Source organism: Pseudomonas sp. BF-RE-22, assembly GCF_019956155.1.
GTDB lineage: Bacteria > Pseudomonadota > Gammaproteobacteria > Pseudomonadales > Pseudomonadaceae > Aquipseudomonas > Aquipseudomonas migulae.
The window spans coordinates 57,672-173,014 of the sequence record NZ_JAHBDD010000033.1 but is presented as its reverse complement, the minus strand read 5'-3'; the positions used below and the strand labels follow the sequence as shown (position 1 = coordinate 173,014).

Genomic DNA, 115,343 nt, shown 5'->3' with positions numbered 1-115,343 from the left:
AGTTGGGGTAGAACAGCACGCAATTGTTGAGGCTCTTACAGCCAAGACCAGGACGTCGTTCTGAGCGAAAGCCTGATCCAGCACCCTCTGGGTGTTTACACCGTAGGCAACACACAGACGCACCATGCTTTCCTTAGACCGCACACATACGTTGGGTCGGACTTACTCCGCCAGCAATCAACCCTGAAATGAGCGCAAAAGCCATGTTGCCGCCACCCAGAAAGGAAACCTTGAGGTTTCTCAGCGAGTCAGCAGGGGAAGGATCGAGCATGGTGCAGGTACTCCGCGATGAACAGTGCTGCTGGCCCAGACTGGCGGGGTACCGTGGCAGGCTGGCTGCCATGGAACGCCGCCAATCGTCAAAATTGGTAGGCAGGTATTGCGCCAGATTCTACCAGCAGTACCTAACGCAGACTCAGGATCAACGAGCGGATCGTTTATCTGACTTTCTGCTTCGTGTACTGGCGTATGTCTGATTGGCCGTCTTTGCGACGTCTTTGGCGATCGAATCAAGACTGGGATAGATGAAGCTTTCGTTGATGCCTAATTTTCCCAAGCTGGCCAGGATCGCTGTGGTAGACGTGTACGGGATGAAAATCTTTGAGATGAGGTCTTGTAAAGCGTTGTAGTAGTCAAGTGGTGCGATCTGCGCACCATGAAGTGTGAATGTACCGCTCTGGGCCCGGATTCGCGTTGTCATGTGGGGGGCGGTGATACATACCGGCAGCGTGGTTATATCTTTTGTGAAGGGATCGATGTATTTGTCCCAGCTTTCTGCGTGTGAAGCGATATCAATCGTCTTGGACTGCAGAATCGTTTGTTCATTGATCTTCGTTGGTTCAATGGCAAATACCGCGAAGCCTTCCGCACTGAAGTTATCGTCCTCAAATCGCTCGCACTCAGGCTTTCCATCGCCTTCGCGCACTTGAGCGCCCTGGGCTGCAAAATACAATGCCACTAGGGCATTGGTAGACCAGTCGAGCAGCCTCGTCGGCAAGCCGTGATGCTGAGCGATAAACATCCACTCGAATTCGTTCGTGGGTTGCTGCTCCAGAAATGGTCTGCCTAGCTGTTTGAAGTCCTGAAGCATTTTTTCGGAGTTCGGGCCAGAGAAGACTCCTCCACTGCTGAATCTTACTGCCGTGTCGTCAACCTCTTGGCCAAGGTGGTCGTGAGACTGATGGATATTTCGCAGTGCCCCAGGTATGAGCCGGTGACTGGCACTCGATTGGCCGCGGAACCACAGTGAATTGGGTTCTTCAGGTTTTAAGCTATCAATGATGCCTACGAATTCTACGAGCGTCCTGGCTGTATAGATTTTCACATTAGCCTCTTGGAATTTCGATTTTTGGATGTGTCATCCTATGCTACACGAGCAGCTCTGCAGCGCGCTTGACCTATGCCAATGTGGGGCTAAAGGGAGGGGAGCACAAAGCCTGTCATGAAAGCAGTGTGCTTTGCGTGATCGCAATCATGGGTGGTGGTGCTTTGCCGCGCCTGAACTTTTCACGAATCTAGGCTGACACAGAGATTATTTGAGCTGGGCGACCAGTGCTTTCGACACAGCTTCAGAGCTCGCCGGATTCTGCCCGCTGATCAGCTTGCCATCCTCGATTAGGCACTTTGCCGAAAGCGCTGAGCATCTCCGGTTGGGGGCATCCTTTTCAAACCATCCAAAGCATGCCCTCAGATGTGCCCCCAATGTAGCAATCCACCGGAAGTGAATGGAGCTCCATGGTTTGTGGAAAGGCAGAAATGATCAGCCGAACAGCCTGCCAGACGACGCCTAAAGACTCTCAGGGTCGCCGAAGAACATCTGAATCCGCGACCTTAACCAACGCTCACCCGGATCATTGTCCTGCGACCCACGCCAGGCCATGTGCAATTCAAAGCTGCGCACCGGCAACGGCGGGTCTTCTGCCCGCACGCCGCCCGCTGCCGTCAATGCGTCAGCCGTGTAATCCGGCACCGTCGCGACGATATCCGTCCCGCTGAGGAGCGTGCTGAGTCCGTTGAACTGCGGCACCGCGAGTACCACGTGACGTTTGCGTCCGAGCTTTTCCAGCTCTTCATCTATAAAGCCGCTCAAGTCACCGGCGAACGACACCAGCGCATGGGGGCGGGCGCAGAAATCATCCAGGCTCAACGGGCCCGGCACTGTATCGGCACGCAACAGTTTGGGCATGCTGCGGCGCAGCACTTTACGCTTGGCGTTGGCCGGCAGGTCGGCGGTGTAGCTGACGCCAATTGAAATCTCGCCCGAGGCCAGCAGGCTCGGCATCAGGATGTAGTTGGCCCGCCGCACCACCAGCACAATCCCGGGCGATTCGGCGCGCAGGCGCTTGAGCAGCATCGGCAACAAAGCGAACTCGACATCGTCCGACAGGCCGATGCGGAACACCGCCGTACTGGTCGCCGGGTCGAACTCCGCTGCGCGGCTGACAGCCGTGGAAATCGAGTCCAGGGCCGGGGAGAGCAGGGCGAAGATCTCCACCGCCCGCGCGGACGGTTCCATGCTGCGCCCGGTTCGCACGAACAATGGATCATCGAACAGCCCGCGCAGGCGCGAGAGCGCCGCACTGATCGCCGGCTGGCCGAGGAACAATTTCTCAGCAGCGCGGGTCACACTGCGTTCGTGCATCAGTGTTTCGAAAACGATCAACAGGTTCAGGTCGACACGACGCAGGTCATTACGATTCATCTGGAGTCCTGGCAGAGTCATCAAGCTTGACGGGAGCAGCCATATGAGAACAATGGCCGGCATGAATATTACGGGGAAAGGCTGCTACTCTGCACCGAGTAATTCAGTTTTCCTACAAAGGCTGCTTCGGTTTCTTACGACATTTGAAGATGTCGCCGGCGCTGCGGAATCAATGACAGGCATGTCGACTATTAATAGCCACTGATAGTCTTGGGTAGAAAGCCCAGATAGAGTTCAGGGCATTAGAGGTTTCTTTGACGAGGTTTGCGATGTCCCGCACGATCCGTTTTCACAAGTTTGGTCCAGCCGAGGTGCTCAAATGCGAAGAGCATGCGGCCGCTCTCCCTGCACCGGGCGAAGTGCAGGTGCGCGTCGAGGCGATTGGCATCAGCTGGTACGACATACTCTGGCGCCAGAACCTGGCGTCCTCCCATGCTCGCTTGCCTTCAGGCCTTGGCCATGAAATGTCCGGCGTCGTGACGGCGGTTGGCGATGGCGTCGATGACCTGGCGGTTGGCGACAAGGTCGCCAGTTTCCCGGCTGAAAGTCCGAACGACTATCCCGTCTATGGCGAGCAAATCGTTCTGCCGCGCTCGGCACTGACCCGTTATCCGGACGTGCTGAGCCCGATTGAAGCGGCGGTGCATTACACGCCGCTGTTGATTGCTTACTTTGGTTATGCCGATCTGGCACGGGTCAAGCCTGGGCAATTTGCCCTGGTGACTGACGCGAGCCACTGCGCCGGGCCTTCATTCGTCCAATTGGGTAAAGCCTTGGGTGTACGGGTGATTGCCGCCACGAAAACGGCCGAAGAGCGTGAATACCTGCTGTCGCTGGGTGCCGAGAAAGTCATCGTCACCGAGGAAGAAGATCTGCTCATGCGGATCAACAAGATCACCGATAACCGCGGTGTCGATGTGGTGTTCGATGGCCTGGGCGGCCCGCAGATGTCGCTGCTCGGCGATGTGCTCGCGCCTCGCGGCAGCCTGGTGCTGTATGGCCTGCAAGGGGGTAACCAGACGCCATTCCCGGCCTGCGCAGCGTTCCAGAAGAACATTCAGTTCTTTGTACACTGCATCGGTAATTTCACCGGCAAGCCGGAGTTGGGCATCATTCAGGACCAGGTCGCACTGCAACGGGCCTTGCGCGACATCAACCAGATGACCGCCGATCGCGTGCTGCTGCCGCTCAAGACTCGGGTCTTCCCGTTTTCCGAGTTTGTCGAAGCACACCGCTACATGGACGAATGCCCATGCCGCGAGCGGGTCGCCCTTCAGGTCGAACCTGCGTAACAGCCCCTGAAAAAGTCCGTGCCTGCACGGACTTTTTTATTGCCCCTCGCAAAAAATCGAGACGTCTCATCGATCTGTCGATGGGTCAGTTCAGCAACTGAACTGGTTTTTGCTCTCGATCTGTATCTTCTAATCAGCATCTAAGCCTTGATAATTGAATGATTACTTTCATCTCAAGGAATGAGTCATGTCTGGGTGTCAGGCTGATACTTTTCAACGCACATCGTTAATAGATATCCGACCAACAGTAGTTCTTTGCGCAGCTTTCAAAAAGACATGTGCGGCTTCTATCTTTATTTCTTGTACTACCTATATGTGGGACGTTGTCGGACATTTCCTAGGATGTTCTGTTAAGTCGCCAGATGCCGGTGGTACGGGGCTTTTGCGCCATCCGGCTTCGGCGTATGCAGCGTCGGCGATCAACTATTTCAAATAATTACCAAAAGTATAAGTGCTAGCCTTTGACAATAATGTCCAGCACTTCATCCGTGTCAGACAATCCGCTGTGCAGTGCATATTGCTGTTTATGCAGTACTGAACTTACGAGCATCAGGTAAATAAAGATGACCCATATCCATGACCAGGCGATGAACTATGTCTACCAGCAAATGCTGCAACGCTTGCTGAGTTTTTTCTCTCGGGCCGAACGCACGGCATTGCAACTGATGATCCAGCGTCTGGTGGTCGCCGCGGGGGGCATGGAGCGCATTGGCGATTACAAGGTGCTGGCGATCCAGTCCGGCTCGCGGGACAGTTGCTACACCCTGGCGCTGCTGCGCGCCGCACAACTGAGCATTGCCGGCCGGGCGCCCGCCACGTTCCAGTTGCGCGTGGCCTCCCTGCGAATGAACGGTGCCAGCTCGATGGCCCAGGAAAATATCCATCGCAGCTACAGTTCGTTGTTTCTCTACGACGATCCACGGGTCGAAGTGTTGATGGTGGATAACCGCGAAGTGTTGCCGTTCAGCCACCCGGCACCGATCTCCGATGCCGGTCGAGAAGCCAATCGGCTCAATGTGCTGATGGTGGGCCACCGTCGAACCTGGAACGGGCCAATCGATCTGTGGGACGACGGCTATCTGGCGACCGGCGAGTTCTATGGGCAGATCGCGCGCTGGGACGGCGGCGTCGATGCTTTGGTCAGCAGTGACACGTCACGTCAGCAAAAGCAGTTTCTCGAAGGCTTGAAGCGGGCGGCGGCCAAGGCCGGGCTCAAGACCTCAAGTCCTGTTGAAACAGGCTTTGATGAACTGTTTGCCTTGCTCGATGAGATCGGCAGTGACTGCTATCGCGCGTTTTATGCCGAACAGGGGCAGGCGGCGTGGCGGCCGGCCGAGCGCTTCGAGGCCTGTCGCCGTACCACGTTCATCGACATTCAAGACATGCTGGTCAGCAACCTCGAAGAGCGCTGGCCGCTGCTCACCGAGTTTCTCGGTTTTCAACCTGACGAACTGGCGGCTCAGATCAGCGACAACGAATTCGTCAGCCTTTCGATATCCGCACACGTGCGGGGGCTGCAAGCGTGCTTTGTGCACGGTCGCAGCTATGAGGCGGGTGTCGCCGAATACTTGCAACGGGCGTTGGTGATGATGCGCCGCAAGCGACTCCCGGAGCGTTTGTGCGAGCAGGCAGTGGCGGTGTTCGGTAACCCTGCGAGGCTGTCCGAGCAGCGTGGGCTGGCCGCGGCCGAGGCGCAAAAAAGCCTCGGTTTGACCGAGGCTCAGCTGGTGTGCCTGCTCTTCGCACCCTTTGTCGAAAACGGTGCTGCCCTTGAGCGCTTTCTGCGTCAGTGTCATCCCGGAATGCTGGTGGCGATGCCTGATCTGCACCGGGCAATGCAGGGCAATCCGGTGTCGGAGCAGATTCTGCAATGGATGGTCGACGTCAGCGGGCTGCCCGTCGGCCTGCTCGGCACACTTTACCGGATGGGGCCGGTGCCAGGGGTCGAGGGCAGGGTGGCTGACCCGGATGCTGATGGCGTGGACCTGCCATCGGAAGGCGCCAACTTTGGCGATGATGCCGCGGTGGCGGGTGAAGGGTTAGCGGGACATTGAAAGGACCACGCGAGACCGACTTTGCTTATCAGGCGGTGTACCGATACCTGACGCACTTGATCAATGAACCGGTCAGCGACACGCGCGTGCGCCTGCCGTCGTTGCGTCAGTTGGCGGATCGTTTGAGCGTGTCGATCTCGACGATTCAGTACGCGTATTCGTTGCTGGAGAAAGAAGGGCGCGTGTATTCGGTCGCCAAATCCGGCTATTACGCGTTGCCGGTGTCCGCCATCAATGCGCCCGGCAATGGCAATGACCTGCTCGAAAGCGTTTATTTCAGTGCCAGGTGCCCGGGCATGCTGGTGTTGAGTGCCGATGAACCGGCATTGTTGCAACCCCTCGACAGTCCGTTATTGCTGCTGGAACGGGAGCTGCTGCGTCAGTATCCGCGCCAGCCGCAACCACCTTCGCAGCCCTGCGGCGAACTGGAACTGCGTACCGCCCTGGCCGCGCGTTACACCACAACGCCGGTACGCTGCTGGCATGCCGATGACGTTTACATTGGCGCCGACTTGCGCGGCGTCCTGGAAATACTGATCGCCGTATTGAGCCTCAAAGACGCCGCGGTGGTCCTTGAGTCTCCATGTGACTGGGCGATTCTGCGCTTGCTTCAGGCCGCCGATGTCCAGGTGATTGAATTGCCGCTGCAAACCGATGGCGGGCTAGACGTCGAACAGCTCAAGAAGCTGCTGGAGACCCACCCGGTGCGGTTAGTCGTGCTGTCATCCGCTTTGAACATGCCGCAAGGCAGCCTCGCAGATGACGACAACCGACAAGCCATTGCGCAGCTCCTCGAACGGCATGGCAGCTGGGTGCTGGAAAACGATTGCTACGGCGAACTCGAATTCGAACCGGGCGGCTTGCGGTTTCGCGATCTGCTCGACCCTGAGCGGCTGATCGTGTTTTCCACGTTCGAGAAAATCATCGGCCCGGAAGCGCCCTACGGCTTTCTGTTGTCACGGCATTTCAGCGCCGAATTGCAGCGGCACTTTTTACTGCGTGCCTTTCGCCTGTCGCCGATTCGCCAGAAAGCCATTGCCCGTTTGTACGGTAACGGACGGATCGACCAGCACCTTCATGTGCTGCGCAGGTTGCTCAAGGACCGCAAGGTGCAGATGACGCAGTTGTTGCAGGAGCGCCTGGGCGATGCCTTGCATTTTGTCGAGCCTCAGGGTGGGGCAACGATTTGGGTGCGCTCCCTGCGACAGGTCGATGTGCGGCGGGTGTTTCAGCGCCTGCTCAAGCATCAGGTGGTGATTGCTCCGGGCGAGCTGTTCAGTTTGCAGGGCCTGCACACGCAACACTTTCGCCTCAGTCATAGCTTTGGCGGTGATCATGATCTAGCCGCTGCACTGAGCCTGCTCGGCGATGCCTTGCGCCTGGAATCGGTAGACTGAGCATGTTCGCAAAACATCCTTTGCGTCCGTGGATCGATCCCATCGCGTTGCGGTCAAACTGCCAGTAAACTGCGTCCCTATTCCTGAACCACTCTATTCAGAGGTTTTGCATGACACTCAGTCCTTTTGCGGGCAAACCGGCACCGGCAGAGTTGTTGGTCGACATCCCGCGACTGGTAACGGCTTATTACACCGGCCAGCCCGATGCCGCGATCTCCACCCAGCGTGTCGCTTTCGGCACGTCCGGGCACCGAGGTAGCTCGTTCGACTTGAGTTTCAACGAATGGCACGTTCTGGCGATCAGCCAGGCGATCTGCCTGTACCGCGAAGCCCAGGGCATCGATGGTCCGCTGTTCGTCGGCATCGACACCCACGCGCTGTCCACCCCGGCGGGCGCCAGCGCCCTCGAAGTGCTGGCCGCCAACGGCGTGACGGTGATGATTGCCGAGGGTGACGAGTACACCCCGACACCAGCGATTTCCCACGCGATTCTCTGCTACAACCGTGGCCGCACCTCGGGCCTGGCAGACGGCATCGTCATCACGCCGTCCCATAACCCGCCGCAAAGCGGTGGCTACAAATACAACCCCACCAACGGTGGCCCGGCCGATACCCACATCACCAAGTGGATCGAAGCCAAGGCCAACGAGCTGCTGGGCAACAAGCTCGCCGGCGTCAAGCGCATCAGCTACGAGCAGGCGCTGAAGGCCAGCACCACGCACCGTCACGATTACCTCAACACCTATGTCGCCGACCTGATCAACGTGATCGACTTTGACGCCATTCGCGACGCCAAACTGCGTCTGGGCGTCGATCCGCTGGGCGGAGCAGGGGTGCGTTACTGGTCGGCGATTGCCGAGCATTACAAGCTGGATCTGGACGTGGTGAACACGCAGGTCGATCCGACCTTCCGCTTCATGACGGTCGACTGGGATGGCCAGATCCGCATGGACCCTTCGTCCAGCCACGCCATGCAAGGCCTGATCGGCCTGAAAGAGCGTTTTGACGTCGCGTTCGCCTGCGACCCGGATCACGATCGCCATGGCATCGTGACGCCGTCCGGTGGTTTGCTCGCGCCGAACAGCTACCTGGCAGTGTCCATCGACTACCTGTTCCAGAACCGCCCGCAATGGCGCGCCGATGCAGCCGTGGGTAAAACCGTGGTCAGCAGTGGCTTGATCGATCGCGTGGCCAAGCGTTTGGGCCGTCGTTTGTACGAAGTGCCGGTCGGTTTCAAATGGTTTGCGGACGGCCTGTTCGACGGCTCGCTGGGTTTTGGCGGCGAAGAAAGCGCCGGCGCCTCGTTCCTGCGCAAGGACGGTGGTGTGTGGAGCACTGACAAGGACGGCTTGATCCCGGCGCTGCTGGCCGCGGAAATGACCGCCCGCACCGGTCGCGACCCGAGCCAGGCCTATCGCGCGTTGACCGATGAACTGGGCGAACCGTTCTCGGTGCGGGTCGATGCCAAGGCCAATCCGCAACAGAAAGCCTTGCTGAGCAAGCTGTCACCGGAGCAGGTCACCTCGACCCAGCTTGCGGGCGAAGCGATCCAGAGCATCCTCAGCCACGCGCCGGGTAATGACCAGGCGATCGGCGGTTTGAAAGTCATGACCGAAAACGGCTGGTTCGCGGCGCGTCCGTCGGGTACCGAAGACATCTACAAGATCTACGCCGAGAGTTTCATCAGTGACGAACACCTCAAGCAGTTGGTTGCCGAAGCTCAAACATTGGTGGATGGCGCGATTTCTGCGAAATAAGTTGAGGGCCCCATCGCTGGCAAGCCAGCTCCTACAGGGCTCGCGCAATCTCTGTAGGAGCCGGCTTGCCGGCGATGGCGGCATCAGACACGCCGCAAATCCCGAAGCAAAAAAAAGGGCGACTATGACAGTCGCCCCTTTTTTTGCCCGGCATTTACCCAATCAAGCCAGGTCCACCAAAACAATCTCACTGTCTTCAATGGCCGTCACGCGCAACACCTGCTCATCAGCCACCGCAACACCATCTCGAGCTTGTGCTCGCAAGCCATTGACTTCAATCACGCCCGTCGCCGGAACCAGGTAAGCACGGCGGCCATTGTCCAGAAGATACTCCGCAGACTCGCCAGCCTTCAGGTTCGCCGCAACTAGGCGCGCATCCGCACGGATCCGCAGGCTTTGATCGTCGCCGGCCTTGCCGCTGGCCAGGGTCACAAAGCCCTCGCGCTGGCCTTTAGGGAACGGTTTCGCACCCCAGGACGGTGCCAGGCCTGTTTCGTTCGGGATGATCCAGATCTGGAAGATCCTGGTTTCAGTCGCTTCCAGGTTGTACTCACTGTGAGCGATCCCGGTGCCGGCGCTCATGACCTGCACATCGCCCGCTTCGGTGCGGCCCTTGTTACCGAGGTTGTCCTCGTGGGTAATCGCACCTTCACGGACATACGTGATGATTTCCATGTCCCGGTGCGGGTGTTTCGGGAAACCGGTACCCGAGGCGATCACGTCGTCGTTCCACACCCGAAGGTTGCCCCAGTTCATGCGTTCAGGGTCGTAGTATTCGGCGAACGAAAAGTGGTGATGAGCATCCAGCCAGCCATGGTGGGCGCCGCCCAGGGAGTTGAAGGGTCTGAGTTCGAGCATGATCGTCTCCTGAAAGGGGTGGTGAATGGCGAGCATCATCTATCAGGCACTGATCGATAAAAAGCGTAAAAAATGCCTCAATACAATCGAATAAATTGATATCAAATCACCTCGAAACATTTTCATCCAGCCTTCACTTCATCGCATAAGCCAATGACCTGTAAGCATTTCACTAGAACTGAACGGCAAATGCAGACACCATAGCCCTCAACAGCCTCACACCCTGGAGTCAGCCCGCGTGCCGCAACACACCCCCGATCTTCCTCCTGAACTTCGTCCCCTGGCCGAGATGCCGCTGCTCAAGCGCCTGGCCGCCCGATTCTTTGGCCATGGGCTGACGCGTCTGCGTGCACAACATCGGGCGTCATGGCTGCATGGCCAGGCCGACGGTTTTCGCAGCGGTCACAGCGCCGGGGTGGATTACGGCTATAAGGAAGGCAGGCTCGAAGGGTTGGAGGAAGGCCGGCAGGTGTTGCTGATTCGTGACTCGCGCTCCACCGAACACCGCCCCCCCAACGTCGATGACAACCTGTTCGACGACTGGCGCCTGCCATTGAGCGCCGAGCTGAAGAAGCGCATGAAGGCCGATGTCGCTCGTTTGCTCGCGCCGCACGCTCAACCCAGCGCCGCGCAGTGGAAAATGATCTTCAGCGATACGCCATCGACGTCGGTCATCGCCGGCGCGGGGGCGGGCAAGTCGACCACCCTGGTACTGCGTATTTTGCTGCTGACCCACTATCTGGGCTTTGAGCTGAGCTCAATGACCGTCGTGACCTTTACACGGGAGTCGCGCAAGGACTTCATCAACAAACTGATCGAGATGTTTGCGCTCTGGGGTCGGCCGCTCGGTTTCAAGGAGGCGCGGGACCTGGTGCGCACCTTCCATTCGCGAATCCTGCCCATGGTGCGCAGCCTGCCGGGCTTCGAGCGGCTGCAAGCGTTCGAAAACCTCAGCAACCGTGTGCAAGGCGCTGATGATGAGGCCGATAGCAATCCTTTCGACTTGCGCATCAACGACGCCCAGCGTCAGCAGCTCAACGCCTGCTATCACAACCTGCACACGCGTGATGAGCGCTTTCGCGAACTGATCAAGCCGTTGTCGCGCCATGCCTTGCAGCTCAAGGAGCTGGAGCGCGATCACCCGGACGTGCAAAAACGCATGGCCGTGACCGAACTGGCCGCCAAGCGTGATGAAGAACTGTGCGACTTGATTGAAGATTTGTGGTTTCGCGCGGGTGCCTGGCCCATCAAAGGCATCGAGCCCAATCGCCAGTCGTTTGATATCAATGGCTCGACCTTTCATTGTCATGGCTATATCCCGAGCCTGGACGCGTGGGTCGTGCTGGGTTTCGATCCTCGGGAAAACCCGCAGGTCAGCCGCCCGAATGCCAAGCTCAGCGTCCGCGCGGAATGGGCGGTAAAGCGAACCCTGTTTCAAGCTTTCTGTCGTAAGCCTTTGATATGGCTAGATAGTTATGAAACTTCAAAGCGTGTTTTGGCCTCCCTTGCGGGCGATGCCAGCGCCGGGCCGGGGTTCGATTACAAGGTCAAGGGCGAGCTCGGTTCCGCGCCGTTGCTGGACTGTTTTGTCGCGGCGGCCGGGTTCATCGAAAACCTTGGCCTGGATGTTCCGAATGCCGTGGGCAAGATGAGCTTCGCCAAGGACGACCCGGACCGGTTTTTCTTCGAGGCCTTGAGCCTGTTCTGGCGAGCCCTGGAAGATCATCTGCTGGATCAGAAGCCTCCGGTGATGACCTACAACCGCATGTTCGCCTTGTTCAGCGAGCATTCCCCGGAAAACCAGAAGCTGTTGAGCGATGAACTGCTGCGACCGCTGTCGCACCTGATGATCGACGAGTTTCAAGACGTATCGCCACAGATTGTTTCCTGGATTCGCGCCAGCCTCGCCGAGATTCGCAGTCGTGGCCCGGCCATGCATGTGGGACGCGGCGCTCAGCGTTCGTCGCTGCTGTGCGTGGGCGATGACTGGCAGTCCATTTATGGATGGCGCGGCAGTTCGCCGACGTATTTCATGGACTTCAACAAGGAGTTTCCTTCGCCGAGCACGACCAAGGTCATGCTCAGCGACAACTATCGCAGCCATCAACACATCATCGATGCCGCCGAACACATCGTACGCGCCGCGCCGGCCATCGCCGGCAAGAAGGCCAAGGCCAGTGGCGAGTCGAAAGCGCTGCTGCCAGTCAACGTGCTCGATCGGGATGATCAAGGCTTGGCCAGGCGGTTGATGGAGCACTACAGGCAGGGCGATACAATCTTGATGCTTTATCGAAAAAGCAGCGATAAGTCATTGATACAAGAGCATATTCAGTCTGTAGTTAATGTGGATTCTAGCTTGCCGTACGAGTCACGACGACTGAAGCAGTTGACCTATCACAGCGCCAAAGGCCTTCAGGCCGACGCGGTGTTTCTGCTGGGAGACTGCCAGCACCTGACCAGTTCGCCCTACAAGAATCAGGTCTACCACATGGCGGGTCTGGGCAAGGCTGGCGACAACGAAGCTTACGATAACGCGCAAAAAGACGAGATTCTGCGGTTGGCCTATGTCGGCATCACCCGGGCGGTCAGCCATTGCTACTGGTATGTCGATGGCCAGGACACCCAGGCGGCGAACATGCCCAAGGCTTCCGACCGGATCGGCAAGGGCAAGGCTTTTTTTGCCGATCACCGGGGCAAGACATCGGCGTAAACCCGTACTCACAAAAAAGCCCACAAGATGTGGGCTTTTTTTATGGCAGCTGCGCTTCAACCTTCAGGCATAACTCTTGAGGGCCACCGGAGGAATGAAAGACTCAAGCTCATCCTCCACCGCTTCAATGATTCGTTCTACGTCCGCTGCGTTCATGACAGTGGCGCACGGAATGCCGGCAATGGCGATCATGGTCTCGCCCGTGGCACGGTCAAAAAGACGGGCAATCATGCTGCCCGGTGCGTCCATGCTCGCCTCAAAACCCATGGGATGAAAATGCCAGCGCATCAGCTGGCAGGCGTTTGGAAAGGTGACTTTACTGAACCCTTTATTCATATGTTGCCCGCCTGATTCATCGAGCGCTTCCGTTAGCTCATGTTAGGAGGGAAGAGCCTTCATTGGCTCAACCGTTGACTGTCTTTAAAAGTAGCACCCGCATGTGAAAATAATGTGGATTTTTCAGGCCGATTGGCAATTGGTTGCTTTTTTTTGATTCGGGTCAAAGCGCTGTGACCTTTCAGCAAAAGGCCAGCACTGCTTGCTCATTGAAGCCGGTACGGAATTTCGGCAAGCTCGCCTTTTTCTCGTCGAGTCCTTTATGCATGCCGATGATGATGGCCCGCTGCAAACCCAGGCCACGAGCGAGACGGTCATGCGCTATCACCTGCGCTGGAAGCACCGCGACCTGGACGGTGTCATGGCGCTGTATCACCCGGACATCCAGTACAGCGACTTCTTCCAGAACCGAGTGATGGGGCTGGACGAGTTGCGCGAGTACGTGCGCAGCAGCATGCCGCGCGATCCGGATGAAGCGCTGGAGCACTCGGACCGCATCCGTCTGGACGGCAACACCGCGTTCATTCAGTACCGCATTACTCTGCGCGGTGGTGAAGGGTTGGTGTCATTTCGGGCCAGCGAGGCGATTACCGTCCGCGACGGTCTGATCTGGCGAGTCAACGAATACGCCTCGTTGGTGCATGAGCAGCCCGTCAGCAAAACCGCAAACAGTGCGCGCCCGGCCGTCAGTCGGCTCGGGTTGTCGCCGCGTCAGCTGAGTTTCATGGCGCAAGACCTGCAACAGTATTTCCAGCGCCAGCAACCCTATCTGGACCCGGAGCTCGACCTGCAACGGGTGGCGAAGGCGTGCGGGTACAGCCGCAATCAGATGTCCTACCTGCTGAACCAGGTGCTGGGCCAGAGTTTCTACCGCTACGTTAACCAAGCGCGCTTGCAACATGTGCTCGCCGCGCTGGAAAACGCCGCGCCGCCACTGCGTATCGACGATCTGGCATTTGCCGCCGGCTTCAATTCGCTCTCGGCGTTCTACAGCTGTTTCCGCCAGCACACCGGTCTGTCGCCCAAGGCCTACGTCAAACAAATTTCTTTGCGTGCACGCGCGCAAGACAGCCTCTGAGCCCACGCACTAGGATCAACGCCATCGAAGTTTGAGTGGCGGAGTCTTGCATGCCGGCGTGGCGCACTATCAGTTTGTGGATGGATCAACTCGACGAGCCGTTGTTGGCGCGTCCGGCGCTGGAACACGATCTTGACGTCGACGTCGCCATCATCGGCGCGGGGTACACCGGGCTCTGGACTGCGTACTACCTCAAGCGCCTGGCGCCGGGCCTGAACATTGCCATCGTTGAAGCGCAGACCGCCGGTTTTGGCGCCTCCGGGCGTAATGGCGGCTGGTTGATGGGCAACCTCCTGGGTGAAGACCGCTTGCTCGCCGATTTACCGGCCGAGCGGCGGCGGGCGTCGTATGACCTGCTGCATAGCATTCCCGATGAAGTTGAAGTTGTCCTCGAACGTGAAGGCATCGCCTGCGATTACCGTAAAGGCGGGGCGCTGTATTGCGCGGCGCGGTATCCGGAACAGGAAGCCAGCCTTCGACAGTATCTGGACAAGCTGTATCGCCAGGGCCTGACGGAAAGCCATTACCGCTGGCTCAGCCCCGAGCAGTTGGCGCAACAGATCAGAATCGCCAAGCCTTATGGCGGTATCTATGCACCGCACGTGGCGACCCTGCACCCGGCAAAGTTGGTGCGAGGTCTGGCCCGGACGGTCGAACGCATGGGCGTCAGGATTTACGAAAACAGTCCGGTCACCCACTGGCAATCAGGCAGCCTGCGCACGGCGAAGGCCATGGTGCGCAGCCGCTGGATCGTTCCGGCGGTAGAAGGGTACGCGACCACGCTGCCTCCGCTGGGGCGCTATCAGTTGCCGGTGCAAAGCCTGATCGTCGCCACCGAACCGCTGTCCGCCGCCACTTGGGACGAAATCGGCCTGAGCCACGGGCAGGCGTTCGGCGAAAGCAGTCGCCAGGTGACTTACGGTCAGCGTACGGCGGACAACCGCCTGGTGTTCGGCGCGCGGGGTGGCTATCAGTTTGCCGGCAAGCTGCGCCATGACTTCGACCTGACCGCCAGTGAAGTCGATTTGCGGCGTTACCTGTTCGGCGAACTTTTCCCGCAACTCAAGAACGTACGTATTACCCATGGCTGGGGCGGCAACCTCGGCATGTCCCGGCGGTTCAAGCCGCACATGCTGTGCGATCAAGCGAGCGGCATTGCGATTTCCGGCGGATATGGCGGGGAGGGCGTTGGTGCCAGCAACCTGGGTGGACGGACCTTGGCTGACTTGATTCTGCAACGCGATACCGAGCTGGTTCGCCAGCCGTGGGTCATCCCTCAGGGCGGTCTCGATGCACTGAAACCCTGGGAACCGGAACCCTGCCGCTGGCTCGGCTACAACGCGATCATCCGCAGCTTCGTCCATGAAGACCAGACCCTGGCCAATCCGGCTACCGCGCCTTGGCGACGCAAACTGGCCAGCGGGGTCGCCGGGTTCATGGAAGGTTTCATGCAGTAATCGGCGCTTTCTCCATAGACAGGTACTCCCATGGGCATCACGCAGTTCAAGAACACCGCAACCCTGAAGCTGGACGAATCAAACCCGGTCGCCGTGCCGTTGGGAACTCCCGTGGCGGTGGCGTCCACCACCAGCGTCGAACGCGACGACGGTGTCGAAACCGGCGTCTGGGAATGCACCCCCGGCCGTTGGCGTCGGCAGATCGTGGCCCAGGAATTCTGTCATTTCATCCAGGGGCGCTGCACCTTCACTCCAGATGACGGTGAAACCCTCCACATAGAAGCCGGTGACGCACTGATGTTGCCAGCCAACAGCCTCGGTATCTGGGACATCCAGGAAACCGTACGCAAGACCTACGTTTTGATTTTTTGATCCTCTGATTGCCTGCCAACAAAAACTCACACAGGAATCCACTCATGATCCGAAAGACACTGGCACTCGCTCCCTTGGCGCTCTTCGTGAGCCTCAGTCACGCCGCCGACACCGTGAAGATCTACAACTGGTCGGACTACATCGCCCCGGACACCACCAAAGACTTTCAGAAAGAAACCGGCATCGGCTTCAGCTATGACGTGTACGACAGCAACGAAACCCTCGACGGCAAGTTGATGACAGGCAAATCCGGTTACGACGTGGTGTTCCCGTCCAACCACTTCATGGCGCGGCAGATCGAGGGCGGGGCGCTGAAGAAGCTCGACAAGAGCCAGTTGCCGAACTGGAAGAACCTCAACCCGGTACTGCTCAAAGCCCTGCAAACCAACGACCCGGGCAACGAGCATGGTTTCCCGTACCTGTGGGGCAGCACCGGCATCGGCTACAACATTGCCAAGGTCAAAGCGGTGCTGGGCGATAACGCGCCCGTGGATTCCTGGGACCTGATCTTCAAACCCGAAAACATGGCAAAGCTGCAGAAGTGCGGCGTGGCCATCCTCGACAACGGGCCCGAGCTGCTGCCGGCCGCGCTGAACTACCTGGGGCTGCCGCATCACAGCAAGAACCCGGAAGACTACAAGAAGGCTGAAGCGCTGCTGATGAAAGTCCGGCCTTACGTCAGCTATTTCCACTCGTCCAAGTACACCAGCGACCTCGCCAACGGCGACATCTGCGTGGCGGTCGGTTTCTCCGGCGACATCCTGCAGGCCGAAAACCGCGCCAGGGAAGCCAAGAACGGCGTGGACATCGGCTATGCGATTCCCAAGGAAGGCGCCGCCATCTGGTTCGACATGGTCGCCATGCCCGCCGACGCCCCGGACGAAAAAGCCGGTTACGCGTTCATGGACTACCTGTTGCGCCCGGCTGTCATGGCCAGCATCAGCAACTACGTGCACTACGCCAATGGCAACGAACAGGCTGACAGCCTGATCGACCCGGCAATCAAGAACGACACCAAGGTTTATCCGAGCCCGGAAATGATGGGGAAACTGTTCGCGCTGGAAGCGATGCCGCTGAACATCGACCGGATTCGGACGCGGGTGTGGAACAAGATTCGTACGGGCAGCTAACAGTTTGTGCCAAGGCATCGGGACAGGACGTCCCGTTGCGCAATCAGCCGACCGGCTCGACCGTGCAACTCATTTGCCCCGAGCCGGGTATCTGGAACAAGGCATCGCTGCCGTTCTGCAAGAAGCTGTAGCTCCCCCGGTAATCCTTGCCGTTGAATTGGGTAGCGGAATCATTTGGTACCTGGATAAGGGTGGCAGAGGTATTCGCCCATTTCAGGTACACGACACGCGGCTCGACATTGAAGTAAGTGACGGCGATCAGCGCGTTGAGCCCGGTGCAACGAAAGGCTACCGGGCCGTCGGTGAGCCTGCTCGGATCCTTGGTGCGTGCAATCACCGAGCCTTGGCGAAGCTGATGCGCACGCTCGGCATAACTGCGGATCGTACAGGCCTTGGGTTCCGCCTCGGCAGAGCAGCGATTGCGGGCGTCCACCCAGAACCGTTGTTCGATCTCGACTTTGTCAGGCCGCGGCACTGAATGATCGTCTGTGAGCGCGAGGCGATAGAGGCGCGTCAGTTCAATGTCCATCTGCTTCAGTTGTGGGGTGCGGCAGATCAGCTTCTCGATGGCAGCGCTGGCCCTGGCGCAGTCGAAGCTGGTTGCCAGGACCGTAGAAGTCCCGGCATTCGCGCACAGGCTCGTTGCCGCACACGCACTGGCGGTAATGAGCCTGACCCACCAGGGCGTGACCCTTTTCATCTCGACTTCACCCGGATCATTTCATGAGGTCCGCGAAGAAAGTTAACCCGGTATTCAGTGTGGTCTCATTCTTCGAAAAGTCTAATTTTTACCCATGGAAGTGCGCGAATCAAAACGCCAATAGTCGGACGATTTTGATCCCGTCAACTTACTTTTATTTAATATTTAAATTGTAGATTGTCCGACAATAACGCTGGCTCACTATTTTAAATACGCCGACTTCTAATCGCGCCTATTGTTTTCGGGCATATTCTGAAGTGCGCAAACTTGACGCCAAAAAAGTAGTGGACGATTGATTTCAAATTGTGTCAGTTTTCTTTCGCCTTCATTGGGCGAGTGATAGGACGATCTCGCCAGAGATTGTTGCTATCTAAAAAAACTGTTCCATAGCAAAACAAGGAAGTGTGTTTATGTCGAAAGTAAAAGACAGCGCTATTGATTCCGCTGAACAGGCATTCCAGCCATTTCAAGCCTTGGCGGCTCCCAGTTCTGCGTTCAACCAGATCAATAGTTTCAGCCATCAGTATGACCGTGGCGGCAATCTGACGGTCAATGGCAAACCCTCGTTTTCCGTCGATCAGGCAGCCACCCAATTGCTGCGCGACGGAGCTGCCTACCAGGACAAGGACGGCAGCGGCAAAATCGAACTGACCTACACGTTCCTGACCTCGGCCTCGTCGAGCACCATGAACAAGCACGGGATTACCGGGTTCAGTCAGTTCAGTGCCCAGCAGAAAGGCCAGACCGTGCTCGCCCTGCAATCCTGGGCCGACGTCGCCAATGTCACCTTCACGGAAAAGGCCACCGGCGGCGACGGTCACATGACCTTCGGCAACTACAGCGGCGGCCAGGACGGCGCAGCGGCATTCGCTTATTTGCCTGGCACGGGCGCAGGTTACGACGGGACTTCCTGGTACCTGATCAACAGCAGCTACACACCCAACAAGACCCCGGACCTGAACAACTACGGCCGGCAAACCCTGACCCACGAAATCGGGCACACCCTTGGTCTGGCTCACCCCGGCGACTACAACGCCGGTGAAGGCGCACCGACCTACAACGACGCGTCCTACGGGCAAGACACCCGCGGCTACAGCGTCATGAGTTACTGGAGTGAAAGCAACACCAGCCAGAACTTCAGCAAGGGCGGCGTCGAAGCTTATGCGTCGGGCCCGTTGATCGACGATATCGCGGCCATCCAGAAACTCTACGGCGCCAACACCACCACTCGCACCGGTGACACCACTTACGGCTTCAACTCCAACACCGGTCGCGATTTCCTGAGTGCGTCTTCGTCGGCGGACAAGGTCGTGTTTTCGGTGTGGGACGCGGGCGGCAAGGACACCCTGGATTTCTCCGGGTTTACCCAAAACCAGAAGATCAACCTCAATGAGACCTCGTTCTCCGACGTTGGCGGCCTGGTGGGTAACGTGTCCATCGCCAAGGGCGTCACCGTCGAAAACGCCATTGGCGGTTCGGGCAATGATTTGCTGATCGGTAACGGCGTCTCCAACGAGCTGAAGGGTGGTGCCGGCAACGACATCCTTTACGGCGCGGGCGGTGCGGACAAGTTGTGGGGCGGCACCGGTTCGGACACCTTCGTGTTCGCCGCCAGCAGCGACTCCAAACCGGGTGCAGTCGACCAGATCCTCGATTTTGTCAGCGGCCTCGACAAGATCGACCTGACCGGCATCACCAACGGTGCAGGCCTGCATTTCGTGAGCGCATTCACGGGTGCGGCGGGCGATGCCGTGCTGACGACCTCAGGTGGTAACAGCCTGCTGTCGGTGGACTTCTCCGGGCATGGCGTGGCGGACTTCCTGGTCAGCACCGTCGGCCAGGCGGCGTACTCGGACATCGTGGCCTGATTAAAGGCAAAAGGAGGGCGGCGCCGATGCGCCGCCCTTTGTCACTTGAGCCACGACCCTGAGTGAAACGCCTATGATTTGTAACGCTTTTACCTGCAAAACAAACGTGTGGCTGTTAGCCGCGCTCATGATGTTTTTTGGAGATGTAGCCATGGCAAGCAGCCTGAAGTTGGCAGACCCGTCGGAGCTGGCGGGAAAATGGCGGGTGACGCAGCAAGACAACCCGTCGAACGTTTGCCCCCTCGAATTCAAAGCCAACCAGACGTTGGGCGACGGCACCGAGTGCCTCGTCGAATGGCTGGAGGAACAACCGGTCGGCTGGTTCCCTGAGCCTGACGGCATCGCGCTCACCGGCAAGGAAGGGTCGAAGATTGTGTTTTTCAGTCGTCAGCGCGACGGGCTGTATCGAGGCACTTCAAAGTCCGGGCTGATCATAATACTTGAGCACCCGCTTGATTAATCGAGATGCGCCAAGTTGTTATTAAAGTGTAAGTAACGACCTCGTCAGGCAGGCGAGGGATAACACCTCAGGAAGAGCCCATGAAGATGGCGAATAACCCGGTTTCCACGCCGTTAATAAGGGCGCTGGGTGATTACAAGAGCATTCTGATCAGCGTCGGTTGTTTTACGGCGCTAATCAACACTCTGATGTTAGTGCCCTCTATTTATATGCTCCAGGTCTATGATCGGGTGCTGTCATCGCAAAATGAAACCACGCTGGCCATGTTGTCGCTGATGGTCGTGGGGTTCTTTGCGTTTATCGGCTTGCTGGAGATTATTCGCAGTTTTATCGTCATTCGTATCGGCAGCCAACTGGAGCGCCGCTTCAACCTGCGGGTTTATCAGGCCGCTTTCGAGCGCAATTTGTTCAGGGGCGAAGGCAACGCCGGGCAGTCGCTGGGGGATTTGACTCACATTCGCCAGTTCGTGACCGGCCCGGCGCTGTTCGCCTTCTTCGATGCCCCCTGGTTCCCGGTGTACTTGCTCGTGATCTATCTGTTCAACGTCTGGCTCGGCGTGTTTGCCACGGCGGGCGCGGTAGTGCTGATCGGGCTGGCGTGCCTCAATGAGGCCATGACCAAAAAGCCTTTGGGAGAAGCGGCGGTTTTCTCCCAGAAGTCCAGCCAGATGGCCACCAGTCACCTGCATAACGCTGAAACCATTCAAGCCATGGGCATGCTCGGCGCCTTGCGTCATCGCTGGTTCCAGGTGCATTCGCGTTTCCTCGGCCAGCAGAACAAGGCCAGCGACACTGGCGCGGTCATCAGTTCCCTGAGCAAAACCCTGCGTCTGTGCCTGCAATCCCTCGTATTGGGGCTGGGCGCGCTGCTGGTGATCAAGGGCGACATGACCGCCGGGATGATGATTGCCGGTTCGATCTTGATGGGCCGCGTCCTGAGCCCCATCGATCAACTGATCGCGGTCTGGAAACAGTGGAGCGGCGCCAAGCTCGCTTACCGCCGTCTCGATGCGCTGCTGCAAGCCTTCCCGCCGAGCGACGACGTCATGGCGCTGCCGGCACCGAAGGGCCACATCCGTTTCGAACAGGTCAGCGCCGGTCCTCCCGGGCAGCGTGCTGCGACGTTGCACCTGGTCAATTTCAGCCTGGATGCCGGCGAAGTGCTCGGCGTGCTGGGCGCTTCCGGCTCCGGCAAATCGACCCTGGCCCGAGTGCTGGTCGGCGTCTGGCCGACCCTTGGTGGCACGGTGCGCCTCGACGGTGCCGATATTCATCGCTGGAATCGCGACGAGCTCGGTCCCTACATCGGTTATCTGCCGCAAGACATCGAACTGTTCAGCGGCAGCATCGCGCAAAACATCGCCCGGTTCCGTGAGGCCGATCCGCAAACCGTCGTCGCCGCCGCGCAACAGGCGGGTGTGCATGAACTGATCCTGCGCATGCCTCAGGGTTACGACACGCTGCTCGGCGAGGACGGCAGTGGTTTGTCCGGCGGTCAGAAGCAGCGCGTGGCACTGGCGCGTGCCTTGTACGGCAAGCCGAGCCTGGTGGTGCTGGACGAACCGAACTCCAACCTCGACACCGTCGGCGAAGCAGCATTGGCCAGTGCCATTGCGCAGATGAAGGCCCAGGGCACCAGCGTGATCCTGGTGACTCACCGCTCTTCGGCGCTGGCCCAGGCCGACAAGTTGCTGGTGCTCAACGACGGTCGTTTGCAAGCGTTCGGCCCGAGCCAGGACGTGCTCAAGGCGCTTTCCGGCGCCCAGGAACAAAAGCCTGCGCAGGCACCGGGTGGGTTGAGCATGAGCCGGCAGTATCAGCCCTCGACAAGGAGTTCGGGTGTATGAGCAACCTTAGCGAAGCCAACATGGAACACGACTACGTCGCCGAACGCCCCGAGCGCGATGCGCGTTTTTTTGCGCGCATGGGCTGGATTCTGGCCATTGTCGGCGCCGGCAGTTTCTTCACTTGGGCCAGTCTGGCGCCGCTCGACCAAGGCATTCCGGTGCAAGGCACCGTGGTGGTCTCGGGCAAGCGCAAAGCGGTGCAATCGATGAGCAGCGGGGTGGTCAGCCGGATTCTGGTGCGCGAAGGGCAAGTGGTGAAGCAGGGTCAGCCGCTGTTTCAACTCGACCAGACCCAAGTCGCCGCTGACGTGCAATCCCTGCAAGCGCAATACCGCATGGCCTGGGCCAGCCTGGCGCGTTGGCAAAGCGAACGGGACAACCTCAAACAAGTGAGTTTTCCCGCCGAACTGAGTAACGATCCCGACCCGCGTCTGGCGCTGGTACTGGAAGGCCAGCGGCAGTTGTTCAGCAGCCGCCGTGAAGCGTTTTCCCGCGAGCAGGCTGCCTTGCGCGCCAGCATCGAAGGCGCTGGCGCGCAACTGGCCGGCATGCGCCGCGCACGCTCGGACTTGACCGCCCAAGCCAGTTCCCTGCAACAGCAACTGAGCAACCTTCAGCCGCTGGCGGACAACGGCTACATCCCGCGAAATCGGCTGATGGAATACCAGCGCCAACTGTCGCAGGTGCAACAACAATTGGCAGAAAACACCGGTGAAAGCGGCCGGGTGGAGCAGGGCATCCTCGAATCGCGGCTGAAACTGCAACAACACATCGAGGAGTACCAGAAAGAAGTCCGCACCCAGCTGGCCGACGCGCAGCTCAAAAGCGTGACGCTGGAGGAGCAACTGACCTCCGCCGGTTTCGACTTGCAGCACAGCGAAATCATCGCCACCGCCGACGGCATCGCGGTCAACCTTGGGGTGCATACCGAAGGCGCGGTGGTGCGCCAGGGCGAAACCCTGCTGGAAATCGTTCCGCAGGGCACTCGCCTGGAAGTCGAAGGGCATCTGCCGATCAACCTGATCGACAAGGTCGGTACGCACTTGCCGGTGGACATTTTGTTCACCGCGTTCAACCAGAGCCGCACGCCACGGGTTCCCGGCGAAGTCAGCCTGATTTCCGCCGACCAGATGGTCGATGAGAAAACCGGCGCTCCGTATTACGTACTGCGCAGCAGCGTCAGCGAACACGCCATGGAAAAACTCAACGGCCTGGTGATCAAGCCCGGCATGCCCGCGGAAATGTTCGTGCGCACTGGCGAGCGTTCGCTCCTCAACTATCTGTTCAAGCCGCTGCTCGACCGGGCAGGTTCCGCGTTGACCGAGGAATAAGGATGTTGCGCTGTATGAATAAGCTGTCTGTGTTTGCGGCGAGCCTTGTGCTGCTGACCTGTAACCCGACCATGGCCATGGGACCGTTCGACCTTTACGAGCAAGCGTTGCGCAATGATCCGGTGTTCCTCGGCGCGATCAAGGAGCGCGACGCCGGCCTTGAAAACCGCGCGATCGGCCGCGCCGGGCTGCTGCCGAAACTGGGTTACAACTACAACAAGGGCCGCAACACCTCCAAGGTCACTTACCTCAACGAGCGCGGGCAAAACCAGAGCGATGACCGCAACTACAGCAGTTACGGTTCGTCGTTGACCCTGCAACAACCGTTGCTGGACTACGAGGCCTACGCGACGTACCGCAAAGGCGTGGCGCAGTCGCTGTTCGCCGATGAGAACTTTCGCGGCAAGAGTCAGCAATTGCTGGTGCGGGTGCTGGAGAACTACACCCAGGCGCTGTTCGCCCAGGACCAGATCGACATCGCCCAGGCCAGGAAAAAAGCCTTCGAGCAACAGTTCCGGCAGAACGAGCAATTGTTCCGTCAGGGCGAGGGCACGCGCACCGACATCCTCGAAGCCGAGTCACGCTACGAGCTGGCAATCGCCGAAGAAATCGAAGCCCGCAACGAGCAGGACGCGTCCCTGCGGGAACTGGGCGCGCTGATCGGCGTGCCGGCCGTCGACATCAGCGATCTCGCGCCGCTGGATCAGCAGTTCCAGACCTTCACCCTGCAACCGGCCAATTACGACACCTGGCATGAGATGGCGGTCGCCAACAATCCGGCCCTGGCCTCGCAACGTCAGGCACTGGAAGTGGCGCGCTACGAGGTGGAGCGCAATCGCGCCGGGCACCTGCCCAAAGTCAGCGCCTACGCAACGGTGCGCCAGAACGAATCGGAAAGCGGCAACACCTACAACCAGCGCTACGACACCAACACTATCGGCATCGAGGTCAACGTCCCGCTGTACGCCGGTGGCGGTGTCTCGGCGTCGACCCGTCAGGCCAGCCGCGCCATGGAGCAGGCCGAATACGAACTGGACGGCAAGACGCGGGAAACCCTGATCGAGTTGCGTCGCCAGTTCAGCGCGTGCCTGTCGGGGGTGAACAAGCTGCGGGCCTATCAGAAAGCACTGACGTCCGCCGAAGCGCTGGTGGTGTCGACCCGGCAAAGCATTCTCGGCGGTGAGCGGGTCAACCTCGACGCGCTGAACGCCGAACAGCAGCTCTACACCACACGCCGCGATCTGGCGCAGAGCCGCTACGACTATTTGATGGCATGGACCAAGTTGCATTACTACGCCGGCACCTTGAACGAGCAAGACCTGGCCAAGGTTGACGAAGCATTTGGGCAAGGCCCGAAGGAACGCCGGAAAGATCTCTGACAATTCCAACAAAAGAGAGGCTTTACCATGGGTGTGTACGACTACAAAAACTTCGGCACAGCAGATTCAAAGGCGTTGTTCACCGACGCCATGGCAATCACGCTGTACTCCTATCACAACCTCGATAACGGCTTTGCCACCGGTTATCAGCACAATGGCTTCGGCCTGGGTTTGCCGGCAACGCTGGTGACCGCGTTGATTGGCGGTACTGACTCCCAGGGCGTGATTCCCGGCGTGCCGTGGAACCCGGATTCGGAAAAAGCCGCGCTGGCGGCGGTGCAGAAAGCCGGCTGGACGCCGATCACCGCTGCGCAGTTGGGTTACGACGGCAAGGTTGATGCACGCGGAACGTTCTTCGGCGAAAAGGCCGGGTACACCAGCGCCCAAGTGGAAATCCTCGGCAAGTACGATGCGCAGGGCCATCTCAGCGAAATCGGTGTGGCCTTTCGCGGCACCAGTGGACCTCGGGAAAGCCTGATCAGCGATTCGATCGCCGACGTGATCAACGACGTGCTGGCAGCGTTGGGGCCCAAGGATTACGCGAAAAACTACGTGGGCGAGGCCTTCGGCGACTTGCTTGCCGATGTTGCCGCGTTTGCCCGGGCCAATGGCTTGTCGGGCAAGGACGTGCTGGTCAGTGGCCACAGCCTTGGCGGCCTGGCGGTCAATAGCCTGGCGGACCTGAGCAACGACAAGTGGGCCGGGTTCTACAAGGATGCCAACTACATCGCCTACGCCTCACCGACGCAAAGCAGTACCGATAAAGTGCTGAACGTCGGTTATGAGAATGACCCGGTGTTCCGCGCACTCGACGGCTCGTCCTTCAACCTGTCGTCGCTGGGCGTACACGATGCGCATCAGGATTCGGCGACCAACAATATTGTCAGCTTCAACGATCATTACGCCTCGACGGCGTGGAATGTGCTGCCGTATTCCATCCTCAATATTCCGACCTGGATTTCCCACCTGCCCACGGGGTATGGCGATGGCATGACGCGGGTGCTGGAGTCGAAGTTCTACGACCTCACCAGCAAGGACTCGACCGTCATTGTTGCCAACCTCTCTGACCCGGCGCGCAGCAGCACCTGGGTTCAGGATCTCAATCGCAACGCCGAAACCCACAAGGGCAGCACCTTCATCATTGGCAGCGACGGCAACGACCTGATCCAGGGCGGCAAGGGCAACGATTACCTGGAAGGCCGCGACGGCAACGACACCTTCCGCGACGGCGGCGGCTACAACATCGTGCTGGGGGGCAAGGGCAGTAACGTGCTGGATCTGCAGCAGTCAGTGAAAAACTTCGATTTCGCCAATGACGGCGCGGGAAATCTGTACATCCGCGATGCGCAGGGCGGCATCAGCATCACCCGCGACATCGGCAGCATTGTCACGAAGGAGCCGGGGTTCCTCTGGGGGCTGTTCAAGGATGACGTGACCCACAAGGTCACCGCCAACGGCCTTGCGGTGGGCAATGACCTGACGCAGTACGCGTCCACGCTGAAGGGCGGAGCGGGAGCCGATACGTTGAAGGCGCATCCCGGCGGTGATTGGTTGTTTGGTCTGGACGGCAACGACCATCTGGTGGGCGGCCAAGGCAACGACGTGTTGGTGGGCGGGGCAGGAAATGACCTGATGGAGGCGGGTGGCGGGATCGATACGTTCCTGTTCAGTGGCGCGTTTGGCCAGGATCGGATCGTGGGTTATCAGGCGAACGACAAACTGGTGTTTCTCGGGGTTCAGGGTGTGGCGCCGAATGAGGACATACGCACCCATGCCACGGTTGTGGGGCAAGACACGGTGCTGACGTTTGGTGGTGATTCGGTGACGTTGGTCGGGGTTGGGCTGGATAGCCTGGCGAATGTCGTCATCGCCTGAAGGTGATGTGGCGCCGGTAAGGGCCTCATCGCTGGCAAGCCAGCTCCTACAAGATTCCTGTAGGAGCCGGCTTGCCGGCGATGAACGATAACGCGGTCTTCAGTCTTCCTTGCGAACCGTGGCCACGTCATTAACCTTGACCTTCACTTTCGCCCCGGAAATATCTTCGAACTCGTAAAAGCCTTCTTTGGTATTGGCTTTTGGCATGTCCTTGGTCAAATATTGAGTGCCGTTCTGCAGTGTCACCACCGTTGGCGTCGAGCAACCGGCCAGGGCCAGAAGGGCTGCCGCTACCAGTGGCAAACCCAGCGTCTTGATATTCATAACCACCTCTCATCCTCCAAAAATCAGCGCGACTGCTTCAAATCCTTCAATCGCCGCTGCACTTCTACCGCCGTTGGTGCGACGGATCCGCAGAAAGTTCGACGGCCACCCAAAAAAACCGGATCGCGCCGCCGCTTATCCTTTTCCGTTTGCACCGGACGGGTCGTAGCTGGTATCTGTACGCATAACCAGTACTCGTTCACCACGGCCCTGTTTCCCTGTGACCACAAATCCCCTCGACGATCCGTTCTATTACTTGAATAACTTCATGCAAGTGCTTGATTGGCTTGAACATCGTTATGCCGATGTATTGAGTGTCGAGGAGCAATGCTTCATCCGTGAGTTCAATCGACTGCCCCGGGAACCCCGTGCGCTCCTGGTCCGGATGGTCATGCGCAAGGGCGTTCACTTCCGGGCGAGCAAACTGCATTACGTCGAGATCGGCGACATTGCCATGGCCGCTGAGCCGTTGTTGGCCCAGGGTTGGATCGATGAGCAGGCGCCGCTGCCGCTCGACGTGGTGTTCGAGGCGTTGCTCAAGGCCGAAATCCTTCAATGTTTTGGTGCCGCCATCGATCAGCCAAAAGGGAAAAAGTCCGACTGGCTGCCTGCATTGAGCGAACGGTTTCCCGAGGTACAACCCTTCAATCAGTGGTGCGCGCCACTGAATGATCGGTTGTTCAGCCTGACTATCATGGGCTTGTGTGATCGCCTGCGCCTGATGTTTTTCGGCAACCTTTACCAGGACTGGTCGGAGTTCGTGCTTACCGACCTTGGCATTTTTACCTATGAAAAAGTCGAGTTCTGCGCCGAATCACGCGGCTTGCGCAGTCGCGAGGACGTGGACGCCTGCCTGTTTCTCCATGACTGTCAGCAGCAGTTCGAGGCCGGTGAAGCGGTGGCGACGGTTGTCGGGCAGATTAACGGGCTGGCGCTGAGCAATCCCTGGCTGCAAAAACGGCGCAGCAAATTGCTGTTCCAGATCGGTCAGCACTGCGAACGCGTGGCGGATTTTGCCAATGCCCTGGGCATATACCGCGAGTGCGCCTGGCCTGGCGCACGGTCGCGGTTGATTCGTGTGCTGGAGCGCTGCGGCGAGTATCAGTTGGCCATGGACCTGGCCGTTGCTGCCGGGCAATCGCCGGAAAGCGCCGCCGAACAACAGCAATTACTGCGAGTGGTGCCCAGGCTGCGGCGCAAACTCGGCGGGCCGGCAGTGAAACGACCCTCTCCACGGGAAATGCAGCGTCTCGATCTGCAACTGCCCAGAACCGACCCGATGCTGTCGGTGGAGTTTTACGTTCAGGCGCATCTGGCGGAGGAGTCGGCGCCGGTGCATTACGTCGAAAACAGCCTGATCAACTCGTTGTTCGGGTTGCTGTGCTGGCCGGCAATCTTTGCCCCGTTACCGGGGGCGTTTTTCCACCCGTTCCAGCGCGGGCCGGCAGATTTGCTCAATGAAGACTTCCAGGCGCGCCGGGCCGATCTGTTTCAGGCCTGCCTCGCCGAACTGGATGACGGGCGTTACCGCCAGACCATCCGTGAGCGGTACGCCGCCAAGTGGGGCGTGCAGTCGCCTTTCGTGTTCTGGGGCGCGTTGAGCGAGCCACTGCTTGAACAGGCCCTGGACTGCCTGCCCGCCGAGCACCTCAAACACTGGTTCAACCGCCTGCTGCTGGACATCAAGGCCAACCGCGCCGGCATGCCGGACCTGATCCAGTTCTGGCCGCAGCACAAGACCTACCGCATGATCGAAGTCAAAGGCCCCGGTGATCGCCTGCAGGACAACCAGTTGCGCTGGCTCGAGTTCTGCCATGAACACCAGATGCCGATTGCTGTTTGCTACGTGCAGTGGGCGGAGCAGGGCGCTTGAGCTACAGCATTGCGGTGCGGGCGTTGTGTGAATTCACCGCCAAGGTCGGGGACCTCGACCTGCGCTTCACGCCCTCGCCGACGGCACTGGAAGGGATCGTCGGCCACCGTACGGTGGCGTCCCGGCGTAGCGAGGGTTACCAGAGTGAGGTCGCGCTTGAAGGTCTGTACCAGACGTTGAAGGTCAAGGGCAGGGCGGATGGCTACGACCCGGCGCAAAACTGCCTGGAGGAAGTCAAAACCTATCGCGGGGACTTGAGCAAACAACCGGCCAACCATCGTCAACTGCATTGGGCGCAGGCCAAGGTCTATGGCTGGTTGATGTGCCAGAAACTGGGCCTGGCGCAGATCAACCTGGCGCTGGTGTATTTCGACATCGTCAGCGAAAAGGAAACCTGCCTGGTCGAGGCCTTCAGCGCTGAGGAACTGCAGGTGTTCTTCGAGCACCATTGCCGACTGTTCCTGCATTGGGCCGAACAGGAAATGGCCCATCGCGAGGCGCGCAACGGCGCGGCGCAGCAACTGGCGTTTCCCCATGCCGGTTTTCGTCCGGGCCAACGGCATCTGGCCGAGTCGGTGTTCAAGGCGGTCAGCACCGGCCGCTGCCTGATGGCGCAGGCGCCGACCGGCATCGGCAAGACGCTTGGCACGCTGTTTCCGATGCTCAAGGCGCTGGCGCCGCAGCAACTGGACAAGGTGTTCTTTCTTACGGCAAAAACGCCGGGGCGCAAACTGGCGCTCGATGCTGCGCAGGTGATCCTCGACAGCGCGGATGCGCCGCCGCTGCGGGTTCTGGAGATGATCGCCCGGGACAAGGCCTGTGAACATCCGGACAAAGCCTGCCACGGCGAATCCTGCCCATTGGCCCAAGGCTTCTATGATCGCTTGCCGGCCGCGCGCCAGGCCGCCAGCGAGCTGTCACTGTTGAACCAGAATGCCTTGCGCGAGGTGGCCGTGAAACATGCGGTGTGCCCGTATTACCTGAGCCAGGAAATGGCCCGCTGGTCAGACGTGGTGGTCGCCGACTACAACTATTATTTCGATTTCAGTGCGCTGCTGTTCGGGCTGGCCCAGGCCAATAACTGGAAAGTCGCGGTGCTGGTGGACGAAGCCCACAACCTGGTGGAGCGCGGCCGGCAGATGTACAGCGCCGGTCTCGACCAGTCGGCCCTCAACGGCGTGCGTAAAACCGCGCCCGAGCCGTTGAAAAAATCCCTGCAACGGGTCAATCGTGAGTGGAACGCCCTGCATAACCTGCAACTTGGTGCGTATCAGGCCTACGACAAGCCTCCGGAAAAACTGCTTCAGGCGCTGTCCTCGTGCAGTGCGAGCATTGGCGATTACCTCAATGATCACCCGCAGGGCCTGGACAGTGCATTGCAGACGTTTTATTTCGACATGCTGCAATTCTGCCGCGTTGCCGAACTCTTCGATGAACAGTTTCTATTCGACATCAGCAAGCGGGACCTCGAGCGCAAAAAGTCGCTCTCGCAACTGTGCCTGCGCAACGTGGTGCCTGCCGGTTTCATCCGCCCGCGCCTGACGGCCGCACGCAGTACCGTGCTGTTTTCCGCGACGTTGAGCCCGCGTCATTACTATGGGGATCTCCTCGGGACGCCGGCGAACACGGTGTGGATCGATGTCGAATCACCGTTTCACGCTGACCAGTTGAAGGTCCATATCGTCAGTCAGATCTCTACGCGGTTCGTCCATCGACAGTCGTCCCTGGCGCCGATCGTCGAGCTGATTGCCCGGCAGTTCAGTCAACGCCCCGGCAACTACCTGGCGTTTTTCAGCAGCTTCGATTACTTGCAGCAAGTGGCGCAGTTGCTGGCCGAAAAACACCCGCACATCACTGTGTGGGCGCAATCGCGGGGCATGGGAGAGGCCCGGCGACAGGATTTTCTCGATCAATTCACCGCAGACAGCCAGGGAGTCGGCTTCGCAGTGCTGGGCGGGGCATTTGGCGAAGGCATCGACTTGCCCGGCGCGCGGTTGATCGGTGCATTTATCGCCACCTTGGGCCTGGCGCAACTCAATCCGGTCAATGAACAGTTGAAACATCGCATGGCGGCGATTTTCGGTGCCGGTTACGACTACACCTACCTGTTTCCCGGCGTGCAGAAAGTGGTGCAGGCTGCAGGGCGAGTGATCCGCACCCAGCAGGATGAGGGGGTGGTGATGTTGATCGATGACCGGTTTGGCGACAGCAAGGTCAAGCAACTGCTGCCGCGCTGGTGGTCGGTTGCTCCGGCGATTTCGCTCTCGGCTGAGTAGGATTTTTTACCTTAAAAAACATCGACATACCTTGAAAAACACAGACATTTGAACAAGTGGCGAATGCCCGCTTTATTCATAGAGGCAATCATCACTTTCAAGCCAGTCTTTGATAAGGAAATCAAGGTATGTCAGCAGCACCGAACTATACGTACACCCAAGAGCAGGTCACGGCCGCATTCGATGAAATAAAAACTACGCTGTTCAGCGGCATTACGGCCGAGGCAACCCCGAAAATGCTGATCGTTGCCGGCCTGCAGGGATCTGGCAAAACGTATCTGCTTGAAAAAAGTCTTCTGCCTTCGGGCCGCTACAAAAACTACGTGCGGCTATACCTGCCGGAATACCGGAAAAAACACCCTCACTACGCTGAGATGATCAAGCTTGGCGTTCTGCATGCGTATGAGCATACAGAGGCGTTTGTACGTGAGGTCAGCGCGATGATCTTTACGCAGGCATTTGTCGGCAAATACAACATCGTCATGGAGTGCGCATTCGACAGCCTCGATTTCGCGGCTTTTCCGCCGACGGCAACAGCCGCCGGTTATCAGTTCGAGACTCATATCGTTGGCTGCACCCAAGAGTTCGCTCACGTGTCGAGCATCAAGAGAGCACTCAACAGCCTCGAAAACCAGGAAATGGAAAGATTTCTGACGGGATCAACACTGGCTGCCAGCATGGGGTATGCACAAGCGATCATCCTGGCCATCGAGACGGCCTCGAAAGCGATCAGCGGTTCGCAAATCACTGTGTACGAACGCGGATTCGGCGTGTTGAAAGAGCGAGCGATACGGGCTCAGAGCACTTACACCCTGGATGCCGACGGCTCGCTGACCAAAACGACAACCCTGAGGCATTTTGAGCACATCGTTTACTCGCGGATTATTGATAACCCTGTTTTTGCGGTGAATGGTCACCACGAAATCATCAAGGAGTGCCATCTGGCGCTGCTCAAGATCGCGGGTCATACCCAGCATGTTCCGAGTTTCGTATACAACGATTTGTATGCCTGCATTGTCAGATACGTAAACCGATAAGACTTTGCGTCGATCGGTGCATTTCGGCTTTCCAAACCCCAAGCTTGTCGCATACTCCTCAAAAAACAATCACGACGTGAGGGCTCAATGAACGAAGATCGAGGCAAAGCCAGCACCATCGAGGACGGGCGCTTTCGCCTGTTGATCGATGCGGTGATTGACTATGCGATCTACATGATTGATCCCGACGGCATCATTACCAGTTGGAATGCCGGCGCTCGACGTTTCAAAGGGTATGAGGAAGCGGAAATCCTCGGTCAGCATTTTTCGCGGTTCTACACCGAGGAGGACCGTCTCAAGGGGATGCCCCAACGAGCCCTGGACACCGCCATTCGCGAAGGGCGATTCGAGGGGGAAGGCTGGCGGGTGCGCAAGGACGGTACGCATTTCTGGTGCCATGTGGTGATCGATCCGATCCTCGATTCGACGGGCAAGTTGCTGGGGTTTGCCAAGATCCCCCGGGACCTGACCGACCGCAAAATGGCTGAAGAAGTGCTCAAGCAAAGCGAACAGCAGTTCCGGCTGCTGGTGCAAAGTGTCACGGACTACGCCATCTACATGCTCGACGCTGACGGACGGCTGACCAACTGGAACCCTGGTGCCCAGCGCATCAAGGGTTACTTGCCCGAAGAAGTGATCGGTCAGCATTTTTCGATGTTTTACACCCCGGAAGACCGCGCAGCCGGCGAACCGAAGCGCACGCTGGACATTGCCATCCGTGAGGGGCGATTCGAGAACAAAGGCTGGCGGGTGCGCAAGGACGGCACGCGGTTCCTGGCGCATGTCGTGGTCGATCCGATCTGGGGCGATACCGGGACGTTGCTCGGTTTCGCCAAGATCACCCGGGATATCACTGAAGCGACCCGCGCTCAGCAGGCGCTCGAACAAACCCGTGAGGCGCTTTTCCAGGCGCAGAAAATGCAAGCCATCGGGCAATTGAGCGGGGGGATTGCCCATGACTTCAACAATTTGTTGACGGTGATCCTTGGCAATCTGGAAATCGTGCGCAAGCGAATCGGGGACGATTCGAAGATCACCCGATTGCTGGACAACGCCACTCAAGGCGCCTTGCGCGGAGTGGCGCTGACCCAGCGCATGCTGGCCTTTGCCAGGCGACAGGAACTGAAGACCGAGTCCGTCGAGATACCGACGTTGGTGGAGGGCATCACCGGCCTGTTGCGCAGTTCCCTCGGGCCTTCCGTAGTCCTCGAAACCCGTTTTACGGAAACGATCGAGCCTGTTTGGGCCGACAAAAACCAGCTCGAACTGGCAGTCCTGAACCTGGCGACCAATGCCCGCGACGCCATGCCCCATGGCGGCAAGCTCCTGATCAGCGCCCGTTCTGAAGACGCCGGCGATCATTCCTCGCTCAGGCCAATGACAGGTCGTTATGTTTGCCTGAGCATCAATGACACCGGGGAGGGTATGGACGACGCCACACTCGCCGTGGCGATGGACCCATTCTTCACCACCAAAGGGGTCGGCAAAGGTACGGGGCTGGGATTGTCGATGGTGCATGGCTTCATCGAACAATTGGGCGGGCGATTCATTCTAAAAAGCCAGAAGGGCAAGGGCACCACGGCCGAACTGTGGATTCCCGTCGCCACGCAAGGTTCGATCGCCAAACCTGCCCAGGAGGAAGCCGCACCGCCGGTGCCTCGTCTGTGCGTGCTGGTGGTGGATGACGACAGCCTGGTGCTGACCAGTACCTGCCTGTTGCTCGAAGATTTGGGCCATCAGGTGATCAGTGCAGTATCCGGGGCTCAAGCGCTGACAGTGCTCGACAGCGAACAGGTCATCGACCTGGTCATTACCGACATGGCCATGCCGCAAATGAACGGTGCGCAACTGGCGCAGGCGATCCGAAGCATCAGGCCCGACCTGCCGATCATCCTCGCCACGGGTTACGCCGAGCGGCTGGAAGGCTTTGCGACCAGGCTCCCGCGCCTGTCCAAACCATTCACGCAACTCAACCTGGTGGAAATCATCGCCTCGACATTACGGTAATAAACCGTCCGGCTCTTCAAGCGTACGCGCTTATTCTCCCGCGCCCGTAGGAGCCGGCTTGCCGGCGATTGGCCCCTGAGCCATGCGGTGACGCTGCAAACGTCATCGCCGGCAAGCCAGCTCCTACAAGGTGCGAGGTGGCTGGCAGTAATGTGTGTCGCGACAAATTCCTGTAGGAGCCGGCTTGCTGGCGATTGGGCCTTGAGCCTTGCGCTGACCTTTCGGACGTCATCGCCGGCAAGCCAGCTCCTACAAGGTGCGAGGTGGCTGGCAGGGATGTGTGCCGCAACAAATTCCTGTAGGAGCCGGCTTGCCGGCGATTGGCCCTTGAACCGTGCGGTGATCATGCGGACGTCATCGCCGGCAAGCCAGCTCCTACAAGGTGCGAGGTGGCTGGCAGGGATGTGTGCCGCAACAAATTCCTGTAGGAGCCGGCTTGCCGGCGATTGGCCCTTGAACCGTGCGGTGATCATGCGGACGTCATCGCCGGCAAGGGGGGCTTGTTAGCGGTCGCGCAAACTGCGCTCCATCCGTGCAATGCCTTCCTCCAGCAACGCACGCGGGCAGCCGAAGTTCAGGCGTACGAACTGTTGGCTGTCATCGCCGAAATCCAGGCCAGGGCTAAGCCCGACTTTCGCCTTTTCAAGGAAGAATTGCTGCGGGTTCTCCAACCCCAGCGCCGAGCAGTCGAGCCAGGCCAGGTAGGTGCTCTGAGGCACATTCATGCTGATGCCGGGCAAGCGCGTGCGAACGGCTTCCACCAGATAATCGCGGTTACTTTGCAGGTAGTCCTTGAGCGCGGCCAGCCACGGCGCACCTTCGGTGTAGGCAACGCGTGTCGCTTCCATGCCCAGCGGATTGACGCTGTCGACCATGCCGCAGCGCGCATGGTTGACGCGCTCGCGCAGGGCGCGGTCCTGAATGATCATGAACGAAGTCTTCAGGCCAGCGATGTTGTAGGCCTTGCTCGCTGACATCAGTGTGATGGTGCGCCGGGCGATTTCCGGGCTCAACGAGGCGGTTGGAATGTGTTGGCGGCCGTCGAAGCACAGTTCGGCATGGATTTCGTCGGAAATGATCCAGGCGCTCTGCGCCACGCAGATATCGGCCACCGCTTGCAGTTCTTCCCTTGGGAACGCCTTGCCCAGCGGGTTGTGCGGGTTGCTCAGCAGCAGCGCACCGCCGCCTTCCAGCGACTGGCGCAAGGCCTGAAGCGGCGTGGCGTACGTGCCATCAGCCATCGCCTCGAAATTCAGTTCAACCTTGTTCAGCCCCCAATGCCCCGGTGCATGACGCAGCGGTGGGTAGTTGGGCGTTTGTACCACGACATTCTGTTGCGGCTGGACCAGCGCATTCAGGGCCATGTTGAAACCCGATTCCACGCCCGGCAGGAAAACCAGCTCCTGCGGCTCGACGCGCCAGGCGTACTTGTTCCAGAGGTCGGTCACGATGGCATTGCGCAAGTCATCCTGCGCCACGCTGTAGCCGAGCAACGGGTGTTCCAGACGTTTTTGCAGGGCCTGGATGATCACCGATGGCGCGGCAAAATCCATGTCGGCAACCCACATCGGCAATACGTCGGCCGGGTAGCGGCTCCACTTGGTACTGCCGGTGTTGTGGCGGTCGAACACCTGATCAAAATCGAAGGTCATGCTCAGTCTCATACAAGGCAGGGTTGTTTTCGGCGGTCATGATAAACGCCAACCCCTGTGGGAGCGAGCCTGCTTGAGAGTGCGAGCACGCCGGCTGACCATTATCAGAAACGGCCGAAACTCAGCGGGTACTCGATAACGACATAAACCCTGTCGATATCATCGCCCGCCTGGGCGCTGTTGGCCCGGTGCGAGACATGGGACAGTTGCAGCGACAAGCCCTTGGCCGATCCAGACTGCACGATGTAGCGCAAATCGATGTCTCGCTCCCAATGCCGTCCACCATCACCTTGCAGCGGCCTGTACGCACCGACCGACTCATCGAACGGGTTGTAGGCGCCGCCCTTGGGTGCGTGCGTACCGTCGATCTGGCTGCCTGTGACATAACGGGTCATGAATTTCAGCCCGGGAACGCCATAGAGGCCCAGATCAAGGTCGTAGCGAGCTTGCCAGGACTGCTCGTGGGCACCGTTGAAGTCGGCGTATTTGATCGAGTTGGCGAGGTAGATCGAGTCGCCACCGACGAAATCGAACGGGGTATCGCCGTTGACCTTTTGATAGGCCAACGTGAAGGCGTGGGCATCGACGGTGTATTTGCCTGACAGGCTGAACGCTGTGTTGTCGATAGCACCGGCCAACGCCTGGCCTGTGTCCTGCGTGCGATAGAGATTGGCGTCGAGGAACCAGCCGGACTGTTTCAGGTGCAGATTGGCGTAGTACTGATGCCAGGTGTCGGTCAGCTCTGAAGCATAGAGGGCCGCGCCGAGCGGACTTTGGGTAAACAGGTCGGCACCCAGAATAGAAATGCCGCCCGCTTCAGTGTTGGCGCCGTACCCGTAAAAGTTGTCCTTGCCCGAAGCACCGTCCTGATTCTTGAACGCCGTGAAGTGGCCGGCGACCAGATTCATTCCCTCAATCTCGTGGCTGTTCACCAGAAAACCGCTGGCGTACTCGGGTTGCAGGCGTTTATCCGCGGTGTCGAACACCGGGGTTTCGACCATCATTTCACCGAAGGCCAACGTGGTTTTCGATGCCTTGATTTTCAACGCGCCGCCAGCACTGGAATAGTTGTCTTCGCTGCGACCGTCACTGTCCAGCGGCAATAACCCTGTCCCGGAATGGCCCTTGCCACCGTCCAGTTTCAATCCTAGAAAGCCGTGGGCATCGAGTCCGAATCCGAGGGTGCCGGGGGTGAAACCGGATTCAAAAGAGCTGATAAATCCCTGAGCCCATTCGGCTTTGTAGCTTTTGCCTGCCGGCGTCGGGGATTGATAGTCGTTGTTGAGATAGAAATTTCGGCTCAGCACTTCAAGCTTCGCACCGGCCAGCAAGCCCTGCGATTCATCTGCCTGGACCATGCCTGATAACAGCGCCGGCAGACACAGGCACAACCCGCGACTGAGGTCTCGTGAGGAAAACGTCATCGATCAGTCCACCGCGAAGGGAAGCGGCTCCGGAACCCCGGAGCCGCGTTGTTACTTAATGACCTTCGGAGGCGCCGAACATGGTCTTGGCGTAGATCAGGCCCAGACCGTAAGAACCGCCGTTGGCAATCGAGGTTTTCACGGTTTCGTCGTAGGTCTCGGTACGTGCCCAGTCGCGCTGCAATTCAAGCAGGTATTGCAACGAAGTCATCGGCCGCGCGCCGATCTGGATCATGCGCTGCATCGCCATTTCATGGGCTTCGGTGGTGACGTCGCCACAGGCGTCGGCAATCACGTACACCTCAAAACCCTGGTCGATGGCCGACAGCGCCGGGCCGACGATGCACACGGAGGTCCACAGGCCGGCGAGGACGATTTTCTGTTTGCCGAACTTATTCACTTCAACGGCAATGCGCTCGTCTTCCCAGGTGTTCATGCTGGTGCGGTCGATGACGTTGTGTTCCGGGAACACCGATTTGATTTCGTCGAAGATCGGGCCGGAGAAGCTCTTTTCGGCAACGGTGGTGAGGATGGTCGAGACCTTGAAGCCGCGCGCCGCCTTGGCCACCAGCGCGGCATTGTTGCGCAGGGTCACGGCGTCGATCGACTTGGTCGCAAAGGACATTTGCGACTGGTGATCGATCATGATCAGCGTGTGGTCGGTTGGGGTCAGCAGGGTTTTGCCGGGTACTGCTTTTGCGATAGCCATGGCGATGTCCTTACGGGGTGAGTGAGGAGGCCATGGTGGCGTAGAGTCGGGCGGGGATATTGAATCGATGTGCTGTGTTTTGACTTTCTTGTGGGGGAGGCTAGCCAGTTCCTACAGGATCGGGGTGTACGCCCCCCCCTGTAGGAGCCGGCTTGCTGGCGAATCGATGGTGGCCGTTATGCCGCCTTACCAGATCGGCAACGTGTAACTGACGATCAACCGGTTTTCATCCAGATCACTGCCAAAATTTGTCGAGCGCACTGTCGCATTGCGCCATTTCACTCCGACGTTTTTCAGCGGCCCGCTCTGCACGACATACCCGATATCGGTATCGCGCTCCCATTCCTTGCCTTCAGGGCGGTTGTTACCCAGGTCTATATCGGTACCGTTGATGTAGCGGGTCATGAACGTCAGGCCGGGAATGCCGAGGGCGGCAAAGTTGTAGTCGTAACGGGCCTGCCAGGATTTTTCGTTCTTGCTGGCAAAGTCGCCGATCTGTACGAAGTTCACCAGGAACGCATCGGTGCCATTGATGTAGGCATACCCGGTATCGCCGCTCATGCCTTGATAGCCCAGGCCGAATGCATGCCCACCGAGGTTGTAGGTGAACATGGCGCCAATTGCCTTGTTGTCGACATTACTGCCGCCATCATCGATGGAGCGTGCGAACCGCAGATCAGTCTTCAACGATTGACCGACGGTGACCGGCAACACGTAGGTCAGGTTGACCAGGTGCTGGCTGTAGAAATTGTCGAGGTGGCCGTAGCTATAACCAGTGGCGAGGTTACTGGTCCATTTGTAGTTCAGGCTGGCGAAATCGAAGCTGTCGCTGTCCAAATGGCGGCTGGTGATGCCCTTGGCGCCGGTTCGGGTGATGCCCATGTCCTCATAGTCCGAGGAGTCGCGCTGGTTGACCTGCGTCAGCCGTCCGGCATCCACGGTCAGGCCTTCGACTTCCAGCGAAGTCAGCTGGCCGCCCTTGAAGGTTTGCGGCAACAGCCGTGAATCGTTGGCCAATACCGTCGGCAGCTTGGGCAGCAATGTGCCCAGTTTCAATGTGCTCTTGGATGCGCGCAGTTTGGCGGTCAGGCCCAGTTCACCGTATTCGTCCTGCGCGCCTTTGCGCGTGTCGCGATGGCGCTGGAGCACGCCGGAGCCGGCGCGATCCGGGCTGGAGTCGAGTTTGACGCCTACCAGGCCGATCGCATCGAAACCGACCCCGATCAGCCCCTCGGTAAAGCCGGATTCGTAGCGCAACAGGAAGCCCTGCGCCCATTCCTCCTGTTTCGATTGCGCCGCGTTGGTCTGACGATAGTCACGGTTGAAGTAGAAGTTGCGTAGCTCAAGGCTGGCCTTGCTGTCCTTGATAAAGTCAGCAGCGGCGGGGGCCGAGAGGCTGATGACGCCGCCGGCCAGCAACAGTCGGGTAGCGAGAGTGCGGGTGTTGCGATCCATGTGAAGCCCCTTTGTTTTTATTATGAAATGACGGCTTGCGCGACCCTCGCCAACCGGGCGAGGGCTTACCAAGAAAAAACGCGAGCGCCGAAAAGAGAGGAGCGTGGCGCCGCGTGCGGTTCAATCGTTAGAACTGCTCGGCGCTCAGGCCGAACAACGAGGCACTGCCGGCGCGAATCGATTGTTCGAGGCTCAAAATGCGCGGCAGCAGGCGATGGAAGTAGAAGTCGGCAGTGGCGATCTTCGCACCGTAAAAGCCTTCGTCGTCGCTTAGCTTTTGCCGGGCAACCTGCGCCATGCGCGCCCACAACCAGGCGTAGGCCACATACCCGAACAGGTGCAAATATTCCACGGAAGCGGCGCCGACTTCGTTGCGGTTGGTCGCTGCCCGGTCCTGCAACCAGTCGCTCAGATCTTCCAGGCGCTGCACGGCATCGAACAGTTGCGCGCTGTAGGGCGCGTCAGGCTGGTGGGCGAAATGCCGAATCTGGCCGGTGAACTGACGCAACGCGAAACCGTTATCGGCCAGCACTTTGCGCCCGAGCAGGTCCAGCGCCTGAATACCGTTGGTGCCTTCGTAGATCTGCGCGATGCGCACATCGCGGACCAATTGTTCCTGGCCCCATTCGCGGATGTAGCCATGGCCGCCGAACACTTGCTGGCCGTTGATGCAGCTCTCCAGACCGGTGTCGGTGAAGAAGGCCTTGGCAATCGGCGTCAGCAGCGCGACCAGGCTCTGGGCACTCTCGCGTTCTTGCGCATCGTCGGAAAACTTCGCCAGATCGAGCTGCTGCCCGACATAACTGGCGAACGCGCGGCCACCTTCAGTCATGGCTTTTATGCTGAGCAGCATGCGGCGCACATCGGGGTGGACGATGATCGGATCGGCGACTTTGTCCGGGGCCACGGTGCCGGTCGGGGCGCGGCTCTGAATGCGTTCACGGGCGTAGGCCACCGCACTCTGATAGGACGCTTCGGCGCAGCCAATGCCCTGAATACCGATGGACAGGCGTTCGTAGTTCATCATGGTGAACATCGCTGCGAGGCCTTTGTTGGCTTCGCCCACCAGCCAGCCGCTGGCACCGTCGAAATTCATCACGCAGGTGGCCGAGGCCTTGATGCCCATCTTGTGTTCGATCGAACCGCAACTTACGGCGTTGGCCTCGCCAAGGGAGCCGTCGGCATTGACCAGCACTTTGGGCACCACAAACAGCGAGATGCCTCTTGGTCCGGCCGGCGCGTCGGGCAGTTTTGCCAACACCAGATGGACGATGTTTTCGGTCAGGTCCTGATCGCCGCCGGTGATGAAGACCTTGCTGCCGGTGATGCTGAAACTGCCATCCGCCCGAGGTTCGGCGCGGGTGCGGATGATCCCCAGATCGGTGCCGGCATGGGCTTCGGTCAGGCACATGGAGCCGGCCCAGCGACCTTCATACATCGGCGGCAGGTACAGGTCTTTCAAGGTGTCGTTGGCGTGAGCATCCAGTGCCAGGCACGCACCGGAACTCAATGCCGAATACAGTGCGAAACTGGAATTGGCGCCGTAGAGCATTTCTTCAAACTGCACGGCGAGCATTTTCGGCATGCCCATGCCGCCGTACTCGGGATTACCGGACAGGCCGACCCAGCCACCCTCGATGTACGTGGCATAAGCCTGTTTGAAGCCGATGGGCGTGGTCACCTGACCTTCATGCCACTGTGCGCCTTCTTCGTCGCCGCTGCGGTTCAAGGGTGCGATCAGGTGCGCGGTGACTTTCCCCGCTTCCTCAAGGATCGCGTCGGCGATGCCGGCATCGATGTTGTCAGCCAGGGCAGGCAGGCGTGCCCACAGGGCCGGGGCGTCGAACACCTCATGCAGGACGAAGCGCAGATCGCGCAGGGGGGCTTTGAATTCGGGCATAACGTGAACCTCGACAGGACGGTTGTGCACGGCGCCGCAACCGGGCGCCGTGCCTTTCAATCAATGACTGGAAGCGCTGGCAGCACCGAGACCGGTCTGGGCGCGCACGAACTGGTCGGCGTAGGCGTCACGTTCCTTGTCGGCCCGCACACTGCGGTCGAGTCGGGACACGACGACAATCACCAGGAACGCCAGCGGCATGGAAAACAGCGCCGGGTGGTCGTACGGGAAGATGGCGTGAGCATGACCGAGCACGGTCACCCACACGGCCGGGGACAGGATCACTAGCACCAGCGCGCAGATCAGGCCGGCAAAACCGCCGATGATCGCGCCTTTGGTGGTCAGGCCTTTCCAGTACATGGCCATGATCAGTACCGGGAAGTTGGTCGAGGCGGCGATGCCGAAGGTCAGGCCGACCAGGAACGCGACGTTCATCTTCTCGAACAGGATGCCCAGCAGAATCGCGATGATGCCCAGGCCCACGGTGGCCATGCGGGTGACGCGCATTTCCTGTTTCTGGGTGGCGTTGCCTTTCTTGAAGACGGTGGCGTAGAGGTCGTGGGAAATCGCCGACGCACCGGCCAGGGCCAGCCCGGAGACCACCGCAAGGATGGTGGCGAACGCCACGGCCGAGAGGAACCCGAGGAACAGGTTGCCGCCTACCGCTTTGGCCAAGTGCATCGCGACCATGTTGCCGCCGCCAATCAAGGCGCCGCCCACTTCACCGTTGACGTAGTACTGCGGATCGGTGCCGATGATCACCATCGCGGCGAAGCCCAGGGTGCAGACCACGAGGAAGAAGAAACCGATGAAACCGGTGGCGTAGAACACCGATTTACGCGCTTCCCTGGCGTTGGGTACGGTGAAGAAGCGCATCAGAATGTGCGGCAGACCGGCAATGCCGAATACCAGGCCGAGAGACATTGACGCGGTGTTGATCGGGTCGGCGAGCATTGAGCCGGGGCCCATGATATTCCAGCCGCTGGCATGCGCTTCGACCGCTTTGGTGGCCAGGGTTTCGTAGCTGAAACCGAACTGCGACATGGCCATGCCCGCGAGAGTCGTGCCGCCGGCCAGCAGCAACACAGCCTTGATGATTTGCACCCAGGTCGTTGCGATCATGCCGCCGAAGATCACATACACCAGCATCAACGCGCCGACGATCACCACCGCTACCGGGTAGTCGAGGCCGAACAGCAATTTGATTAACTGGCCGGCACCGACCATCTGCACGATCAGGTAGCAACACACCACCGTCAACGAACCGAACGCAGCGAAGATCCGCACTTTGTTCTGGTCCAGTCGGTAGGAGACGATGTCGGCAAAGGTGTAGCGCCCCAGATTGCGCAGCCGCTCGGCCATCAGGAAGGTGATGATCGGCCAACCGACAAAGAAGCCGATGGTGTAGATGAAACCGTCGTAACCCTTGGCGAACACCAGGCTGGACAACCCCAGCAACGTAGCGGCGGACATGTAGTCGCCGGCAATCGCCAAGCCGTTCTGAAACCCGGTGATGCCACCGCCGGCGGTGTAGAAGTCCGAGGTGGATTTGGTCTGGCGCGCGGCCCACCAGGTGATGGCCAATGTGCCGAGAACGAACACGAAGAACATGCCGATCGCATGCAGGTTCAGCGGTTGTTTTTCGATGGTTCCCAACGCGGGTGCAGCGAATACAACGGGGGCCGGCAACAGGCAGGCTGCGGCGAGGATGAGTTTACGCATCACTTGCTCTCCTTAAGAATGGCCGCACCCAGCGCATCGAAGCGCGTGTTGGCGCTGTAGACGTACCAACCGGTCAGCAACCAGGAAAAAACAATGATCGCCGCGCCGACCGGCATCCCCAGGGTCAACATCCGGTTCTCGCCGAGCGGCGCGTGCAGCCATTGCGGGGCAAACGCCACCACGAACATGAACAGGTAATAAGTGCCCAGCACCGCAGCACTCAACGACCAGGCCAGGCGCGAGCGACTGCTGACCAGTTGCAGGAATTTCGGGTTGGTCCGAATACGTTCACAGCGTTGGGTATCGGTTGCATGGATGTCGATCATGATGCGCTCCACATTGTTGTTGTTATCGGTGTGTGGGGGCAGGGCAGGCCGAATTCGGCCTGCACGAGCCCGAGGCGGCAGGTAAGACACCTGCCGCCTGATAGGTGAAACGTCGGTGAGGGTTAGAGGGCCTTGGCCCTGTCGCGCAGCACGTACTTCTGGATCTTGCCGGTGGATGTCTTCGGCAGCAGGGTGAAAATCACCGTGCGCGGGACTTTGAAACCGGCCAGATGCTCGCGGCAGAAACTGATGATGTCGGCCTCGCGAACGTCCTGGTGATCAGCCTTCAAGGTGATGAAGGCGCAGGGCGTTTCGCCCCATTTTTCATCGGGGCGGGCGACCACGGCGGCTTCCATCACCCCCGGATGGCGATAGAGCACGCCTTCGAGTTCGATAGTGGAAATGTTCTCGCCACCGGAAATGATGATGTCTTTGAGGCGGTCTTTGATCTCGACATAACCGTCGGGGTGACACACCGCCAGGTCGCCAGTGTGAAACCAGCCACCCTCGAATGCTTCGGCGGTGGCCGTCGGGTTTTTCAGGTAGCCCTTCATCACGGTGTTGCCGCGCATGAACACTTCACCGATGGTCTGGCCATCGCGCGGGGTCGGTTCCAGCGTCTTCGAATCGCCGACCATCACACCTTCGAGCGTCGGGTAGCGCACGCCCTGACGGGATTTGATCTGCGCCCGTTCTTCCAGTGGCAGTTCGTCCCATTCGGCATGCCAGGCGCAGAGGGTCACCGGACCATAGGTTTCCGTCAGGCCGTAGACGTGGGTGACCTTGATGCCCATTTCCTCCACGGCGCCGATGACTTTGGCCGGCGGCGCAGCACCGGCGACCATGGCGTTGACCGGGTGATCGATGGCCGCCTTCGCCGATTCCGGCATGTTGACCAGCGCGTTGAGCACGATCGGCGCGCCGCACAGGTGCGTGACCTGATGTTCGCGAATCAGCGTGAGGATTTTCTGCGGATCGACCCGGCGCAGGAACACGTGAACGCCGGCGAGCGCGGTGATGGTCCACGGGTAGCACCAGCCGTTGCAATGGAACATCGGCAGGGTCCAGAGGTACACCGGATGGTTGCCCATGGCCCAGGTCATCTGGTTGCCCAAGGCATTCAAATAAGCGCCGCGATGGTGATAGACCACGCCTTTCGGATTGCCGGTGGTGCCGGAGGTGTAGTTCAGCGAGATGGCTTGCCACTCGTTGGCTGGCCATTGCCAGGCGAACGCCGGGTCGCCTTCGGCCAGCAACGCTTCATAGTCCAGATCGCTGACGGCCTGGCCTTCACCGTATTCCGGGTCGTTGACGTCGATGACCAGAGGCGGGTGATCAAGCATGCCGATGGCGGCGTGAATCACGTTATGGAACTCGCGGTCGGTGATCAGCACCTTGGCCTCGCCATGCTGGAGCATGAACGCAATGGCTTCAGCATCCAGGCGCACGTTGAGCGGGTTGAGCACGGCGCCGATCATCGGCACACCAAAATGCACTTCCAGCATTTCCGGGATATTGGGCAGCATCACCGCCACGGTGTCGTCTTTGCCGATGCCGCGACCAGCCAGCGCCGAGGCCAGGCGTCGGCAACGGGTGTAGGTCTGCGCCCAGGTACGGCGAATCGAGCCGTGGATGACGGCGGGGTAGTCGGGGTAAACATTGGCCGTGCGCTCAAGGAAGCTGAGCGGAGACAAGGCGATGTGATTGACAGCCGAAGGGACTAGCCCTTGTTCATAGATCGACATGTGCGGTACTCGGTGGCTGATTGTTAGCTCTATCGGTGGCCTTTCAGCGTCGCCGCTGAGGTCACCTTTATATGTCCGGTGTGCTTTATATAACAATCCTCCATCGATATGGAAGTACAACCTATGGCGTATGGTATATGTACTATATTTGATTCGTACTGAACTAAATGACTACCGTTAAATCGCCAAGGCCGGTATATCCTTGGCTTCCCCAACGAAGCGGACCCGTGATGACCCTGACCCCCGTTCGATTGCACAGCTGGTTGCGCCTGCAGCGTGAGGCCGTGCCTCTGGCCGCCCGGGCCGATGCGTTGTGTCGGGCCTTGCAGGATTGCCCCGAGGTGCGTCGCGCGGTTTACCTGAGCTGGCAACCCCAGGCGCGGATCTACAGCCATGAAGGTGCCGCCCAGCATTTTCCCCCGGGCCAGGGCGACCCTTCGCTGGCCAGCGATCAGTTGCTGTTCGAGCGTTTGCTGGAAGCCGGGCGCCTCGATCTGGCGCAAGTGCGGCAACTGGATTGCTGGTTGGCCGGTCGACTGCGCCGCGCCGCCATCAGCCATGGCCAAGTGTTCGATCTGGCGTTGACGCCTGGGCAGGCCGGGTTGTTGCTGGTGGAAGTCTGCGAAGGCGTCAGTTTCGACTGGCTGGGGTGGGTGCAGGATTTGCTCACGACTTTGCTCAGCAGCGTCAACGGCATGCTGCGTGGCTCGCCACTGTTGGGCCACGATCCGCAACCGAGCCTGTTGCTCGACGCGCAGGGACGGCCGCAGGAATTCAACGCGGCGTTGCTGGCGTTGCTGGCGGAAAAGCCGCTGAGCGACGTATTCGGTTTTCTGCCGGTCAACCATCGGGTACTGGTGCGCGCTTGCCTGGACCAGCAGCGTGCCATTGAAGGGGTCGAAGCCCAGCTCGAAACGCAGATTCTGATCTGGACATTCATTCCCGATCCCCAGGACAACCGTGTGCTCGCCCGTTGCCGCGACGCCACCGCGCAAGTACTGGCCGAGCGCGAAGCGGCTCAGGCGCGGCGGTTGTACCGGCTGATCATCGAGAACACCACCGACTTGATCTCCCGGCACACACCGGACGGCTGTTTTCTCGATGCCTCCCCCGCGTCATGGACCTTGCTCGGCTACTGGCCGGAAGAACTGCGCGGGCAAATGGCCCAGGGCCTGTTCCATGGCCAGGACCTGGCCAGCCTGGTGCAGCGTGCCCGCGATGCGCTGGAGCAGGACGGTTATCACACCATGACCTATCGCATTCGCCATCGGGACGGCCATTACCTGTGGTTCGAAACCGCCAGTCGGGCGATTCGTGAAACCTATACCGGCACGGTGGTCGAGGTGGTCAGCGTCTCCCGGGACATTACTGCCAGAGTGCAGGCCGAAGAGAACAAGCGGCGCCTGGCCGAAGTCGTCGAGGTCAACACCGATCCGGTGCTGTTCATCGACCCCGAGGGGCAAGTCACTTACCTCAACCCGGCGGCACGCCGCATCCTCGGCATAGGCGAGCAACAGCCGATGCCGGTCCTGGCACAACTGTTCGCCAGCGCAGACCTGACGCGTCTGCAACGTGACGGCTGGAGCGGCGCCGAACGCGACGGCGTCTGGAGCACTGATGCGCGCTTGCAACCACCGGGCGGTGGCGCATCGGTGCCGGTGTCGCTGGTGCTGTTGGCGCATCGTTCGGCCGGTGGCGAGCGCTACTATTCACTGGTGGCGCGGGACATGACTGAGCGTGAACTGCGCGAAGTTCAGCAGCGCCGCCATCAGGATGAACTGGCGCACACCGCGCGCCTGGTCACCCTCGGTGAACTGGCCTCGGGCATCGCCCACGAAATCAATCAGCCGCTGGCCGCGGTGGTCAATTACGCCAACGCCAGCCAGCGTTATTTGCAGACCGTGGATTCCAATCCCCAGGCGGCCGCCCGGGTTGCGCAAGGGCTGGAACGCATCACCCATCACGCCACGCACGCCTCGGAAGTGATCCGCCGTTTGCGTGCGTTTCTGCGTAAAGGCCAGCGCCGCATGCAGGCGCTGAACGTCACCGATGTCGCCCGCGAAGCCGTGCGTTTGTGTGCCTGGGAAGCGAGTAATTGCCAAGTGACAATCGAGGATCGTCTGCCGGATAATCTGCCGCCCGTTTATGCCGATCGAGTGTTGCTGGAACAAGTCCTGCTCAATCTGTTGCGCAATGCCATCGATGCCAACCGCGAACAACATCCCGGCCAGCCCTCGCTGATTATGATGACCGCCGGGCAGGGCAGTGCCGCCACCGTGGACATCACGGTGCAGGACCAGGGGCCCGGCGTGAGCGAGCCCGAACTGGAGCAGATTTTTACCCCGTTCTATACCAGCAAGGCCGATGGCCTGGGGCTCGGTTTGTCCATGAGCCGCAGCATCATCGAAGGTTTCGGCGGCGAATTGCAGGCCCGCCGCCAACCGGTCGGGCTGCTGATGTGCTGTCGCTTGCCGCTTGCCGGTCCAACAAAACAACAACAGGAATAATGCAATGGCGGGTGTGACGGAGCACGTGGTGTATGTGGTCGATGACGATCAAGGCATGCTCGATTCAACGGTCTGGTTACTGGAATCAGTCGGCCTCAAGGCGTTGCCGTTTACCAGCGGTGTTGAGTTCCTCAATGCCTGCGATGCCAGCCTGGCAGCCTGTGTGCTGCTGGATGTACGCATGCCCGGCATGGGCGGCTTGAACGTGCAGGAAGAAATGCGATTGCGCGAACTGAACCTGCCAATCATCTTCGTCAGCGGTCACGCCGATGTGCCGATCGTGGTGCGTGCGTTCAAGGCCGGCGCTCACGACTTCATTGAAAAGCCCTACAACGAACAACTGCTGCTGGACAGCGTGCAACAGGCCCTGAGCACTTGCGCGACCCACCGTTCGGGTAATCAGGGGCATGAAGCGTTGCAGGCGCGTTTGCTCACGCTGACCCCACGGGAACGCGACGTCTTGTTGCCGCTGGTGCAGGGTTACACCACCCGCGAAATCGCCGAGCAACTGGGGGTGAGCGCAAAAACCGTCGACCTCTACCGCTCACGCGTGATGAAACGCATGCAGGCCAATACCCTGCCGGACCTGGTCGGCATGGCCATTGCCGCCGGAATGGTTGATCCATTGAAGTTGCGTTGAGTCCACGCGTTTTCCGCCGAACGACTATGCTGGGCTAACCGATCCCGTACCGTTGCAGTGATCAGGAGGCCTCCATGGAGCCCACTTCGTTCTCCGAAAAAACGCTGACGCGCACGCTGCTCGATGTCCTTATCCGGGCTGGGTTGATCGCGGTTCTGGTGCTGTTCTGCTTTGAAATCTTCAGCCCGTTCCGTGACCTGATGCTGTGGTCGCTGATCCTGGCGATTACCCTTTACCCGTTGCAGGCGCGTCTGAAAGGGCCCTTGGGGCAGAATGACGGGCGCATTGCGACGCTGATTATCCTGATCGCCATCGTCATCCTGGTGTTGCCGATTTACTTTCTGGGCACCTCGATAGCCGACTCGGTCGACCGTGTGATGGAAGTGGTCAAGGGCGGCGACTTTCATCTGCCACCCCCCGCCGAATCCATTGCCAGTTGGCCATTGGTGGGGCAGCCGCTGTTTGACTTGTGGCTTGAAGCCTCAACCAATCTTCCCGACCTGACCGCCAAATACCTCCCGCAGATCAAGCACTTCAGCCTGTCCCTTTTGAGCAAATTGGCCGGCGTCGGCATGGGCTTCCTGACCTTCATTTTCGCCTTGATCATCGCCGGTATTTTCATGGCCTATGGCGAGAGCGGCAGTCGCAGCGCGGTGCAGATTGCCTCGCGGGTCAGCGACCCGGCCAAAGGACCGAAAATTGCCGCGCTGTGCACCGCAACGATCCGTGCGGTCGCGCTGGGCGTGGTCGGGATCGCGTTCATCCAGATGCTGCTGGTGGGGCTCGGGTTTGTCTTCAAGGGCATTCCCGGCGCCGGTTTGCTGGCCCTTGGGGTGCTGTTGCTCGGCATCATGCAATTGCCGGCGACGCTGATCACGGTTCCGGTGATTGCCTTTGTGTTCGCCACCGAAGGCGCCAACACTGTGACGATCGTGTTTGCCATCTTCGTCTTCGTTGCCGGCCTGGTGGACAACGTGCTCAAACCGCTGCTGCTGGGGCGCGGTGTTGATGTGCCGATGCCGGTGGTGCTGATCGGCGCGCTTGGCGGGATGGTCACCAGCGGCATCATCGGGTTGTTCATCGGTCCGGTGGTGCTGGCGGTCGGGTATCAATTATTCTGGCAATGGGTCCGGGATCAGCCATCGGAAGGAGGAGGGCCGCCACTATGAATGCGCCGGGCGATGAACTGCTCAATCGCGTACTGATCGCCCATGGTGGTCTGGAGCGCTGGAGCAGTTTCAACCAGGTACGCGCCACTATCGTGACCGGGGGCTCGCTCTGGGCCATGAAAGGGCTGACCCAGGACAGCGCGCCACGGCAGATGACCGTCTGGCTGCATGAGCAGCGGGCCTCAGTGACGCCCTTTGGCGGGGCCGATCAATTCACCGCCTACACCCCGAATCGAATCGCCATCGAAAATACCGCCGGCAAGGTAATCGCCGAGCGATCGAAACCCAGAGAATCCTTTCGCGACCATGGGGAAAACAGTCCCTGGGATCCCCTGCACCGAGCGTACTTCAACGGTTACGCGCTTTGGTCGTACCTGACCATGCCTTTCCAGTTCACCTGGCCGGGTGTCGTGACCGAGGAAGTCGAGCCCTGGCACGAGGGCTCGGAGCGCTGGCGTCGTTTGCGGGTGACCTTCCCCGAGACAATCGCCACGCACTGCGCGGTGCAGGATTTCTACTTCGGTGCAGACTTTCTGTTACGTCGTCACGACTACAACGTGGATGTCAGCGGTGGCCTGGCTGCCGCGCAGTACGTTCATGGCTATGTTGAAACCGACGGCTTGCGCATGCCCGGCAAGCGGCGCGCCTATCGACGCAAGGCCGACGGCCAGGCGGATGAGCACGCCTTGCTGGTGGCGATCGATCTCAGCGACATCGGCTATTCGTAATGCACTGCGGAGGAATGAATCATGACCCTGCATGCCTGGGAAAAACTCTACCTCGATGACCTGAGTCTGGGTCAGGAGTTTGAAAGCGACCCTGTTCGCGTCCATCAGGAAGCGATGTTGGCGTTTGCTCGCGAATACGACCCGCAACCTTTCCATTTGAGTGCCGAAGAGGCCGAGTTGAGTCTGTTCGGCGGTCTGGCGGCCAGCGGCTGGAACACTGCGGCCCTGACCATGAAGATGCTGGTGGCCAGCGTCCCCCTGGCGGACGGCATCATTGGCTTGGGCATCGAGCTGAGCTGGCCGACACCGACTTATCCGGATGACGTGTTACGCCTGTTCAGCAAGGTGCAGGCCATCGAACCGTCAGCCTCCAAACCGGATCGGGGCGTGGTGACGCTGTTCATGGAAACGCTGAATCAGAATGACAAGGTGGTGCAGCGTGCAACCGGGAAGCTGCTGGTATTCAGGAAACCCCCAGAGGATTGAAGCGCTGCCGGCGTTTGCCATTTCTCGACGTCGCTGACGACAGATCCCAAACAAGCTGCCCGGGGGCCGCGGTCCGGCGAAGAAACCGCGGCGACCGATCAATCAAGCGGCAGGCAGCAGGCCTTTCTGTTTGGCGACATGAGTCGCCATTGCGTCCATCAAATCCGGGGACAGGCAGTCATAGGGCTCCAGGCCGATAGAGCGCAGGCGCTCACGGATGGCTTTCATTTGCGCTGGCGGTGTGCCGGTTTCGATGATGGAGGACACGAACGCCGCGAAGCCTGGCGCAGCCCATCCTCGTTGGGGAGAGAGCTCGGTGTGGACGAAGTCCAGGCCATAAAACGGATGGTCCTTGTTCTCGATGCGCCCGAAGAGATGGGCGTGGCACTGCTTGCAGGCATGGCGCTGGATGGTGGCTTTTTCGTCGACAATGGCCAGTTTTTCGCCGTGGGCAGTGACGCTGACCTTGTCCCGAGGCACCACGGCAATGACGGCGAATATCGCGTTTTGCGGTTTCCAGCATTTGCTGCAGCCGCACGCGTGGTTATGGAGGGTTTGCGCGTCGATCCGGACCTCGACTTTGTCGTTCGCACACAGGCATTGCAGGGTGCCACCGGTGAAATTCGCGTCGGCGGGTTGGATACCATTGTCCAGGGCAGGATGAAGTTTCAAGGTACTCACGTTGGCGTCTCCCTTTGAGTGGGCCAGACAAACAGCGGCAGGGTGTGAGTGACGAAAGCTCGCCATTTAAATCCTAGACCATCTTCGGTAACCGGGTGCGCCCCCGTCTGCCGTTGACTGGTTTGACGGGGGCCAGGCCTTTTAGAAGCTGAACCGCTGCAGCATGACGCCCAGTCCGTCGGACATTGCCTTGAGTTCCTGGGTTGTGCGCACGATCCCGCTTTGGGCGGTGGCGTTCTCTTCCACACTTTGCGCTACTTTCTCGACGTTGCAGGCGACCTGTTCACTGGCGGCGCGTTGTTCCTGGAGCGACACCGAAATGAAACTGACGGCCGCAAGGGATTCGTCCAGCACACCCTTGATCCTGCCCATGGAATGGCCCGCGCTTTCGACCAGTTTCTGACCATGAGTCACGCGTTCACAGCCGGCGGCCATGCTGTCTTTGGCTTTGACCATGCCGCTTTGTATGGCATTGACCAAGGCAACGATTTCCGTGGTGGATTGGGCCGTGCGGGCGGCCAGGCTGCGCACTTCATCGGCGACCACGGCGAAGCCGCGACCTTGCTCGCCCGCGCGTGCCGCTTCAATGGCGGCATTGAGGGCCAGGAGATTGGTCTGTTCGGCGATGCCCCGAATCACACCGACAATCAGGCTGATGTCGTTGGACTGAATCGCCAGTTGATCGATGTCCGATGAGCTTTGTGTCACCAGATCGGCTATCTGGCTCATTTCCTGGATGGAGGCCTGCATGACCTCCATGCCTTCGCTGGTGATTTCGCCTGCTTTCTGTGCGGTGCTCTGGGCCTGTCGAGCATTGTCGGCGATGTGAGTGATGCTGACGGAAAGCTCTTCTACCGTGGCCGCCATGGAGGAGGCTGTCTCGCTTTGCAGTGCGGCGCTGCTCAATCCTTGTTCGGAGGACGCAGACAATTGCAGCGTGGCCCCTTCGATCTGCCCGGAGGCCTGACTGATCTTGCCGATCATCTCGCTCAGGCTGTGGCGCATCGCCTGGACGGAGTGCAGCACCCCCGTCGACTGTTGCTGATCAAGCTGTGTAGCGGCGAGTTTCCCTTGGGCGATGTTCGAACTGATGGCCGCCAGTTCTGCCGGTTCGGCACCGAGCTGGCGGCTCAACAGGCGGGAGAACAAGACCGTGTAGGCCACGCCCGCGATCAGGGCCAATGCCAGAATCAACAGGCTGAGCTGGAGACTGGAGGTATAGGCGCTCTGGTTCTGTTCGAACTGGTTCTTGGCCTCTACCAGTTGAACTTCGATCAACTCGGAAAACTTGGCTGACAAGGGATCGATCAGTGGATACAGCTGATCTGTCGCGAAACGCGCGAGACCGGCGGCGTCGCTTTGGCGCAGAAGGCCCTGCAAGTTGTGCAATGGACCGTGGGTGGCTTCCATCAGCGGGTCGATTTGCGCGATCAAACGGGTTTCTGCAGGAATCAGCTCTGTTGATTTGTATGCGCGCCACGTCTGATCGATTTCCTTCTGCGCTTGCTCTATCCGGGTCAATGATTCTGCGTTGGTGAAGTTGCCATTGCGTGCCTTGTGGGTGGCATCGACGATGTCCACGGCGTACAGGTCGGCGATTTTTTTCAAGTCCCGCAGCGGCACGACCCGATCGAGGTACACGGTCTCCAGACTGCGTACCGCAGATTGCATTCCCAAGAGTCCAAGCCCGCCGACACACAACAAACCCAGGAGCAAAGTGCTGGTAAGCACAAGCAGATGAGTCCTGATTTTCCAGCTTCCCATAGTCCGTAATTCCTGAGTCAGCTAATAGATGGCGATCAAGAGGTCAGCGTTAGGTGCAATAACGGCACATTGGCATCATTGGCTGAGACCCAGGAGAAAAAACATCGTGTGATCGGCGAGAATTTATGAATTTGCGACACTGGGAGACACGCTATTGGCGTCGGCGCGGTCGACGATGAGTGTGCCGGTTGCCTGGCCCATCGTTGAATTTTTCACTCATTACTGAGCAAGATCGCAGACTTGACCCAGAATGAATCTACCGCACGCCGTTTGTTTTCCTTGAGGGCTAAAGTCCCATGAGCGATTCAGATGCTCCGCCACCCGTTCCCGAACCGGGCCGGATTACGCACAGGCATACTGGCGATCAAACCGGCTTGAGCCGTTGGCTGCCGGGGCTGCGGACGTTGAGCCGCTACAAGATGGCATGGTTGCGGCGCGACATTGTGGCCGGACTCGTGCTCACCACCATGCTGGTGCCCGTCGGCATCGCCTACGCGGTGGCGTCGGGGGTGCCCGGCATTTATGGCCTTTACGCGACCATCGTTCCATTGCTCGCTTATGCGTTGTTCGGCCCCAGCCGAATCCTGGTGCTGGGGCCGGATTCCTCATTGGCAGCCATCATTCTCGCCGTCGTTTTGCCGCTGTCCGGCGGTGACCCGCATCGGGCGATCGCCCTTGCCGGCATGATGGCGATCGTCTCGGGGGTGGTGTGCATCCTGGCGGGTGTCGCGCGGCTGGGTTTTGTCACCGAGCTGCTATCCAAACCGATCCGCTATGGCTACATGAACGGCATCGCGCTGACGGTATTGATCAGTCAGCTACCCAAGTTTTTCGGCTTTTCGATTGAATCCGACGGACCGCTGCGCAACCTGTGGGCCATTGCCACCTCGGTGATGGATGGAAAAACCAACTGGACCACCTTCATGATCGGTGCAGCCACCGTGGCGGTCATCTTGTTGCTCAAGGACAAAAAGCGCGTGCCGGGGATTCTGATCGCCGTGGCAGGCGCCACCGTCGCCGTTGGCGTGCTGGACCTTACAACCCACAATGTCGCGGTCCTCGGTTTGCTGCCCCAAGGCTTGCCGGCGTTTGCCATCCCTTGGATCAGTCGCGCCGATATCGTTCCTGTAGTGATCGGAGGTTGCGCCGTTGCGCTTGTCTCGTTCGCCGACACCAGTGTGCTCTCGCGCGTTTATGCGGCGCGGACCAAGACCTATGTCGACCCAAACCAGGAGATGGTAGGGCTCGGCATCGCCAACCTTGCCGGCGGTTTGTTCCAGGGGTTTCCAATCAGCAGCAGTTCGTCACGCACGCCTGTGGCCGAGGCGGCGGGGGCCCAAACCCAACTTGCCGGCGTGGTTGGAGCGCTGTCTGTTGCCTTATTGCTGGTGTATGCCCCGGATTTGCTGAAAAACCTGCCCACCAGCGCACTGGCGGCGGTGGTCATCGCTTCGGCTATCGGCCTGATCGAGGTCGCCGATCTGCGACGGATTTATCGTATTCAGCGCTGGGAATTCTGGTTATCGATCGTTTGTACCCTCGGTGTGGCCGTATTCGGCGCCATCGAGGGCATTGGCCTGGCCATCGTTGTCGCGGTGATCGAGTTTCTATGGGATGGCTGGCGGCCGTATTCTGCGGTGTTGGGTCGCGCCAAAGGCGTCCAGGGCTATCACGACATCACGCGTTATCCGGATGCGCGCCTTATTCCCGGCCTGGTGCTGTTTCGCTGGGATGCGCCGTTGTTTTTTGCCAACGCAGAACTGTTCCATGACCGAGTGCTGGACGCCGTGGCGACATCACCCACGCCGGTTCGTTGGCTGGTGGTAGCAGCCGAACCGGTCACCAGCGTGGACGTGACTTCCGCCGACATGCTGGCTGAACTGGACCAAACCTTGAACGAGGCTGGCATCACGTTGTGCGTGGCCGAGATGAAGGACCCTGTCAAAGACAAGTTGAAGCGCTTCGGACTATTCGAGCGGTTTGGCGAAGCTGCGTTTTTTCCGACTTTAGGCGTCGCTGTCAGCAGCTATCTCAAGGTCCATCCCGAGGAATGGAGGGAAGGGCAGGATGAGGATCGCGATTAGACAATAGTGCCGGCACGCTATCGGGGGCGGCGCGGTAGCCGACCCCGATCCCGGTTACTTGCGCACGTTCTGGTACAACATCAACCTGGACGTTTCATGCATGCCGCGGGTCAGTTGCACCAGGCGCTTGAACTCTTCAGGGTTTTGCCCGGCTACGTTGTCCAGCGGCGTCGCTGAGGCCAGATCGTGCAGCGTCGGCGAGCTGCCGTCGTGCTCCATCTGCACCATGTAGTGTTGAGTGACGCCCGCAATCAACGGGAACGTACCTTCACGCAACACCAACGGCACTACGCGTTCACCCTCGGGCGCAGGCTGCTGGATGTCACGCCCCAGGCCGCTGTTACGAAACTCAAGGCCGGCCATGCCCGCCACGGTTGGCAGCAAGTCCACCAGACCGACAGCTTCCTTGACGGTTCGTGTGCCAAGCAGACCCGGTGCATGGATGATCATGGGCACCGCGTTACTTTCCAGACCCAGTTGCTCATAAGCCGGTGCCAGGAAAGGGATCTGGGCGATACGGGTGTTGTGGTCGCCAAACAGCACGAAAATGGTGTTGTCGTAGTAACCGCCTGCTTTGGCAATTTCCATCAAGCGTCCGATGTTGAAGTCCAGCAGGCGCACGGCGTTGTACTGCTCGACACTGCGCGATCCCGCAGCCTGAACTTCGGCCAGGGTAGGGTGCTTGACCTCGAATCCGTCATTGCTCTTGGGAATCGTGAAGGGACGATGGTTACCGGCCGTCTGCACATAGGCAAAGAACGGTTTGTCCTTGGGCAGCGCTTGCAGGATCTTGTCGGTTTCCTTGAACAGATCCAGATCTGAAATCCCCCAGACATCCACTACCGGGGATTTCCAGTCCCGCTCTTCGAACAAACGAACCCCGTCGATACTTTGCCGGATCAAGGCATTCATGTTGGCCCAACCGGAGTTGCCGCCAATGGTGTAGATCTTCTCGTAACCGGTGAAGGCATTGATCAATGTGTGCTGTTTGGTGATCAGCGGATTACGCGTCGCGGTTTCCTGTCGAGTGACGTCTGGAACCCCGCTAATGCTGGCCCAAACGGTTTTTGCGGTCCCGGTGACCGGAACGTAGAAGTGCTCGAAGAACCAGCTCTGCGTGGCCAGGCGATCGATGTTGGGTGTCGGATTGATCGGGTTGCCGTAGGCGCCGACGGCACTGGTACCCAGCGACTCGAGCATGACAAACATCACGTTCGGCGCCCGTGTGCTCGATACCTTGTAGGGTTGTGGCGCCTGGTGACGGACGAAATTCAGGGTCTGCGGATCGGGCTGGTCTACGCCCAGGTATTTGGCAATCACGGCATAGTGTTCACGCACTTGCGCTTCGTCGTAGCGCGACTGGCCGACCTTGACCGTATCGTAGAGGAAAATCACCGGGTTCAGGCCCAGCGCTGCAACCTGGTTATTGCCGGAGAAGAACGCATCGCTCCAGCGCAACGGGACAGGGTTTTCCAGGTTCATGTTCTCGACACGACCCAAAATACCCAACAGCACCAACACGACCATCAACGCGCTACCCCAAGTGGCGGAGAGCGGGTGAATGGCTTTACGGGGGCGGTCCAGCGTCACGCGTTCCAGGCGCACCAGGGCCAACGTCACCAGGGCGACTGTTGCCAGCCACCCCAGTGAAATCCAGATAACCGGGTAGGTTTGCCAAACCATGTCACGGGATATTTGCGCGTCGTCTATGAAGCGCAGCACGGTGGCGTTGATCCGTACGCCCAGATAGGCGTAATGGCCAAAATCGACGATATAGATCAGCAGCAGAGCGCCCAGGGCGACTGACAGATACACGCGTGCCAATCGGCGAAGCAGGCGGCTGCTGACAAGATTACAACGAGGAATCCAGGCCAGCAACGCCAGTGGCAACATCGCCAGGATGGCCAGGCGCAGATCGAAACGAAAACCGATGCCCAGGGTTTCCAGGACGGCATGGTCATCGCTCAATGCTCGGGCGTCGAAACCGGAGAAGCCGAAAAAGAACACCACCCGCAGCAATGCAAACAGCACAAACACAATCGCTGTCGCGCCTAGCCAATAATGCAAACGTCTCGATTGCAGCCAACCCATCCCTGTACCCCTGTTAAAAATGTCGTTGAATCTCAAATGGATCCGGAGTCTTTCACTGAGCCAAACCGCGTGTTCAGCCAACCGTACGTCCAGCGCGCCGCGAGCATCAGCAGTGCCGCGCAGCAATACAGCCCCAGCAGCGGATCAACCAGGTAATCCCAATAGTTGTGCGAAGGTTTTACCCCTGCGATGAAGGCCAGGGTCGCACTGGCCAGCATCACGACGGCCAGGTAGCTGCGCAGGTAAAACAGACCTGCCGTGAGCAGAGCGAAGAAAATCAGCATCGGGCGCGGGCTGAAGCCAAACCGGTAAGGGTCCAGATGACTCAACCCCAGCGTTGCCGGATACAACGCCAGCGCCAGCGCAGCGAAGATAATCAACACGCGGGTCTTATCCTGCTGCGCAGCCGGCAGGAAACCCAGTCGACGCAAACAGCCCCACACCATGAACACCAAGGTCGTCATCGCAAGGTCATCAATGTGGCTGCGCAGGTAAGCCGCCAAGGACAAGCCGTCCAGCGGTATAAAGCTAGCGGCCAGCAATGCAACCAGCAGCACGATCTGCGCGGCTCGCTTTAAGCCGAAAGAAGGCAGCAACAGAAAGATGATCATTGTGAAACTGAGATGCGCTTGCCAAAGGTTGATCATTTGGCGCGCTCCGACAGCCATGCATCGTTGAAGGTGACGTGCTTGATGAAGGTGTTGTTCCAGGAATAAACCAGGTGATACATCCCGTCGGGACTGCGGATGAAGTACGGGTATTCATATTCGAAACTGCAGGCTTGTTCCTTGCAGACCCGGCTGTCCAGGTTGTTCAGGAACTGCGCTTCCAGCGGTTGGCGAAGTGCGCCACTGGATCCGCGAAACTCTCTGCCGATGATTTCCTTGTAGGCCTCGGGTGAAAACGTATCGCCTTCTGGATCAGGCGATTTGTCGAGGTCCCGCAGTGAGCGCCAATCGTCCATTTTTGCGTCGGTGCCATAAAGACTCAGTTTGAAGCGGCCCTCTTGCAAGTCATTGAGTGCCACCAGCAACCCATGTTCGGGCGTCGCTATGGCCGCCAACGAGGAATTGGGATTCGAGGGATCGAGCGGATAAGGCTCGCTCCAGGTTTGCCCGGCGTCTTCAGTGCGGGTCGCCAGTACTCGATGGTGGGTGTTGCCGGCATAGCGCAGCAAGGCGATGCCGCGCTGTCCATCCAGCGGAACGACCGTGGGTTGCAATGAGTTATTGCCATGGCTGATGCGGAATTTATCGATCACCTCACCGTCTGCGCTCAAGTACAGGTACTCGGAAAACTTGCCCAGAAATTCGTGGTAGACCGGTAAGCCGATGGAACCGTCGGCATGAAACACCGGAGCCGACCGTACCAGGGTGCTGATATTCAAGAAGGGCGAAGTGATCAATTGGCGCGGCGCCGACCATTGGCGTCCATAGTCTTCAGAGACCATTACATTGACCGCACTACCGGCCCAGCCCCCCATGGACACGGACACGTAGAACAACCAGAGCCGGTTGTCCGGTGCGAGCGCAACGACCGGGTTACCCAGTTTTCGAATGTATTTTCCAGTGCCCAGTTGGGTCGACTGCCGAGTCGCCAATACCTGTTCCGCACCCCATTCGCCAGTTTTCGCGTCGAAGCGGGCTGAGCGCACCTGCACATCGGCTGCGCCTTCACGCGTACCCGCGAACCAGACGGTCATCAGGCTACCGTCAGGTAAGGCGGTTACCGCCGAGGAATGCACGAAGTCCACCAACCCGGACGAGGCAAAACGGCTGGTATAAATGGGTTTGGCCACTTGCTCAGCCACAGCCCTCACCGGGTTCATCAGGGCAAAGGAAGAGTGCACAGGGGCAGGGTGGGTGAACCATGCGGCCGCAAACAGGCAGGAAAGGGCAACATAAGCCAAGAAGGCAGGGAGGGAGGGTAGGTGGATGCGCATAATCGAGGCTGTGCATCTTATGGCCGATTCAGGCAGCTCAACCTATCACTTGTAGTAGCAGACTCGGGCTTTAGCGAGCCGTTGCTTTGTAAGCAAATGTTTGTAGCGCGATATTCGGACCTTTAAATTATAAAAACACATTATTTATCAATGGCTTAAAGGTGTTGGTAGGCGCCAGGCCGTTAATCGAAAAACTGCTCTCGAAGGCGGAATAATAGACTGAAATTCACAACAACCCATTCAGCGGGCCGAGCGTCGCGGCCTGTTCGGCCGCCAACGCTGCCTTCGCGCACTAAAAGCGGATCCGTTACTGATCTACCTGCGCCTTAATTGCCAAAACATTGCAGGGCACCTTATACAACACGTGCTCTGTAGTACTGCCAATCAGCTTGTGCAGCCCTTTACGGTGCGTATCGCCCATGATGATCACATCGGCTCGGGTGTGGGCCGCGAAGTCGGACATCACTTTGGTGGGCGGCCCTTCAATGAAATGTTGTCGTTCAGAGGGCACGCGGTAGTTTTCAGCCAGCGTAATGAAGGACTTGTTCAGTGACCGGCGTACATCGGTGCTGAAGCCCGGCATCGTCACGGCGCCGGCACCGGCGTCAGAGATATGTGTCAGCGATGGGTCGAAGGCGTGCAGCAGGTGCAGCTCTGCATCACACTGCATGGCCATCCGCTGCGCAGCCACGATGATCCGGTCATTGAGGTCGTTAATCTGGTGCTCTGGATGCGACAAATCCACTGCCGCCACAATCACCCGCGGAAGTGGACACCTGACTTCGCTGACCAGATGAACAGCAACCGGGCAATCGCGCAGCAGATGCCAATCCAGCGGCGTGACGAATACGCGTTTGAGTGCTGATTCGTGGTGTACGTCCTTGATAACCAGGTCCGGTTGCAAGTCTTTCACATGCTGAAGGATTTCTTGAAGTACGTCCCGAGCCAATACAACTTCGGTGGTCACCGCAATGCCATTGCCACGTATCAGTTGGGCTTCATCTTGCAGCCACTTCTGGTTCTCTTGCTGACAGATTTCGCGAAATTGCTCATTCCCGCTCATCAACCCCAAGATGTCGACGTCTTCAATGAACACCGCGATATGCAGCACTGCGTCAGTGGCTTTGGCTAGTGCAACTGCCCGCTCCATCGCCGGCGTGTGACGCATGGTTGGACCGACAATCAGAAAGAGGCGTTGATATTGGCTCATGTCGCACCTCCAGCATTCCGGGTTATCCGTTGGTTTTTGCCAGCACTCTCATCCTCTACACCATTGGCGACCTCTACGGCCTCAACTTCCTGGATCGCCAATACCAATATACGCCTGCATTCAGTGAGCGCGCGCGGGACGAGTTGCCCTAAGCACTTATTAAAGCAGGCAGGACGAGAGGGGTCATTGCTCCCACTGTTCCAGCAGTATCGAGACGAATTTTTCCGCTGCCGGAGAGAGTGAGGCGCCTCTTCGGTAAACCAGTCCCAGCGATCGGTTCACGACAGGCTCTATCAAGGGGACGCTCACCAAGGTTGGATGATCCACCGCCGGCATTGCGAGGCTCGGCATTGCCGAAACGCCTAGGCCAGCTTCTACCAGGCCCAGCGATGTAGACAGGTGTTGCACCTCATAGAACCACTGTGGACGCCAGCTCAAGCCCGACAAAGCGTGGTCCAGCAACATGCGGTTGCCGCTCAGGCGACCGACCCCGATAAGGCGGTAATTGCTCAGTTCAGACCAGGTGACCGAACTGCGCCCGGCCAGCTCATGATCGCGTCGACACGCCAAAACAAAAGGCTCGTTGACCAACGGCACAAACTCAATGTCGGGGTGCTGGCCGCTCATCATGTTGATGCCAAAGTCGGCTTCGCCACGCAGAACAGCCTCCAGTCCTTCGTTCGCACTGAGATCAAGCAAACGAATGCGGATTTGCGGATAGCGCTCGTTGTAGAGGCGGATGACCGAAGGGAGGAAGTAGAAGGCTGCGGTGGGGATGCAGGCGAGGGTGACACGGCCGCTCTGCCGCTCCGCCAGCTCGCGGATGTTAAGTATCGAGTCGTCGAAGTCATCCAGTAGGCGTCGTGCCTTGGGCAGGAAGTCTCGCCCAACGCTGGTGAGGCTGACCCTTCTTGTCGTGCGATCAAGAAGCGCTGTTCCCAATCCCTCTTCAAGCTTTTTCATTCTCCGACTCAACGCAGGTTGAGAGAGATGCAATGCATCGGCAGCCTCGTGGAAGCTTCCAAGTTCCGCGATCTTCACGAAAGATCGGATGTCATTGAGCTCATAATTCACTTTTTTTCTCTCGGCAGACGAGCGTTATTCAGCCAGTTCATCCTAGATTCATCATGCGTCAAACGCAATAATCAGGCTGATATTTGCATTGGAAACAATTTTTAAAGCCTGCGACTCTTGCTCACAAGACATCAATAACCCCTATTGATCAACAAGAGTCAGTATTCATGCAACGAATTCCCTGTGTGCTAATGCGCGGTGGTACTTCCAAGGGCCCGGTATTTCTCGCCTGGGATCTACCTGTTGCGATCGAAGACCGTGATGAGCTGCTGCTCAACCTTATGGGTTCTGGCCATGAGCTGGAAATTGACGGCATCGGTGGCGGTAGTCCACAAACCAGCAAGGTGGCGATCGTCAGCCCGTCGCTGCATCCTGACGCGGATGTCGACTACCTGTTCGTTCAAGTCATGGTCTCCCAGCGTCGAGTCGACACTGCGCCCAATTGCGGCAACATGCTTTGCGCCGTTGGCCCGTTCGCCATCGAACAGGGGCTGGTAAAAGGCACCAAAGACCTGACCCGTGTGCGTATTCGCAACCTCAACACGGGGACTTTTGTGAACGCCGAGGTACAGACCCCGGGTGGAAAGGTCAGCTATGAAGGCGACACCGCCATCGACGGTGTGCCGGGTACCGCCGCTCCTGTGCAACTGACCTTCCTGGATGCGGCGGGCAGCAAGACGGGCAAGCTTTTCCCGACTGGGCAAACGCAGGATCTGATCGACGGTATTGCAGTGACCTGCATCGACATGGCGATGCCGATGATGATCGTCGAAGCCGGCCAGTTGGGTAAGCGCGGTGATGAAAGTCCTGCTGAGCTGGATGCCGACAAAGAGTTTCTGCGCCGCCTGGAGGCCTTGCGACTGCAAGCTGGCCTGGCAATGGGCCTGGGTGATGTCAGCGACAAAGTGATCCCCAAGCCTGTACTGGTTTCACCGGCCAAGGCAGGCGGCACAATCCAGGTGCGCTACTTCATGCCACACAATTGTCACCGGGCCTTGGCGATCACCGGCTCCATCGGCCTGGCCACTGCTTGTGTCACTGAAGGCAGCGTGGTCGCGCAATTGCTCGGCGGGGTTAGTGAACCGCGCTTGCAGCAAGTACGCATTGAACACCCAAGTGGTGGAATAGATGTCGTATTGTCCTACACCGGCGCTCAGGGTGAGACCATTCGTGCTTCGGTAGTGCGTACATCGCGCAGGCTGTTCTCCGGTTTTGTCTACGCCGCGGCTTCCCAACGACTCGCCGGATAACGTCCCCTAGTCATTGCCGTTTTTGCATCAGCACAATTCTAAAAATGGGTGATGCCATGAAAGTTGTAAAATCGCTCTACTTTCAGATTCTCTGCGCCGTGCTGTTGGGCGTACTGGTCGGACATTTTTGGTCGCAGCAGGCCATCGCCTTGAAGCCGCTGGGTGATGCCTTCATCAAACTGATCAAGATGATGATCGCTCCGGTGGTGTTCTGCACCATCGTCACGGGTATCGCGGGTATGAGCGATAAACGCTCCCTCGGACGCCTGTTGAGCAAGACCATGCTGCTGTTCCTGGCGTTGACCGTGATCAGCCTGATTATTGGCCTGGTGTCGGTCTACCTGTTCAAACCCGGTGTGGGCATGAACATCGACCCCACCCAGTTGAGCACCAAGGGCTTGTCGCAGTACACCGATTCGGCCGCGAAGCTGGGAGTGGTCGAGTTTTTCATGCACATCATCCCCGACACGTTCATCGGTGCCTTCAATAAAGGCGAAGTACTGCCGGTGTTGTTCATCGCGGTGCTTTGCGGTTTTGCGCTGTCGGCCATAGGCGAGCGTGGCAAGCCGGTGCTGGATGTACTGGAATCCGCCTCGCACATGGTGTTCAAGATCTTCTCCTACCTGATGCGCTTCGCTCCGATCGGTGCCTTTGGCGCTTTGGCCTTCACCGTGGGCCAGTACGGTATTACATCGCTGGGCTCGTTGGCCAAGCTGATCATGACGCTGTACGTCGCCTGCGCCTTCTTCGTCTTTGTGGTGCTGGGGAGCATCTGCCGGGCGAATGGTTTCAGTCTGTGGAAGTTGCTGCGCTACTTCCGCGAAGAATTCCTGGTGGTGCTCGGGACTTCCTCCACCGAGCCGGTGATGCCGCGGATGCTGGAAAAGCTGCAAGCCCTGGGTTGCAAAAAAGGCGTGGTGGGGCTGGTGTTGCCAACGGGGTACTCGTTCAACCTCGACGGTACGGCCATCTACCTCTCGCTGGCAGCGGTGTTCATTGCTCAGGCCTGCAACATCGAACTGAGCCTGACACAGACCGTGACCATGCTGGCAATCATGCTGTTGTCCTCCAAGGGGGCAGCGGGCGTCACCGGCGCCGGCTTTGTCGCACTGGCATCGACGCTGACAGTGATCCATGACATTCCCTTGGCCGGCCTTGCCTTGCTGATCGGTATCGACCGTTTCATGTCGGAAGCCCGGGCTTTGACCAGTCTGGCAAGCAACGCCGTGGCTACCGTGGTGATGTCCATCTCGGAGAACGCCTGTGATCGCGAAACACTGATGCGGACTCTGGACGGTAAACCTTCGCCCGCTGCACCCCCAGCCCAAGTCCAGAACCCCGACTGGGATGGCCTGAAGGTCACCGAACACGCTTGACCGTTCGCGGCTGAATCCAGCCCCCTTAAATACCTCAATGAATAACTCCCGCCAGGCACAGTTGATCGTGCCGTCTGGCGGGGACGGGGTCGCGCGCCTGTGCGTCGGCCACGCTACTCATAAGAACAAGAGAACTGACCTATGCTCGCATTGCTTGGATTGGCCATGGTGGTGGTCTTCACCGTCCTGATAATGACCAAACGGTTATCGCCGATTGTCGCGCTGACGGTGGTGCCGATTGTGTTTGCCGTCATTGGCGGTTTCGGTGGCACTACCGGCAAGATGATGCTCGACGGCTTGAAAATGGTCGCTCCTTCGGCCGCGCTCCTGCTGTTCGCGATCTTGTTTTTCGGCTTGATGATCGACGCCGGTCTGTTTGACCCGCTGATTCGCAAGATCCTCAAACGTGTCAACGGCGACCCGATGAAAATCGCTGTCGGCACAGCGTTGCTGTCGCTGCTGGTGGCCCTGGACGGTGATGGCACCACCACCTACATGATCACCTGTGCGGCAATGCTTCCCCTGTACAAACGTATCGGGATGAACCCGATGATTCTGGCGACCATCGCCATGCTTTCTCTGAGCATCATGAGTGGCATGACGCCTTGGGGAGGGCCGGCGACCCGAGCGATCGCGGCGCTGGGCCTGGATGCCGGTGAATACTTCGTACCGTTGCTGCCGACCATGATTGGCGGCGCCATGTGGGTGGTGTTCACCGCGTTTCTGCTGGGCCGTGCCGAGCGCAAACGGATCGGCAATATCCAGTTGGAAAGCGGCGGGGGAGATTGCTACATCAAGGCGATTCTTGAAGACACTCCGCACAAGCGACCGAAACTGGCCTACGTCAATCTGCTGTTGGTGATCGCGGTGATGGTCGCACTGGTGATGGGGATCATGCATTCCGCGATCCTGTTCCTGATCGGGTTCGTACTGGCGCTGATGATCAACTATCCGCAACTGGATATTCAGAAGGAACGCATCCTCGCCCATTCGGGCAACGCCATGACCGTCGTACTCTTGGTGTTTGCCGCCGGCATCTTTGCCGGGATTTTCTCCGGCACCAAGATGGTCGACTCCCTGGCGCAAACCCTGGTTGACTGGATTCCGCCGTCCTGGGGGCATCTGTTCCCGCTGGTGGTGGCGATTACCAGCATGCCGCTGACATTCGTTCTGTCCAACGATGCTTATTACTTTGGCGTGGTGCCCATTCTGGCGAATGCCGCTGCGGCGTATGGCATTGATCCGGTGGAAATCGCCCGCGCGTCGATTCTCGGGCAGCCAGTACACCTGATGAGTCCGCTGGTCGCCTCAACCCTGTTGCTGGTGGGGATGGTCGATCGCGATATCGGCGACTTCCAGAAAGCCACCGTCAAATGGGCGGTACTCACTTCGCTGGTCATCACCGCGCTAGCCCTGCTGACAGGGGCGATCAGTCTCTTCACCTGATTCACCCAAGCCACCTGTTTTCTCCCAAGGCGCCTCGCCAGCGAGGCGCGCGCTGTTCTGCACCCCAAATAACAACAATGAGTAGTTTTCCATGACCACTTTGCATACCCAACGGGCGCTGTTTTCACTTCTTGGTTTGTTGCCGCTGGCCAGTGCCAGCGCAGAAGGATTTATCGATGACAGTAAGCTCAAACTGCAATTGCGCAACGTCTATTTCAATGAAAACTTCCGCGACGAACATGGCTTGAGTGCCAAGTCGGCAAGGACGGCGAAGAGCGAACGAACCGAATGGGCCCAGGGATTCCTGTTGGATTACCAGTCGGGATTTACCCCCGGCACCCTCGGGTTTGGTGTTGATGCCCTTGGCCTGGTCGGGGTCAAGCTCGACTCCGGCCGTGGCCGCAGCGGTACGGGTTTGCTGCCCGTCCATGATGACGGTCGTGCGGCAGACGAGTTTGCAAGCCTGGGTTTGACTGCCAAGGCCCAACTGGCCAAGACCACAGTCAAGTACGGCACCTTGTTACCCAAGACTCCGGTGCTGATCTATAACGACGCGCGTCTGTTGCCACAAACGTACCAAGGCACGCAGATCAGTAGCGTCGACATCGAAAACCTCACCCTCACCGGGGGCTACCTGGATCGATTCAAACTGCGCGATTCCACCGACAGCATGCCGATTGTGCCCGACGGTTACGGCGGAGATAAATCAGGGGATTTCAGCTATGCAGGGGCCGAATACAAGCTGGGGAAGAGCGTTCGTTTGAGTTACTTCTACGGTGAGCTGGAAAACTTTTACCGTCAGAATTTTGCAGGTATCCAGCACGATCTACCCTTGGGCGGCGGCGTGCTGACCAGTGACTTGCGCTACTTCAACAGTGTCGATACCGGCTCGGCCTACGGTGGCAAGATCGACAACAACATGCTGAGCGGGCAACTGTCCTACGCCATTTCCGGCCATACATTCGGCGGCGGCTATCAGACCCTCAGTGGTGACGCTGGATTGCCCTTTATCAGTGGCGCAACGGTGTACTCGTTCAGCAACGCCGGGATAGGCAAGTTCATCGAGGAAGATGAAAAAACCTGGATGCTTAATTACGGCTATAACTTTGCCGCCCTCGGCGTGCCGGGCCTGACGTTCTCTACTCGCTATCTGAGCGGCAACGACGGCAAGTCCAACACCACGGTAAAAGAGTGGGAACGTGACGCCGAACTGGCTTATGTCGTGCAACAAGGCACCTTCAAGGGCTTGGGTGTGCGGTTGCGCAACTATGTTTATCGCTCTGATTATTCCCGTGGCCGAGACAGCAACCGGATCTACTTTACCTACGACATCGCGCTCTGGTGATTCCCTGATCGCGGCCTCGCGATATTCGCAGGCCGCCTTTTCAGCCTCGGCCTCACAGGATTGGGTGAAGGATTTCAACGATGTCGTTTAAAACCAAAATACTGTTGCTGACGTTGTTTCCCGTGATGCTGTTTGCCCTGGTTTCAGGGTTGAGCACCCGCGGCACTTTGCAGTCCCAGGCCGAACAAGAAGTCGCTCAGACCCGCGAGCGACTGCTTGAAGAGAGCCGCACTCGGCTCAAGGATTACGCGAGCATCGCTCGCACTTCCATAGCCGAACTTTATGATCGGGCTGCTGCCGGGGATCCGTCCAGCCGAGCCTTGGCGATCAGCCGCTTGTCGAAAATGAAGTATGGCGATGACGGCTATTTCATCGGTTATGACAGCCAGGTTGTACGCCTGTTTCGCGGTGACAGCAGCGAAGGCGTCGGCACCAACATGAGTGATCGCAAAGACATCAACGGGAAATACTTGAACCGCGAAATGGTCGCTGCGGCAAAAAATGAGACTCACTTCGTCACCTATTCAGGAGGGCTGGTCAACACCGATAAGGTGGTGGCGAAGCTCGCGTACAGTTTTTATTTGCCCAAGTGGGACATGGTCGTGGTCACGGCGATCAATCTGGACAGTATCGACGTTCAGGTCGCCAAGGTGCGGGCTGATGTTGATGCGCGGGTGCACAGCTTGATGTTCAGCATCGCCATCATTGCTTGTGTGCTGGTTGGCATTATCGGTGTGTTGGCTTTACTGCTGGTCAAGCGCAGCTTACGTCCCTTGACCCTGATCCGGGCCCACCTTGATGAAATCGCTGCGGGCGAGGGCGATCTGACGCGGCGTCTGCCGGTGGTCAGTCGAGATGAGCTGGGGCAACTTGCCGGTTCGTTCAATGCGTTTATCGATCAGATTCACAGCCTCGTCAGCCAGATCGTCGCCATGAGCGAGCAGTTGAATGGATCTGTGAGCCATGTGGCCGAGCAGAGCAGGCATATTGACCGTGCCATGGATAAGCAGCGCCAGGAAACCGACCAGGTGGCCGCGGCGATAAATGAGATGTCATCGGCGGCACAAGAAGTATCGGCCAGCGCACAAAACGCTGCCGACGCAGCCGTCGAAACTGACAGGCAGTCCCGACATGCGAGGCAAATAGTCAATGGCAGCATGACTCGAATTCAGGCACTCACCGTGGAGCTTGATGAGAGTGGTATCTCCATGAAGAGCCTTCAAAGCGATGTGACTTCTATCGTCACCGTGCTGGATGTGATCCGCTCGATTGCCGAGCAGACCAATCTCCTGGCACTCAATGCGGCTATCGAAGCCGCTCGTGCCGGTGCTGCCGGGCGAGGGTTTGCGGTGGTTGCCGATGAAGTACGCGCGTTGGCCAGTCGTACTCAGCGCAGCACCCAGGAAATCCAGGCGATGGTTGAGCGACTCAAGGGCACGACTGATGGCGTGGTCAGTGCGATGCATCAATCCACCAAAGCGGCTCAAGGCGCTAACGCTCAGGCCGATCAGGCGGGTGAGTTCCTGGGCAACACTGTCGAACTGATCGCGACCATCAACGCGATGAACGCACAAATCGCGAGCGCTGCGGAGGAACAGACTTCGGTGGCTGAAGAAATCAACCGCGGGGTGCATCAGATCGCGCGGGCCATTGATTCCGTTGCCAACCAGACCAAGAGCGGGGTCAAGACCGTCGATGAGCTGTATATGATCGGTAATCGTCTGCAAAGCTTGCTCGGACAGTTCAAAATTTGATGCCGAGGGAGCAGGGTGGTTCTACAGGTCATTCACATCACTCAATGCTCATGGGCATGCGAATGGAGGGTCAGGGCACCCGGTACCTTGGTGCGCTCGAGCCCCCCACGTTCCAGCCACCGAAGGGTCTGCACATAGGCACGCTGCAGCAAAGACTCGGTCTGGTCAAAGTTGAACACCGAGACATCCACAGGGCACAAGGGCGGGACGATGTGCAAGCTGGTGACAGCGCGGAAGTGTTCGATGTCGCTCACCAGTTGACGCATGCTCATCAGGTTGACGGTGTGCAGGGCCAAGGCGACGAGGCCCCGGGGCGGTTGTGTCAGGGCGCAACTCACGCCGGTGGGGATGACCACGACGTTGGTGGCTCCCAAGGCTACGGCCGTCGAAATAGGTGTATTGCTTGCCACGCCGCCATCAACCAGGAACTGATCGGCGATTTGCACGCAGGGAAACACCAGCGGGATGGCCGCGCTGGCCAGCAACGCCTGCTCAAGGTTGCCACTGGACAGAACCGTCTCGGCACCACTGAGCAGGTCGGTGGTGACAATGTGCAGAGGCAGCGTCGCTTCTTCGATGTGATGAATGGGAAGTGCCTGTCCCAGCAATCGGTGTAACGCCGCCGGCTGCAATAAAAAGCCACGCCGTTTGATCAGTCCTTTGCAGGTGTCGATCCAGGAGAGGGGAAAGATGTCAGTTTTACTCAGCCCACGCCAAAATCCGGCGAGCGCCTCGACACCCTCGGAATCGGGCCTTGCGGCAAAGTAGGCACCGTTGATAGCGCCTACCGAAGCGCCGACGACCATGTCGAATCGAACATCGGCCTCGACCAAGGCCCGCAACATTCCCACCTGCACCGCACCCAAACTGCCGCCGCCAGCGAATACGATTGCGGTTTTGGTGACCATGGTCGAAGTCTCTGTGCGGAGATGTATCGAATGAGTGTAGCTGACGGGGTGGCGCTGAATTCCGTGAAGGCAGACTACGGAGTCATCCTCTCCAACCGATGCGCCTGCACCGGTTGGATGGAACGTGCCTATAAAAGAGGGATCAGCTGTTGGCTACCTTCGTCGAGGTAGTAAACCGGTAATGGATTGTCACGCTGGCGCATGTCGATATCAGACTCACAGGTGGCGCGCTCGGGTTACTTGCGTTGAAGACTGGACGCGTAAGGTGACGCGTCATTTAATGGCTGTGCAGTCACGATGACTGATGGGAAATGCTCAGAAGCGTTGAGGTTCGCCGCTTTCGATAAGGGGCAACAGGAAGAAATGATGATCGCCTGACCCTCAGTCAGCACGCTCTAACGTCGATCACCAGAGAACAAAAAAAAACAATGAATAGCCTGAACTCTAAAGATTCGAACGGTCAGTTGGCACAGGGTTTCAAGCCGCGCCACGTCACTATGCTTTCCATCGCGGGGATTATCGGAGCAGGTTTGTTTGTCGGGTCGGGACATGCCATCGCTGCCGCCGGTCCGGCGGTATTGCTGGCGTATCTGTTCTCCGGCCTTTTAGTCGTTCTGGTCATGCGCATGCTGGGCGAAATGGCGGTTGCCAACCCGGACACCGGATCCTTTTCCACCTATGCAGACCAGGCAATCGGGCGTTGGGCGGGCTTCACCATCGGCTGGCTGTATTGGTGGTTCTGGGTGCTGGTGATCCCCATCGAGGCGCTCGCGGCCGGGCATGTATTGAACCAATGGTTCCCACAGATCGATACCTGGTTGTTTGCCTTGCTGTCGATCATCCTGCTGGTCGTGACCAATCTCTTCAGCGTGTCCAAATACGGCGAGTTCGAATTCTGGTTTGCGATGGCCAAGGTCGTGGCGATCATCGGGTTTATCGGCCTTGGTTTTGCGGTGCTGATGGGGTGGATTCCCGAGCGGGAAGCCAGCGGGTTGAGTCGACTCATGGACGAATATGGCGGGTTTGCGCCCAACGGTTTGTCAGCGGTCGTCGGCGCATTCATCACCATCATGTTCAGCTTCATCGGTACGGAAGCGGTGACCATTGCGGCCGCCGAATCCAGCAACCCTGCGCAGAACATCGCCAAAGCCACACGCTCGGTGATCTGGCGGATCGGGGTGTTCTACTTGCTGTCCATTTTCGTGGTCATTTCCGTGGTGCCCTGGAATGATCCGTTGTTGGCGTCTGTCGGCTCTTACCAGCGGGCACTGGAGCTGATGAACATTCCCCATGCCAAGTTGCTGGTGGATGTGGTGGTGTTGATTGCCGTGGCCAGCTGCATGAACTCGTCGATCTATATTTCCTCGCGCATGTTGTTTTCGCTGGGCAAGCGCGGTGATGCACCGAAACCATTGAAGGTGACGTCGTCGGCGGGTGTGCCGAGGGCAGCGGTGATCGCCAGCACCGTGCTGGGTGCCGGAGTGACCTTGTTCAGCTACTTCATGCCCGCCGGTTTATTCCAGTTTCTGCTCGCCAGCTCTGGCGCCATTGCGTTGCTGGTGTACCTGGTTATCGCCGTGTCGCAATTGCGCATGCGCAGGATTCTGCGTCGGCAGAACGTCACGCTGACCTTCAAGATGTGGTTGTTTCCCTGGCTCACCTGGTTCGTCATCGCCTTCATCAGCGCAGCGTTGGCGGTGATGATGGTGACGCCCGAACACCGTATGGAGGTTTCTTCGACCATCGTCCTGGCGCTGGTGATTTCCTTTATCGGCCTTGTGACCACGCGTCACCACGGGCAGCCGCAGAGGGTGGCGGCGGCGGAAAGTGCATAGCCGCTTCAGCGTAAACCTGCTTGCGACCTTATAAGTACGCGAGCAGTGGTGGGGCGGTAAAACCGCCCGCGCCACGGGCCATTACCGCTCACTGGGAGAATAATCTTCGATGGCATATGACACCCCCAGGGCCGTTTCTCCCCAAACCATTGGTTTTTTGCTGCTGGACCAATTCACTTTGATTTCTCTGGCCGCTGCTGTAGAGCCGCTACGAATGGCCAACCAGCTGACCGGTCAGGAGCTGTATCGCTGGCACACTTTCAGTTTGGGAGGCGAGCAGGTGTGGGCAAGCGACGGCATGCCGATCACTCCGGATGCGTCGATCAATAATGCACCGATGCTTGATACCGTGATTGTCTGCGGAGGCATCGGCATTCAAAGCGCCGTGACCCGGGAGCACGTTTCCTGGTTGCGAGCCCAGGCGCGACGCTCGAAGCGGATCGGGGGCGTGTGCACAGGCAGTTGGGCCTTGGCCCAGGCAGGCTTGCTCGATGGGTTCGATTGCAGCGTGCACTGGGAATTTCTGGCCGCCATGCAGGAAGCTTTTCCGCGAGTGAACCTCAGCTCCAGTTTATTCACTCTCGACCGGGACCGCTTCACCAGCTCCGGTGGAACCGCGCCAATGGACATGATGCTGCACCTGATCAGTCGCGATCATGGTCATGAACTGTCAGCGGCCATTTCCGAGATGTTCGTCTACGAGCGAATCCGCACCGAGCAGGATCACCAACGAGTGCCCCTCAAGCACATGCTCGGCACCCATCAACCGAAGTTGCAGGAAATCGTCGCCTTGATGGAGGCCAATCTGGAAGAGCCGATCGAGCTCGACGAACTGGCGAGTTATGTTGGCTTGTCCCGTCGACAGCTCGAGCGGTTGTTTCAGAAATATCTACATTCCTCGCCGTCGCGGTATTACCTCAAATTGCGCCTGATACGCGCACGTCAGTTGCTCAAGCAAACGCCGATCTCCATCGTAGAGTTGTCGGTGGTGTGCGGCTTTGTGTCCACCCCCCATTTCTCAAAGTGCTATCGCGAGTGTTTCGGCATTCCACCCAGCGATGAGCGCCTGGTGGCGCAACCGCAAGTGGCAGCAAGTCCGACTCTGCAAGTACTTCCGCCGACAAGGCCGATGAATTTGCTGGATCAGGCGCGTGATGAGTCAACGTTCGCAAGTATCAAGATTATGAAACCCTGAACAAGCGGGCTGGCGTCATTCCAGACACCCGCAAATTAAATACCTCCCATTTCCTTAAGCACAGTGGGGCGGGCTGTGGAGCATCGTACTTTGTATGGTGCTGTACACGGGCGTCACCGAGTTGCTCGGAGCCAATTGCACGGCAAGCCTGATGAGCATGTTCCCGAGGCAGGCGGGGGCGAGTGTCGCCCTGGGTACTTCGGTGCAATTCGCCACCGGGGCGCTGGCCAGTCTGTGGGTCAGTCACCTGGCTGATGGCACTTCATGGCCCATGTGCCTGGTGGTGGGGAGCTGCGGGGTTGGCTGCCTGATTGCGTATGGCATCTCGATCCACGCGCCTGTCAATCAGGACGCCCATGCCGACACGCTAGAACAACATTAGAGAACAAATTCTGGCTGCCTTCTTCATGTATAGGCGTTTTTCCAACGCCTATACATGAACCCGAGAAACCGGTTACTGAAGGGTGTTGCTGATGGCGTCAAAGGCGACCATGTCGTCGATAACCTCACCACCGGTGGGTTTGGTCTGTGCTTGCCACACTACAATCACCACATTTTTGGTCGGGTTGATGTAGAGGTACTGACCAAAAGTGCCTGCAGCAGTAAAGGCTTTATCGGCCTTGGATGCATCGGTCCAGCCTGGCCACCACATGTTGGCAAAGTCACCGTAGGCCGCATCTGTGCCAGTGGTCGCGCTGGCGAAGCTCATCCAGTCTTCAGGTAGCACTTGCTGTGCACCGGCCTTGCCGCCGCTGAGGAAAAACTGACCAAAACGCCCGTAATCTTCAAGGGTTGCACTGATGCCGCTGCCGCCCACTTCATTGCCATTGGGGCCGTCGAGCCACCATTTGGCATCGGTTTGCATGCCATAGGGAACCCAGATCTTTTCGCTCAGGTATTGCGTCAGTGGCTTGCCCACGGCGGCGCTGACCAGTTGTCCCAAGACTTGCGTTTCACCAGTGCTGTAGTTGGTGCGAGTGCCAGGAGGTGCAGCGGTGGGCAGGCTTGCCATGAACTTGAGGAGCGATCCAGGCACTTGTTCGATTCGCAGCTTGATCAACTGTCGTTCGTCTGATGTTGGATCAGTGTATTTCTCGTTCCATTTGATTCCGGAGCGCATGGAGAGAATTTGACGTACGGTGACCTGGTCGTATCCGCTACCGGTCAGCGCGGGTAAATAGTGGGTGACTTTGTCATCAAGGCTTTTGATCGCACCGTCCTGCAATGCAGCGCCCACGAGGGTAGAGGTGATAGATTTCGCCACCGACATCGACATCCAGCGGGTGTCGGCGGTATTACCTTTTTCGTATCGCTCAGTCACGATTTTACCGTCCTTGAGCACCAACAGGCCTGTTACCCGATTCAGCGCAACGTAGTCATCGAGACTGTAGCGCTTGCCTTTATAGTCAAAGGCAACCGGGCCGAGTGGCGTGCCGCTGCGCGGTAACGGGAAAGGGTGGCTGCCCGCTTTGATGGCCCGCACAGGAAACAAACGATCAGTATTGCGAAAGGTAGTGACGGCCAGGTCCTCGCTGAGATTGCCGTCATAAATGGCCTGCACTTCGCCAATCGGCTCCAGCGCAGGTTGTTGGTAGGACTTCGTGGGACCAGGAGTGGCCGCCCAGGCGGTCAACGATAGCGCGAGTGTCGAAACACACACCACCACTTGGAGATGGCTGCGCTTAACGAGCGATGGATGGCGAGGGAGCATTGGCATAAACACCTTCCTATTGTTTCTTGTTGTTTTGTCAGGGGGCAGTTTGCAAGGTGGAAATTTTTTGGGCGCGTGGGATCGGGCCTGATCACGCGCGGAATCGGGCCATGGATAAGAGGCAAGCGTCGACATTGGCTCCCAGGCCGCAGTCGCGCTGAGGAATGTGCCACCTCAACGCGAGAGCTTTCATGGTTGATTGATTGGGCTGGTGAGAAAGCGCTCTAACGCACTGCCGCCACCAGTTCCAACTCCAGCAATCCGCTGCCTGGAAGCCCGGCGACGCCCAGCGCAGAGCGCGCGTGTTGCCCGCGCTCGCCAAACAACTCGATCAGCAAACGCGAAGCTTCGTCGAGAATTTTTGAGTATTCCTGGTAACCGTCCTCGGCATAGACAAATCCGCGTACGAACAGAATCCGCTCGACGCATTCCAGATCACCGATCGCTTGCTCAAGCGCACTCAAAGCCCGCAACACACAGGTGCGAGCAGCCAGGATCAAGGTTTCTGCAGGCATGTCTGCCCGGGCCGGACCTTTGATTACACTGTCGGCCAGGCGACACACCTGCCCGCTGACATAGGCCACACCGCTGTGGATCACCACCGGCACGTAGTCACCCTTGGGGGCAGGGGCATCGGGCAATTGCAGGCCCAACAGCTTCAGTCTCTCTCGAATGCTCATGGGTTCACCTGCGCAAAACTCACCGGCCCGCCGAGCCACAATCCCTGGATCTGCTCCTGAGCATCCCGGCGAAAGCGCAACGATATCTCCGAAGGGCGGCCCATAGCCCGGCCCTGACGAACACGCACCGGGCGCTCATCAGCACTCACCAGGCCGTTTTCCAGCAACCCGAAGGCCAAGGCAGCGGCCGCAATACCGGTGGCCGCATCTTCGGGATAGCCGGAGGATTTTGGAAACTGTCGTGCGTCGAATTGGCGAGTGGCGAGGTCCAGTGCTGCGTAGGGGTACAAACCGGTTGAGCCGATGCGCTCGCACAATTGCTCAACCCGTCGGAAGTCGGGTTTCAGTCCATCCAGCACCGCCACGCTCTTGAGCGGGATCAGGGTTTTCACCCGGCTGGTGGCCGCGTTCTGGATGGGTAGCGGAGCCAACTCATTGGAGCTGATGCCCAGCACCGAGAGGATTTCCGCTTCGATGTCCGGGGACGAGAGCGTTTCGACCTGACCTATGGGCTGGGTGATTTCGATCTGTACGCCACCATCCCCATCGCGCATGACCCGCGCGTCCACGCGTCCACTCAAGGTCCAGATCGACAGTTGATCCTTAGGCAACATCCCCAGTCGGTCCAGCAGCCAGACGGCGCCGACCGAGGCATGTCCACACATCTCCATTTCGTGGTTCGGCACCCAGAAACGGAAGCTGAAGTCATAGTCGGTTCCAGCCGGTGGCGAACAGACGAAGCCGCATTCATGCCCGTAAGCCTGGGCCACAGCCTGCATGTCTGCAGCGCTCATGCCGTCGGCGCGAGCGACGGTTGGTGCCGGGTTGCCGCCGTTTTCCGCAGCAGGGAATACATTGATCAGATGAACTTGCGGGGTCATTTCTGCGCTCCTTGAGCGTCCGATAAAACGGGTGCAACTGCATCGACGATGGCATTGGTAAATACTGTGTGCGGATCAAGGCTGACCGGTTCCGCTTCAACAGCGTTCATGAAACTGATGTTCTTCTGGACGCCCGACAACTCGACCCTTGGCGTGGCCGGGTAAGAGGGCAGTGACGCTGTCCATGCCGAATCGAAAATCGGCGCGGCGGTGTGAGCGAAGTACGGCCGCACGGCTTCCCGAGCCTTGTCCGGATCGGTGGCGATCAGTTGCTCGGCGCGCCACAGGGCCTTCACCATTTTTCGTGCGGTGTCAGTGTTACTGGCCAGCCAGTCTTCCCGGGCAATCATCGCTGTAAAGAGGAAACCGTTGAGCGGCGGATATTCACCCTTGGCCAGGTCCATCAGCACAAATCCCCCTTGCTGTTCGGCGGTGGTGATAGTCGGTGGTGACAGCGAAAAACCATTGATGCTGCCCTGGGAAAACGCCGCCAGCATGTTCGGCGCGCCGCCAATCGGCATGATGGTCAGGTCTTTGTCCGGACTCAGGCCTGCGTCCTTGGCCAGATAGCGAACCAGCATATCGGTGGTGCTGCCGGGACCGGTGACACCGATTTTCAATCCTTTCAAGGCTTGTGCCCGGGCAGTCAGCGGTGACGCTGCGGATACGCCCGCATTCTTGGCAGATGCCGCATCGATCACCACCGTGCTGCCGAACTGGGTTTGCACTGAGGCGAATGCCTGGACATTCTGGCCCTTGGTGCGGGCACGAATCGCCACGGCAGGCAGGCCGACATAGGCGTCGGCATCACGTCCGAGCACAGCGGTAAGCGCCGCAGAACCGCCTTTTTGGAAGACGATGACTTCGATGTCGAGCCCTTCTTCGGCGAAATAGCCGAGCTTCTGCGCGACATAGATCGGCACATACAAGAAGCCTTCACTGGGAAACGCCAGTTTGACCTTGGTCAACTCGGCGGCCTGAGTCGCGAACCCACAGAGCAATACGCTGGCGAACGCGGTCGCCGTTACTAGACGTTTGAACATGATGGAACTCCGGATAATCAAATCGTAGGTGTGCTCAAACCGCCACTTCACGTTCGGCGTCGTTGGCTTTCCACGGCATCAAACGGCGTTCGGCCAGCTTGACCGCGGTATTGAGGATCAGCGCCAGGGCAATGATGCCCACCAGCGCGGCGAACACACCGGCGGTGTCAAACTGCGAAGCCGCGTCGGAGAGCAAGTAGCCGAGCCCGCGATTGGCAGCGATGATTTCACCCACCAGTGCGCCGATCAGTGCGTACGGCACCGACAGGCGCAATCCGGTAAACACCCAGGTGAAAGCGGAGGGAATGACCACCATGCTCAACAAATCACGTTCGCGGGCGCCCATCAGGCGCAGGATGGTCAACTGCTCGCGGGACACGTTGCGCACACCGCTGTAGGTATTGAGGAACACCAGGAAGAACACCACTGCTGCGGTCAGTATGACTTTCATTGGCAAGCCGATGCCGAACCAGAGGATAAACAATGGCGCGAGAGCGACCTTCGGCAAGCTGTAGAACGCGGTGAGGAAGGGGTCGAGGATGTCGGCCAGGACTTTGGCCCGTCCTAACAGCAGACCAGCAGCGAGACCGGCGACCGAGCCGAAGAAGAATCCGAGTACGGCTTCCAGCGTGGTAATCCCTGCGTGGTAGAAAAACACGCCGTTGAGCAGGATCTTCCACAAACTGGCCGCCACGGCAGAAGGCCGGCTGATGAAAAACTCGACGCCGAACCAACGGGAAATGCCTTCCCACAGCACCAGCAGAAACATCAGGAACAGCAAGCGATAGACCTGAATCATAGGGCCTCCAGAGAGTGAGCCAGCGAGGAAGGATCGGCGGCACCGGCGATGTCTGGGGCCAGGCGCTGCCAAAGGGCGGCGCAGAGTTCGACGTAGTGCGGATCGGAACGCAGTTGCACCAGATTGCGTGGCTGCGCCAGTGACACCTCAAGGATGTGATCGATGGTGCCGGGACGCCCGGCAAAGACCACGCAGCGATCGGCGAGGGCGATGGCTTCGTCGACATCGTGGGTGACGAACAGCACGGTTTTTTTCAGTTTCTTGCACAGTCGCAACAGTTCGGTTTGCAGCGTGAGGCGCATCTGCGCGTCGAGGGCTCCAAACGGTTCGTCCATCAGCAAGGTCTCAGGATCGCTGGCGAGCAATCGGGCCATCGCAGCACGTTTTCGCATGCCACCGGACAGTTGGTTCGGGTAGCTGGCACCGAAACCGGTCAGCCCGACCAGCGCCAACAGTTCCTCGACTCGCACGTCGATTTCACGCGTGCCCAGGCGCCGGATCTGCAACGGTACGGCGATGTTGCCGGCGACTGTGCGCCACGGCAGCAAGTGGTCAGCCTGGGTCATGTAGCCGACGCGGGTGTTCACGCCTTTGACTTCGGCGCCGTCGTAATGAACCCGACCTTCGGTAGGACCGAACAGCCCCGCGGTCATGTTCAACAATGTCGATTTGCCGCACCCGGACGGGCCGACCAACGTAATGATTTCGCCGCGCTGGATCTCAAGCGATACATTGCGCACGGCCACAAACTGGCGCCCATCGACCTTAAAACTCTTCTGCACATCAGCGAAACTGATAAAGGGTTCTTGCCTCACGGCCCCATCCTCTTGTTGTTTTATCAGGGCTCAGGATGCAGGGCGGAGGAATTCCGGGCGCACGGGATCGGGCCTCATCATGCGCGAGATCGGGCCATGGATAATCGGGATGGTTTACCGGTTGGTGTTACGGCGAAACTCGTCAGGCGAGCAGCCCTGCGCGCGTCGGAAAACCTGGGCCAGGTGGGAAGGGGACTCGTAGCCGACACTGTTGGCAATCTCCAGCACCGACATGCGCGTGTGCTGCAGCAGGTTCTTCACTCGCTCCAGGCGCATGCGCTGAACGCAGGCCAACACGGACTCGCCAGTGTGTTGGGCAAACAAGCGGGTGAGGTGGCGTCGTGAAACATGAAAGGCTTCAGCGATCTCGTCCAGTCCCGGAGACTGTTCAAGGTTGCCATCCAGATAGCGCTGAACATCACGCACCAATGCCGCACCATGACGTTCGGTCGAAGAACGTTGCAGGCTTGGCTGGCTCAGGGAAATCGCCAGGCATTCCAGGAGCAGCAAGTGGTCGGTCTGGGTGATTTGCCGACGCCGATCCACGTAGCGATCCGGTTGGCTGAAGGCCTTTTTCGCCAGCAACAGATGATGAAACGGTGCCGAGGCGTGCCAGATACCCAACGTCGGTACTCGCAACAAACGATTGGCATCACCGGACAGATCACGCAGGGCATAGCTCATGTAATCCGGGTCGACATAGAACGCAACGTGCCCCTGGCTCACTGTCATTGACGATGAGGAATGGCTCCACTGGGGTGGGACCAATACGAACTGTCGGTCAACTATCGACGTCGAACGGCCGCTTTGTTCGTCCTTGAATCGCAACAAACCATGCTCCGGCACCATGATCATGAATTCATCATGCTCATGGGCAGCGGTTTCATAGGCTCCATTGGAGTTGAAGACGCTGTAGATTTCACGCATTGGCCGCACCGGATCGCGTCAGTCAGGTGCAAATACTAATACGCGGCGGAGGGAGAAATCTCAAGATTGGAAAAAACCAGCAATTACTACCCGCCCGTCTCAGAAGGATTTGCGATCCCCTGCAACGAAGAGGTCGCGGTCTTCCATGCTTTCTCACTCGTGGCGCTGTGCAACATACCCGCCCGTCACCCCCAACAACCCGGCCCGCACTAACCCGAGGTTGCGTTGTCAGTATTTCACGCCTAGCGACGAGGATCGTCTCTGATTAGCGGCACGTCAGACTACGTCTATTTTTTTCCAATGCCTGAGGGCAAAAAGCTCGCGATGGATTGCGTCTTGGACCGACTATTCCTTTTGCGGGCGACATTCTATGGGTTTGCTTCTCGATCCACGGCATGACATTGATGCCGCGTTATTAAGCTATCGCCGTGTGTTCTGGTCGTTGGCGCTGTTCAGTGGTGTGATCAACCTGCTGGTGCTGGTGCCGTCGCTTTACATGATGCAGGTGTACGACCGGGTCCTGACCAGTCGCAACGAAACCACCTTATTCATGCTCACCTTGATCGCCCTGGGACTGTTCATGTTCAGTGCCCTGATCGAGTGGGCACGCGGCGAGGTGATGATTCGCATGAGCGCCGGGCTGGACGAGGCCCTGGGCGAGCGGATTTTCGATGCCGCCTTCGCCCGCAGCCTGCGTGAGCACAACGCGAACCCGGCACAGGTGCTCACCGATCTGGCGACGCTACGGCAGTTAATCACCGGCCAGGGCCTGATCGCCTTGCTGGATGCACCGTGGTTGCCCATCTTCGTGCTGGTGGCGTTCATCTTTCATCCTTGGTTCGGCGTGCTGACGCTGGTTCTCGCGCTGGTACTGATCGGCCTGGCGCTGTGGGGCGAGTTAGCGACTCGCACACGCCTGGACGAAGCCAATCGCCTGGGCGTGCAGTCGTCGATCTATGTAAACAGCACGCTACAAAATGCCGAAGTCATCCGGGCTCTGGGCATGCTCGGGCCGTTGCGCCAGCGCTGGAGTCTGCTGCAGCAACGCATCATTGCCGCCCAGTCCCATGCCAGCGACCGCGGCGCGCGTATCACCGCGACGACCCGCTTCGTGCGCATCTCCGGACAGTCGCTGGCCCTGGGCCTGGGGGCGCTGCTGGTACTGGAAGGCCAATTGTCTGCGGGCATGATGATTGCGATGTCGCTGCTGCTGGGGCGTGCCCTGGCCCCCGTGGAAATCGCCATTGGTTCGTGGAAGCAATTCAACTCTGGACGCCAGAGTTACCAGCGCCTGAGCCAACTGCTTGCTCAGCAACCGCGCGAGCGCCTGCGCATGCCGTTGCCACCGCCCACCGGCGCGCTGCGCCTGGATCAGGTGTATGTCGGCCCGCCCGGCGCCTCGCAACCGATCCTGAGGGGCATCAATTTCAGCCTGACCAAAGGTGAAGTGCTCGCCGTCGTTGGCCCCAGCGCCAGTGGCAAATCAACGCTGGCCAAGGCGCTGGTCGGGGTATGGCCGGCCATGGGCGGGTCGGTGCGCCTGGACGACGCCGAGATCAGTCAATGGTCCCACGACGCCCTGGGCCCGCACCTTGGATACCTGCCGCAGGACATCGAGCTGTTCGACGGCAGTGTGGCCGACAACATTGCCCGTTTCGGCGAGCAGGACGCCGACAAGATCATCGCCGCAGGGTGTCACGCCGGCATTCACGAGATGATCCTCAAATTCCCCAAGGGTTACGATACGCCGCTGGGCCCCGGAGGGCTTGGCTTGTCCGGTGGACAAAAGCAACGCCTCGGCCTGGCTCGCGCGCTCTATGGGCACCCTTCGCTGATCGTGCTCGATGAACCCAACTCCAATCTCGATGAAGCCGGAGAGGTGGCGCTGGTGCAGGCCATCAATGCGCTCAAGGCTACTGGCAGCACCGTGGTGCTGATTACCCACCGGCCGAATGTGCTGGCAGTGGTTGATCACATCCTGGTGCTCAAGGACGGTACTCAACATGCATTCGGTCCAAGGGATCGGTTGCTCAAGGCATTGAGACCGGGGCCAAGACCGGCCGCGGTCAGGGAGGCTGGCGGAGATGCGTGATCTGACCCCAGAGGCACAAACGTACAGTGAGCATGGGCTGAGCGCGCGCGGCACCACAGTGCAGCCACGCGCCAGCACCGACGCCGGGGGCGCGGCACGCTATGGTGTGGGTTTCCTGGTCCTGACACTGGGCGGTTTCCTGCTCTGGGCCTGTCTGGCGCCACTCGACCAAGGTGTCGTGGGCAGCGGCACCGTGGTGGTGGCGGGCGAACGCAAGGCTGTGCAGTCGTTGGTCGGTGGGGTGGTAGAAAAGCTGCTGGTCAGCGATGGCGAGCGCGTCACCCAGGGACAGTTGCTGGTCCAGCTCAATACGGTGCAGGCGCAGGCGCAACGGGACGTGACTTTGGGCAAGTTGCTCAATGATCGTAGCGTCGAGGCGCGGTTGATCGCCGAGCGCCTGGGTTCAGCCGAGATCCAATGGCCCGTTGAACTGCTGGAGCGTGCAGACGAGCCGCGGGTCAAGGCCGCCATGGCCTTACAGAGCCAGCTGTTTCTGACCCGCCGTGCAGAACTGGGCAGCCGTTTGCAGATCATCGAACACGAAGCTGCGGCCTTGCAGCAGCAATTGCTCGGCTACGAGGGCGTCAAGCGCAACTACGACGCGCAGATGCACTTCCAGCAGCAGGAGCTGGAAGGCCTGCGCAATCTTGCCCGTGAAGGTTACATTCCGCGTAACAAACTGCTCGAGGCCGAGCGCAATGCAGCCCAATTGGCTGGACAGATTTCCTCCGGAGTGGGCGATGTTGGCAGGACCCGCCAGGCGATCAGCGAAAGCCGGCTCAAGGCCTTGCAGGTGCAGCAGGAATTTCGCCGCGATGCCGAAACGCAGCTCAGCGAAGTCTCTGCCGAGGCGGCCGGTTATGCCGATCAGATTCATGCCTTGCAGTTTGAAGTCGACAACGGCGCGATCCGTGCGCCGGTATCCGGACAGGTCATGGACGTGAGCATTCACACGGTCGGGGGCGTTGCGCAGGCTGGCCAAACCCTGATGCAGGTGGTACCGCTGGATGCGCCGATGGCGATCACCGCGCGTTTCGAGCCGCTGATGGCCAATAAGCTACGCCCGGGTTTGCCGGTGCATGTGCATTTCACTGCCCTGCAACGGGTGGATACGCCGACGGTCACCGGCACTGTGACTACGGTGTCGGCGGACCAGTTGATCAATGAACAGACGCACCAGCCGTACTTTTCCGCCAAGGTTGAAATTCCCGCCGACACCGTCGCCTCGCTGCAGGCCGCTGGTCTGCTGGTGCGCCCCGGCATGCTCGCCGATGTCACGGTGGTGACGGGGGAACGCACCTTGATGAATTACCTGATGAAACCTTTGCGTGAGCGCTTGCTTGCGGCCTTCAAAGAGGAATGAGCGTGAAGCCAGTCCTGCGCTGGCAGCGCGACTGGCCGTGGTGAATTGTGGCGAGGGGATAAATCCCCTCGCCACATTAGTCTGTGTTGGTTTTTGATTTTCAGGCACCGAAAAAACCTGTGGGAGCGAGCCTGCTCGCGATGACGGCGGTACGTTCAGCATGGAAGCTGATTGACCGACCGCTATCGCGAGCAGGCTCCCTCACATCAGGTCAGGCTGTGAAATCGCTGGCCTGCAGCTCCTTGACGCCCACCATCTCGAATTCGAACTCGGGGGTGACGTTGGCGTTGACGCTGCCAGAGAGGATGCCGTCGGCAAAGCGTAGTTGGCCAGTGGCGTTGGTGGGGTCGAAGGCGTTGCTGCCAATGAACATGAATGCGTCGACGGTGGCGGTCAGCGGGTTGGCGTCCAGGCTGGTGAAATCCAGATGATCACCCTCAGAGGTCTTGAAACCGCTAATCACATCGCGTAAAGCCCCGACGCCCATGTCCGACAGCGCTCCAAACGCGTAGGTGTCCGCGCCAGTGCCGCCGGTGAGGTTGTCGGTGCCTGCGCCGCCGATCAGTCGGTCATCGCCCGAACCACCCACCAGGGTGTCGTTACCGGCACCACCGTTCAGGATATTCGCGGCGCTGTTGCCCGACAGACTGTCGGCGTTGGCGCTTCCCGTCACGTTTTCGAGGAATTTCAAGGTGTCGAGCCCCGACCCCGCGGTGTTTTGTTGTGCGGACGTCGATAGGTTTACAGTAACGCCTGCCAGGGCCCGCTCGAAGGACACTGTGTCGTTGCCATCGCGTCCGTCCAGCACATTGTTGCCGGCGCCGGCGAACAGCGTGTTGTCCAGCGCATTGCCTGTCCCATTGGCGGCTCCAGCGCTATCGACATACAGATTCTCGACGTTGCTGCCGAGGGTATATGCCGCCAGGCTGCTGTGCACGTTGTCGACTCCTCCAGGCACCTCATTGCTGTTGGTCTCGATCGCGGTGTCGTCGACATTGTCGACATAGTAGGTGTCGTCACCATCGCCACCGCTCATGCTGTCGGCCCCTGCGGCACCATCGAGCACGTTGTCGGCAGCATTGCCGGTGATGAAGTTACGCCGCTCATTGCCGGTGCCGTCGATTTCCGACACGCCGGTGAGCACCAGATTCTCGAGATTGGCGCCCAGCGTCCAGCTGACCGAGGCCTGCACGGTATCGATCTGCGCGGTCGAGGTGTTGGTTTCCTCCACACTGTCGAACGCGTTATCGACCACGTAGATGTCGTTGCCATCGCCACCGGTCATTGTGTCGGCGCCCAAGTCGCCATCCAGTGTGTCGTTGCCCGAGCTGCCCACCAAGGTATCCGCTTGATCAGTGCCGGCAATCATCCCGCCCTGGTTCTGAGCGTTGTCGAAAATGGCCTGCACGCTGTTGTTGTCGGTGGGATTGCCCTGGAAGCCCAGGTCATTGGCAATGTAATCGGCCAGGCGTTGGCCAACGATTTCCGCTGATTCCTCGTGCAGGTGCCAGACGTCATCGGGATAGACCAGCGGATCGACTTCGTAGCGCAAGGGCAGGTCGGTGTAGTCCACCGCCAGCTTGACGTCGGCGCGCTCGGCGGCGATGGCCTCCTGGGTGGCGCGGACATAGCCAACCCCGTCGACAATGGAGGCGATTTTCTCTTCCGAATAACCACGGGCACGCGCCGCATCCTGCTCGTAGTGACCGGTTTCCATCATGTACACGCTGAAGTTGCCGAACTGGGCATGCAGGTAATCAAACACATTCAGGGTCGCGGCCTTGTAGGCCGATGCTGCTGCGGCTTTATCCGTGGAGCGGCCAATCTCCTGAGCGGCTTCCTCGCCCTGGCCCCAGATGATGCCCATGGTGACGTTATCGATGGATTTGAGTTCGGTGAGCTGGTCCTGCAGCAACGCCACGGCACGCAACAGTGCAGGCCCGGGTTGATTAGTGTCGGTCAGCCACCAGCACAACTTGAGTTCCTCGGCGCCAAAGGTCGACAGGCCATTGACCGTGCTGCCACCCACCGCGATGTCGATGCCATTGCCATCGGCGTCGGTGAACTGGCTGCGCACGTCATAGGGGGTGTAGCGGTCCAGGTCTTTTACCAGCATCGAGGTGCCGGATTGATCGTCGTCCTCCGTCATGCGCAAAAGGCGCGCATTGGATTGGCCGAGAGTGGGCAGGTAGAGGATGTCTTGCTGGGCGCGCTCGCCGAACACGAAATCACTGGCGGTCAGGGTGTCGAGGTAGTTGCCGTTGAGGGCGATTTCAAAGCGATTGCCATCGGCGTCGGCCTCGGCGGATTTGATGTAGGTCTTGTCGCCGGCCGCGTTGAGAGTCATGTACAGCGTGCCATTGCTGCCATCGCCGAGGCCGAGAATACCCAGCGCTGAAACGTCGATCTTGTCGACGCCCGCGGTGAAGTCGTAGACCGTGTCGGTCGCCGTGACACCACCGGCGTCGTAGTCGCGGTAACTGTCGAGTACGTCGGTGTAGCGGAAGGCGTCGGCCCCGTCGCCGCCGTACAGCGAATCGCGTCCGCCGCCGCCGTCGACGATGTCCGCGCCTGTGCCGGCCTTGATGGTGTCGTTGCCACCGAGGCCGAGGATCAGGTCGGCGCCCGCCGTGCCGTTGAGGCTTTCGGCGTTGTTGCTGCCAGTGATGGTGTTGGCGGGCGCATCGGCCACCACCAGGGCGAAGCTGTCGCTGACCGACGCACCAGAAGGATCGGTGGCCTTGACCAGGACGTTGTAATTGCCCGACGCCGTGCTGATCGGCGTGCCGGAGAACGCCAGGCTGGTGGCGTTGAAACTCAGCCAAGCGGGCAGGGCGCTGCCGTCGGCGAGGGTCGCAGTGTAGGTCAGCACATCCTGGTTGGCGTCGGTGAAACTGTCGTGGGTTACGGTGTAGTTGAACGGCGAACTTTCGGTGGCGTTCTGATCGAGAAGGGGGATGGCCACCACCGGCGCAACATTGCTGGGAGTGTTCTGGTCCGCGAAGACAAAATGATTGGCCGTCAGGCTGTTCACCAGGTTGCCCGCCAGCGACACTTCGAAACGGTTGCCATTGGCGTCGGCGGTGAGATCCTTGAGGTAGGTGCGATTGCTCGAAGCGCTGTAGGTCAGTTGCAGCGTGCCGTTCAGGCCATTGCCCAAGGCCGTGTAGCCGAGCGCCGAGACATCGATTTTGTCGGCGGTCACGTCGAAATCGAGGATCTGGTCACTGGCGCTGGTGGAAGCGGTGCGGTAGCTGTCGAGTTTTGAGGTGTAGCGGAATACATCGGCGCCCGCGCCGCCGGTGAGTTTGTCCGCGCCGGCGCCGCCGACCAGGATATCGTTGCCGGCGCCGCCATTAAGGGTGTCGTTACCAGCGCCACCGAACAGTTGTTCGTTGGCAGCGGTGCCCGTCAGCGTGTCGTTGTTCGGTGTGCCATTGATCACAGTGGGGGCGGTGGGTACGTCCTGTACAGCCAGCGTAAAACTGTCGCTGACGGTTGCGTTGCTGCCATCGGATGCAGTGACCTTGATGGAGTAATTGCCCGATGCCGTGTCGTTGGGCGTGCCGGTGAAACTACGGGTAGCGGTGTCGAAGGTCAGCCAACCGGGCAGGGCGCTGCCATCGGCCAGTTGGGCGGTGTAGCTGAGGCTGTCGTTATCCGCATCGGTAAAACTGGTGGCCGGCACGACGTAGCTGAACGGGGTGTTTTCGGTGGCGCTCTGATCCAGCAACGCCGTTGCCACCACCGGCGCGTGGTTGACCGTTGGCGAAGTGGCAAAGACAAAATTGGCGCTGGTCAGCTTGTCGAGATAATTGCCGTCCAGCGCTACCTCGAAACGGTTGCCATTGGCGTCGGCGGTCAGGGTTTTGATGTAAGTCTTGGTACCGGCAGTGTTGAGCACCAGGTACACGGTGTTGTTTTTGCCGTCACCCAGGCCGGTGAAACCCATGGCCGAGAGATCGATCTTATCGGCGGCGATATTGAAGTCAGTGATCAGGTCACCAAGGTTGGCGCCGCCGGTGTTGTAGTTGCGGTAACTGTCCAGGCGGTTGGAGAACACAAAGGTGTCCGACCCGGCGCCACCGGTAAGGGTATCCATGCCGGCGCCGCCGTCAATTTTGTCGTCGCCTGCACCGCCGCTGAGGCTGTCGTTGCCCGCCAGACCGAGCAGGGTGTCGGCCGAATCGCTACCCAACAGCGAATCGCTGCCGCTGGTTCCGGTGACCACCCGATTGAAAATGAAGTTGCTGGCGGTAAGGGTGCTCGCCAGGTTGCCCGACAGAATCAACTCGAAGCGATTGCCGCTGACGTCGGCATCGTAGTCCTTGATGTAGGTGCGGTCGTTGCCGGCGCTGTAGCTGACCTGCAAGGTGCCACCACGGCCATTGCCCAGGTCGGTGAAACCGAGGCCGGCGAGGTCGATCTTGTCCTGGGTGACGTCGAAGTCGGTGATGGTGTCATCGAAGCTTGCGGTTGCGTTGCGGTAACTGTCGGACTGGGCGACGAAACGAAACGTATCGGCACCCGTGCCGCCGGTGAGTTTGTCGATGCCCGCACCGCCCACTAGAGTGTCGCCACCGGCCCCGCCATTGATAGTGTCGTTGCCGGCTGCGCCATAGAAAATTTCGCTGGCCGCGCTGCCCAGCAGAGTGTCGTTGCCAGCCGTGCCCTGCACGGTAGTCATTGGCACCGTGGCGCTGACGTAACTGCCGTCACCATAGACCAGTGTGGCGCCTTTGCTGGTATGGCTGATGGTGTTGCCGATGATGGCGTTGCGATCGGTGCCATCTTCATTGCGCTCTGCAACACCGTAGGTCGACAGGTTGCTGCCGCTGATGATGTTGCCCTGGATTGTGTTGTCGCTGCCGTTGAAGTACTTGCCGGACACGCCCAGCGTGTCGTCGTAGGACTGGATGATGATTTCCGGTACGGGGGCGCCCAAAGAGTTGTTGTTGAGTGTGTTGTCGATGATCTCGACATGGTTACTGCCGTAGATGCGGATCCCGGCGCTGGCGTTGTCGTGAATATCGACACCACTGACGGTTACATCGCTGGACAGCTTGACCAGCACGCCTTCAGCGCCGTTGCCGTACACCTCACCGCCGGTGATGGTGATGTTGCTGGGGGAGGGGATGTCCTCGCTGCCGCGCTGCACCACGATGCCACTTCCGCCATTGTTGTAGGCAACGTTGTTGCTGAGGGTAAAGTCGTGGGTGCTGGTGACGACGTTGAAACCGTGGCGGTCATTGTCGTAGGCGACGTTGTTTTCGAAGGTGCTGTCGCTGAGAAAGTCCGCAACGAAGCCGTCCAGGCCATTGCCGTGGGACACACTGTTCTTGATGACCATGTTGACGGTCTGCTCGTGGGGGTCGAAACCGTACCCGGAGCAATCCTTGATCTCGACGCTGTCGAGGGTGACGTTGGAGTCGTAACCTTCCTGACCGGGAATGTAGCCATTGAACCAGCCGTCGATCTTGCCGGTGGTGTTGTCGCGGTTACCGTCGATAGTGAGGTTGCTGACGCCAAAATCATGGGTTTCTTCGCCATAGGCCGAGCGGATGACCCCCGTGATTTTGGTGTCGGAGCCGTCAGCCACCTTAACGGTCGTATCGCCCATGCCGTCGCCGTACAGATAGACGTTGCTCTTGAGCATCAGGCAGCCGTCGGAGGGTTCCTCACCTCCCGAAACAATATATGTCCCGGTCGGCATATACACCTGCCCACCGCCTGCAGCGGCCGCCGCATCAATCGCACTTTGTATCGCTGCCGTGTCGTCTGTGATGCCATCTCCTTTGGCGCCATAATTTTGCACATTGAAAATCATTAGCTTATCTCCGTATCGGGTAAGAACCTCGCTAGACGCCAATATTCCATCGACGACCACCGTGTTAGGACCCAGCGGAGTGCAAAAGTTGTGACCGCATATCGGGAGAGTGTCAAAAATCAGGTTTTACTGATCTGCGGTTGTGAAGTGTTTCAAAAAAGTAACGCTTTGTTGACGCTGCACAGATTGCGAGCGATGCCTTTTGGGAGCGACTTGCTTGCGGTGTTCATAAGCGGCTGGCCCCCTGGATTCTGAGACCCGTTAGCCGGAAACCGGGTTAAAGTGTTCATCAATCTCTGTTCATAAGAACCCTCCACTCGATTTGCGTAGTCGCGCCAAGCGGTTCCAGCGAACGAACCGGGCCAAAAAACCGTATATCAATCGTTATGTGAAGAATGAATCGTCCGCTATTTGTTTCTCTAGATGGGCCCAAGGGAACCGGCAAAACCACGCTGTTGGAGGCCGTTACGAAAGTACTGAGGGCAGACAACAAGAAGGTGATCCGACTTTGCGAGAAAAAAAGCGATCCCTTTAGGGGTGAAACAATGACCCTCGTTAACAAACTCGCCAGAAATCCCAGCAGGGATTTGGAGTTGGTGGTTTGTGAGCGCTTTGCTGATAGCCGTAACTGGATTTCCCGGCACGTGCTGACTAAACAGCCACCAGGCAGCATCATCTTGATCGATCGCTGGTACCCGTCAGATGCCGCGTTTCGCCGGACAGTCCCGTTTGCAGAGATTCTACAGTTGAACATTGATCGAAACGTGCAAGTGCCAGACCTGCATGTCGGGGTTGTCACCGCGCCTGATATTTCATGGGCGAGAGCAGCGGCACGACAGCGTGGGCTGAGCAGTACTGTGATCCATAAGCTGGAAGAACATGCCGCTTGTACTAAATCGTTCGAGCGAGCAATTGCAGATCACGGCTGGGTTTTATGCCGTAATGAAGGAACGATCGAAGACGCAACGATGCAGGTAGTTTCTGAGATCTATAGAGTCCTTCGATGCCCGTAGGCGAAGTTCGCTGAGAAGCCCTTGGAAGAAGTTCCATTCAGACACATCATTTAACATAATATACATTACACGTAACAATGTGTTTCGAGATCAGCCCGGTTGATGCAGATTTTGAAGCACTGATTCCCCCTCGATCCTCAATCTCTCGTCAGTTGCTCAATCAACCCTCCATGCTCTGGAAATTCTTCGCTGAGCTTTTTCCTGTCGCCCATTTCCATGTCCGCAAAATGAAACTCTGGTGTTACCGCTTCACTGATCAAACCGAATCCCGTCGATCCCTTCATCAACCGCGAAGCTTTCCAGATGCCGCCTGGTACATGCAGCTGCAAACATTCTCCGGCCAAAACGTCGCTGCCCATCACGACTGTTTTTAATGTGCCGTCCGGGAAAATCAGGCTGTACTCAATGGCGTCGCCCAGGTGGTAGTAATGCATGATGTCGGATCGGTTCAGGTGAAACTGGCCGACGGGCGAATCTGTGGTCAACAGGTAATAGATGGAGCTCATCGTGTAACGTGGACCACCAATCGTCTCGACCATAGGCTGTTGATCAGCCTGATAGGTTCTTCGGTAGTAGCCACCCTCGACATGCGGTTCAAGGTTAAGCGCGGTCACGAGTGCTTCACTGTTTAGCTGCAATGGCTGCTCCGAATGCCATGATGGCAAATAGCTATACTAAATAGCCCTTTAGTTAAGTTAATCAATAATCACACTGCACTGGTGTTCACCACTCGCGCGGTTCGAATGAACAATGCGCGCACTTTTTCCCAGAAGTTTCCCCCCAGTACGAAAAAGCTGCCGATCAACATCAAGTCGCCCAACGCCTGGAGCTGCCAGATGTTGGGCCTGAGTCCAGGCCAGATACTGTCGACATAGGGTTCCAGAAATGCCGAAATCAGCGGCAGACAAAACATCACGACACCGATCCAATGACGCCATGGCCCAACTTCGGTGTCGGTTGCCGGTGCCAGTTTAGACACATAGCCAAATACAGTGCTTTTAAGCTGCTGAAACCCCGCCTTGCCCATGACAGCAATGACGATAATCAACAGCACTTTGTTACTGATAAACAGGACGCCGGTCAGCGCGGCGATCTTGGAACCCGGCATGTCGGTTGCCGCCATGATCGGCACCAACAGCCAGGAGCCGAGCATCAGACAAATGATCGCGATGCCCAGTTTGAATCGCCATCCAGCGGTATGGGGTGCATTCATGGCTGTCGTACCTGTTAAAAGGGTCAGATGTTTGGACAGCTTAGCAGTCAGTTGATCATTTGGACGTCTATGCTCCTGTGAACTTCCTTGGCTGGAAAACATGCATGCATCTGACGCGATCGGGACAACTGTTGCTGCTGGGTGTGCTCGGCTTGAGTGGCTGCGTACGTCTGGGGCCGGATTTTCAGTCGCCGAAGCCCACGTGGATCGAGCACTGGAGCTCCCCTGCCCTTGAGCAATCCAGTCAACGCAGCCTGAACCCGGATTTGCGTCAGTGGTGGCAAGTCTTCGGTGATCCCGTCCTCGATCGTCTGATTGCCGAAGCGGATACGAACAATTCGGATCTGAAAATCGCTGGTCTACGGGTCATGGAGGCTCGTGCGCAATTGGGGATTGCCCAAAGCGGACGCTATCCGCAACTGCAGCAAGCCAGCGCCGACAGTCTGTACTTCAACCGCCGACAATCCGGCGGGAACAATCCTCAGGACAGTCATTTCTGGCAGCACAGTGCCGGGTTCGACATTGGCTGGGAGCTGGACTTCTGGGGGCGTTTCAGCCGAGCGATCGAGTCGGCCGATGCCAGTTACTTCGCCGCCCAGGCCAACTATGAAGACGTGCTCGTGCTGCTGCGCGCACAGCTGGCGGATACGTACTTCTTGTTGCGCACCACCGAGGCACGCTTGCGGGTTGCAAGGGAAAACGCCAAACAGCAAAAGCGTAATTTCGAGATCACCGAAAAGCTGTTCAACAGCGGCCAACAAGCCGAACTCGACTTGCAGCAAGCCAGGACACAATACCTGGGCACCCTGAGCACCATCCCCAGCTTCGAGGATCAGTTGCTGCGCACGCGCAATGCGTTGGCGGTGTTGATTGGCCAGCCGCCCGGTGCGCTGCCGCAACTCATCGACAATGAAGGACTGATCCCGCTGGTCGACCGCGCCGTGCTGCAGGACGTCCCGGCCAATCTGCTGCTGCGACGCCCCGATGTGCGCGCCGCTGAACTGAATGTCGCGGCCCAATCGGCCTTGATCGGTGTGGCCGAAAGCGATTTCTACCCGTCGCTGACCTTATTGGGCAGCATCGTCTGGTCGGCCGACACGCTCAATGGCACCTCGAGAAGTCTGGACCTGATCGGTGGTCCCAGCCTGCGCTGGAATCTGTTCGACCATGGCCAGATCAGCAACAACGTGCGCGTGCAGGATGCGCGGTTGCAGCAGTTGATCGAGGCTTACCGCGACAAGGTTCGCCAGGCGGCTCGCGAGGCAGATGACGCCGCCAATGGGCTGATCAAATCCCTGGAGCGCGAAAGCATCCTGCGTGAGGCTGAAGTCGCCGCCAAACGTTCGTTGGTGCTGGCGAGCGCCCAGTATCGCGAAGGCTATTCCGACTTTCAGCGGGTGCTGGACGCGCAACGCGCATTGCTGGAGCAGCAGGACAATTACCTGGTCAGCCGCAGCAATGCCGTGAGCAATGTGATCGCGCTGTATAAGGCGCTGGGCGGCGGTTGGTACAGCGCCCAGCCGATCGTTGATCCGGCCACCCGCCAGGATATGAAAAAACGCACGGACTGGGGCGATTTACTGGATGAGCCCGCAGCCGCCAAAAAAGGTAACGGACCATGAGTGATGCCGCGCAACCCTCCCCTGAGGCGCCCTCCTCCAAGGCGCCGGAACCGCCTGCCGACCCGGCGAAAAAAGGGCTCAAGTGGGTGCTGCTATTGATCCTCCTGAGCCTGGCCTGGTATCTGTTGGCCGACCGCTACACGCCTTATACGCAACAGGCTCGGGTCGGTGCTTTCGTCATTCCGGTGGCCGCGGAAGTGGCCGGTCGGGTCATTCGCGTCAACGTGCGCAACAATCAGGACGTGAAGGCGGGAGACGTGCTGTTCGAGGTCGATCCTCAGCCTTATCAGATCGCCGTCGACCGTGCGCGCGCAGACCTTGAGTCGACACGTCGCCAGATCGGCGCCAGTACCGCCGGCATTGCCTCGGCCCAGGCCAATTTACGCGCCGCGCAAGCCAACGAACTCAAGGCTCGCCAGGACAATCAGCGCCTTGAAGGTTTGTACCGCGACGACCCCGGGACCATTTCCGTGCGCCTGCTCGAAGTGTCTCGGGCCAACCGCGAACAAGCGGTCAGCCAGGTTGCCGCTGCCCGTGCCGAAGTCCAGCGCGCGCGTGAGCAGGAAGGTGGCAGCGAGGAAGAGAACGCCTTGCTGCGCAGCGCCGCCACCGCGTTGTCGAAAGCCGAACTGGATCTGGCCAATACGCAGATTCGTGCGCGTTCGGCCGGTTTGATTACCGACTTGCGCACTGACGCCGGGCAGTTTGCAGCTGTAGGCAGTCCGGTGATGACACTGATCGCGATCCACGATGTCTGGATCAGCGCGGACATGACCGAAAACAACCTCGGCCGGGTCAGGGTCGATACGCCGGTGGCAATCGTTCTGGATGCGCTGCCGGGCGAGGTGTTCGACGGGCGCGTGCGCAGTGTCGGTTACGGCGTCAGTGTCGGTCAGACGCCGCCACCCGGTACGTTGCCCACTGTGCAGAACAGCCGTGACTGGCTGCGCCCGGCCCAACGCTTTCCGGTGATCATCGAGTTTTCCAAAGACTCGATGGCCAAACTGCAAGACAGTCGCGCCATTCGTACCGGTGGTCAGGCTGAAGTCATGGCGTTCCCCACCGAGGGCAATCCGTTGAATCCACTCGGCCGCTTGTTTGTGGGCCTGATGAGCTGGCTGTCGTATGCCTACTGAGCGCACGCCCCGGGAGCAGCGCGCATTGCGCCTGGCCACCGGCACCGCGATGTGTCTGGCGGCCAGTTTCGGTTTGGGATTGCCGATTCCGTTCATCGCGCCGGTGCTGGCGTTGTTGTTGCTCGCCAGCGTCAATCGTCCGCTGCCGTTTAAGGCTGGACTGGCGCTCGCGCTGATCGCAATGTTGACCACCGGCGTCGGCCTGTTGCTGATTCCGATCCTGCGTTATTACCCGGTCAGCGGCGTACTGTTGATCGGCGTGTGCCTGTTTATGGTGTTTCGTTTTGGGCTGCGCGGCGGCAACAATTTGATCGTCACGTTCCTGGTGATCGGCCTGACCATGATTTCCTCGGCCGGCGTTGCCGAGTTCGACCTCGCGGCGACGGTCATCGGGGCGCTGGTCAAAGGATTGCTGCTGGCCGTGATGGTGGTCGGGCTGAGTCATTGGCTGTTTCCTGAGCCTGCCAACGCGCCGTCGCCGCCAGTCGCGGCGCCGATGCCGGCCGAAGAAGTCAGCCGCGTGGCGCTGCGTGCAACCCTGATTGTGCTACCGGCGTTTTTACTGGCATTGATCGATCCGGCAAGCTATCTGCCGATCATCCTGAAGGCGGTCGGCCTGGGTCAGCAGAGTTCCACCACGGCCCGCAACGCCGGTCGCGAACTGGTCGGTTCGACCCTGCTCGCCGGTGTGCTGGCGGTGCTGTTCTGGAGTGCACTCAGCCTGTTTGTGCACCTCTGGATGTTTTTCCTGTGGATGCTGCTGTTCGGTCTGATCATTGCGCGCAAGCTCTACGCGCTGAGCCCGACAAGTTTAACCCCGGGGTTCTGGCTCAACAGCCTGATCACGATGATCATTCTGCTGGGCCAGTCGGTGCAGGACAGCATCGCAGGCAAGGACGTCTACACCGCGTTCGCCGTGCGCATGGGACTGTTCATTCTGGTGACGCTGTATGCCTGCCTGATGGTGTATCTGCTGGATCAGCGACCGCCAAAACACGCTCAGGGATTGACCTGATACCCCTTACCTTGCAGGCAACTGGTATAGGCCGTCGAGCTGGTCGAAGCGGCGGTTTTCTGCTGCGCCCGGCGCTCCTGGCGTTGACGCGAGCCACCGACCACCGCGCCTGCCGCTGCCGTCTCTTTGGCGCGATTCTGCCGATAATCCTGCTTTACATCGTCATCGACGCGGTCATAAAACTCGTCGTGCTGGCGCCCGCGAACCTGAGCTCCAGCGGCTCCGGCAGCGGCACCGACCGCCGCGCCTTTCAGGCGGCCACCGGATGTTGGCTGCGTCGATGAACTCTGACTGGCGGCCACGTTGTGGCACTCATTGATGTCCAGCTGTGTCTGTTGCGAGTTCTGCCCTTTCATCGGCACAACCGTTTCTGCCCGACTCTGAGTAGCGACAACCGACAGCGCGAGACACAGGCCAATGCAAGACAACCTGTTCATGAAAACCTCCTGGCATTTTTCTCAGCCATCAAGAGTGTAGATCACCCCCGCTCCCCCTCCTCCGACGGGTGACTGACGGCCCTCACTACACACCGGTTTCGGGTCATGCGCGTCGAGAATTTGCGCGCCTTGTGTTGATATGATTATTTTCACGCAGTTGCAATATGAAATAAAACGTGTCAATTATAGCTGCACACATTTCAGGGACTGCGACATCGCCAGATCGGACGGCTTCTACCCGGACCACCCAAACGCCCCTTCAAGGAGTCAACAAAATGAACAAAAGAGCACTTCTAGGCGCCATGGCACTGTGCGCAACAAGCTTCCTGGCGCATGCCGACGAAGACAGCCTGCGTATCGGTATCGAAGCCGCTTACCCTCCCTTCTCCTTCAAGACACCGGAGGGCAACGTCAGCGGTTTCGACTACGACATCGGCAATGCCCTGTGCGAAGAAATGAAGATCAAATGCGAGTGGGTCATCCAGGAATTCGACGGCATGATCCCGTCACTCAAGGTGCGCAAGATCGACGCCGTGCTGTCGTCGATGTCGATTACCGAAGACCGGATGAAGTCGGTCGACTTCAGCAAAAAGTACTACCACACGCCGGGCAAGTTCGCGATGAAGGCCGGCAACGTGATCAACGACCCGCTGATTGATCTCAAAGGCAAGAAAGTCGGCGTGCAACGCGCCTCGACTTACGACCGTTTCGCCACCGAACAACTGGCGGAACGCGGGATCGAGGTGGTGCGCTATTCCTCGCAGAATGAGGCGTTCCTGGACCTGGCGTCGGGCCGTCTGGACGCGACGCTGGCCGACATCGTCAACACCAATGAGAGCTTTATCAAAACCGCGGCGGGCAAGGATTTCGCCCTGGTGGGGCCGGACATCAACGACCCGAAATATTTCGGTCGGGGCGCCGGGATCGCGGTGCGTAAAGGTGACAGTGCCAACGTTGCCCGCCTGAGTGCCGCCATTGACGCCATCCGCGAAAATGGCAAGTACCAGCAAGTGATGAGCAAGTACTTCGCGTTCGATATCTACGGCGAATAAGCCTTCACCCGCCACTCTGGCGCCGGCCCCCGGGCAGGCGTCGCTTTGGGCTTGTTTGCGCGCCTCACCGCGCTCGCTTGAGGAACTTCATCATGCTTCACGGCTACGGATCGAGCATTCTCGATGGCGCCTGGCTGACCGTTAACCTGGCCCTGACTTCCATGGCCATGGCGATAGCATTGGGTCTGCTGGGAGCGGCCTTTCGTTTGTCGCCACTGAAATGGCTGGCGATGCTGGGCGAAAGTTATACCACCCTGATTCGGGGCATTCCCGACCTGGTGTTGATCCTGCTGATTTTCTACGGCGGCCAGGATCTGGTGAACCGCGTCGCTCTTGCGCTCGGTTACACCCGCTATATCGATATCAATCCCTTTATCGCCGGTGTCTGCACCATGGGTTTCATTTTTGGTGCCTACCTGTCGGAAACCTTTCGCGGCGCCTTTATGGCGATCCCAAAAGGCCAGGCCGAGGCTGGTGCCGCTTATGGCATGAGGGGCACGCAAGTGTTCTGGCGAATTCTGGTGCCGCAGATGATTCGTTTCGCCCTTCCCGGTTTCACCAACAACTGGCTGGTGCTGACCAAATCCACCGCGCTGATATCGGTCATCGGCTTGCAGGACATGATGTTCAAAGCCAAGAACGCTGCGGACGCCACCCACCAGCCGTTTACCTTTTTCCTCGCGGTGGCGGCGCTCTATCTGATGCTGACCAGCCTGTCATTGCTGGTGCTGCGCTATCTGGAAAAACACTACTCGGTCGGCATCAAAGCCGCCGAACTGTGATGGGGAGCAACCAATGATGCTCGACTACAACCTGATCTGGGAAAACCTGCCGCTGTATTTCAACGGCATCCTGGTGACGCTGAAAGTGCTGCTGATTTCCCTGGCCTTCGGCCTGGTCCTGGCCGTTCCGCTGGCGCTGATGCGGGTGTCTCGATCGCCGCTGATCAACTTTCCGGCCTGGCTTTACACCTACGTGATCCGCGGCACGCCCATGCTGGTGCAGTTGTTCCTGATCTATTACGGCCTGGCGCAGTTCGAATCGGTACGCCAAAGCGCGCTCTGGCCCTACCTGTCCAGTGCCACCTTTTGCGCGTGCCTGGCCTTCGCGATCAACACCAGTGCCTACAGCGCAGAGTTACTGGCCGGCAGTTTGAAGGCCACGGCACATGGCGAGATCGAAGCGGCCAAAGCCATGGGCATGTCGCGCGTGACGTTGTACCGCCGCATTCTGCTGCCGTCGGCCTTGCGCCGGGCGCTGCCGCAGTACAGCAACGAAGTGCTGATGATGCTGCAAACCACCAGCCTGGCGTCGATCGTCACGCTGGTGGATATCACCGGGGCCGCGCGAACAGTCAGTTCGCGGTTCTACCTGCCGTTCGAGGCGTTCATCACTGCCGGCCTTATCTACCTGGCCCTGACCTTCATCCTGGTTCGTCTGTTCAAGTTGGCCGAGCGCCGCTGGCTGGCATACCTGGCACCGCGCAAGCATTAAGGAGCTGTTATGGAGCACATTGAATACCTGTTGCCGTGGAGTGCTTCGGGCACCGAGCGGCGCCTGTCACTGTTTCGCTTTGGCAGCGGGCCGCGCAAGGCTTACATCCAGGCCTCCCTGCATGCCGACGAGTTGCCGGGGATGCGCGTGGCGGTGGAACTCAAACGTCGTCTGCGAGTACTGGAAGAGCAAGGTCGCCTGAACGGGGTCGTCGAGTTGGTGCCGATGTCCAACCCCATCGGCATCGCCCAGATGTTCCAGGCCACCCATCAAGGTCGCTTCGAGTTCTCCAGCGGCAAGAATTTCAATCGTGATTTCCCCGAGTTGACCGAAGCCGTGGCCGCATTGGTGAAAGGCCAACTGGGCGCCGACGCCGACGTCAACACCGCGCTGATCCGGCGCGCCATGGCCGATGTCCTCGCCGACATACCGCCAGCTACTTCGGAACTCGATGGCCTGCGTCGCCTGCTGTTGCGGCATGCGTGTGACGCCGACGTGGTGCTGGACCTGCACTGCGACTTCGAGTCGATCATGCTGCTTTATGCCATGCCGCAACACTGGCCACGCTTGCGCTCATTGGCCGCACGCCTGGGCGCCGGTGCCGCCCTGCTGGCTGAAGATGCTGGCGGCAGTGCCTTCGATGAAGCCTGTGCGATCCCTTGGTTACGCTTGGCCGAGCTGTTTCCCGAAGCGGCTATCCCGATGGCGTGCGTGGCCACGACCATCGAATTGCGTGGCATGGCCGACACCGAGCGCGAGCAATGTGTCGATAGCGCCGAGGCCATTCTCGGCTATCTCGCCGAACAAGGCCTGATCAGCGGTGACTGGCCCCAGGCCCCGATATCCGCTTGTGAAGCAACGCCATTCGCCGGGACGCAATACGCCTACGCGCCGCACCCTGGTGTGGTGAGTTTCCTGCAACCGCTGGGCGCCCGGGTCAAGGTTGGCGATCCACTGTTTGAAGTGCTTGACCCGCTGAACGATCGTCACAGCATCGTGCGCGCCAGCACCGACGGCATCCTTTATGCCCGCGAACGTCTGCGTTTTGCCCAACCCGGTTTGTGGCTGGCCAAAGTCGCCGGCACCCGCCTGATTCGCCAGGGCCGCTTACTCAGCGACTGACACCAGAGAGTGAACAGAATGTACAAACTTGAAATCCAGAACCTGCACAAAAGCTACGGCGCCCACGAAGTGCTCAAGGGCGTATCCCTGGAAGCGAAAGCGGGCGACGTCATCAGCATCATCGGTTCCAGCGGCTCAGGCAAAAGCACCTTCCTGCGCTGCATCAACCTGCTGGAACAGCCGAACGCGGGCAATATCGTGCTCAATGGCGAGCAGCTCAAACTGGTGAACAACAAACTCGGTGGCCTGAAGGCTGCCGAACCCCGGCAGTTGCAGCGCATGCGTTCGCGACTGTCGATGGTGTTTCAGCACTTCAATCTCTGGTCGCACATGAGTGCCCTTGAAAACGTCATGGAAGCCCCGGTGCATGTGCAGGGGCTGGGCAAGAAAGAAGCGCGGGAAAAGGCCGAGCATTACTTGAACAAAGTCGGCGTGGCGCACCGCATGAATGCGTGGCCGGCGCATATGTCGGGTGGCGAGCAGCAGCGCGTGGCGATAGCGCGTGCGCTGGCCATGGAACCGGAAGTGATGCTGTTTGATGAACCGACGTCGGCACTCGACCCCGAGCTGGTCGGCGAAGTGCTGAAGGTCATGCAGGACCTCGCTCAGGAAGGACGCACCATGGTGGTGGTGACCCACGAAATGGGTTTTGCCCGGGAAGTCTCCAATCAACTGGTGTTCCTGCATAAGGGCCTGGTCGAAGAGCGCGGTGACCCACGTGAGGTGCTGGTAAAACCACAGTCCGAACGGCTGCAACAGTTTTTGGCCGGCAGCTTGAAGTAATCCGCGCGTTTGCGTCACCGACCCTCGCCCTTGCGCTGCACGCCGAGGGTCGGCTTCGGATACACTCGCGCCAACCTCATGCCAGGCCTTCTCTAATTCTCAGGAAATGTTGAGCCGGATATGCCGACCCCATCGAAAGACACCACGGTCTATGCCGCGCCGGTCATGCGCAAACTGGCGGAAACCGTTTCCGAGTTGCCGCCGTCATTGCGCAAGGTGGCCGACTTCATTCTGCGCCACCCGCTGAAGGCGGCGACGCTGACCATTGAAGAGATGGCTCACGTCACGTCCACCTCACCCGCAGCGGTAAACCGCCTGGCCAAAGCCCTGAACCTCGGCGGCTACACCGGCATGAAGGCGGAGCTGGTGGCGACGTTGCAGCAAATGGTCTCGCCCGTCGACAAGCTGCGCAACGAACTGGCGCATCGCCCCGACGGCGCGTTTGGGCTGCAGGAACAAATCCAGAGCGCCACCAGTAACCTGGCGACGGCGGCGACCAACAACCATGAGGACACGTTTGAAGCGTTCGTCACCAGCCTGATCAACGCACGCAAAATCTACATTCTTGGGTTTGGCAACAGCGTCTATTTTGCCGGCCTCGCCGCCTCGACCCTGATGCCGTTCTGTGCGGACGCCACCGCTATCAGCATGGAGGGCGGTAACGAGAACGCCGCTTACCGTCTGGCCGCCATTACCGACCAGGACGTCTTGCTGGCGATTGCCCTGCCGCGTTACTCGCTCGACACCCTGCAACTCGCCCGTTTCGCCCATGAACGCGGGGCCAAGGTGCTGGCAATCACCGATTCGCCTGCATCGCCGCTGACCAGCGTTGCCGATCACGTACTGTTCGCCCCGGCCGATCACCCGGTCATGACCAGTTCCAACATCGCCGTACTTGCCTTGATCGAAGGGTTGGTCGCTGGGGTGATGGCGCGCAACAAGGAAGCCGTCAAACTGGCGACCGAGTTGACCGAAAGCGTCATGGCTTACCTGCACATCCCCGGCAGCACTAAATCGCCCAAAGCAACCAAACCACGCTGAGCTGTGATCGGTTCAGCGGCTTGAGGCCCGACCGGTTTTACGCGCGAGGGTCTGACTGGGAAGCTCTTTGAACAACGCTCGGTAGCTGCTGGAAAACCGCCCCAAATGCCAGAACGACCACTGCATCGCCACTTCGGCCACGGTGGTTTCCAAGGGCGAGCGATTCAGCAGTTCGCGGTGGGCGCTGTTGAGTCGGCGCAGACGCAGCCAATGAGTCGGCGTCATGCCGGTGTACGCCTTGAACGCGTGCTGCAACTGACGCAATGACACCCCGGCAACCCGGGAAAGCTCCAGCAGGTTCAGGGTTTCTTCCGGGGAATCGGCCGCCCATTCACCAATGCGCTTCATCACCGCCCGCTCTTCAGCGCGGCGCTGCAAACCGCCGCGATCCAGGCAGACCGAGGCGTTGTCGAGGATGTACAGGCAGTCTTCCAGCAACTGCTGGGTCAAGGCCTCTTTGCTCGGCGGATCGAGGGTTTGCGCCAACCGGGTCAAGGTCCCGCTCAGCCAGCGGCTGAACAGCGCGTTCTGCCCCGAATTCAGCGGCGCCATGAACAATCCTTCGAGCCTGGCGACATTCAGACCGTGACGCTGAACGAACTCCGGCCCGAACACCACGGCGATTTCCTGGTAGTTCTCCGGCGTGATCCAGATGTTGCGGCTTTCTTCATTCAGCACGTACAGCGCGTTGTCACTGCGATCGAAACAGAACGCCAGTGCCCCCTCGGGCGCGCTGAAATTCTGCTCGACCCGGGTGTTCATGTGTTCTTCGTAAATCTCTACGCCCTGCAGGTCGAGGTAACGCACCCGCCCGGCGAAATGCCCCGGCGACATCTGCTGGTAATGCTGGACCCAACCGGGTGTGGCGCGGATTTGCTCGGCGACATCGGCGGTATCGAACGCTTGGACCTGTAATGGATTGCACGCTGTCATGGGTGACCTTACGCACTCGTTTGGTGCGTTTTGGTGCTGCTGAAAGTGGATAGATGGAACGTCAAGGCTCGCCCAAGATAGTCGTCAACGCGTCCCAGGGGAAGTGTGTGGCGGATGAAACCACCCTCCCCGGCGTTAATAAAACCAATAACGAGGTCTTTATGAATGTCCCTTTCGATCAGCTGCTCACGTGGCTGAAAGATCACAAGATTACCGAAGTCGAGTGTGTCGTCAGCGACCTGACCGGCATTGCACGCGGCAAAATTGCGCCCACCAACAAGTTCCTGCATGAGCGAGGCATGCGCCTGCCGGAAAGTGTGCTGTTGCAAACGGTAACCGGGGACTTTGTCGACGACGACATCTACTACGACCTGCTCGACCCGGCCGACATCGACATGGTGTGCAAGCCGGTTTCCGATGCGGTGTACGTGATCCCGTGGGCCATCGAGCCCACCGCAATCGTGATCCACGACACCTTCGACAAGTTCGGCAACCCGATTGAACTGTCGCCGCGCAACGTGCTGAAGAAAGTCTTGCAGTTGTACACCGACAAAGGCTGGAGGCCGATTGTCGCGCCGGAAATGGAGTTTTATCTGACCCAGCGCTGCGAAGACCCGGACTTGCCGCTCAAGGCGCCGATGGGCCGTTCGGGCCGTGCGGAAAGTGGTCGTCAGTCGTTTTCCATCGACGCCGCCAACGAGTTCGACCCGCTGTTTGAAGACGTCTACGACTGGTGCGAATTGCAAGGCCTGGACCTCGACACGCTGATCCACGAAGACGGCCCGGCGCAGATGGAAATCAATTTCCGTCATGGCGACGCGCTGGACCTGGCCGACCAGATCACCGTGTTCAAACGCACCATGCGCGAGGCAGCGCTCAAGCACAATGTTGCGGCGACGTTCATGGCCAAGCCGATTGGTGACGAGCCGGGCAGCGCCATGCACATTCACCAGAGTGTGGTGGACATCGCCACCGGCCAGCCGATCTTCGCCAATGCCGACGGGCAGATGAGCGAGCTGTTCCTGCATTACATCGGCGGCCTGCAGAAATACATCCCCAAAGTGCTGCCGATGTTTGCGCCCAACGTGAACTCGTTCCGCCGTTTCCTGCCGGACACCTCGGCGCCGGTGAACGTCGAGTGGGGTGAGGAAAACCGCACCGTGGGCCTGCGTGTGCCGACCTCCAGTCCCGAGGCGATGCGCGTGGAAAACCGCTTGCCCGGCGCCGATGCCAACCCGTATCTGGCCATCGCCGCCAGCCTGTTGTGCGGTTACCTCGGCATGGTCGAGCGCATCGATCCGAGCGCTGCGGTACAGGGCCGGGCCTACGAACGACGCAACCTGCGCCTGCCGATCACCATCGAAGACGCGCTGACGCAGATGGAAGAATGCGAAACCATCGAGCGTTATCTGGGCAGCAAGTTTGTCCGCGGTTACGTCGCGGTCAAGCGGGCGGAGCACGAGAACTTCAAACGGGTGATCAGCTCGTGGGAGCGGGAGTTTTTGTTGCTCAGCGTCTGAGCCCTACACACATCCCCTGTGGGAGTGAGCCTGCTCGCGATGGCGTCAGCACAGCCAACCTCTGTATCGATTGGCCCACCGCTATCGCCAGCAGGCTGGCTCCCACAGGAATAGCGAAACACCTGAATAACCCGATAAATCCAAGAGGTGTCGATATGCGTCTATTGAAATCCGTGGTCCCGGTCGCGCTGGCCCTGCTGTTCAGCGCTGTTGCCCAGGCTCAACCACAGGTCAGCGTCTACAACTGGACCGATTACATCGGCGAAACCACCCTCGCCGACTTCCAGGCCAAATCCGGAATCAAGGTGATCTACGACGTTTTCGACTCCAACGAAACCCTGGAGGGCAAACTGCTCGCCGGTCGTACCGGGTATGACGTGGTGGTGCCGTCCAACCACTTCCTCGCGCGCCAGGTGAAGGCCGGCGCGTTCCTCAAGCTGGATCGCGCACAGCTGCCAAACTTCAAGAACCTCGACCCGAAACTGCTGGCGCTGCTGGAGAAAAACGATCCGGGTAACGAGCATTCGGTGCCTTACCTGTGGGGCACCAATGGCATCGGCTACAACGTCGACAAGGTCAAACAAGTGCTGGGCATCGATCACATCGACTCCTGGGCCGTGCTGTTCGAACCGGAAAATATCAAGAAGCTCAGCCAGTGTGGCGTGTCGATGATGGACTCGGCGGATGAAGTCTTCCCCGCGATCCTTAACTACATGGGCATGGACCCACGCAGCGAAAATCCCGAGGACTACAAGAAGGCCGAAGCCAAGCTGCTGAGCATCCGGCCTTACATCACTTACTTCCACTCATCCAAGTACGTGTCGGACCTGGCCAACGGCGACATCTGCGTGGCGTTCGGTTATTCCGGCGACGTGTTCCAGGCCGCCAACCGCGCCAAGGAAGCCAAGAACGGCGTGAACATCGCCTACGCGATTCCCAAGGAAGGCAGCAACCTGTGGTTCGATTTGCTGGCGATTCCTGCCGACGCCAGTAATACGAAGGAGGCGCACGCCTTCATCAATTACCTGCTCGACCCACAAGTGATCGCCAAGGTCAGCGCCTCGGTCGGTTACGCCAACCCCAACCCGGCCGCCAAGCAATTCATGGACCCTGAGTTGGTGAACAATCCCGAGGTCTACCCGCCTCAGGAAGTGCTCGACAAGCTCTACATCTCGACCACCCCGCCCCAGGCGATCATGCGGCTGATGACCCGTTCCTGGAGCAAAGTGAAGTCCAACAAATGAATCAGTACAACCACGAACATGCGCGCTCCTATTACGCGGCATCGGTTCATACGCTGACGCCCTTCCCTGCGCTGGAAGATGACCTTGTCGCCGATGTCTGCGTGATCGGCGGCGGGTTTACCGGGGTCAACACGGCTATCGAACTGGCTCAGCGCGGGCTCTCGGTGATTTTGCTGGAAGCCCGGCGGATCGGCTGGGGCGCCAGCGGGCGCAACGGTGGTCAGTTGATCCGCGGCATTGGCCATGACGTCAGCGGTTTCGCCCGGCATGTCGGCGTAGAAGGTGTGCGTTACCTGGAGCGCGCGGGGACCGAATCGGTCGAGCTGGTGGGCAAGCGCATCCGCGAGCACGCCATCGATTGCGACCTGCGCTGGGGTTTTTGCGAACTGGCCAACACCAAGGCGCAGTTCGCGGCGTTCGAGGCCGAGCAGGAAGGCCTTGTCGAGTCGGGTTACGCCCATGAAACGCGCTTGGTCGGGCCGGAGCAGATCCGTGAACACGTGGTGAACTCAGGCGTGTATGCCGGTGGCCTGGTGGACATGGGCTCGGGGCACTTGCACCCGCTCAATCTGGTGCTCGGCGAAGCGCGACTGGCGCGATCGCTTGGGGTGCAGATCTTCGAACAGAGCCCGGTGCTGGAGTTGATTCATGGCAATACCGTGCAGGTGCGTTGTGCCGGGGGCACGGTGCGCGCCGGCAGTTTGGTGCTTGCCTGTAACGCGCATCTGGACGAACTCGAACCGAAGCTTAGCGGCAAGGTGCTTCCGGCGGGCAGCTACATCATCGCCACCGAGCCTTTGGCGCCTGACGTCGCAACGCAGTTGATCCCGCAGAACCTGGCGCTGTGCGACCAGAAAGTCGGCCTGGATTACTACCGGCTCTCGGCGGACCGGCGTTTGCTGTTCGGCGGTGCCTGCCATTATTCCGGGCGTGATCCGGCAGACATTGCCGCCTACATGCGCCCGCAAATGCTCAAGGTGTTCCCGCAGCTGGCCGATGTGCGCATTGATTATCAATGGGGCGGCAAGATTGGTATCACCGCCAATCGCTTCCCGCAGGTCGGGCGCTTGAACCAGCATCCGAACGTGTTCTACGCACAGGGTTATTCCGGTCACGGCCTGAACGTGACCCACTGGTGCGCCAAACTGCTGGGCGAAGCGATTCATGCCGGGCACAGCCAAGGCTTTGACGTATTCAGCGCCGTGCCCCACATGACCTTCCCCGGCGGCCCGAAGCTGCGCTCACCGCTGCTGGCCCTCGGCATGTTCTGGTATCGCCTGCGCGAAATCCTCGGCTAAAACACCCACCCCTTGCTGGCGATGGCGCCCTCAACATAACCGCAAGCCTCAAGGCCCAATCGCCGGCAAGCCGGCTCCTACAATATCCATGCGCAGCCGATCCACCGGGCAAACACTAAACCCTGTAGGAGCCGGCTTGCTGGCGATGGCGGCCGCAAGATCAGTGCAGGACTCGAGGCCCGATCACCAGCAAGTCAGCTTTAAGTCCGCCTTTTAATTTGCTCAATCGCAAGGCACTTCTATATTGAGGATGTGCTCTGACTTTCCTGCCTCCTGGCGAGTGCGGCCTATGGCTACGACTGACCAACTGATCATCTGCGAGCACTGCGACTGCGTGTATCAAAAAGTCACGCTCGCCAAACATCAGAAAACCCTCTGTACGCGCTGCGGCGGCGTGCTTCAGCGCTATAACGGCCTGACGGTGGAGCAGCGGCTGGCGCTGACCGTCACCGCGCTGATGCTGTGGATTTTCGCCAATTTCTACCCGGTCATGAGCATCAGCCTGCAAGGCCTGAAAAACAGCGCGACGCTGTGGGATTCGGTACAGGCCCTGAGTCTGGGCCCGATTACCTTCATCGCGATGGTGGCGGCGATCGCCATGATCATCGCGCCGATTTTCCAGTTGCTGCTGCTGATCTGGGTCCTGAGTTTTGCCCTCGCCTCCCGTCGTTCGCCGGGTTTCAAATTCTGTATGCGCTGGCTGGAAACCCTGCGGCCCTGGAGCATGCTGGAAGTCTGCCTGCTGGGGGCGATGGTCGCGGTGATCAAGCTTGCCGGGTTGCTCGACGTCCTGCCCGGCATCGGCCTGTTCGCCCTGGCCATTCTCAGCCTGATGATGATCCGCATCGCCGGGCGCGATGTCCGTGAACTGTGGGATGTCTTATGACCACGCCACCAGTCGCCAGCGAACTCAACCTGTGTCTCTGCCACAGCTGCGGCCTGGCCTGTGACATGACCGGCGAACCCCACGAATGCGAACGCTGCGGAGCGCCGCTGCATCGGCGCAAAACCAACGCCCTGACCCGAACCTGGGCCTACTTGATCACATCGTTGGTGTTTTACATCCCGGCCAATGTGTTGCCGGTGATGAACACCAAAATGGTCGGCAGCGGCGCGGACAGCACAATCATGGGCGGTGTGCTGGACTTCTGGCAGCACGGCGCCTGGGACATCGCCCTGATCATTTTCATTGCCAGCATCGCGGTGCCGGGCATCAAGTTCGTCGCCCTGTCGTTATTGCTGGTGACCGTTCAGCGCGACAGCGATTGGGCGCGCAAGGAGCGTTCAAAAATGTACCGTTTCGTCGAGCTCATCGGTTATTGGTCGATGCTCGACGTGATCGTGGTCGCCCTGGTGGCTTCGTTGGTGAAGTTCCAGGCGCTGGCCGATATCGAACCGCGCGCGGGCATTCTGTTTTTTGGTCTGGTGGTGGTGTTCACCATGCTGTCGGCGATGAGTTTCGACCCACGTCTGATCTGGGATCAGCAACATTCCGAAAACGAGGAGGTCATGGATGAAGTCTCAAGCCGCTGACGGGCCGCAAGCTCCCGGGCAGGCCCCCATCAAGACCCGCCGCTACAGCGTTTCATTGGTGTGGATCGTGCCGATTGTCGCGGTGCTGGTGGGTATTTCGCTGGTGGTGCACAGCATTTTGCAGGAAGGACCGACCATCACCGTCACGTTCAAGACCGGTAGCGGCCTGACCGCCAACAAAACCGAGGTCAAATACCGCAACGTGGTGATCGGGCATGTCTCCGACGTGGAACTGAGCGGCGACCAGAAAAGCGTCAACGCCACCATCAAACTGTCCAAGCAGGCGGAAAGTTTCACCCGCGAAGATTCGCAATTCTGGGTGGTGCGGCCCCGCATCGGTGCTGGCGGCGTATCGGGTATCGATACACTGCTGTCCGGGGACTACATTGGCGCCGACATCGGCCAGGCCAATGCCCGGTCGAAGAATTTCACCGGGCTGGAAAATCCGCCCCCCATTACCTATGGCGAACCCGGAAAGCGCTTTACGCTGCATACACAGGACCTGGGCTCGCTCGACATTGGTTCCCCCGTCTACTACCGCAAAATTCCGGTCGGCCAAGTGGTCGCCTATGCCCTGGATACCGACGGCAAAGGGGTAAACCTCGAAGTCTTCATCCATTCGCCCAACGATGCCTTCGTCACCGATAACACCCGGTTCTGGAATGCCAGCGGCATTGATGTCAACGTCGGCGCCAACGGTTTTTCGGTAAAGACCGAGTCGCTCTCGTCCATATTGGTGGGCGGCATCGCGTTCAGAGCTCCGGAATACAGCCCCAACGATAAACCGGCACTAGAGGACAAAGGCTTCGAGCTGTTCGAAGACCAGCAAACCGCCCTCGCCCCACCCAGCGGCAAGGCGCAGTTCCTGAGTTTGCGTTTCGACCAGGCATTGCGCGGGCTGAAGGTCGGTGCGCCGGTGGAGTTCCTTGGCATCGAGTTCGGCAGGGTTGTGTCGGTCAATCTGGATTTCGACCCGAAAAAACGCAGCTTTCCGGTCAACGTCGGCATCGTGATCTACCCGCAACGGCTTGGCCAGGCCCACGCCAGAATGCTTGAAGCGTTGAAGCATGACCCCAATGACGAAGCCGCCGGCGTACGGTTGATGGGCAGCTTCATCGAAAACGGTCTGCGGGCCCAGGCCCGCAGCGGCAATCTGTTGACCGGCCAGTTGTACATCGCACTCGACTTCTACCCCAAAGCGGAGAAAGTCGTGTTCGACCCGACCGCCCGCCCTGTCAGCATTCCCACCATTCCTGGCAGCCTCGAACAGTTGCAGGAAAAACTCGAAGGCATGGTCACCAAGATCAACCAACTGCCCATCGAGCGCATCGCCGGCAACCTCGACAGCAACCTCGTAGAGCTGCGCAAGGGCCTCGCGCAATTCAACGCCAAGACCCTGCCTGGCGTGCAAACCACCCTGGCAGACGTCAGCAAAACCCTGCAATCGGCCAGCTCGACCCTCGCCGAAGACTCGCCGCAACGCGAGCAATTGACCCAGACCCTGGAAGAACTCGGGCGCATGTCGCGCTCCCTGCGTGAGCTCTCGGATTACCTGGGCCGGCATCCAGAGTCGCTGATTCGCGGTCGTCCCAATAATGCAGCACCGACGGACCTACAGGGCCCACCGCGCAACTGACCACAGGAGCAACACCCATGGCTTTTCCGCTGAAGATTACCTTGGTCACTGCGTGTCTACTGCTCGCCGCCTGCCGCAGTGATCCGATTCAGTTCCACACCCTGACCCCGGCACAATTGAGCGGCACCGCACGAGGCAACGGTGGGGAAATCCAGATCGAAAGCCTCAGCGTACCGGCCCAGGTCGATCGCCCGCAGATCGTCATTCGTCAGGGCAACAGCGGCGTGGCAATTCTCGAAACCCAATGGTGGGCTGCGAGTCTGGTGGACGAGTTGCGCAGTGCTCTGGTGGATCAACTGGCCAGCAGCAGTCCGAAGCGAAGAGTGTCAGTACGCCTGGAGGTGCAACGCTTCGACTCGATTCCCGGACAGTACGGTTTGATCGACGTCAAATGGCGCCTGCGCAATCCTGGCGAAGGCGATAACACGCTGATTACCTGTCGCAGCACCTTGCAGACGCCTTCAGGTCCCTCCATTGATGACTTGGTGGTGGCCCAGCAAAACAACGTCAAACGCCTGGCCGCGTTGATCAGCCAGGCAGCAACCACTGCGCAGCGAGGCTGTCCGTCTGCCAACTGACACCGATACAGAACGCCCGATATGGTTTTCCCTCGATGGCAAAGCACGTAGGATGCCGGCCAACCACCGAGGCTGACCGATGTTCCATTCAGGCACTTTTCAGGGTTCCAGCGTCAGAATCCTGATTTATCTTCTGTTCACGATCCAGCTCATCTCCATGGGTGCGATGGAAATGAGCGGCCCGTTCTGGCCGGTCTACCTGCGCGGGCTGACCACGTCGGAATCGCTGTTCAGTTTCGCCAGCATCGCCGTGTATGTCGGCCCGATGCTGGGCATCATGCTGACCAGTGCCTTCTGGGGGCGGATCGGCGACCGTTATGGTCACAAGTTGATGATGATTCGTGCCTTGGCCGGTTTGTCGTTGACTCAGTTGGGGTTGGCACTTTGCAGCGATATCTGGGTGATTCTGCTGCTGCGCTTCCTGCAAGGCGCCTTTGCCGGGTATATCGCGCCAGCCCAGGCTTACGGGGTCAGTATCGAGGCGCCCTCACGGCGGGCCCGCCTGTTTGCGATCCTGCAAATCTCCACCAACGTCGGCTCGTTGCTCGGCGCAGTGGTCGGCGGTCTGATTCTCGATTACGCGACTTTTTTCTGGATCAATCTCATCGCTTCGGCGCTCTGCGCGGTGTGCACCGTGGTGGCGGCCTTGACGTTGCCGGATGTACCTCCCGTGAAAAAAACGCCGGTGGTGGATGCTGCGCCGCAGCCGGGTCGGGCACGCGGCGTGTGGCAGGGCTCGCCCCTGATGTCGCTGTTGGGCGTCATGGGCATTCTGCTGTTGGCGCGGATGCTGCCGCAGACATCGTTTTCGTTGTACGTCAGCTCGGTGTTTGAGGTCGGCAATTCGGTCACGGGCCTGTGTTACGGCTTGCTGGCACTGGGCTTCATCCTTTCGTCGACACGCTGGGCACGCTACTTCGAACACCGGACGCAACAGCAAACCCTGCAGCGAATGTCCTGGGTTGTCATTGGCTGCATCGGCCTGACCGGCGTCGCCGGCCTTACCCGAAACCCGGCCGTGTTTGTCATGGCCTACTTCCTGTGGGGCGTGCTGCTGGGCGCCACGACGCCGGTGCTGATGGCGCTGATTTCCAAAACGGTCGACAGTTCGCAACAGGGTTACGTACTGGGAGTGGCTCAGAGCACTGCGCAACTGGCCTCCATCGCAGGTATTTCCCTGGGCGGTTTGCTCAGCCAGGTCTACGGCCTGCAATACACCTATCTGATCGTTTGCCTGGCCTACGCAATCGCCTTGGTGCTCATTGTCGCCTTGCGTTATCGATCAGTACTGTTGCAACCGGACGAAGCGCCACGCTGCGACTGATCAGCCTCCCCCTTGCGCCGCAGGGGTGCAGTCACTTAGGATTGGGAATACTTCTCAATCGCTAAAAATTATCATCCATGAGCGATACCCTGCCCGCGACTCATCACAATCACCTGCGCGCGATCGAGGCTCTCTATACCGGCCATCACGGCTGGTTGTACGCCACGCTGCGCAAAAAACTGGGCAACGCCATGGATGCGGCGGACCTGGCGCAAGACACCTTCACACGCATACTGGCTTCCAGGGTCGCGGTCATTGAACAGCCCCGCGCCTACCTGAGCTGTGTGGCCAAGGGCATTCTGGTCAATTGGTATCAGCGCAAGGCGCTTGAACGCGCCTATCTGGATGCCCTGGCGCTGTTGCCTGCCCCTGAAGCGCCCTCGCCCGAATTGCGTTTCATCGTGCTGGAAACCCTGCACGAAATCGACGCGATGCTCGACGCCCTGCCGCCGCTGGTCAAACGCGCATTCCTGCTGTCGCAGATCAGCGGGCTGAAATACGACGACATCGCCACGCAACTGGACGTGTCGCTGATCACCGTGAAGCGCTACATGAAACAGGCCTTCGTTCAATGCCTGATGCTGGTGGAATGAATGTCGACCTACGCCACGCCCACTCAGATTGATCCACAAGTACTCGACGAAGCGGCCGAGTGGCTGATGCGCATCAGCGAAGGCGACCTTGACGATACCGAGCGCGCCGAGTGGGAATGCTGGCGCGTCAGCAGCCCTGAACGCAGCCGCGCCTGGGGCCGGGCCCAACTGCTGCAAAGCAAACTGGGCGGCCTGCCCCCGTCATTGGCGATGTCGGCGCTGGATCGCCCGAGCAATCCCGAGCGCCGCGTGGCCCTCGGCAAACTGGCGATGATGCTGGCCGTGTTACCCGCCGGTTGGGGCAGTTGGAAGCTGGTTGAATCCCAGCAATGGTCGGCCGACTACCGGACTGCCGTGGGCCAGCAACGCGAGTTGACGCTGGCCGATGGCTCGCGCATTACACTCAACACCGATTCGGCGATCGATGTGCTGTTCGACGCCCGTCAACGGCTGATCAATTTGCGTGAAGGTGAAATCCTGGTGCAGACCGCACCGGATGTAGCCCCCCAGTCCCGACCGTTTCTGGTGACCACCCGTCAGGGGCGAATGCAGGCATTGGGCACGCGGTTTACGGTGCGCGAACTGCAAACCCGCACTCAGCTCGCAGTACTGGACGGCGCTGTCAGGGTTGAACTGCCCGGTGGCAACGGCGTAACGCCCTTGATCGTCAATGCCGGGCAACGCACCGACTTTTCATCGCAGGCTTTCGGCCTGTTGAACCCGGTGGACCGCTCCGTCAGCGCCTGGACCCAAGGCATGCTGATGGCCGACAACATGCGTCTGGCCGACTTCATCGCGGAACTGGCGCGTTATCGCAAAGGCTTCGTGCGTTGTGATCCGGCGATTGCCGATCTGCGCATTTCTGGCGCGTTCCCCATCAGCGATACCCAACGCACCTTGAACATGCTGGTGCAAACCTACCCGGTGCTCGCAACCGGCCACTTGAGCGGTTATTGGGTGACGCTCTCCCCCGCCTGAACCTCGCGCAAAAAAAAATGGCTGAGCGGGTGATACTTTTTTTGATCTCGACTGGCAAGGAAAGGAAGAACTTCTCAACCTCGTCGAAAGGGTCATCACTCCATGTTCGTTGCACGCCCTCTGCGTTCGGATCGCTCACTCAAGCTGGCTATCCGCAGCGCGTTGCTAAGCCTTGCCCTGACCGGCGTCGCCTGCCCCGTTGCCCTTGCCGCGCCAGCGTCACTGGATACCACTGCGACCCGCGCCTATAGCATTGCCCCCGGCCCGCTGGGGGCAACCTTGTCGAAGTTCGCGGTGGACGCCGGCATTGCGCTGTCATTCCAGCCATCAATGACCGAGGGCCTTATGAGCCCGGGGCTTTCCGGCACGTACTCGACCCAGGAAGCGATCACCCGACTGTTGTCCGGCAGCGGCCTGCAAATAGTGCCGCGCACTGATGGCAGCTACACCCTGGCGCCGGTCCCGGCCAACAACGAGGGTGACCTGACCCTTGCCGAAACCACGATCAACGGCACCGACGGTCGCAAGGGCAGCTTGCCGCCAGCCTACCCGGGCGGTCAGGTCGCCCGTGGCGGGCGTCTCGGCATGCTGGGCAACATGGACGTGATGGACGCGCCGTTCAGCGTCAGCAACTACACCTCGACGTTGATGAAAGATCAGCAGGCCGTGACAGTGGCCGATGTGCTGGAACGCGACTCCTCGGTACGCTCCACCGGCCAGACCGGCGGCATTGTCGATTCCTTCTTCATTCGCGGTTTCCCGGTGGGCGAAGGCAACCTCGGCGAACTGGCGTTCGACGGTGTATACGGCGTTGCGCCCAACTACCGGGTCTTCACCGAATACGCCGAGCGTATCGAAGTGATCAAGGGCCCCGGCGCCCTGCTGTACGGCATGTCGCCGAACAGCGGTGTCGGTGGCGTGATCAACGTAGTCCCCAAGCGTTCTCTCGATGAGGACCTGACCCGTTTCACCGCCAGCTACGCCATGGATTCGCAGATCGGCGGCCACGTCGATGTCAGCCGGCGCTTCGGCGAAGAACGCCGCTTCGGTGTGCGCGTCAACGGCAGCACCCAGCAAGGTGACACGGCCATCGACGATCAATCCCGGGACGTCGACATCGGCGCCATCTCCCTGGACTATCAGGGTGATCGTCTGCGAACCACCCTGGACCTGATCAGCCAGAAAGAACAATTCGACGCCGCGTCCCGTCCGTTTCTCATTGCCTCGGGCGTGGAGATTCCCTCCGCCGCCAACGGCCGCACCAACGTGAGCCAGGACTGGGGGTGGGCCGAAACCCGCGATAAATCGGCCCTGCTTGGTGCCGAGTACGACCTCAACGACGCCTTGACCGTGTTCGCCCACGCCGGTGGCGGCCGGTCGGACGTGAAGCGGATGTCTGATCAGACCCCGACCATTCTCAACAACGCGGGTGACACCTCTTCAATCCCGGGCTACTACAAGTTCGAAGTCGAGCGCTACACCGTCGACGCCGGTGCCCGCCTGCGCTTCGACACCGGTCCGATCAGCCACAGCACCACGTTGCAGGTCACTCGTTATCGCGACGAACTGAAACGCGGCATCATCTCCGGCCCGGCCGTGCTGTCGAACATGTACCACCCGATCGACCGTCCGAAACCGTCCATTGCCGAACCGGATGCCCTCAAAGTTTCCGAGACAGAACTGTCGGGTGTGGCGTTGGCCGACACCCTTTCGGTACTGGATGAGCGCTTGCAGGTCACTGTCGGCCTGCGCAAGCAGAACATCGAATCCGACAACTTCAACGCGGCCGGCGCCGTCACCACGTCTTATGACGAAAGCGAGACCACGCCGCTGTTCGGGGTGGTGGTCAAGCCCTGGGACCACGTGTCGTTCTACTACAACTACATCGAAGGCTTGAGCAAGGGCGACATCGCCCCGGCCACCGCGTCGAACTCCGGCGAGATCTTCGCGCCGTACATTTCCCGCCAGCAGGAAGTCGGGGTCAAGGTCGACTACGGCACCTTCACCTCCACACTCAGTCTGTTCCAGATCAAGAAACCCAGCGGCGAGCTGGCCTCCGGTGTGTTCTCGGTACAAGGTGAACAGCGCAACCGGGGCGTGGAGTTGAACGTGTTTGGCGAGATCGCCCAAGGCACTCGCCTGCTCGGTGGCGTCACCGTCCTCGACGCTGAACTGACCAAGACCGGAACCGTTGCCAATCGCGGCAACAAACCGGTGGGCGTGCCCGAGGTCCAGGCCAACTTGTGGGCCGAGTGGGATACGCCGTGGATCGAAGGTTTGACCCTGACCAGCGGCGCGATCTACACCGGCAGCCAATACGTTAACCAGGCCAACACCCAGGAACTCGACCCCTGGACCCGCTTCGATGTTGGCGCACGTTACGCCACGCGCATCGCGGATCGTCCGACCACATTCCGGGCCACGGTGCAGAACGTTTTCGACCGTGAGTACTGGTCCGGTGTCGCGTCCTATGGCGCCTTCTCACAAGGTTCGCCGCGCACCCTGCAACTGTCGGCCACCGTCGACTTCTGAAACGTTCAGCCCCGGGCAACGGCATGAGCCGTTGCCCGGTCTGGCTACCTGCAAAGGTTTCAACCATGGCATCTGTTCATCCACGCCGCCACGCCTTCGCGGCCCTGCTATTGGCGGGACTGCTGGGCGTGGTGTGGTTTTCCCTGGCGCCACGCACCGCGCTCGCGGCGAATCCGGATCCCGCCGCCGTCACGGTCACTGACCTGCTGGGCCGCAAGGTCAAGGTTCACCTCCCGGTCAGACGAGTGATTCTCGGCGAGGGGCGCCAGTTGTACCTGGTCGCCGCGCTGGATACGCAAAACCCCATCGAGCGCATCGTCGGTTGGCGCAAGGATTTGATTCAGTCCGACCCGGACACTTACGGTGCCTACCTGCGCAAGTTCCCCGACATCGCCAGGATTCCCACCTTCGGCGGCTTCGAAGACGGCACCTTCGACATCGAGCAAGCGATCTCGCAACAACCGGACGTCATCGTCCTGAACATCGAAGCGCAGCACGCCACCGAAGATGCGCGCTACATCGAGAAGCTCGACGCGCTGGGGATCCCGGTGGTCTACGTCGATTTTCGCAA

91 protein-coding genes (1 of these 91 only partly in view) are annotated in these 115,343 nt (G+C 59.3%); 57 read left to right on the top strand and 34 right to left on the bottom strand.

Annotated features, from left to right (window positions below):
* Positions 1 to 421: 421 nt before the first annotated feature.
* Together KGA82_RS17390 and KGA82_RS17385 are read right to left on the bottom strand one after the other, a co-directional pair.
* Positions 422 to 1,324 carry an FRG domain-containing protein gene (locus KGA82_RS17390; RefSeq protein WP_223451506.1) on the bottom strand — a complete coding sequence of 301 codons (903 nt, stop codon included), beginning with the start codon at positions 1,322 to 1,324 and terminating at the stop codon, positions 422 to 424.
* Between the two features lie 462 nt (positions 1,325 to 1,786).
* On the bottom strand, positions 1,787 to 2,701 hold the full coding sequence (locus KGA82_RS17385; protein ID WP_223451505.1) for a LysR family transcriptional regulator: 915 nt from the start codon (positions 2,699 to 2,701) through the stop codon (positions 1,787 to 1,789).
* A 269-nt stretch (positions 2,702 to 2,970) separates the two neighbouring features.
* Between KGA82_RS17385 and KGA82_RS17380 the strand changes: the two genes are divergently transcribed.
* The 4 genes from KGA82_RS17380 to pgm all read left to right on the top strand — a co-directional run bounded on the left by KGA82_RS17380 (position 2,971) and on the right by pgm (position 9,201).
* The gene (locus tag KGA82_RS17380) at positions 2,971 to 3,993 is read left to right on the top strand and encodes a zinc-dependent alcohol dehydrogenase family protein (RefSeq protein WP_008044290.1); all 1,023 of its coding nucleotides are present in this window, start codon (positions 2,971 to 2,973) and stop codon (positions 3,991 to 3,993) included.
* Between the two features lie 563 nt (positions 3,994 to 4,556).
* Positions 4,557 to 6,047 carry a hypothetical protein gene (locus tag KGA82_RS17375; RefSeq protein ID WP_223451504.1) on the top strand — a complete coding sequence of 497 codons (1,491 nt, stop codon included), beginning with the start codon at positions 4,557 to 4,559 and terminating at the stop codon, positions 6,045 to 6,047.
* Positions 6,044 to 7,444, top strand: coding sequence for a PLP-dependent aminotransferase family protein (locus KGA82_RS17370; RefSeq protein ID WP_223451503.1), 1,401 nt, complete (start codon positions 6,044 to 6,046; stop codon positions 7,442 to 7,444). Before KGA82_RS17375 ends, KGA82_RS17370 begins: the two co-directional genes overlap by 4 nt.
* Positions 7,445 to 7,554: 110 nt before the next feature.
* The gene (pgm, locus tag KGA82_RS17365) at positions 7,555 to 9,201 is read left to right on the top strand and encodes a phosphoglucomutase (alpha-D-glucose-1,6-bisphosphate-dependent) (RefSeq protein WP_223451502.1); all 1,647 of its coding nucleotides are present in this window, start codon (positions 7,555 to 7,557) and stop codon (positions 9,199 to 9,201) included.
* Positions 9,202 to 9,363: 162 nt separating this feature from the next.
* Here the strand turns inward: pgm and KGA82_RS17360 are convergent, their stop codons facing one another.
* Complete coding sequence (locus tag KGA82_RS17360; RefSeq protein ID WP_223451501.1) at positions 9,364 to 10,059, bottom strand: pirin family protein; 696 nt, start codon at positions 10,057 to 10,059, stop codon at positions 9,364 to 9,366.
* Between the two features lie 238 nt (positions 10,060 to 10,297).
* On the opposite strand from KGA82_RS17360, the gene KGA82_RS17355 reads away from it, so the two are divergent.
* Positions 10,298 to 12,769, top strand: a complete 2,472-nt coding sequence (locus KGA82_RS17355; RefSeq protein WP_223451500.1) for a UvrD-helicase domain-containing protein — start codon at positions 10,298 to 10,300, stop codon at positions 12,767 to 12,769.
* Positions 12,770 to 12,832: 63 nt separating this feature from the next.
* Here the strand turns inward: KGA82_RS17355 and KGA82_RS17350 are convergent, their stop codons facing one another.
* The gene (locus KGA82_RS17350; RefSeq protein ID WP_192227150.1) at positions 12,833 to 13,105 is read right to left on the bottom strand and encodes a DUF1652 domain-containing protein; all 273 of its coding nucleotides are present in this window, start codon (positions 13,103 to 13,105) and stop codon (positions 12,833 to 12,835) included.
* A gap of 262 nt (positions 13,106 to 13,367) precedes the next feature.
* Here KGA82_RS17350 and KGA82_RS17345 point away from each other — a divergent pair, with 262 nt between their 5' ends.
* From KGA82_RS17345 to KGA82_RS17330, 4 genes are read left to right on the top strand one after another with little or no spacing between them, the layout of a single operon-like run.
* Positions 13,368 to 14,183, top strand: a complete 816-nt coding sequence (locus tag KGA82_RS17345) for a helix-turn-helix transcriptional regulator (RefSeq protein ID WP_192227151.1) — start codon at positions 13,368 to 13,370, stop codon at positions 14,181 to 14,183.
* Positions 14,184 to 14,233: 50 nt separating this feature from the next.
* Positions 14,234 to 15,640, top strand: a complete 1,407-nt coding sequence (locus tag KGA82_RS17340) for an NAD(P)/FAD-dependent oxidoreductase (protein WP_223451498.1) — start codon at positions 14,234 to 14,236, stop codon at positions 15,638 to 15,640.
* A gap of 30 nt (positions 15,641 to 15,670) precedes the next feature.
* The gene (locus KGA82_RS17335; RefSeq protein ID WP_008026311.1) at positions 15,671 to 16,012 is read left to right on the top strand and encodes a cupin domain-containing protein; all 342 of its coding nucleotides are present in this window, start codon (positions 15,671 to 15,673) and stop codon (positions 16,010 to 16,012) included.
* 44 nt (positions 16,013 to 16,056) lie between these two features.
* Positions 16,057 to 17,142, top strand: a complete 1,086-nt coding sequence (locus KGA82_RS17330; protein ID WP_192227154.1) for a polyamine ABC transporter substrate-binding protein — start codon at positions 16,057 to 16,059, stop codon at positions 17,140 to 17,142.
* Positions 17,143 to 17,185: 43 nt separating this feature from the next.
* Here KGA82_RS17330 and KGA82_RS17325 read toward each other — a convergent pair whose 3' ends face one another.
* Entirely contained in the window at positions 17,186 to 17,842 is a 657-nt protein-coding gene (locus KGA82_RS17325) for a lysozyme inhibitor LprI family protein (protein WP_223451496.1), read from the bottom strand.
* A 410-nt stretch (positions 17,843 to 18,252) separates the two neighbouring features.
* Between KGA82_RS17325 and KGA82_RS17320 the strand changes: the two genes are divergently transcribed.
* The 6 genes from KGA82_RS17320 to KGA82_RS17295 all read left to right on the top strand — a co-directional run bounded on the left by KGA82_RS17320 (position 18,253) and on the right by KGA82_RS17295 (position 26,602).
* Positions 18,253 to 19,710 (top strand): serralysin family metalloprotease, encoded by a 1,458-nt coding sequence (locus KGA82_RS17320; protein ID WP_223434323.1) that lies wholly within the window; start codon positions 18,253 to 18,255, stop codon positions 19,708 to 19,710.
* 73 nt (positions 19,711 to 19,783) lie between these two features.
* Positions 19,784 to 20,170 (top strand): AprI/Inh family metalloprotease inhibitor, encoded by a 387-nt coding sequence (locus KGA82_RS17315; RefSeq protein ID WP_032832867.1) that lies wholly within the window; start codon positions 19,784 to 19,786, stop codon positions 20,168 to 20,170.
* Positions 20,171 to 20,250: 80 nt separating this feature from the next.
* Entirely contained in the window at positions 20,251 to 22,017 is a 1,767-nt protein-coding gene (locus KGA82_RS17310) for a type I secretion system permease/ATPase (protein ID WP_223451494.1), read from the top strand.
* Positions 22,014 to 23,348, top strand: coding sequence for an HlyD family type I secretion periplasmic adaptor subunit (locus tag KGA82_RS17305; protein ID WP_223451492.1), 1,335 nt, complete (start codon positions 22,014 to 22,016; stop codon positions 23,346 to 23,348). Before KGA82_RS17310 ends, KGA82_RS17305 begins: the two co-directional genes overlap by 4 nt.
* A 2-nt stretch (positions 23,349 to 23,350) precedes the next feature.
* Positions 23,351 to 24,727 (top strand): TolC family outer membrane protein, encoded by a 1,377-nt coding sequence (locus KGA82_RS17300; protein ID WP_192227160.1) that lies wholly within the window; start codon positions 23,351 to 23,353, stop codon positions 24,725 to 24,727.
* A gap of 27 nt (positions 24,728 to 24,754) precedes the next feature.
* Positions 24,755 to 26,602, top strand: coding sequence for a polyurethanase (locus KGA82_RS17295; protein ID WP_223451490.1), 1,848 nt, complete (start codon positions 24,755 to 24,757; stop codon positions 26,600 to 26,602).
* A 99-nt stretch (positions 26,603 to 26,701) separates the two neighbouring features.
* Here KGA82_RS17295 and KGA82_RS17290 read toward each other — a convergent pair whose 3' ends face one another.
* Positions 26,702 to 26,926, bottom strand: coding sequence for a YgdI/YgdR family lipoprotein (locus KGA82_RS17290; protein ID WP_008026328.1), 225 nt, complete (start codon positions 26,924 to 26,926; stop codon positions 26,702 to 26,704).
* A 220-nt stretch (positions 26,927 to 27,146) separates the two neighbouring features.
* Here KGA82_RS17290 and KGA82_RS17285 point away from each other — a divergent pair, with 220 nt between their 5' ends.
* From KGA82_RS17285 to KGA82_RS17270, 4 genes are all read left to right on the top strand, one after another.
* Positions 27,147 to 28,799, top strand: coding sequence for a VRR-NUC domain-containing protein (locus KGA82_RS17285; protein WP_411737414.1), 1,653 nt, complete (start codon positions 27,147 to 27,149; stop codon positions 28,797 to 28,799).
* Positions 28,796 to 31,075, top strand: a complete 2,280-nt coding sequence (locus tag KGA82_RS17280; RefSeq protein ID WP_223451488.1) for an ATP-dependent DNA helicase — start codon at positions 28,796 to 28,798, stop codon at positions 31,073 to 31,075. The genes KGA82_RS17285 and KGA82_RS17280 overlap by 4 nt, the downstream gene beginning before the upstream one ends.
* 128 nt (positions 31,076 to 31,203) lie before the next feature.
* On the top strand, positions 31,204 to 32,112 hold the full coding sequence (locus KGA82_RS17275; protein WP_223451486.1) for a zeta toxin family protein: 909 nt from the start codon (positions 31,204 to 31,206) through the stop codon (positions 32,110 to 32,112).
* 87 nt (positions 32,113 to 32,199) lie between these two features.
* On the top strand, positions 32,200 to 34,119 hold the full coding sequence (locus KGA82_RS17270) for a PAS domain-containing sensor histidine kinase (RefSeq protein ID WP_223451484.1): 1,920 nt from the start codon (positions 32,200 to 32,202) through the stop codon (positions 34,117 to 34,119).
* Between the two features lie 503 nt (positions 34,120 to 34,622).
* Here the strand turns inward: KGA82_RS17270 and KGA82_RS17265 are convergent.
* The 8 genes from KGA82_RS17265 to KGA82_RS17230 all read right to left on the bottom strand — a co-directional run bounded on the left by KGA82_RS17265 (position 34,623) and on the right by KGA82_RS17230 (position 45,052).
* Positions 34,623 to 35,771, bottom strand: a complete 1,149-nt coding sequence (locus tag KGA82_RS17265; RefSeq protein ID WP_223451483.1) for a MalY/PatB family protein — start codon at positions 35,769 to 35,771, stop codon at positions 34,623 to 34,625.
* A 104-nt stretch (positions 35,772 to 35,875) separates the two neighbouring features.
* On the bottom strand, positions 35,876 to 37,195 hold the full coding sequence (locus KGA82_RS17260) for an OprD family porin (protein WP_223451476.1): 1,320 nt from the start codon (positions 37,193 to 37,195) through the stop codon (positions 35,876 to 35,878).
* Between the two features lie 55 nt (positions 37,196 to 37,250).
* On the bottom strand, positions 37,251 to 37,904 hold the full coding sequence (locus tag KGA82_RS17255) for a hydrolase (protein ID WP_008041483.1): 654 nt from the start codon (positions 37,902 to 37,904) through the stop codon (positions 37,251 to 37,253).
* Positions 37,905 to 38,090: 186 nt separating this feature from the next.
* A complete protein-coding gene (locus KGA82_RS17250) occupies positions 38,091 to 39,359 on the bottom strand; it encodes an OprD family porin (RefSeq protein WP_223451474.1) in 1,269 nt (422 codons plus the stop codon).
* A 127-nt stretch (positions 39,360 to 39,486) separates the two neighbouring features.
* Positions 39,487 to 41,259 (bottom strand): acyl-CoA dehydrogenase C-terminal domain-containing protein, encoded by a 1,773-nt coding sequence (locus tag KGA82_RS17245; protein WP_223451470.1) that lies wholly within the window; start codon positions 41,257 to 41,259, stop codon positions 39,487 to 39,489.
* Positions 41,260 to 41,319: 60 nt separating this feature from the next.
* Entirely contained in the window at positions 41,320 to 42,981 is a 1,662-nt protein-coding gene (locus KGA82_RS17240) for a cation acetate symporter (protein WP_223451468.1), read from the bottom strand.
* Positions 42,981 to 43,307: a DUF485 domain-containing protein gene (locus KGA82_RS17235; protein ID WP_223451466.1), complete on the bottom strand. Its 327-nt coding sequence runs from the start codon at positions 43,305 to 43,307 to the stop codon at positions 42,981 to 42,983. The genes KGA82_RS17240 and KGA82_RS17235 overlap by 1 nt, the downstream gene beginning before the upstream one ends.
* A 122-nt stretch (positions 43,308 to 43,429) precedes the next feature.
* A complete protein-coding gene (locus KGA82_RS17230) occupies positions 43,430 to 45,052 on the bottom strand; it encodes an acyl-CoA synthetase (protein WP_223451464.1) in 1,623 nt (540 codons plus the stop codon).
* A 230-nt stretch (positions 45,053 to 45,282) separates the two neighbouring features.
* Here KGA82_RS17230 and KGA82_RS17225 point away from each other — a divergent pair, with 230 nt between their 5' ends.
* The 5 genes from KGA82_RS17225 (at position 45,283) to KGA82_RS17205 (ending at position 50,582) form a co-directional block, all read left to right on the top strand.
* Positions 45,283 to 47,559, top strand: coding sequence for a PAS domain S-box protein (locus KGA82_RS17225; RefSeq protein ID WP_223451462.1), 2,277 nt, complete (start codon positions 45,283 to 45,285; stop codon positions 47,557 to 47,559).
* Positions 47,560 to 47,563: 4 nt separating this feature from the next.
* Complete coding sequence (locus KGA82_RS17220) at positions 47,564 to 48,199, top strand: response regulator transcription factor (protein WP_008026356.1); 636 nt, start codon at positions 47,564 to 47,566, stop codon at positions 48,197 to 48,199.
* A 74-nt stretch (positions 48,200 to 48,273) separates the two neighbouring features.
* Positions 48,274 to 49,368 (top strand): AI-2E family transporter, encoded by a 1,095-nt coding sequence (locus tag KGA82_RS17215; RefSeq protein WP_008041498.1) that lies wholly within the window; start codon positions 48,274 to 48,276, stop codon positions 49,366 to 49,368.
* On the top strand, positions 49,365 to 50,096 hold the full coding sequence (locus tag KGA82_RS17210) for a hypothetical protein (RefSeq protein ID WP_223451460.1): 732 nt from the start codon (positions 49,365 to 49,367) through the stop codon (positions 50,094 to 50,096). Before KGA82_RS17215 ends, KGA82_RS17210 begins: the two co-directional genes overlap by 4 nt.
* A gap of 21 nt (positions 50,097 to 50,117) precedes the next feature.
* A complete protein-coding gene (locus KGA82_RS17205) occupies positions 50,118 to 50,582 on the top strand; it encodes a MaoC family dehydratase (protein ID WP_008026361.1) in 465 nt (154 codons plus the stop codon).
* 102 nt (positions 50,583 to 50,684) lie between these two features.
* Here the strand turns inward: KGA82_RS17205 and gfa are convergent, their stop codons facing one another.
* Entirely contained in the window at positions 50,685 to 51,263 is a 579-nt protein-coding gene (gfa, locus tag KGA82_RS17200; protein ID WP_192227174.1) for an S-(hydroxymethyl)glutathione synthase, read from the bottom strand.
* A 141-nt stretch (positions 51,264 to 51,404) separates the two neighbouring features.
* Entirely contained in the window at positions 51,405 to 53,027 is a 1,623-nt protein-coding gene (locus KGA82_RS17195) for a methyl-accepting chemotaxis protein (RefSeq protein WP_223451459.1), read from the bottom strand.
* A 296-nt stretch (positions 53,028 to 53,323) separates the two neighbouring features.
* On the opposite strand from KGA82_RS17195, the gene KGA82_RS17190 reads away from it, so the two are divergent.
* Positions 53,324 to 55,111, top strand: a complete 1,788-nt coding sequence (locus KGA82_RS17190) for a SulP family inorganic anion transporter (protein WP_223451457.1) — start codon at positions 53,324 to 53,326, stop codon at positions 55,109 to 55,111.
* Between the two features lie 54 nt (positions 55,112 to 55,165).
* On the opposite strand, the gene KGA82_RS17185 is transcribed toward KGA82_RS17190, so the two are convergent.
* The 5 genes from KGA82_RS17185 to KGA82_RS17165 form a co-directional block, all read right to left on the bottom strand.
* On the bottom strand, positions 55,166 to 57,202 hold the full coding sequence (locus tag KGA82_RS17185; protein WP_223451455.1) for an LTA synthase family protein: 2,037 nt from the start codon (positions 57,200 to 57,202) through the stop codon (positions 55,166 to 55,168).
* A gap of 32 nt (positions 57,203 to 57,234) precedes the next feature.
* Positions 57,235 to 57,849 (bottom strand): hypothetical protein, encoded by a 615-nt coding sequence (locus tag KGA82_RS17180; protein ID WP_223451453.1) that lies wholly within the window; start codon positions 57,847 to 57,849, stop codon positions 57,235 to 57,237.
* Positions 57,846 to 59,144 (bottom strand): sialidase family protein, encoded by a 1,299-nt coding sequence (locus tag KGA82_RS17175; protein WP_223434306.1) that lies wholly within the window; start codon positions 59,142 to 59,144, stop codon positions 57,846 to 57,848. The genes KGA82_RS17180 and KGA82_RS17175 overlap by 4 nt, the downstream gene beginning before the upstream one ends.
* Positions 59,145 to 59,451: 307 nt before the next feature.
* The gene (locus tag KGA82_RS17170) at positions 59,452 to 60,354 is read right to left on the bottom strand and encodes a universal stress protein (protein WP_192227180.1); all 903 of its coding nucleotides are present in this window, start codon (positions 60,352 to 60,354) and stop codon (positions 59,452 to 59,454) included.
* 183 nt (positions 60,355 to 60,537) lie between these two features.
* A complete protein-coding gene (locus KGA82_RS17165; protein ID WP_032832639.1) occupies positions 60,538 to 61,428 on the bottom strand; it encodes a LysR family transcriptional regulator in 891 nt (296 codons plus the stop codon).
* 167 nt (positions 61,429 to 61,595) lie between these two features.
* Between KGA82_RS17165 and KGA82_RS17160 the strand changes: the two genes are divergently transcribed.
* The 5 genes from KGA82_RS17160 to KGA82_RS17140 all read left to right on the top strand — a co-directional run bounded on the left by KGA82_RS17160 (position 61,596) and on the right by KGA82_RS17140 (position 68,599).
* Positions 61,596 to 62,678, top strand: a complete 1,083-nt coding sequence (locus KGA82_RS17160; protein WP_008026398.1) for a 4-oxalomesaconate tautomerase — start codon at positions 61,596 to 61,598, stop codon at positions 62,676 to 62,678.
* Positions 62,679 to 62,722: 44 nt separating this feature from the next.
* On the top strand, positions 62,723 to 64,054 hold the full coding sequence (locus KGA82_RS17155) for a dicarboxylate/amino acid:cation symporter (protein ID WP_192227181.1): 1,332 nt from the start codon (positions 62,723 to 62,725) through the stop codon (positions 64,052 to 64,054).
* Positions 64,055 to 64,195: 141 nt separating this feature from the next.
* Positions 64,196 to 65,500: a CitMHS family transporter gene (locus KGA82_RS17150; RefSeq protein ID WP_008041516.1), complete on the top strand. Its 1,305-nt coding sequence runs from the start codon at positions 64,196 to 64,198 to the stop codon at positions 65,498 to 65,500.
* Positions 65,501 to 65,591: 91 nt separating this feature from the next.
* Entirely contained in the window at positions 65,592 to 66,845 is a 1,254-nt protein-coding gene (locus KGA82_RS17145) for an OprD family porin (protein WP_192227182.1), read from the top strand.
* A gap of 80 nt (positions 66,846 to 66,925) precedes the next feature.
* On the top strand, positions 66,926 to 68,599 hold the full coding sequence (locus tag KGA82_RS17140; protein ID WP_192227183.1) for a methyl-accepting chemotaxis protein: 1,674 nt from the start codon (positions 66,926 to 66,928) through the stop codon (positions 68,597 to 68,599).
* 41 nt (positions 68,600 to 68,640) lie between these two features.
* On the opposite strand, the gene KGA82_RS17135 is transcribed toward KGA82_RS17140, so the two are convergent.
* A complete protein-coding gene (locus KGA82_RS17135) occupies positions 68,641 to 69,507 on the bottom strand; it encodes a patatin-like phospholipase family protein (protein WP_223451451.1) in 867 nt (288 codons plus the stop codon).
* Between the two features lie 428 nt (positions 69,508 to 69,935).
* Here KGA82_RS17135 and gabP point away from each other — a divergent pair, with 428 nt between their 5' ends.
* The 3 genes from gabP (at position 69,936) to KGA82_RS17120 (ending at position 72,919) form a co-directional block, all read left to right on the top strand.
* Positions 69,936 to 71,342 carry a GABA permease gene (gene gabP / locus KGA82_RS17130; protein ID WP_192227185.1) on the top strand — a complete coding sequence of 469 codons (1,407 nt, stop codon included), beginning with the start codon at positions 69,936 to 69,938 and terminating at the stop codon, positions 71,340 to 71,342.
* Between the two features lie 109 nt (positions 71,343 to 71,451).
* Positions 71,452 to 72,537: a GlxA family transcriptional regulator gene (locus tag KGA82_RS17125; RefSeq protein WP_223451449.1), complete on the top strand. Its 1,086-nt coding sequence runs from the start codon at positions 71,452 to 71,454 to the stop codon at positions 72,535 to 72,537.
* 94 nt (positions 72,538 to 72,631) lie between these two features.
* Positions 72,632 to 72,919: a hypothetical protein gene (locus KGA82_RS17120; protein ID WP_192227187.1), complete on the top strand. Its 288-nt coding sequence runs from the start codon at positions 72,632 to 72,634 to the stop codon at positions 72,917 to 72,919.
* Positions 72,920 to 72,991: 72 nt separating this feature from the next.
* Here KGA82_RS17120 and KGA82_RS17115 read toward each other — a convergent pair whose 3' ends face one another.
* The 7 genes from KGA82_RS17115 to KGA82_RS17085 form a co-directional block, all read right to left on the bottom strand.
* On the bottom strand, positions 72,992 to 74,254 hold the full coding sequence (locus tag KGA82_RS17115; RefSeq protein WP_223451447.1) for a serine hydrolase domain-containing protein: 1,263 nt from the start codon (positions 74,252 to 74,254) through the stop codon (positions 72,992 to 72,994).
* A gap of 218 nt (positions 74,255 to 74,472) precedes the next feature.
* Positions 74,473 to 74,928, bottom strand: a complete 456-nt coding sequence (locus KGA82_RS17110; RefSeq protein WP_223451445.1) for a RidA family protein — start codon at positions 74,926 to 74,928, stop codon at positions 74,473 to 74,475.
* On the bottom strand, positions 74,925 to 75,809 hold the full coding sequence (locus tag KGA82_RS17105; RefSeq protein ID WP_008041532.1) for a PhzF family phenazine biosynthesis protein: 885 nt from the start codon (positions 75,807 to 75,809) through the stop codon (positions 74,925 to 74,927). The genes KGA82_RS17110 and KGA82_RS17105 overlap by 4 nt, the downstream gene beginning before the upstream one ends.
* Complete coding sequence (locus KGA82_RS17100; protein WP_008041533.1) at positions 75,806 to 76,852, bottom strand: ABC transporter substrate-binding protein; 1,047 nt, start codon at positions 76,850 to 76,852, stop codon at positions 75,806 to 75,808. The genes KGA82_RS17105 and KGA82_RS17100 overlap by 4 nt, the downstream gene beginning before the upstream one ends.
* A 34-nt stretch (positions 76,853 to 76,886) precedes the next feature.
* Complete coding sequence (locus tag KGA82_RS17095; RefSeq protein WP_223451443.1) at positions 76,887 to 77,651, bottom strand: ABC transporter permease; 765 nt, start codon at positions 77,649 to 77,651, stop codon at positions 76,887 to 76,889.
* A complete protein-coding gene (locus KGA82_RS17090; RefSeq protein ID WP_223451441.1) occupies positions 77,648 to 78,466 on the bottom strand; it encodes an ABC transporter ATP-binding protein in 819 nt (272 codons plus the stop codon). Before KGA82_RS17090 ends, KGA82_RS17095 begins: the two co-directional genes overlap by 4 nt.
* 114 nt (positions 78,467 to 78,580) lie before the next feature.
* Complete coding sequence (locus tag KGA82_RS17085) at positions 78,581 to 79,393, bottom strand: helix-turn-helix domain-containing protein (protein ID WP_008041536.1); 813 nt, start codon at positions 79,391 to 79,393, stop codon at positions 78,581 to 78,583.
* 370 nt (positions 79,394 to 79,763) lie between these two features.
* Between KGA82_RS17085 and KGA82_RS17080 the strand changes: the two genes are divergently transcribed.
* Together KGA82_RS17080 and KGA82_RS17075 are read left to right on the top strand one after the other, a co-directional pair.
* Entirely contained in the window at positions 79,764 to 81,485 is a 1,722-nt protein-coding gene (locus KGA82_RS17080) for a type I secretion system permease/ATPase (protein ID WP_223451440.1), read from the top strand.
* Positions 81,478 to 82,848: an HlyD family type I secretion periplasmic adaptor subunit gene (locus KGA82_RS17075; protein WP_223451438.1), complete on the top strand. Its 1,371-nt coding sequence runs from the start codon at positions 81,478 to 81,480 to the stop codon at positions 82,846 to 82,848. Before KGA82_RS17080 ends, KGA82_RS17075 begins: the two co-directional genes overlap by 8 nt.
* Before the next feature lie 211 nt (positions 82,849 to 83,059).
* Here the strand turns inward: KGA82_RS17075 and KGA82_RS17070 are convergent, their stop codons facing one another.
* Complete coding sequence (locus tag KGA82_RS17070; RefSeq protein ID WP_223451436.1) at positions 83,060 to 88,675, bottom strand: putative Ig domain-containing protein; 5,616 nt, start codon at positions 88,673 to 88,675, stop codon at positions 83,060 to 83,062.
* A 395-nt stretch (positions 88,676 to 89,070) separates the two neighbouring features.
* Here KGA82_RS17070 and KGA82_RS17065 point away from each other — a divergent pair, with 395 nt between their 5' ends.
* The gene (locus KGA82_RS17065) at positions 89,071 to 89,688 is read left to right on the top strand and encodes a dTMP kinase (protein ID WP_223451433.1); all 618 of its coding nucleotides are present in this window, start codon (positions 89,071 to 89,073) and stop codon (positions 89,686 to 89,688) included.
* 137 nt (positions 89,689 to 89,825) lie between these two features.
* On the opposite strand, the gene KGA82_RS17060 is transcribed toward KGA82_RS17065, so the two are convergent.
* Together KGA82_RS17060 and KGA82_RS17055 are read right to left on the bottom strand one after the other, a co-directional pair.
* Positions 89,826 to 90,326 (bottom strand): cupin domain-containing protein, encoded by a 501-nt coding sequence (locus KGA82_RS17060; RefSeq protein WP_207284313.1) that lies wholly within the window; start codon positions 90,324 to 90,326, stop codon positions 89,826 to 89,828.
* Positions 90,327 to 90,394: 68 nt separating this feature from the next.
* Positions 90,395 to 90,901 (bottom strand): transporter suffix domain-containing protein, encoded by a 507-nt coding sequence (locus tag KGA82_RS17055; protein WP_008041543.1) that lies wholly within the window; start codon positions 90,899 to 90,901, stop codon positions 90,395 to 90,397.
* A 104-nt stretch (positions 90,902 to 91,005) separates the two neighbouring features.
* Between KGA82_RS17055 and KGA82_RS17050 the strand changes: the two genes are divergently transcribed.
* The 3 genes from KGA82_RS17050 to KGA82_RS17040 are packed head-to-tail and all read left to right on the top strand — an operon-like array spanning position 91,006 to position 94,674.
* Complete coding sequence (locus KGA82_RS17050) at positions 91,006 to 92,523, top strand: efflux transporter outer membrane subunit (RefSeq protein ID WP_223451431.1); 1,518 nt, start codon at positions 91,006 to 91,008, stop codon at positions 92,521 to 92,523.
* Positions 92,520 to 93,659 (top strand): HlyD family secretion protein, encoded by a 1,140-nt coding sequence (locus KGA82_RS17045; RefSeq protein WP_223451429.1) that lies wholly within the window; start codon positions 92,520 to 92,522, stop codon positions 93,657 to 93,659. Before KGA82_RS17050 ends, KGA82_RS17045 begins: the two co-directional genes overlap by 4 nt.
* On the top strand, positions 93,649 to 94,674 hold the full coding sequence (locus KGA82_RS17040; protein ID WP_223451427.1) for a DUF2955 domain-containing protein: 1,026 nt from the start codon (positions 93,649 to 93,651) through the stop codon (positions 94,672 to 94,674). Before KGA82_RS17045 ends, KGA82_RS17040 begins: the two co-directional genes overlap by 11 nt.
* Here KGA82_RS17040 and KGA82_RS17035 read toward each other — a convergent pair.
* Positions 94,659 to 95,111 carry a YMGG-like glycine zipper-containing protein gene (locus KGA82_RS17035; RefSeq protein WP_008026410.1) on the bottom strand — a complete coding sequence of 151 codons (453 nt, stop codon included), beginning with the start codon at positions 95,109 to 95,111 and terminating at the stop codon, positions 94,659 to 94,661. The genes KGA82_RS17040 and KGA82_RS17035 overlap by 16 nt on opposite strands.
* A gap of 275 nt (positions 95,112 to 95,386) precedes the next feature.
* On the opposite strand from KGA82_RS17035, the gene KGA82_RS17030 reads away from it, so the two are divergent.
* From KGA82_RS17030 to KGA82_RS17005, 6 genes are all read left to right on the top strand, one after another.
* Positions 95,387 to 96,163: an ABC transporter substrate-binding protein gene (locus KGA82_RS17030; protein ID WP_008026411.1), complete on the top strand. Its 777-nt coding sequence runs from the start codon at positions 95,387 to 95,389 to the stop codon at positions 96,161 to 96,163.
* 92 nt (positions 96,164 to 96,255) lie between these two features.
* Entirely contained in the window at positions 96,256 to 96,945 is a 690-nt protein-coding gene (locus KGA82_RS17025) for an ABC transporter permease (protein ID WP_008041551.1), read from the top strand.
* Between the two features lie 13 nt (positions 96,946 to 96,958).
* Entirely contained in the window at positions 96,959 to 97,657 is a 699-nt protein-coding gene (locus KGA82_RS17020) for an ABC transporter permease (protein WP_008026413.1), read from the top strand.
* 9 nt (positions 97,658 to 97,666) lie between these two features.
* A complete protein-coding gene (locus KGA82_RS17015) occupies positions 97,667 to 98,779 on the top strand; it encodes a succinylglutamate desuccinylase/aspartoacylase family protein (protein WP_192416381.1) in 1,113 nt (370 codons plus the stop codon).
* An 18-nt stretch (positions 98,780 to 98,797) separates the two neighbouring features.
* Positions 98,798 to 99,562, top strand: coding sequence for an ABC transporter ATP-binding protein (locus KGA82_RS17010; protein ID WP_207284309.1), 765 nt, complete (start codon positions 98,798 to 98,800; stop codon positions 99,560 to 99,562).
* A 120-nt stretch (positions 99,563 to 99,682) separates the two neighbouring features.
* Entirely contained in the window at positions 99,683 to 100,603 is a 921-nt protein-coding gene (locus tag KGA82_RS17005) for a MurR/RpiR family transcriptional regulator (RefSeq protein ID WP_008041565.1), read from the top strand.
* Between the two features lie 12 nt (positions 100,604 to 100,615).
* On the opposite strand, the gene KGA82_RS17000 is transcribed toward KGA82_RS17005, so the two are convergent.
* Positions 100,616 to 101,536: a helix-turn-helix domain-containing protein gene (locus KGA82_RS17000; protein ID WP_223451426.1), complete on the bottom strand. Its 921-nt coding sequence runs from the start codon at positions 101,534 to 101,536 to the stop codon at positions 100,616 to 100,618.
* A gap of 161 nt (positions 101,537 to 101,697) precedes the next feature.
* Here KGA82_RS17000 and KGA82_RS16995 point away from each other — a divergent pair, with 161 nt between their 5' ends.
* From KGA82_RS16995 to KGA82_RS16940, 12 genes are all read left to right on the top strand, one after another.
* The gene (locus KGA82_RS16995; protein ID WP_223451424.1) at positions 101,698 to 103,056 is read left to right on the top strand and encodes a glutamine synthetase family protein; all 1,359 of its coding nucleotides are present in this window, start codon (positions 101,698 to 101,700) and stop codon (positions 103,054 to 103,056) included.
* A 155-nt stretch (positions 103,057 to 103,211) separates the two neighbouring features.
* Complete coding sequence (locus tag KGA82_RS16990) at positions 103,212 to 104,300, top strand: polyamine ABC transporter substrate-binding protein (RefSeq protein ID WP_008026423.1); 1,089 nt, start codon at positions 103,212 to 103,214, stop codon at positions 104,298 to 104,300.
* Positions 104,297 to 105,598 (top strand): NAD(P)/FAD-dependent oxidoreductase, encoded by a 1,302-nt coding sequence (locus KGA82_RS16985; protein WP_223451422.1) that lies wholly within the window; start codon positions 104,297 to 104,299, stop codon positions 105,596 to 105,598. The genes KGA82_RS16990 and KGA82_RS16985 overlap by 4 nt, the downstream gene beginning before the upstream one ends.
* Before the next feature lie 289 nt (positions 105,599 to 105,887).
* Positions 105,888 to 106,484: a paraquat-inducible protein A gene (locus tag KGA82_RS16980; RefSeq protein WP_008038429.1), complete on the top strand. Its 597-nt coding sequence runs from the start codon at positions 105,888 to 105,890 to the stop codon at positions 106,482 to 106,484.
* Positions 106,481 to 107,131 carry a paraquat-inducible protein A gene (locus KGA82_RS16975; RefSeq protein WP_207284305.1) on the top strand — a complete coding sequence of 217 codons (651 nt, stop codon included), beginning with the start codon at positions 106,481 to 106,483 and terminating at the stop codon, positions 107,129 to 107,131. The genes KGA82_RS16980 and KGA82_RS16975 overlap by 4 nt, the downstream gene beginning before the upstream one ends.
* Positions 107,112 to 108,767 (top strand): intermembrane transport protein PqiB, encoded by a 1,656-nt coding sequence (locus tag KGA82_RS16970; RefSeq protein ID WP_223451420.1) that lies wholly within the window; start codon positions 107,112 to 107,114, stop codon positions 108,765 to 108,767. Before KGA82_RS16975 ends, KGA82_RS16970 begins: the two co-directional genes overlap by 20 nt.
* A gap of 17 nt (positions 108,768 to 108,784) precedes the next feature.
* Positions 108,785 to 109,345 (top strand): membrane integrity-associated transporter subunit PqiC, encoded by a 561-nt coding sequence (locus tag KGA82_RS16965; RefSeq protein ID WP_008038426.1) that lies wholly within the window; start codon positions 108,785 to 108,787, stop codon positions 109,343 to 109,345.
* 79 nt (positions 109,346 to 109,424) lie between these two features.
* Positions 109,425 to 110,669, top strand: a complete 1,245-nt coding sequence (locus tag KGA82_RS16960; RefSeq protein WP_223451412.1) for an MFS transporter — start codon at positions 109,425 to 109,427, stop codon at positions 110,667 to 110,669.
* Positions 110,670 to 110,746: 77 nt separating this feature from the next.
* Positions 110,747 to 111,262, top strand: a complete 516-nt coding sequence (locus tag KGA82_RS16955; RefSeq protein WP_008026436.1) for a sigma-70 family RNA polymerase sigma factor — start codon at positions 110,747 to 110,749, stop codon at positions 111,260 to 111,262.
* Positions 111,263 to 112,240, top strand: a complete 978-nt coding sequence (locus tag KGA82_RS16950; protein ID WP_223451410.1) for a FecR domain-containing protein — start codon at positions 111,263 to 111,265, stop codon at positions 112,238 to 112,240.
* Positions 112,241 to 112,342: 102 nt separating this feature from the next.
* Positions 112,343 to 114,772, top strand: coding sequence for a TonB-dependent receptor (locus KGA82_RS16945; protein ID WP_223451409.1), 2,430 nt, complete (start codon positions 112,343 to 112,345; stop codon positions 114,770 to 114,772).
* 65 nt (positions 114,773 to 114,837) lie between these two features.
* Positions 114,838 to 115,343, top strand: partial view of an ABC transporter substrate-binding protein gene (locus KGA82_RS16940; RefSeq protein ID WP_223451408.1) — the start only. Its footprint extends 682 nt past the window's final position; only the first 506 of its 1,188 coding nucleotides appear in the window; the start codon lies at positions 114,838 to 114,840; the stop codon falls past the right edge of the window.

What these genes read in the sequence shown, in the direction of transcription:
- KGA82_RS17385 (WP_223451505.1), bottom strand. Translation starts at nt 2,701, where the DNA reads ATGAATCGTAATGACCTGCGTCGTGTCGACCTGAACCTGTTGATCGTT.
- KGA82_RS17380 (WP_008044290.1), top strand. Translation starts at nt 2,971, where the DNA reads ATGTCCCGCACGATCCGTTTTCACAAGTTTGGTCCAGCCGAGGTGCTC.
- KGA82_RS17375 (WP_223451504.1), top strand. Translation starts at nt 4,557, where the DNA reads ATGACCCATATCCATGACCAGGCGATGAACTATGTCTACCAGCAAATG.
- pgm (WP_223451502.1), top strand. Translation starts at nt 7,555, where the DNA reads ATGACACTCAGTCCTTTTGCGGGCAAACCGGCACCGGCAGAGTTGTTG.
- KGA82_RS17360 (WP_223451501.1), bottom strand. Translation starts at nt 10,059, where the DNA reads ATGCTCGAACTCAGACCCTTCAACTCCCTGGGCGGCGCCCACCATGGC.
- KGA82_RS17350 (WP_192227150.1), bottom strand. Translation starts at nt 13,105, where the DNA reads ATGAATAAAGGGTTCAGTAAAGTCACCTTTCCAAACGCCTGCCAGCTG.
- KGA82_RS17345 (WP_192227151.1), top strand. Translation starts at nt 13,368, where the DNA reads ATGCATGCCGATGATGATGGCCCGCTGCAAACCCAGGCCACGAGCGAG.
- KGA82_RS17340 (WP_223451498.1), top strand. Translation starts at nt 14,234, where the DNA reads ATGCCGGCGTGGCGCACTATCAGTTTGTGGATGGATCAACTCGACGAG.
- KGA82_RS17335 (WP_008026311.1), top strand. Translation starts at nt 15,671, where the DNA reads ATGGGCATCACGCAGTTCAAGAACACCGCAACCCTGAAGCTGGACGAA.
- KGA82_RS17330 (WP_192227154.1), top strand. Translation starts at nt 16,057, where the DNA reads ATGATCCGAAAGACACTGGCACTCGCTCCCTTGGCGCTCTTCGTGAGC.
- KGA82_RS17325 (WP_223451496.1), bottom strand. Translation starts at nt 17,842, where the DNA reads ATGAAAAGGGTCACGCCCTGGTGGGTCAGGCTCATTACCGCCAGTGCG.
- KGA82_RS17320 (WP_223434323.1), top strand. Translation starts at nt 18,253, where the DNA reads ATGTCGAAAGTAAAAGACAGCGCTATTGATTCCGCTGAACAGGCATTC.
- KGA82_RS17315 (WP_032832867.1), top strand. Translation starts at nt 19,784, where the DNA reads ATGATTTGTAACGCTTTTACCTGCAAAACAAACGTGTGGCTGTTAGCC.
- KGA82_RS17310 (WP_223451494.1), top strand. Translation starts at nt 20,251, where the DNA reads ATGAAGATGGCGAATAACCCGGTTTCCACGCCGTTAATAAGGGCGCTG.
- KGA82_RS17305 (WP_223451492.1), top strand. Translation starts at nt 22,014, where the DNA reads ATGAGCAACCTTAGCGAAGCCAACATGGAACACGACTACGTCGCCGAA.
- KGA82_RS17300 (WP_192227160.1), top strand. Translation starts at nt 23,351, where the DNA reads ATGTTGCGCTGTATGAATAAGCTGTCTGTGTTTGCGGCGAGCCTTGTG.
- KGA82_RS17295 (WP_223451490.1), top strand. Translation starts at nt 24,755, where the DNA reads ATGGGTGTGTACGACTACAAAAACTTCGGCACAGCAGATTCAAAGGCG.
- KGA82_RS17290 (WP_008026328.1), bottom strand. Translation starts at nt 26,926, where the DNA reads ATGAATATCAAGACGCTGGGTTTGCCACTGGTAGCGGCAGCCCTTCTG.
- KGA82_RS17275 (WP_223451486.1), top strand. Translation starts at nt 31,204, where the DNA reads ATGTCAGCAGCACCGAACTATACGTACACCCAAGAGCAGGTCACGGCC.
- KGA82_RS17270 (WP_223451484.1), top strand. Translation starts at nt 32,200, where the DNA reads ATGAACGAAGATCGAGGCAAAGCCAGCACCATCGAGGACGGGCGCTTT.
- KGA82_RS17265 (WP_223451483.1), bottom strand. Translation starts at nt 35,771, where the DNA reads ATGACCTTCGATTTTGATCAGGTGTTCGACCGCCACAACACCGGCAGT.
- KGA82_RS17260 (WP_223451476.1), bottom strand. Translation starts at nt 37,195, where the DNA reads ATGACGTTTTCCTCACGAGACCTCAGTCGCGGGTTGTGCCTGTGTCTG.
- KGA82_RS17255 (WP_008041483.1), bottom strand. Translation starts at nt 37,904, where the DNA reads ATGGCTATCGCAAAAGCAGTACCCGGCAAAACCCTGCTGACCCCAACC.
- KGA82_RS17250 (WP_223451474.1), bottom strand. Translation starts at nt 39,359, where the DNA reads ATGGATCGCAACACCCGCACTCTCGCTACCCGACTGTTGCTGGCCGGC.
- KGA82_RS17245 (WP_223451470.1), bottom strand. Translation starts at nt 41,259, where the DNA reads ATGCCCGAATTCAAAGCCCCCCTGCGCGATCTGCGCTTCGTCCTGCAT.
- KGA82_RS17240 (WP_223451468.1), bottom strand. Translation starts at nt 42,981, where the DNA reads ATGCGTAAACTCATCCTCGCCGCAGCCTGCCTGTTGCCGGCCCCCGTT.
- KGA82_RS17235 (WP_223451466.1), bottom strand. Translation starts at nt 43,307, where the DNA reads ATGATCGACATCCATGCAACCGATACCCAACGCTGTGAACGTATTCGG.
- KGA82_RS17230 (WP_223451464.1), bottom strand. Translation starts at nt 45,052, where the DNA reads ATGTCGATCTATGAACAAGGGCTAGTCCCTTCGGCTGTCAATCACATC.
- KGA82_RS17225 (WP_223451462.1), top strand. Translation starts at nt 45,283, where the DNA reads ATGACCCTGACCCCCGTTCGATTGCACAGCTGGTTGCGCCTGCAGCGT.
- KGA82_RS17220 (WP_008026356.1), top strand. Translation starts at nt 47,564, where the DNA reads ATGGCGGGTGTGACGGAGCACGTGGTGTATGTGGTCGATGACGATCAA.
- KGA82_RS17215 (WP_008041498.1), top strand. Translation starts at nt 48,274, where the DNA reads ATGGAGCCCACTTCGTTCTCCGAAAAAACGCTGACGCGCACGCTGCTC.
- KGA82_RS17210 (WP_223451460.1), top strand. Translation starts at nt 49,365, where the DNA reads ATGAATGCGCCGGGCGATGAACTGCTCAATCGCGTACTGATCGCCCAT.
- KGA82_RS17205 (WP_008026361.1), top strand. Translation starts at nt 50,118, where the DNA reads ATGACCCTGCATGCCTGGGAAAAACTCTACCTCGATGACCTGAGTCTG.
- KGA82_RS17195 (WP_223451459.1), bottom strand. Translation starts at nt 53,027, where the DNA reads ATGGGAAGCTGGAAAATCAGGACTCATCTGCTTGTGCTTACCAGCACT.
- KGA82_RS17190 (WP_223451457.1), top strand. Translation starts at nt 53,324, where the DNA reads ATGAGCGATTCAGATGCTCCGCCACCCGTTCCCGAACCGGGCCGGATT.
- KGA82_RS17185 (WP_223451455.1), bottom strand. Translation starts at nt 57,202, where the DNA reads ATGGGTTGGCTGCAATCGAGACGTTTGCATTATTGGCTAGGCGCGACA.
- KGA82_RS17180 (WP_223451453.1), bottom strand. Translation starts at nt 57,849, where the DNA reads ATGATCAACCTTTGGCAAGCGCATCTCAGTTTCACAATGATCATCTTT.
- KGA82_RS17175 (WP_223434306.1), bottom strand. Translation starts at nt 59,144, where the DNA reads ATGCGCATCCACCTACCCTCCCTCCCTGCCTTCTTGGCTTATGTTGCC.
- KGA82_RS17170 (WP_192227180.1), bottom strand. Translation starts at nt 60,354, where the DNA reads ATGAGCCAATATCAACGCCTCTTTCTGATTGTCGGTCCAACCATGCGT.
- KGA82_RS17160 (WP_008026398.1), top strand. Translation starts at nt 61,596, where the DNA reads ATGCAACGAATTCCCTGTGTGCTAATGCGCGGTGGTACTTCCAAGGGC.
- KGA82_RS17155 (WP_192227181.1), top strand. Translation starts at nt 62,723, where the DNA reads ATGGGTGATGCCATGAAAGTTGTAAAATCGCTCTACTTTCAGATTCTC.
- KGA82_RS17150 (WP_008041516.1), top strand. Translation starts at nt 64,196, where the DNA reads ATGCTCGCATTGCTTGGATTGGCCATGGTGGTGGTCTTCACCGTCCTG.
- KGA82_RS17145 (WP_192227182.1), top strand. Translation starts at nt 65,592, where the DNA reads ATGACCACTTTGCATACCCAACGGGCGCTGTTTTCACTTCTTGGTTTG.
- KGA82_RS17140 (WP_192227183.1), top strand. Translation starts at nt 66,926, where the DNA reads ATGTCGTTTAAAACCAAAATACTGTTGCTGACGTTGTTTCCCGTGATG.
- KGA82_RS17135 (WP_223451451.1), bottom strand. Translation starts at nt 69,507, where the DNA reads ATGGTCACCAAAACCGCAATCGTATTCGCTGGCGGCGGCAGTTTGGGT.
- gabP (WP_192227185.1), top strand. Translation starts at nt 69,936, where the DNA reads ATGAATAGCCTGAACTCTAAAGATTCGAACGGTCAGTTGGCACAGGGT.
- KGA82_RS17125 (WP_223451449.1), top strand. Translation starts at nt 71,452, where the DNA reads ATGGCATATGACACCCCCAGGGCCGTTTCTCCCCAAACCATTGGTTTT.
- KGA82_RS17120 (WP_192227187.1), top strand. Translation starts at nt 72,632, where the DNA reads ATGGTGCTGTACACGGGCGTCACCGAGTTGCTCGGAGCCAATTGCACG.
- KGA82_RS17115 (WP_223451447.1), bottom strand. Translation starts at nt 74,254, where the DNA reads ATGCCAATGCTCCCTCGCCATCCATCGCTCGTTAAGCGCAGCCATCTC.
- KGA82_RS17110 (WP_223451445.1), bottom strand. Translation starts at nt 74,928, where the DNA reads ATGAGCATTCGAGAGAGACTGAAGCTGTTGGGCCTGCAATTGCCCGAT.
- KGA82_RS17105 (WP_008041532.1), bottom strand. Translation starts at nt 75,809, where the DNA reads ATGACCCCGCAAGTTCATCTGATCAATGTATTCCCTGCTGCGGAAAAC.
- KGA82_RS17100 (WP_008041533.1), bottom strand. Translation starts at nt 76,852, where the DNA reads ATGTTCAAACGTCTAGTAACGGCGACCGCGTTCGCCAGCGTATTGCTC.
- KGA82_RS17095 (WP_223451443.1), bottom strand. Translation starts at nt 77,651, where the DNA reads ATGATTCAGGTCTATCGCTTGCTGTTCCTGATGTTTCTGCTGGTGCTG.
- KGA82_RS17085 (WP_008041536.1), bottom strand. Translation starts at nt 79,393, where the DNA reads ATGCGTGAAATCTACAGCGTCTTCAACTCCAATGGAGCCTATGAAACC.
- KGA82_RS17080 (WP_223451440.1), top strand. Translation starts at nt 79,764, where the DNA reads ATGGGTTTGCTTCTCGATCCACGGCATGACATTGATGCCGCGTTATTA.
- KGA82_RS17075 (WP_223451438.1), top strand. Translation starts at nt 81,478, where the DNA reads ATGCGTGATCTGACCCCAGAGGCACAAACGTACAGTGAGCATGGGCTG.
- KGA82_RS17070 (WP_223451436.1), bottom strand. Translation starts at nt 88,675, where the DNA reads ATGATTTTCAATGTGCAAAATTATGGCGCCAAAGGAGATGGCATCACA.
- KGA82_RS17065 (WP_223451433.1), top strand. Translation starts at nt 89,071, where the DNA reads ATGAATCGTCCGCTATTTGTTTCTCTAGATGGGCCCAAGGGAACCGGC.
- KGA82_RS17055 (WP_008041543.1), bottom strand. Translation starts at nt 90,901, where the DNA reads ATGAATGCACCCCATACCGCTGGATGGCGATTCAAACTGGGCATCGCG.
- KGA82_RS17050 (WP_223451431.1), top strand. Translation starts at nt 91,006, where the DNA reads ATGCATCTGACGCGATCGGGACAACTGTTGCTGCTGGGTGTGCTCGGC.
- KGA82_RS17045 (WP_223451429.1), top strand. Translation starts at nt 92,520, where the DNA reads ATGAGTGATGCCGCGCAACCCTCCCCTGAGGCGCCCTCCTCCAAGGCG.
- KGA82_RS17040 (WP_223451427.1), top strand. Translation starts at nt 93,649, where the DNA reads ATGCCTACTGAGCGCACGCCCCGGGAGCAGCGCGCATTGCGCCTGGCC.
- KGA82_RS17035 (WP_008026410.1), bottom strand. Translation starts at nt 95,111, where the DNA reads ATGAACAGGTTGTCTTGCATTGGCCTGTGTCTCGCGCTGTCGGTTGTC.
- KGA82_RS17030 (WP_008026411.1), top strand. Translation starts at nt 95,387, where the DNA reads ATGAACAAAAGAGCACTTCTAGGCGCCATGGCACTGTGCGCAACAAGC.
- KGA82_RS17025 (WP_008041551.1), top strand. Translation starts at nt 96,256, where the DNA reads ATGCTTCACGGCTACGGATCGAGCATTCTCGATGGCGCCTGGCTGACC.
- KGA82_RS17020 (WP_008026413.1), top strand. Translation starts at nt 96,959, where the DNA reads ATGATGCTCGACTACAACCTGATCTGGGAAAACCTGCCGCTGTATTTC.
- KGA82_RS17015 (WP_192416381.1), top strand. Translation starts at nt 97,667, where the DNA reads ATGGAGCACATTGAATACCTGTTGCCGTGGAGTGCTTCGGGCACCGAG.
- KGA82_RS17010 (WP_207284309.1), top strand. Translation starts at nt 98,798, where the DNA reads ATGTACAAACTTGAAATCCAGAACCTGCACAAAAGCTACGGCGCCCAC.
- KGA82_RS17005 (WP_008041565.1), top strand. Translation starts at nt 99,683, where the DNA reads ATGCCGACCCCATCGAAAGACACCACGGTCTATGCCGCGCCGGTCATG.
- KGA82_RS17000 (WP_223451426.1), bottom strand. Translation starts at nt 101,536, where the DNA reads ATGACAGCGTGCAATCCATTACAGGTCCAAGCGTTCGATACCGCCGAT.
- KGA82_RS16995 (WP_223451424.1), top strand. Translation starts at nt 101,698, where the DNA reads ATGAATGTCCCTTTCGATCAGCTGCTCACGTGGCTGAAAGATCACAAG.
- KGA82_RS16990 (WP_008026423.1), top strand. Translation starts at nt 103,212, where the DNA reads ATGCGTCTATTGAAATCCGTGGTCCCGGTCGCGCTGGCCCTGCTGTTC.
- KGA82_RS16985 (WP_223451422.1), top strand. Translation starts at nt 104,297, where the DNA reads ATGAATCAGTACAACCACGAACATGCGCGCTCCTATTACGCGGCATCG.
- KGA82_RS16980 (WP_008038429.1), top strand. Translation starts at nt 105,888, where the DNA reads ATGGCTACGACTGACCAACTGATCATCTGCGAGCACTGCGACTGCGTG.
- KGA82_RS16975 (WP_207284305.1), top strand. Translation starts at nt 106,481, where the DNA reads ATGACCACGCCACCAGTCGCCAGCGAACTCAACCTGTGTCTCTGCCAC.
- KGA82_RS16970 (WP_223451420.1), top strand. Translation starts at nt 107,112, where the DNA reads ATGAAGTCTCAAGCCGCTGACGGGCCGCAAGCTCCCGGGCAGGCCCCC.
- KGA82_RS16965 (WP_008038426.1), top strand. Translation starts at nt 108,785, where the DNA reads ATGGCTTTTCCGCTGAAGATTACCTTGGTCACTGCGTGTCTACTGCTC.
- KGA82_RS16960 (WP_223451412.1), top strand. Translation starts at nt 109,425, where the DNA reads ATGTTCCATTCAGGCACTTTTCAGGGTTCCAGCGTCAGAATCCTGATT.
- KGA82_RS16955 (WP_008026436.1), top strand. Translation starts at nt 110,747, where the DNA reads ATGAGCGATACCCTGCCCGCGACTCATCACAATCACCTGCGCGCGATC.
- KGA82_RS16950 (WP_223451410.1), top strand. Translation starts at nt 111,263, where the DNA reads ATGTCGACCTACGCCACGCCCACTCAGATTGATCCACAAGTACTCGAC.
- KGA82_RS16945 (WP_223451409.1), top strand. Translation starts at nt 112,343, where the DNA reads ATGTTCGTTGCACGCCCTCTGCGTTCGGATCGCTCACTCAAGCTGGCT.